The following is a 115,343-nucleotide window of genomic DNA, read 5'->3' on the forward strand; positions in this document are numbered from 1 at the left end:
CAATTCGTTATTTAAAGACTGAAAACCAATCAATTATCGAAATAGAAAATAACCTCGGTATGTTATCGATAGATTCAGATTCGGTCCAAAACAGTTTGTTAAAATATTTTGGACTGTATCAGGCTGAGAAAAGATATAAAACTATTGAATTTCCTTCTTCAGATGAGAGTTAAACGACAGAAGACTTCCCAATTACCAGATTGGGAAGTCTTCTGTGGCTTATTAGTATTGGACGCGATGTAAATTCGCAAAGATACCGCCTTTAGCAATTAACTCTTGATGTGTACCTTGTTCAGCAATCCCTTCCTCGGTTACTACAACAATCCGATCTGCATTTTTAATCGTTGTCAATCGATGTGCAATTACCAGGGTTGTTCTATCTTTTGCCAAATCATTTAGGGCTTGCTGGATGATTCGCTCAGTTTCGGTATCTAGTGCTGATGTTGCTTCATCCAAAATCAGGATTGGAGGATTTTTCAAAAACATTCTTGCTATTGCTATCCGTTGCTTTTGACCCCCAGATAATTTCAAGCCTCGTTCGCCAACCTGTGTTTCATAACCTAGTGGCAGTGCCTCAATAAATGCTTCAAGATGAGCTCTTTTTGCCGCATCAGCTATTTCCTGATCAGTTGCACCTCGCTTACCATAAGCTATATTTTCACGAAGTGTTCCTGTAAATAAGAACACATCCTGTTGAACAATACCAATTTGCGCACGTAATGACTGCTTTGTCATACTGCGGATATCGATACCGTCAATAGATATCGCTCCACCATCGATATCATAGAAGCGCGGAATCAGTGAACAAATTGTTGTTTTACCAGCTCCAGAAGGTCCGACAAATGCAATTGTATCGCCAGCTGGAATAGATAAATCGATGTTTTTCAATACTTGTTTATGATGATCATAACCGAACGTTACATCTTTGAAATTAATTTGACCTTTTAAAGAAGTTACTTCAACTGCGTCATCGGCGTCAACTACTTCTGGCTCACTATCTAGTAATTCAGTAAACCGTTTAAAGCCTGCCATTCCCTTTGGATATTGCTCCATTAACGCCCCGATTTTATCAATCGGCCTGAACAACACATTTACGTACAAAACAAATCCAACTAACTCCCCATCTGATAGTTCGCCATTTAGGCTTAACCAGGCACCTAACACAAGTACAATTAACACGATTAATCGCGTCATCATATAAATACCAGATGTACCATAGGACATGACACGATAGGAGCTTAACTTAGCTTTACGGAAATTTTGATTATCAACAGCAAAACGAGAAATTTCATAATCTTCATTCGTAAATGACTGTACTACACGGACACCAGATACACTGTCCTCAACCCTGGCATTCACGTCTCCTATTTCTTTGTACATGCTCTTCCATGCATGGTTCATGCGAATGTTAACAAACGCAATCAGCCAAATAAGAAATGGTACAACAAACAATATTACCAAGGCCAGTTTTACATTGACAGTAAACATGATCCAAAATGCCCCAATAAAAGTCATGACTGCTATAAATAAATCTTCTGGTCCATGGTGGGCCAGCTCGCCAATATCAAATAAATCATTGGTAATCCGACTCATAATATGACCTGTTTTTGTGTTATCAAAAAAACGAAATGATTGCCTTTGCACATGATTAAACAATTGTTGGCGCATATCTGTCTCTATGTTAATACCGAGCTTATGCCCCCAATAATTCACTATGTATTGTAGAAATGTACTCGAGATATACAGAGCAATTAAACCAACACTGACTGAAATAATTACCTGCCAATTGCCATCAGGTAGAAGCTCATCGATAAACCATTGAACGGCTAGCGGAAATGCTAACTCTAATATTGCTACCACAATGGCACAACTGAAGTCTAAGATAAATAATTTTCTATGTGGCTTATAATAGGTGAAAAAACGACGGATCAATTAGTGCACTTCCTTTATTCATTTACTCCATTAGAGGGGTTTTTGCATAAAGGGATTATACGACTTAATGGCGGGATTGGCAATGTTCTTGTTATTGACCACTTCATAATAATCTATTATTCTTGGTTTTTTTGCCGATGACATTACAGTAACGATTGAAGATCGCATAACGGTATCGATGAAGGTTTAGCATACATTCAACGCGGTTCCAGCATTATGTCTTATGATCTTAGTCTCGTTGTTTTTTACTTGGACGAATCTTATGAACAATTGGACAGGTGAGAACCCTCGGGAAAAGATCTCTAGGCGTGGTTGATGCAAATCAACACACTAATTACTATAATGACAAAGTATTGACTTCCAATAATTAACTAAAAAGACGGATTATCGCAAACTAGGCGATAATCCGTCTTTACATACCTCCAAGTCCTTCAGTAATTAACATAATTACTAATGGCCCTAAGATAACTATAAATAATGAAGGAAAGATGAAAAATACCATTGGGAATAACATCTTTATTGGGGCTTTCATTGCTTGTTCACGAGCTTTTTCTCGTTGTTGCTCTCTAATTCTAACTGTTAAATTACGGAGTACTTTTGCCATTCCAACCCCTAATTGGTCAGCTTGAATCAGTGAGGTGAGCACACTTTGAAAAGCATCTGATGCCACTCTCTTACGCAATTCATAAAAGGCTTCTCTCCTTGACATCCCTCTTTTAACGTCGTCCATTGCCATTCTAAACTCTTCTGGTAATGGTCCGTTCATCCGCCCACATACGTTATGAATTGCTCCGTCTAAGCCGATGCCCGCTTCGATTAACAAATTAACCGAGTCAAAAAAGTCTGGCATAGCTCTATTAATTGACTTAACCCGTTCTGTTTTTTTCTTACCTAGATAAAATATAGGAATTCGATATCCTAAAAATGCTACTGTTATAATCATCAACCAAATCACCATAAGGTTATCAGCAGTAGGAAGAAACAATAGCCCTACTAACGTGGCACCACCAACAGCAAGAAGTAATTGAATTAAGCGAAATTCTATTGGAGATAGTTTAGTCATATAGCCTGCATCGCGGATCAGTACTTGCAATTTTTTACTTTCATTTTGAGACATTCGCTTACTTACTTGGTTGACACCTTGGTTCCAATACTTTCTAACAATTACTGATTGTCTTTTCTTTTTATGTTTACCCTTATCTAGTTTATCTAACTGATCATTGGATTTGCCTAAATAAGCATTGGCTCGTTGATCAAACACAATCTGCTTTCTAAAAATTGTAGATAAAATTGCGGCTAATAGTAACATGAAAAATACCGTTGTAATAACAAGAAAGACAAAATCTAACATCGTTACACCTCAATTTGGATGATTTTTTGAATGACGAACCAACCGATAATAATAAATAGACCTGAGAAACAAAGCGTTAATATTCCCAATGGGTGATCTAGCATTGGTCCAAAATAATCAGGACTTGCAAAATACATATAAATTGCTAAAACTACTGGTAGTAACGTGATAATCCAAGAAGACATTTTTCCTTGGGATGTTAACGTACGCAATTCATCTAATACCCTAATTCTACCTCGGATTGTTTCTTCCATCGTTTCTAGTAATTGCACTACGTTTCCCCCACTTTGGCGCTGTGCTAATAACCCTTGGACTACCACCTCTAATTCTTTATTTGGTAACCGGATCAACAAATCTTTAAATACATCATCAAGCGGAACTCCCAAGTTTGCTTCTCTTACAACACGGTCAAACTCTGGACCAATTGGATCCGGCATCTCTTTTGCAACAAGTTGCATCGCTTGCATAAAACTGAATCCAGCTCTCATTGAATTAGCCATTGTTCCTAATGTTTCAACTAACTGATAAGTTAGCAAATTTAGGCGTTTTTTTCGTTTTTTTGCCATATATGAATCTGGTATTACTAAACCACAAAAACCAATAAGAATACTAAAGAACCAATGTATTCCCAACAAATTGGCTGTTAATCCAAATGCAAAACCTGCGACAATTCTAAAAACAAAAAAATCTTCTGCGTTTAGAGCGCTTCCAGCTTGTTCAAGTTTTTTTTCTGTCTTTTTACTAAAATGTAATTTCCTAAAAAAACGTGATAATAAACCTATTATCTTTTTAGAAAAAATAACTCTTTCTTCCTGTTCCTTATTCATGTCCATTTCTTCATGCTTTTTCGGAATAAAGTTTTTAATTCTTTTATTCTTCTTTCTTCCTCTAGCTGCACTAGAAACCACCATAAAAAATAATAGGAAAAAGAATAAAAATATTAGAACAAGTATTATCATAGTGTTCATCACTTACCATTCCTCACTGAACATTTGTGGAGAAGCGTGGTAACCATTAAGTTCAAATAGCTCGGTTGCTTTTGGTCTAATTCCTGTTGATACAAACTCACCGATAATTTTTCCATCATCCATTCTTCCAGATTCTATAAATTTAAAGACATCCTGGAGTACTATTGTGTCGCCTTCCATCCCTAACACTTCGGTAATCTGAGTTATTTTTCTTGTCCCATCTTTCATTCTACTTTGCTGTACAATTAAATCAATTGCATTTGAAATTTGTTCGCGAATCGCACGTATTGGTAAATCAAAACCAGCCATCATAACCATTGTTTCAATTCTAGCAATCATATCCCTTGGTGAATTTGCGTGGCCAGTACTTAAACTACCATCATGACCGGTGTTCATTGCTTGTAGCATATCCAAAGCTTCTTTGTCACGAATTTCCCCGACGATAATTCGATCTGGTCGCATACGTAATGAATTCCTTACTAAATCCCTAATAGTTATCTGACCTTTTCCTTCAATGTTTGGTGGTCTTGATTCTAAGGAGACTATATGTTCTTGCGTGAGCTTAAGCTCTGCTGCGTCCTCAATCGTAACAATCCGTTCCCCATCAGGAATACGAGAAGAAAGTACGTTCAGGGTTGATGTCTTACCTGAACCGGTACCACCACTAATGAAAATATTAAGTCGTGACTTAACAGACATATCAAGGAATTCAGCCATTTGTTTACTTAATGTGTTAAAATTAACTAAATCATCCATTGTAAATGCTTCTGCCGAGAATTTACGAATAGTTAACGTTGGCCCTTTAATAGCTAGTGGCGGAATAATAGCATTTACACGTGATCCGTCAGGTAAACGCGCATCAACCATTGGTGAACTCTCATCGACCCGCCGGCCAATTGGAGCAACGATTCGTTCAATTACATTACTAATATGTTGATCATCACGAAAACTGACAACACTTCTTAAAATCTTACCTTCTTGTTCATAGAATACGTCGGTTGGACCGTTTACCATTACTTCCGTTATGTTTGGATTCTCGAGTAATGGTGTAATTGGTCCATAGGCTAGCAATTCATGTTGAACTGTATCAATTAGTTGTTTTTTTTCTTCAAATGTTAGCCGTGAACCTTCCTGTTCTAAAAAATCTTCACCTAATTGTTTTATTTTTAATTTTTCTTGTTTTTGATCAGTAACGGGTTTCTTTTTTAATTCCTCTACTAAATGTGCATGCATCTTAGATTCTAATTCCCAGAACGATTTCATTTTTGGTGCTTTTACTGTTATTGTTTCATGCTTTATTGGTATTGGTTTCGGTTTATTGGGTGCTTCTATCTTCTGTTCAGTAATTGTCTTATTCGTTGTACGATTAAAAAGTGACATCAGCTTTCCCCCCTCTTAATTTGTCACTGAAAACCAGCGCTTTTGTTTTTTACGAGGTTCTATTTTTGGTTCTGTTTGCACAATCAGCTTATTCATTAGTGTCATCACAGCTTTGGTCAAGGGTGATCTAGTTTGATCAAGAACAAAAGGAACTCCTTGATTAATAGAGTTGTTCACAACATTCTCTTGGTCTGGTAACGAAGCAAATATATCCTTTTCAAGTAACTCTTCTATTTTTTTTGTATCAAATGATTTTTTATTTTGTCGATTGACTACCAGTTTTACTTTTTCTTGTAATTGCATTGTTTCCAACGTATCTATATAAAGCTTACTACTTCTTAGTACAGGTAAGCTGCTAGTGGTAAGTAGAATTATTTCATTTGACTGTTCCAGACAACTTACATGTATTTCCGATAAATAAGCAGGTGTGTCAATTATTATTATGCTAAACATTTTTCTTAGTTCATCAATTGCGGTATTGAAGTGTTCTTCTGTAATACTCTCGAAAAATTCCGGACGGGGTGGAGCTGCTAAAACATGTACCCCACTTTCATGTTTTGTCAGATAATCCTGAATTGTATAATCTTCACGGTCATACCCCTCTTTAATCCATTCATAAATTGTCTCTTTTGGTTTTATGTCACAGTAGATGGCTACTTCACCAAATTGAAGATTGGCATCTACCAAAGCAACCTTTTCCCCTTGTTTGGTAAAAGCTGCTGCGAGATTGACAGCTAGTGTTGTTCGTCCAATCCCACCTTTAGGGCTAGTAACTGCAATTACTTTGCTATTCTTGTGTTCTAAATCAAATGTAGCTAAATCCTCATGCTTAGAACGGTAGTACATATATTTTTGCGCATGTATAATAACTTCTTTTGTTTCCTCTAATTCTGAAGAAAACCTTAAGATATTTGAAGCACCGACATGCATCGCTTTTTTAGTATTTTCCATATTGTCTGGAACAATGATAATGATATAGGCATGAGGATATTGAGCAGAAATTTCCTGACATAAATCATAAACGTTATAGACGGTATTTGCCTTTAGAAATAAAACGCTATTCTTCGTCTGTCTTAACCTCAAATGAAGATCCTCTAATTTATGAATCCGCTTCAGGGTGAATTGTCTTTGTTTAAGAATTGTCTCGATTTCTTTAGCTGAAGCGTTTATGTCTGAATAGAAATACCATTCCACACTCATTCTGCACTGCCTCCTGTTTCTTCTACCAATTCTCTAGAAATTGAAATTACTTCTTCCTCGACGCCTTCATCTTCAGGGTTACGTAACATAAAATAAAATCCATCAGACTCCTTGGCTGCTAGACTAAGCATAACTCCTTCTTTCGGATTGACTTCGACAGTAACAGTTTGATAGTTTAATGCTTCTGCCTCCGTGTTTGCTGATGTCCCGGAAGTAAGAACTTTAGCATTTTGAACAACTAGCTCCGCTAATAAGTTTTCTTTACCTGTCTCCTCATCCAACACCTTATTAAAAGAAACAATATCAACTTGTGAATTTGGAGCGATGTAACCAGAGACTCCTTCATGCACTGTTGTAACATTTAAAGAAATTGCACGTTTACCTTCACTGACCTCTACAATAGGATTGACTACTTCCCGTGCACCTATTTCGGCCTCTATTTGTTCACTTTCTATTTCTGTATCCTGTCCGCCTTCTGATTGGTCCGTTTCAGTCACATCGACTGGTTCTGTACCTGTCAAAGCTGTTGTGTTATCAGAATATAGCATTAAGTAAACGATTAACGCTGCGAATAATCCAAATATAAATGACCATATCCAAATACGTTTTGTTTTCATGACTTTCCCCCTAAATTCTTAGATCACTTTACTAATTTAACTGTCTTTAATAAGTAATCCTCATGGCTTCCTACTTCTTCGTTAATATTTTCTACCGAAATTTGTTTTATAAATTTCCCGGTGACACTCTTAGTAGAATTTATTACTTCATCTAACCAATACTGCGCAAACCCGACAATCTCAACAACATCTTTTCCAGTGACGTCTTTAAAAGTATCAACAACAACAATATAAATAACGCGGTTACAAGCGACCTCTGATTGATCAAACGTGTCAAAACTATTACATAAAGGAATACCTGGATAACCTTTACCGTTATGTCCCTCATCCTTATCAATTAAGTCTTGAAAGGCATCTTTTACTGGACCCCATTTTTGTCCTGTTTCTGTATCTGCAAATACTACATCATCTGTTATTGATATTTCTACTCCATTTATAATTGCTTCTGCGAGTCCACTAGCTCCGGTAGTATCTATGTCTAAATAACCACAGTTTCCACTGTAGGTACCTGTGCTTCCACATTTTAAATTTGTTTCTCCTGGAATAGCGTCCTTTTCCACCGCGATTGGTGTTATTCCTATTCCAGCCGTCAGTAGTTTAATTTCAGCTTCTGCAACTGCACTTACTTTTTTGCTATTAATTCCTAGGACTCTAGCAAATGTCATCGGAACAGTAGTTTCTTTAGAGGCAGTTACTGAATTAACATCAGATACTACTTCACTATCGCCCAAAACGAAAGAATTTTTTGTTGAGATATCTATTGCTTTTGCTTCAGGATCCCCACCACCTTCTAATAGAACCTGTGCCCCTCCAATCACTGCTGAATCCAGTGCTTTTTGAAGCGAGGCTTTTTGTGAGTAAACCCTACCAGCATCAACTGCTAATGCAACGAATCCTAAAAGAACCACAAGTGCGAGCGCCATGATAACAAGAGCATTTCCATTTTCACGTTGAAAAAATTTTTTTATTTTATTCATCACTCAATCCTCATTACCGTTTTATTTTTTAAGTCAAATGTTCCTATAATGTTCCCAATCACTGGGGTAACAAAATTGACAGGATATGTAATAGTAATGGTTACTTCCTCACCAGATTTGCCTAGATTTTCTGATATAACTATTTTTTCATCAATTAAAGAGAGGCCCGATGCATTTTCTTTAACGACTGTGATTATGACTTCTTTATCCTCTTCCCCAATACTTGCTGATCTTGCTGCTTCACGACCTGCATGATCCAAGGTTAAATAAGCATGAAAAATTCTCCCGAAGTCTACTATTCCAAATAAAAGGAGTATTAGCACTGGAAGAATTAAGGCAAATTCTACTAGTGATTGACCTTTTTCAGATTTCATTAATTACAATCCTTTCCACGCAAAAGTAATAATAGTACCAAAAAATATTGCTATACCATATGGAAAAGAAATACTAGAATTATCCTTAGAATTAACTATCATTGATCCTAAATTGCTACTTAGGAAGGGAATAGAAAAGAACAAAGACTTTATTGAGAACGTAATTCCTCGGCGTTTTATAATAAGAACAATTGCAATAAATCCTCCAATTATAGAAGTGATAAGTGCAGAATAAAATACAAATGAAGCACCTGTAAGTGCTCCGATTGCAGCCATTAACTTAACATCTCCAGCACCCATTCCACCTAACAGATAGGGAATCAAAAATACCATGAGTCCTACTAAGAAACCTAAGCCACTAAACAATAAACCATCCCATCCTTGATTGAATAAATAATAACTAAGACCAAATATCATCGCTGGGAATGTAACTATATTTAGTATTTTTTTATCTTTTAAATCTGTTATTAAGCTGATTAGTATTACTAATCCCAGAATTATAATTAAAATTAACATAGTATTTACTCCTCTTTTAATAAGGTTTTAGCCCTACTATTAGTATGTAGGGCTAATCTTTGAATTAAATATTAACTATGGTGTTGTTAAACCTGAAGCCACATTGCCGATCAAACTTTTGATCTCGCCACCAAGAGTAAAAAATATAGCTATACAAACTACAGCAACACCAGCTAAAATTAACCCATATTCCGCCATACCTTGTCCTTCTTCTTCTCTTACAAATTTCATAAACTTCTCTACCATGATAATTCCTCCCTAGTTTCTTATTATTTATGTGAAGTAGGTATAAAAAATAAAACTATGTAAAATAGCAATGCTTTCACCCTACTAGTCACCAACTTCAATTCTTTATTAAAACACTTTTGTTCTCTATACTGAACAACTTCTTGTTACATATCATAATTCTTTATAACGAATTTGTAAAGTGATTTTTTAAAAAAATTATAATACGTTCATTTTATGATTATTTTTCGTTCAGTATTGCGAACAAATTAGAAGTGCTATATAGTTGAATTAAAATTAATCTAATAGGGAGTTGAAGGAAGATGTCACATTCAAAAAAACTAATTCCAATTACTATTACAAAAGCGGATACGTTCTATTTACGATTTAAAGGTCTAATGTTTAGAAAAAATCCCATTGTAGGTCAAGGCCTATGGATCATTCCCTGTAATTCAATACATATGTGGTTCATGAGGTTTTCTATTGATGTAATCTTCCTAGATGCCAAAAATAGAGTTATAAAAAAGATAGAAGATGTAAAACCTTGGAGCTTTGTAATACCTGTGTCTGGTGCTAGATCAGTATTAGAACTTCCAATTGGAACGATACAGAAATGCAAAATTGAGACTGGGCAAGTTCTCATATTAAAATGCAGCAATGCTAAAAAGGAGGTTATGTAATGATTTACTTATTCTCACTTATCTTTCCCCTATTTGTTTTTCCTTGGGTTTATGATTTGTACCATACTTTTACAAAGTTTGTGTTTTTATTATTATTTACTTCTATTCTCTTAATCTACTATTTTGTAAAAAAGGAAAAAATTGAAATGAAGAAACAACCTTTTTCTACTGAACAGTATTTGGTAATAGCATTTGGAATATTAGTAGTTATATCAACCGTGTTCTCTTTAGATTATTCATACTCAATATTTGGAAGGCCAGTTCGCCATGAAGGAAGTCTGACAATGCTCTGTTATTTAACTCTTTTTCTACTTACATATAGACTAATTAATTTTAAAGAATATAGGATCTTTAAGGTATTAGTATACAGTGGTATATTTATCACAGTTTACGGTGTAATAGAACATTTTAATTTTAATATTCTTTCTTGGGATTACACTCCTGACAAATCAACAAGAATCCAAACTTTTTTTGATAACCCAAATTTCTATGGATCCTATCTCATTATCATTACTGTTGTTTCAATATTTCTGCTCCTTCATTCTACTAAGAAATGGGACATCTTTTTTTTCTTTATATCTTCCAGTTTATTTTTCTTAAATATAATCTACACATCTAACCGTAGTTCTCTTGTTGGATTGTTTTTTAGTCTCTTATTTCTAACTTTTTTTGTTGTTTCTCGAAGAAAACACCTTTGGAAGCGTTGGATACTTTTGGTAGTTAGTTTTCTCTTATTAATGACAATCACTAGCACACTGGAAGGGAATGGGTACATAAATAGAATGTTAAGTTTAGTTAATGATACAAGTAACCTTGTATCCGGTAATCAAACTGGTCAAGAAGGAGCTAACCGCATATTTATATGGACTGAATCGCTTCCTTTACTAAAAGAATACTTTTGGGTAGGTTCTGGTCCCGATACCTTTGCTGAAGTTTTCCCTGGTAATGATGATAAAGAAAAATTGTTGCATTATTTTGGCACTGAAGATATGACTGTTGATAAGGCACATAATGAATACTTACAAATTGCTGTTACAATTGGAGTCCCTGCTTTGATTATTTACTTAATTTTTCTTTATAGAATACTTTTTATTGGATTTAAAGCAGTTAAATATATGAATGACAGTCAAAAGATACTCCATTACGGCTTATTGGCAACGATTATCGGTTATCTTTCTCAAGCATTCTTCAATATTAGCATGCCATCTGTTGCACCCCTGTTTTGGATATTACTTGGGCTATGTTATGGCACTTCGATGGAACATATAAAAACCTCCAAAGAAAATAATAAAGTTATTGATGATGAAAACCCTCCTATTGCAATGTAGTATATAAGACTATAAATTCTATTGATAATTTCTCAATATTTAAGATTATCGATAGAATTTTGGTTTTATTTTAGGTAAAAAGAGCAAAGAACTCTCACAATTAAGTATTAGGATTACAATAGATAAAAAAAGTGAACAACCACAGTAATCCATAAAAAAGGATTTAAATTATCGAGTCCTTTGTTAAAGAAAAGATATTGTCATAATTTTAATTAACCAATATTTAAACTTTCACTTATTCAATTCTTTTACATATAGTCAAATGAATTAAAATTTAATTAATTAGGTCCTGTATTAGAATTGCCTTTCACAATAATACTTTACCGTTGATAAGAATAATCCTAGTAGTGTCAGGAAATAATATCCCTGTCTATCATTTCACAAGGAGGTTTTATGATGAATCCACAACGAGCGAAGGAAATTGTTGACTCGCCAACGATGGTCAATGTAATGCATGAAGGGAATCCTATTTATATTCAACACGTCAATGATAATGAGGGTACAGCGAGGGTTTTTCCTGTCGACGAACCTCAAAACGAGAAAGAAGTTCCGCTAGATAGCCTAAGAGAAGAGTAATTTTCACAATAAAAATAAGCCTCCACACGGGGGCTTATTAATTTATATTTAATATAATTTTAAAAATGGACTATTTTTTTTATGGAGGACTATCATGATAGAAACTCTTAAGGATTCTGCAATAGTTATTGGTAGAATAGTGACTATCGTACCGCTTCTTTTGTTTGTAACAATATTTATGGGTAAACGCGCAATTGGAGAGTTACCGATTTTTGATTTTCTAATCATTTTGACATTAGGTGCGGTTGTCGGTGCTGATATAGCAGATCCATCCATTAGTCATTTCCCAACAGCTGTAGCTATAGTTGCACTTGGGATTTTCCAAAGAGTTATAGCCAGTTGGAAAATTTCAAATCGCAAGCTAGGCAGGATGATTACGTTTGAGCCGACAGTAGTCGTTAAGGACGGAAAAATTCTAGATGAAAACTTGCGGAGAATTCGGTATTCAATTGATAATGTCTTGCAGATGCTTAGACAAAAGGATGTTTTTGATTTAAATGATGTTGATACAGCTATCATTGAGGCTAACGGAGAACTAAGTGTATTCAAAATGTCTCACAAGAACACGGTAACACTTGAGGATATGGGGATTTCTAAAAACACAGCAAGTCTCGCCCTTCCAGTGATTATGGAAGGGACGATTTATCATGATGTCTTAAACCAATATAATCTCAATCAAACGTGGTTAAATCAGCAGCTTGAGATGAGGAATGTCAAGAGCATCAATGATGTACTATTTGCCTCTGTCAATAACAAGCTAGAATTTCACATCTCATTGAAAAATGAAAAAGTACTAAACATCCCAAAGGTTTATCACTAGAATCCTTGTAAAAGATTTATTAATGCCGGACCTAACAGGACGATGAAAATACAAGGAAAAATAAACATAACTAATGGGAATAACATTTTGATTGGAGCCTTCATTGCTGCTTCTTCTGCACGTTGCTTTCTTTTTTCTCTAATCTCATTTGATTGAACACGCATAATTTGGACCATACCGATTCCTAGCTGCTCCGCTTGAATGATACTACCTACCAACGATCTGATATCATCAAACATTAGTCGGCTTCGAACACCTGACAATGCTTCTTTTCTTGTTTTCCCTAGTCTCATTTCCTCTAAGCATCGTTGAAATTCGCTAGCTAAGACACCTGGTTTTTTCGAAACTACTTTACTGAGGGCAGAATCAAACCCTAAGCCTGCCTCAATACTGACTGTTACCAAGTCTAAAAAATCGGGTAACTCCATTAGTGCCCGCTTATTTCTTTTTTTGGTTTTTAACTTTAGATAATAATTAGGTATAAAAGTTGATAATCCAAATCCAACTACGATAAATAAAAAGATAACTCCATTAGATAGATTTAATAACAACCCATATAGTCCAGCTATTATTGGTAAAACGAAAGAAACAATCATCTGGAAAATTCTAAATTCTACTGGTGTCATTCCCATTGGACTTCCTGCTTGAAGCAACTTAAGTTCTAATTTTTCCTTTTTTTCATTGGTAATGTTTTTCTGGAACTTTCGCTTAAAATTTTTCCAGATAGGTTCTATTATCCGCTTTGTGAAGGATAGCTTTTGGGTTTCTTCAACATTCAAGTTGTCTGATTGACCTGTTGCCTTGAATACGGTTGATATACGACTTGAGACTTTTTTCTTTTTTTCTGTTCGCCAAGTAATCATACCTAGAAAGAACAAAAGCAAGGTGAAGCCATATAGAAATAGAATCATTTTGTCACACCTCGATTGCTGTAATTTTGCGAATCAGGAAAAATCCAATAATACATGAAACTATTGCTACCACTAGTAAAATAATTCCAATCGCATTCTCGAATAGCGTACCAATATAGGAAGGCTCGATGATATAAAGGATTAATCCTAGAATCACTGGCAATAAACCAACGATAGCTCCAGACAATCGACCCTGCGCTGTTAGTGTGCTAATCTGTCCTTGAATTTTTATTCTGTCCCGAATTGTTTCAACAATCTTTTCTAGTACCGTGGCAAGGTTTCCGCCAACCTGTCGTTGGATGACAATAGCTTGAATCATTAAATCCAAATCCTCACTTGGCATTCTTTCCTTCAACTGATTAAGTGCGTCTTCCACACTTGTTCCATATTGCATTTCCTTAATGACTAGCTTTAACTCTTCCTTTAGTATCGGTCCAGCCTCTTCCATTACTGACTTTAATGCCTGTTGAAAACTAAAGCCTGCCCGCAATGCACCTATTATGGTTGAAATCATTTCTGGCAGGTCATCATTAAAGTCCTTTAACCTTCTTTTTTGTTTATTTACTAGAATCATCTTCGGAATGTAATAGCCAAGAACTGCTGTGAAAGGCAGAATCAGTAGACTTTCAAAAATCAAATAACTAATACCTGAAGTAAGTGCAATCGAAATAAACTGAAACATTACATATTCCTCGGGTTTTAGCGGGACCCCTGATCTACTCAAAAATAATTCTAATTTAACATTTTTATCTTTCGTTAAAAATTTTTTTCGAATGTGATTTTTCGTGTACTTTAACTGAATGTTAAACCGAGGAGATTTTGCCTTATCCTCTCCTTGTTCTGCTTGAACAATATAACGATTAACTCGATACTGAATTCTATTTTCCTTTAAAAATAATCTTTTAAAAATGCTAAGGAATAACAAGAAAGAAGAGAACAGGAATAGGACAACGACTAACTCCTTCATCATCAGTTCCAATCCTCGTCACCAATAAACACACTTGCAGGGATATGGATACCGGAGTTTTCTAAACGTTCATAGAATTTCGGACGAACCCCTGTCGGCACAAGTTTACCAATCACCTTACCATTGTCATCAATTCCACTTTGTTCATAGCTGAAGACGTCCTGTAGAACAATGACATCTCCCTCCAAACCCTGAACTTCAGTTATTTTAACAATCCTTCTTGATCCATCCTTAAGTCGCGACTGTTGGATGATGACATCAATTGCGCCTGAGATTTGTTCGCGGATTGCTTTAACAGGTAAGTCCACACCCGCTAGAAGTACCATTGTTTCTAATCTGGAAATCATGTCTCTTGGACTGTTCGAGTGTCCGGTAGCAAGTGATCCATCATGACCTGTGTTCATGGCCTGTAGCATATCAAGCGCTTCAGCACCACGAACCTCACCAATAACGACCCGATCAGGACGCATCCGTAAAGAGTTTCGAACTAAGTCCCGAATCGATATTGCACCTTTTCCTTCAATATTTGGCGGCCTTGATTCTAAAGATACGACATGATCCTGTCCTAATTGAAGCTCTGCTGCATCCTCAATCGTGACTATCCGTTCATCATTCGGAATGAAGTTTGACAGTACGTTTAATGTCGTTGTTTTTCCTGAGCCTGTTCCACCACTTACAAAAATATTTAATCGTGCCTTTACACAGGCATCAAGGAAAATCGCCATCTCTTTTGTTAATGTCCCGAATTGAACGAGATTGTCAATCGTAAAAGGGTCTTTGGAAAACTTACGAATTGTGATTGTCGGACCATTTAAGGCTAGCGGCGGAATAATAGCATTTACACGTGAACCATCTGGTAAACGCGCATCAACCATCGGTGAGCTCTCATCAATTCTACGACCAATCGGAGCTACAATTTTTTCAATGACACTCATCACATGTTCATTGTCACGAAATGATATATTTGTTAAGACAATTTTTCCTTTTCGTTCGCAGTAAACACGATTCGGTCCATTTACCATCACTTCTGATACATCTTCATCTAGAAGAAGTGGATTAATTGGCCCAAATCCGGTGAGGTCATTAATCAGTTCATCAACAATGCGCTTTCGGTCTATTGTTCCACGAAATGTTTCGTCTTCTTTAATTAACTCCATCGCCATTCCATCAATCTTTGGCACAATTGTATCAATATCTGTGTCACCTTTTAACTCATGTAACACCTGTTTATGCAATAATCCCTTTAATTCTCTATGTTTATCATTAGCTTTTGGTATAATTGAGTTTTTTTTCGCCTCAGTAGGTCGAACAATTTGTTTTGTTAAACTCTCATAGGCACTATCCATCCCTTCCGGTTGCGGTTGCTTTTGCTCACTTCCACTACTTGTCGGCTGTTCTTGTTGTGTTTGTGTTTTGTCCTGAATTCGACTTAATAGACCCATTTACTGCTCACCCCTTAGCTTTTGACGAAAATATATTCGGTAATATCGACTTCTTCTTTGTTGCTTGGAACGTACTATCCTTACTAGTTAAGCCCTCTGCCATTTTAAAAATAGCTTTAGATAGATCCGATTTCGACTGGCTTATGACAAAAGGTATTCCTAAGTTCAGAGACTGTGAGGCTAGCTTAAAATTATTTGGAATATAAATTCCTTTGTTTTCTCCTAGCATTTTGGGTACTTCGTCCGCTTCAATTAAGCTCTCCATGTTGTACCGATTTATAACAAGTCGAACCTTGTCTCTTATTCCTAATTGACCTAAAGTTTCCAGCATCAGCTTCGTATTTTTAAGTGCGGTCATCTCCAAATTTGTCACCATCAATATCTGATCTGAATGTTCAATTAGATCTACTGTCTGATCCTGAATGCCGATACCATTATCAACAATCACATAATCAAACTGCTGTTGTAGAATTCTGACTGTCTTTGCTAGAACATTTCCTGTTACCAGTTCCGCGTATTCTGGTCGATCAGGAGCAGACAACACTTTCACACCAGATGAGTGGTCCGTTAAATAGCTACCAACCCCGCCTGCATCAAGCTGATCAATTTCGTCAACAACATCCTTGATTGTAAAAGAAGGTTGTAAATCCATCGCAAGGCTAATGTCACCGAACTGTAAATCTCCATCGACAATGCAAATATTAAGATTTTTCTTATTTAAAGCAACGGCAAGGTTAACAGAAATAAGCGTTCTGCCAATGCCACCCTTCGCACTGCAGACCGCTATTACTTTTCCAAGATGGTTGGTATTTTCTGTTTCTGACATAACCTTCCCCTCCTTAACTACGCCTGGTCCGTATTGTCATTACTACTCTGAATTGTTTGATGGGAGGATACTTGAATGTACCGTAAAATGTAAGTTTCCTTTTGTAGAAGCATTAACTAGTTCCATTGCGTCATCTGGGTTGAGTTCAACTGTGATAGAACTATATTCCACGTATTGTTCACGACTATTAGACTCTGGCATCATTTTTCTTCCAATCGCTAACACACGAACCTTTTCGAAGAGCAATAGAGACTTGACTTCTTCTATATTTTCTTCTTTCACAATCTCGGTAAAGAGGATATCAACATTATCTTCTGGATCTATTAAATTCGCGACCGACTGAACAATGTTTACGCCTACAGTTACAGCCCGTTTTCCATCCTGCACCTTGCGTGAGATAAGTATTGTTTCTTCTTTCTCAGCCTGTAACCGGTGTGACAGAATTACTTCTCCTGCTACAATCGTAGTTAACGAAAACTTCCCCTCCGCTTCCTGAAGGTCTTTTAGGGTAGATGGATGAACACCCTCATCAGCCACCTGTTTAAGTTCAAGCATTTCTGCGGTAATTGTTTGGTTTTCCTTAATTTCATTCTTTGCAACCACTACGTTGGTCATCTTTACTTCCTCAGTGAGACCTTTTGTTTCTGTTTGATTCATATAATTATAGAAAAGAAAGGTAGTAATTCCTGCCATAATTATTGCTAAAAGAAAAATAACTCGTGATCGCATTTTTCCCACCTACTCTGCTAGTCTAATAGTATAAGCACCTTTTACTGCTGCATTAAGATCTTCAAATCCTGTATCGGCTCGTTCAATAAATTTACCAGTAATGGCTGTATCATTATGTGCCATAGGTTCAGTAATATAAAAGTATGCAAAACCAGTAATCTCTATTTGTTTCATTTGATTCGTGTCCTGTTGATATGGTCTATAGACGGGAACTAATAAAATTCGTCTACAATCACGATCATTAATATCATTACAGCTGTTTACTAGTTCATCAATAACTGATATTGTTTTCCCTGCTATATTACCGGTTTGTGTATCAACGACATCGCCAACCTTCAATTCCTCTTGAAAACCGTAGCGTAAATTATCTTCATATGTGTTCGCACCAGGACCTTCTAGAGCTAGCACCCCAAAATTTCCTGTATCAACCTCATCAGAGTCAACTTTAAGCTTGTATTCTGTCCCATAATCCAGTGCAATAGATTCATTAATTCCTAGAGGAGCAGCCCCTATTGCTCGACCCATGACACCTAACCGTGCAGTTCCACGAACATCAACATCTACGGTATTGAATCCAAACAAACTAGAAAACACTAATTCAACATGTTTCTCAAGACCAACTGCAACACTCTTATCTAGGGTAATATTCACATATTCTAATGATGGTGACTCATCGTGGTAAGCTATAATATCATCAACAATACGTTGAACACGAGTTTCATCCTCTGATGTGAGCTCTTGCGCACCAGAAAGAGCTGCCGCATTAGCAACCTTTTGCAGATGTGCTTTAGTCATATAAAGCGTCCCACCGTCTATAACCAAGCCAGCCATTGCAAGTAACCCTACAAACGATAAAGAAACAAGAACCAACGCATCACCTGTTTGCTTCTTTAAGAAATCACTTATTCTTTTCAATTTTTATCCCTCATTCTATACGAATCGTTGAATTGACTCTTAGGGAGAAATCACTCGGGAGTACGTCGTTAATAATTGGTGTCATCGATTGAATTGGATAAGTTAACGATACGGTTACATAATCCCCAGATGCTCGCAAGCTTTGTCCAGGTGTAATATCTACCTCTAACAATGCTGAGTCTCCGGCAGTAAAATTATCTCGAGCAAATTGGATGATAGCCGCATCATCTCTACCAAAACCGCCAAGTCGAACAGTTTCTTGTGCTGTAAAATGGAGAGCTGAATAGGAATAGAGTATTCGACCAAAATCCAGCATACCTACTAATAAAAAAAGGAGCAGAGGTAATACCAAGGCAAATTCGACAATCGATTGACCTCTTTCATCCCGCTTCATAATAGGATCACTCCATTAAGAACAAAAGCCATTACAGCACCACCGGCAATTGCAACTCCATATGGGATTGTTGTATGCAAACCGTCAGAAGCAACCGGTATTTTCAAACCATATCTGATGCCGCATAAAGAATAGAATATCGATTTTAATCGTTTAAAAACTCCTTTTCTAAATAACAGGAAACCGATCGCGATTATTCCACCTGCAACTGCCATATAAACAGTAGTCACTAATACAAATGAGGTACCTTTAATTGCACCAACAACTGCCAAAAGTTTAACATCACCTGCACCCATGCCGCCCAACAGATACGGAATCAAAAGAATGGCTAGTCCGGTCAAAAAACCAAGTAAGCTACTAATGAGACCGGGCCAACCTAATAAAAAAGCATTGAAAAGGAGGGCGAGTATCAACGAGGGGAAGATAATTTTGTTGAAAATTTTTCTAGTTCTTAGATCTGTAACAACACAAATGACTAACATACTAAACAACAGTATATCTAATATCAAATTCTCGCCCTCCCTTCAGCTTTTTCTTACCAATATTAAGATCCTGAAGCAGTACCGTTAAGATTTGCAACTACTTCTTGGAACTTAGCTACAATTGTATCACCAAGAGTTATTAGAACTGCTACAACACCAATTGCCAATACTCCTAAAATAAGTGCGTACTCAGTCATACCTTGTCCTTGCTCTTCTACTACTAATCCTTTTAATTTGTTCATCATCATGAATCTCTCCTTTTAATATACAAAATTTAGTTTATGACCAATTTCAATTTTATTTTCTGTGACTGACCCAGCTGGTAACTCGATAACTGAAGTTGCATCCTTGTAAAGCTTTCCCACCTTACCAGGAACCATTGACTCATCAATAGCTATGACTTGGTTGCCTACATCAAGATACAAAACATCGATGGCGTATTTCATGAAAAACGTATGAACGGACCGGCAGGGTTTAATGTGTAAACCAGTATCTGAGTGGAGCTTTTTTGTAAACATTAACCCTTTTAATCTTTTTAAAAAGGTATAAGCTCGCTTAATGTTCGTTGCGACCGTTTCGTTTGTACTCAGGTTTACTAGCTTCAAAGATTCACCTCCAATTAATTGAATAAAAAATAACCCCGCCTTTACCGAAAGGGGGGTTAGTACTTATAGCTTTTTACTTAGAATGATAGTATCTTGAAGTGCTTTCTGGTTGGATTATCATTCCTTGTAGAAAAAACTACTCCCTGATCTTTCGGTAACTGGCTAGCATGGTGAACGATTCACCTAAGCCCCTATAGTTTTGCGTCACTGACTTTCGCCAGTTTTGCCTTTATCGAGATTCAGAATATTTACTTTTTCCGACTGATCTCTTGTTATCATCATAGATTACGACAGCAAGTTACGTAATCCATCAATAAGACTATTTATTTTGTTGCATTTTGGTAAAAATGTATATTAGTAAATAAATATACATTAACATAGGTATTAATGCCTGAATATAATGGTTTAATACTCAAAATTATTTGACAATAGGTAGTATTGTACTATTTTCTATTAGGTACAAAGACTAACACCTTTTTGTTTCATTCTATTATTAAAGGGTACTATATAAACTAATCAGCAATATTATTGAATTTTTTTCTTAATACATTAAAATAATTCTACATTAGGAATTTTTATAACAGTTTATTTGAGGGGGTATAACAACATGGAAATGTCAATTACTCAGCCTGCTGCTAAGTGGTATATAGATGAAATGAATTTAGAAGAAGGGGATTTCGTTCGTTTTTATGTGCGATACGGAGGTCACGGTGGAATAGTAAGTGGTTTCTCTCTAGCAATTTCTAATGATGAACCTAATAACCCAGCTGTCCAAACAGAATCAATGGGCGTAACATTTTATGTAGAGAATTCTGATGTTTGGTATTTTGATGGATTAGACTTCCACATTAAATACAAACGGAAAGATGATGAAGTTGACTACGTAATTGAATAATAGTTCTAAACCGCCCTAAACAAGGGCGGTTTTATTATTAATTTAGGACCTTTTCGTAAGTCTTGCTGCTTCGCAGTCGATGTTAAATCCAACGTAACTGTTTCTTTTCCACCTTTATAAGATTAGTGCTTAATCAGCGCTGTTGAAAAACACTCGCTTTCCATGGGGAACGCCTTAGCTTCCTCGCGAGCAAATGTTTTCGATGGGGCGAGTAATCGCAGGCCCAAAAAGCGCTCACTGTGGGATCTTCGGACTGTTCCTTTCCCATAGGAGTCTCGCATTTTTCCACAGCTAAAGTAGCTTTCTGTTCAAGTGAGATACAACACCATGAAACGTTTATTACATGAAATATAACTACTCTCTCGAAGAAACGATTGTATTTTTGAGTAGTCTTTGATTATCTTCACGTAGTATAATGTTGTGTTTAATAACTTCAATAACACAACAGCTGTTTACTCTTATATTATGGTTGATTGGAGCGGAGGGCAGTCGACTCCTGCGGGAAAAGCGACGGCTGAAAATCCCGCAGGAAGTGGTATTCTTCCGAGGAAGTTGAAGCGTTGCCCGCGGAAAGCGACTGCCCGGAGCGCAAATCAACATAGCAGTTACGTCGTAGTTCGCTAGATATTGTGCCAAAAACAACAATCTTTTTCACAAAAATTATTTATAATAGTAGATACCTGCAGTTCAGAATTTAGAACAAACCTATTGCATTCCCATCTTTATCTACATCCATTTTCAGGGCGGCTGGATTCTTCGGTAAGCCTGGCATCGTCATTACAGCTCCAGTTAAAGCAACAATAAATCCCGCACCAATCGACGGGCGTAATTCCCTGACTGTAATAGTAAAGTTTTCGGGTCTTCCTAGCAATTCAGGATTATCCGATAATGAATACTGACTTTTAGCCATACATACAGGCAGGTTCCCCCAACCCAGTTTATTAAACTCAATCAGTTGCTTTTTAGCGTCTGCAGTAAATTCAACCTTGGTTGCACCATACACCTGTTTAGCAATTTTTTCGATTTTAGTAACAATTGGTTCACTTTCATTATATAGCGGTCGGTAATTATTGGGTTGTACCTCGATTGCACTTAAAAGCGTACGAGCTAAATCCATACCACCTTCTCCACCATTTGCCCAAACGTCAGAGAGGGCGACTTCTACCTGGTTATTTTCACACCACTTTTTGACATAGGCTATTTCTGCCTCGCTATCTGCATGAAAACGATTGATCGCCACTACAAAAGGAAGACCAAAGGATTGAATTGTTTCGATATGTTTCTGTAAATTAGCCATTCCAGCCTCTAAACCAACTAGGTTTTCTTCTGCTAGCTCTTCCTTATTTACTCCACCATGCATTTTCAATGCCCTGATTGTTGCAACGATCACAACTGCTTCAGGCTTTATGTTTGCAGACGGCGCTTTAATATTAAGAAATTTTTCAGCACCAAGGTCTGCACCAAAACCAGCCTCAGTTACGACATAATCTCCAAGCTTACTAGCCATTTTAGTTGCGATTACGCTATTGCATCCGTGAGCGATGTTCGCAAAGGGACCGCCATGGATAATTGCTGGTGTATTCTCCAAAGTCTGCACAAGGTTCGGCTTAATTGCCTCTTTTAATAAAAGCGTTAATGCACCCTCTACCCCTAAATCTCTAACTGTTACAGGCTGGTTGTTTATTTTATAACCAACAACTATTTTTGCAATCCTTCCCTTCATATCTTCTAGATCTTTTGCCAAGCATAAGATTGCCATAATCTCGGACGCAACAGTAATCGTAAACCCATCTTCTCGAGGTACACCATTTAAAGACCCACCCAAACCTACAATCACTTGCCTTAGCGCTCGGTCATTAAGGTCAACCACTCTTTTCCATACGACCTTACGCGGATCGATTTCACGTTCGTTTCCTTGATGGATATGATTGTCTATGAAAGCGGCTAACGCATTATTGGCAGTCGTAATCGCATGGATATCTCCAGTGAAGTGTAAATTTATTTCTTCCATTGGCATTACTTGTGCGTACCCGCCACCACTTGCCCCGCCCTTTAAGCCCATTGTTGGACCTAGGGAAGGTTCTCTTAACGCAATAACAGCTTTTTCACCTAGTTTATTTAATGCTTGCCCTAAACCTACTGTGACCGTTGATTTCCCTTCACCAGCTGGTGTTGGATTAATTGACGTTACCAAAATGACTTTACCATCAGGTTTAGAATCGAGTCGATCTAGCACATCAAGAGAAAGTTTAGCTTTATAGTGTCCATATGGTTCCCATTCGTCTTCATGCAAATCTAACATGCCGGCAATTTCACTGATTGGTTTCATTTTTGCTTGATTGGCTATTTCGATATCTGTTTTGATATGATTTGTTGATTTCATTATGGCCTCCTATCTGGGCACTATAGATTGGGCTACCCACGCATAAAGTATGTATTCAAACCCTATATATTTGCTATTATTATATCATTTTCTTCATGTAAATCGGGCAAAAAGAAAACCAAAAACCCTCTTATTTCTAAAGGATTTTTGGTTTAGCTCTTACAATTCATTTATAAACTTTTTAATTCGTTTCATTGCTTCATCTAATTGCTTTAATGACGCTGCATAAGAACACCGTATATACCCTTCACCGGTAGAACCAAATACGTTACCTGGTACAACTGCTACTCTTTCTTTTCTTAATAGCTGTTCAGCAAATTCCTCTGAAGATAATCCTGTTGATTTAATTGAAGGGAATACATAAAAGGCACCACCAGGCAAATGACAGTCCAGACCCATTTCTTTTAAGGAGTTAACAACAAAATTTCTTCTTTGACGATAGCTCTTTTTCATATCGAGAACACTTTTTTGACCATTTTTCAAAGCCTCTAACGCCCCGTGCTGGGCCATTGTTGGCGCACACATCATCGTATATTGGTGAATTTTGACCATTGCCTCGATAATTTCTCTCGGCCCAGTCGCATAACCTAATCTCCACCCAGTCATTGCAAACGCTTTGGAAAAGCCGGATATGAGAATCGTACGCTCTTTCATCCCTTTGATGAAAGCAAAGCTTGTGAAATCTTCATCATAGGTTAGTTCTGCATATATCTCATCGGATAATACAATTAAGTCATGCTTTTCTATCACAGCAGCAATTTTAATCAATTCTTCCTTTGTCAATACGGATCCTGTGGGATTATTAGGGCTACACAAGATAATCGCTTTTGTCTTTTCTGAAATTGCATCTTCAATTTGTTCCGGTTGTAGCTTGAATTCATGCTCTGGTTTAGTATTAATAATTATCGGATCCCCTCCAGCTAGCGTTACTGCTGGAGCATAAGAGACGAAGCCAGGCTCGATCACAATAACTTCTTCCCCAGGATTTATTAACGCCCGCAAAGCTAAGTCGATTCCCTGACTTGCACCTACAGTTACAATAACTTGATTATCAGGATTATAGTCAACAAAATATCTATGCTTTAAATAGTTACTAATTTCTTGACGGAGCTCGATCATTCCCGCATTAGCGGTGTAGGCTGTGTAACCTTGTTCTAACGAATGATAACTAGCCTCTATCACATTCCAAGGAGTAACAAAGTCAGGCTCACCAACTCCCAATGAAATGACATTATCCATATTTGCTGCTAAATCAAAAAAACGACGAATGCCTGATGGCTTCAAATTCGCCACTGTAGTTGAGAGGTGTGAATTTTTGGTTGAATGACTCATGGTGACACCGGAATTCTTTTATCCTCATCATCATCATCAAAAATAACACCATCATGTTTATATTTTTTTAATACAAAATGAGTGGTGGTTGATATTACTGTATCCAGCGTTGATAATTTATCAGAAACAAAACGGCTAATTTCAATCATTGTTTTCCCTTCAACAGATACAGATAAATCGTAAGCACCTGACATAAGATAAACTGCTTTCACTTCCGGGAATCGGTAAATTCGCTCTGCAATCTTATCAAATCCTAATCCTCGAACAGGAGTTACTTTTACATCAATCATGGCTGTAACTCCTTCATATTCTAAAACATTCGACCAATTGATTATTGCTGAGTAGCCAAGGATAGCATATTCCTTTTCTAACTTTTCTATCATATCTTTTGTTTCGTTAACAGTTAACTCCATCATTGTTGCAATGGTTTCAACCTCGAGCCGTCCATTTGTCTCTAAAAGCTCCAATAATTCCAATTCTTTCTCTTCCATAATGAGCCCACCTACTTTATATATATTATACACTGATAATTTAGACAATTTATCCTATGATACTATACTCAATAAAAAATATAAACACACACCTTCTAATTTATTAAGATTCACCGAAAGTATGCAAAAAATGCTTAGACTATAGCTTATTTTTTGAACACTACTCGAAAATTCAGGTACTTTAAACGTACTCACGAAAAATCTATAACAAAAGACTAACTAGTTGTGTAGTTAGTCTTTTGTTATAATATTAAAATTCTTTTTTAATTAATTTTGCTCCACAAGAACTCCTTATAACTAACTCAGAATCAACAATTACCGAACTAGAACCCATAACACCATTAATTAAATCAACAATCATATGTGTTGCAAGCTTGCCTATCTTTTGCTTATCCTGTTTCATTGTTGATAATGGTTGTTCAATATATCTGCTAATCTCGATGTCATCACACCCTATTATTGCTACATCCTCAGGAACCTTTAATCCATGTTCCTTAATGGCATGAATAGCACCAAGCGCCATTTGATCTGAGGCAGTGAACAATGCTCTAGGAATGTTACCACTTTTAGCTAGGAGTTTTTTCATGGATTGATAACCACTTTGTTCCGAAAAATCCCCATGCTCTACCCATTTTTCATTAACTTCAAGTCCAAATTCGGACATCGCTTGCAAAAATCCCTGTGTTCTTTCATTACCAACTAGTGTCGCTTGTAATCCACCAATATATGCAACTTCACGATGACCTAACAAGTAAAAATGCTCGACGACTTTTTTGCCTAGATTAAAGTTATCTGTCATGACAAACCCTGAACAATTACCAGTTAATTTAATATCTATACCGATACAAGGGATATCACTTTGATCCAATTCATGAACGGCTTGTTGAATTTCATCTCCACCAATAATAATACATCCATCCACTTGTGCTTCCTTGCACCTTAGCAAATAATCCGTCTTCTTCTGGCCGTTATCTTTTTGACCAGAAAAAAACATTAAATCATAACCTAACAATCCTATTTCTTTACTAATTGTATTAATGACATCAGCAAAGAAAGGGTGATTAAAATCAACTCTAACCCCGTAGATAACACCGATAACTTTCTTTTTTGCTTTCGTTTTCGTTTTATAGCCGACTTGTTTCATCACATCTAGGATTCTTTGGCGAGTTTCTTCACCAACGTCTGTATAGCCATTAATAACCTTAGAAACCGTGCCAGGAGATACCCCTGTCATTTCAGCAATATCTTTAATCGTCTTTTTCATTTTAAGACCTTCCTACTATTCTATTAGGATAGAATTAGTTTCTTCAATTTTTATCATATACATATTGTTCAAATACCCCAATAGTATTTCGTTAATACATAAGACAAATATCTACATTTTAACGAATTATTTCGACAAAAATTGTTTTTATTATAGGCTATGATTCGTTATTGTTCTATAATCTGCATGTTCATCCACATGTGTTTCGGATGACTAATTCTGAATCTACAATGACAGAACTAGTGCCCTTAAAACCATTAATTTGGTCAATGAGCATATATGCTGCTAGTCTTCCAATTTTATCCTTATCCTGCTTCATTGTAGATAACGGTTGCTCTATATATCTACTAATTTCAATATCATCACAGCCCACAACAGCTATGTCACTAGGTATTTTTAACCCATGTTGCTTAATTGCAGCCATTGCACCAAAGGCCATAAGATCCGATGCCACAAAAAGAGCGCGAGGTATGTTATCAGATTGAAATAGAATTTTTTTCATCGCCTGATAACCACTTTTTTCCGAAAAATCACCATGTTCTATCCACTTTTCGTGTGCATCCAATCCAAACTCTGTCATCGCTCGATGAAAACCTAAAGTTCTCTCACTACCAACCATCGCGCTCTTCCTACCGCCTATATAGGCAATTTCTCTATGTCCTAACAAATAAAAATGCTCAATCACCTTTTTCCCCAAATTTATGTTATCTGTCATTATATAACTTGAACTATCACCTTTTAACTTTATATCTATACCAATACAAGGGATATCACTTCGATCAAGCTCTTGGAGCGATTGCTCAGATTCCTCTCCACCAACAATGATACAACCATCCACCTGAGCCTCTTTGCACCTTTGGAGATAATCCTTATTGTCCACTAATCGAGAAATAAACAATAAATCATAACCTAAAAATCCGATTTCTTTGCTAAACATATTTATTACATCAACAAAGAAAGGATGGTTAAATTCAACTTTTCCTCCATAGATAACACCAATAATGTTTTTCTTTGTGTGTAGTTTTGTTCTATATCCTACCTTTTTTAGTGCTTCCTGCACCTTACGACGTGTCGATTCTCCGACATCTGAATAATTATTTATCACCTTGGACACCGTACCAGGCGATACCCCAGTCATTTCAGCTATATCTTTAATTGTTTTTTTCATATATTTAGACCTTCCTATTTTCGTTAAAACTATCTACCTTAATTAAGAATAGCTATTTTTTTGTTTGACTGCAATAACCTTTTAGTAGATTAACAAATCAACGAAACATTTCGTGACAATATATTTACATACTTTTAAATAATTAAACAGTAATATTGTCCTATCTTTCCATAAATAACCTCAGATTGTGTTGACTGAGAGAATTCGCGTTGCTATTATTACTTTGTAACGTTTCGAAAATATGAACAATGTAAGCGCTTAATAGTTACGAAAGTTTTCGTTTGGGGATGTGATGAAATTTAACTACTAGTAGAGAGGGGTTTAGATATTTAAAGTGCGAGATAATTTACTAGTTTAGGTGTAGTAGAAAAAACTATTACATAATAATGAGGAGGTTTTACATTTTGATAAAAAACAAGTTAAAGCGTTTTTTTGCGGTTTTAATGATTGTAATGTTACTAGGATCACTGCTCCCGCCGATGGTCGGTGCAGCAGAGGCAGATTTTGATAATTTAATAGTAGGATCTGCAAAAAAACCGTCTGAAGGTGGAGCATTACAAATCGTCGATTCTGGTGGACAAATGACTCTGGGTGATAAGAACGGGAACCCAATTCAACTCCGCGGAATGAGTACACACGGATTGCAGTGGTTTCCTGGAATACTTAATGAAAATGCTTTTTCAGCACTTGCCAATGATTGGGATTCCAACGCAATCCGACTTGCTATGTATGTTGGTGAGGATGGTTATGCAACAAGTCCTGATGTTATTAAACAAAGAGTAATCGATGGAATCGAATTAGCTAAGGCCAATAATATGTACGTAATTGTTGACTGGCATGTTCATGCTCCTGGAGATCCAAATGCTGATGTTTACAGTGGGGCAATGGACTTTTTTGAAGATATTTCTACTTTGTATCCTAATGATCCGAATATTATTTATGAGTTAGCTAATGAGCCAAGTAGCAATAGTAATGGTGGTCCAGGGTTGACTAACGATGCTGCGGGTTGGCAGGCTGTAAAAGATTATGCTCAACCTATTGTTAATATGCTTCGTGATAATGGTAATGAAAACCTTATCATTGTCGGAAGTCCAAACTGGAGCCAACGCCCAGATTTAGCTGCTGATAACCCAATTGAAGATGACAATACTATTTATACGGTGCACTTTTATTCTGGTACACATGCACCAGCATCAGATAGTACAGATAGAGAAAATGTCATGAGTAATGCAAGGTATGCTTTAGAAAATGGTCTCGCACTATTTTCATCTGAATGGGGAACTAGTGAAGCTAGTGGTAACAATGGCCCGTTCCTAGATGAAGCAGATGTATGGCTTGATTTCTTAAACGAAAATAACATTAGTTGGACAAACTGGTCTTTGACTAATAAAAACGAAACATCAGCTTCTTTCATGCCTTTTGAACTCAGGAAACAAGCTGCAACTGATCTAGACCCAGGAGATGACCAGGTATGGGCGCCTGAAGAGTTAAGTGTATCTGGTGAATACGTACGTGCCCGTATTAAGGGTATTTCCTATGAACCTATAGACCGTACTCCTAGAGAAGATTACTCAGATGTAATCTGGGACTTTGAAGATGGGACTACGCAAGGATTTGGACAGAATGCAGACAGCCCTAATGAAATAACAGTTACAAATGAGAATAATGCTTTACAAATCTCTGGTTTAAATACAAGTAATGATGTCAGTGAAGGAAACTACTGGGCGAATGCTAGACTATCTGCAGATAGCTGGGGGACCTCAATTGATGTATTAGGTGCAGAACAGTTGACAATGGATGTAATTGTTGATGAACCAACAACCGTATCGATTGCAGCTATTCCACAAGGTCCATCTGCTGGATGGGCAAATCCAACCAGAGCAATTCAAGTAACTCCAGACGATTTTGTTGATCAAGGCGATGGAACATATAAAGCTGTTTTAACCATTTCTAAAGCAGATTCTCCATCATTAGAAACAATTGCTTCAAGTCCAGATGATAATACAATGAATAATATTGTCCTATTTGTAGGTACAGAAAATGCAAATGTAGTTTCATTAGATAACATCTCTGTATCTGGAAATCGTTTAGTTCCAGAAAACCCAATAGTACATGCAGAATTAGGTGAAGCAACTCTCCCATCTGATTTTGAAAATGATACTCGTCAAGGCTGGGTATGGCATGCAGAATCAGGTGTTAAAAACGCTTTAACCATTGAAGAAGCAAACGGTTCAAAAGCTCTTTCATGGGATTTTGCATACCCTGAAGTAAAGCCATCCGATGACTGGGCATCTGCGCCACGTCTAGATTTCTGGAAAGATGATTTAACTCGTGGTGACAATGACTATGTTACATTTGATCTATACTTGGATCCTGTCCGTGCATCGGAAGGGGCGATTTCAATTAACTTAACCACTCAACCACCTGATGCTGGGTATTGGGCACAAGCTTCAGACACGTTTGAAATTGACTTAACAGCTCTAGATTCAGCATCACAAACGGATAGTGGATTATACCATTATGAGGTGAAAATTGATTTAAATACTATCACAAGTATAGAGGATGCTACTCAACTAAGAAATATGATTCTTATATTTGCTGATGTTGAGAGTGACTTTGCAGGAAGAGCATTTGTTGATAATGTAAGTTTTGAGTCTAAACCAGTTCAAGTTGTTACAAAACCAGAAGTAGTTAGTGGAAAAGTAATTCTTAATACTGATGATATAAATAATGTGAAGGATTCTGGTGAGCTAGTAGTTGATGTACAAGAAGAAGATCAAGTACAAGTAGACCTCACTGCAGAACAAGTTCAACTTCTAAAGGATAAAGGCGTCAAAATAACAATTAAGAACAAGGAAACTACTGTAACCATTCCTTCTGTAAATCTACCAGATGGTGACGTATCTATTAACGTTACTGAAGTAACAGACATTACGGATTCTGAAAATGCTGTAAGCTTTATAGTGGATCTCACTATTAATAACGGTGACACGATTGAATTTGATGAGCCTGTCATACTAACTTTCCGTGTTGACACTTCTAAAGTAGATGATACAGAAAACCTAGAAGTTCGTTATTATAATAAGGTCACTGGTAAATGGGAAACTGTTGGTGGCACTTATGAAGATAGTTTCATTACTGTAGAGATTAATCACTTTAGTATTTATGGGGTTTTTGAAGCGAATACTACAACTGATCCTGGTGATGGCACTACCGATCCCGGAGACGGTACCACTGACCCTGGTGATGGTACTACTGATCCCGGAGATGGAACTAACGATCCTGAAGATGATTCAGGTGAAGATGATGACAATCCAGATGTTGTAGATGTAGATAAAGATAAAGACTCTGATGATGATAAAGATTTACCAGCTACATCGACATCAATGTTTAACTGGTTGGCTATTGGCTTGATAATACTACTTGCTGGAACGATTTTAGCATTTTATGTTCGTAGAAAAAGACTACTAGAATAGAATAATAGAAAAGGCAAACTCCTTTGTAGAGTTTGCCTTTTCCTTATTTACATGGAACATCATAGTTATTACAATCCCAAGGAATACCACTTTATTTACCCATTTACTGCATTTACATTCGCCTTATTAATCACATACGTACTCAGCATCTCTATATCTTTAGTGCTTTTCTTTCCTGCTTCTAAATCATAGATTTTTTTAATTGCAAACTCAGCAAAAAGTTGTTGTCTTTGAGCAATAACTGCATCTAGAATTCCTTGTTTAATAAAGTTTATATTGTTTGGCGTATTATCGAAGCCTATAAATTTTTTATCAGTACTATCATGTTTCTTTGAATAAAGATAAATAACTCCGCCGAAATCAGAGTCTACACCAGCTACTAAATCGAAGCCTGAGCTCTTCTTTATTGTATTTTCAAGGTCTCTTAAACGATCCTCGTGATTGTAATGTCCTTTTTGCTCTCCAACAATTTTAATATTAGGGTGTTTTACCAGGACATCTTTGATTCCTTTTAAACGCATGTTCAAATTGTCTTGATCTTCATGCATGGCACTTAAAATAACGTTGCCTTTACCTTTTAATGTCTTTTCAATTAAGTTGCCCATATTGACGCCAGCATCATAGTCATCTGTACCAATAAAACTAAACCGCTTGCTATTAGAAATATCAGTATCAACACAAATAGTTTTTATATTTTCCTCAAAAAGCTTATCTATCACTGGTGCAAATCTCTTTTGACTTGCTGGTATTATAATCAGATAATCAAGTCCTTCTGATTTCAACTCGTTAATAATAGTCAATTGCTCTTGATCCGACACATCAACTAAATGCTTAATGATAAACTCATAACCGTACTTTCTAGCTGTTTTTTGACCGTTGTTTATCATTGCTTCAGTAAAAGGATGCCCCTGTTTTAAATTGCTCACAAAAGCTATTCGCTTGGTTTGCTTCGCTTTTCTATTAATTTTGTAGACTTTAATTGAATCATCTACATTGCCTACTACCTGCTGCAGCGTATTAGACAGGTCAAAAAGGATTTCATTGGATTGTTCCTGTTGCATACTTAACGATGCGGCTTCTTGTGTAGATGCTGCTGATTGCTGAGCAACTGCAGCAATACTTATTATAGAGTCAATAATGTTATCCTTAGCTTCATTTAAAACATTCATGTGCTCGCGCATCTCATTCTGGTTCGTTATAAGATTAATAACATTTGTATCTATACTATCAAAGGCTGTGCTGACATCATTGATTGTTTGTTGCTGTAGCTCGAATTTCTGATTGGTTGATTGAATTGAATTAACCACTTCGTTAAATTCTTTTGTTACCTCACTTATTATTTTATCAATCTCTGCCACTGAGGTAAAACTTTGATCGGATAGCTTTCTAATTTCACTAGAGACAACTGAAAATCCTTTTCCTGCCTCTCCGGCCCTAGCCGCTTCAATTGTTGCATTTAAAGAAAGTAGGTTTGTCTGGGCTGCAATATTAGTAATAACAGAGGTTATACCATTAATCTTGTTGACACTATCTTTTAATTTCTCGATCATTTTTATGACATGGACCATTTCTTCCTTTGTTTTATTGCCTGATTCAACCGTTGTTGATAATTTAGCATTTCCATGATCTTTTAATTCTTTTAAATCATTAATACCCTCTTCCATTGTATTAATCGCTTTGATAACATTTTTAAACTGTTCAGCTAGTTCTGTTGTTGATTTGCTACTTTTATCAGCATCCTCCGCTTGCTGTTGTGCTCCACGGGAAACAGTCATATTGACCTCAGTCATTGATTTAGACTGTTCGGAAGATTCACCTGCAGTTTCAATTACAACATTGGTTAGCTTTTTAATTTCTTCAATAGATTCCTGAAAATCCCTTATCGTTGTTGTGAATTTTTCCATAATGAAGGATAAGCTAGGGCTTTCTTTTGAAATCACACTTAATTTGCTGCTATCTTCCAAATTACCTTCCCTAATAAGTTCTGCAACTACATCAGAATAATCTTTTTTGTTTCTTTGCAGAAATAAAGTACCTATAATTCCTATAAAAGTTAAAACAAGCATAATATTTCCATACAATTCTGAAAACTGTCTAACCACAAATGCAGCAACAAAGAACACAGAAATAATGATAAGTGCCTTTTTCAATAGCCTCCGACCCTTCTGTCCTAATTATCCACTATTATAATTGGTATATATTCCTATAATAGACAAAATTGTGACATAAATCTACATATATATGCAATCGCTTTCAAATAATTTCTTACTATTCAAAAACGAGATAGCCTCTTATTAAGACTATCTCGTTTTTTGAACTAAGGTTAACTACCCCGATACACCTGGTACCCCCAAGGTGATACCAATAACGGAACATGATAATGTGCTTCTTTATCACTAACACCAAATCGAACAGGAACGCTGTCTAAAAAAAGTGGTTCTTTTAAATCGTTATTCAATTCTCTAAAATAGGCGCCAATGTGAAAAACAATCTCATAGTTTCCTTGTTGGATCTCTTCCTTTGAAAGTAATGGATAATCCAAGCGACCGTCACTGTTTGTAGTGACTGTTTTCAAATGGTCTAGTTGATTTCCATTTAAAACATATAAGTCTATCTTTACATTGGATGCAGGTTGTCCATGAGTTGAATCTAATATATGAGTCGTTAATCCAGACATAAAAAATCTCCTTTGTTCCTACTTTTCTATGCTTACCGATTCTTTTTCTTTTTCACTTTCGACATCTTCTTTTGTAACAGTGAAAACCTGGAATCCAAACGGCGGACGCGGCTCTGTATAGACTTTACCTTTAGAATTAGGAATTTCTTCAACAACTGTTTCCCATGTGCGATTTTGCGATTCAAAGGTGACATCCTTTAATTGCGGGAATCTTTCTAGAATACGATAGCCAATTTTATAAATTAAATTTTGAATTGATGGAGTTGTAAGCTCGTGAAAAACAGATGAGGCGATATCCTTGATTTGTTCAGCAGCTACATATGTTTTTGGGTCATCTGCATAAGCCTCATGAACATCTTGATATTGCCAGTGAATATTTAAGTAGATAAACAATGGGCGATTACTATCTTCTGGTAGGGTTGTATATTCATCGCGTATATAACCAACAAAAGAGTTCCCTTCAACCTTTATTAACTGCAAATCCAGTAAAGAGCTACTTTGACTAATCAATTCGACATCCTGTCCTTGCCGAGCGAATTTGGTACTTGCCTGTGCTCGTTCATTTCTAGAATGCTTAAAGACTATATTGCTCGGTTTTAACCCATTATCCGTCACCGTGGTTGCTGGTTCAAATGAGACTTCTTCTCCGGTCATTTCAACAGTTTCAAAATGAGGATATCTTTCCAAAAAAGCCTTTGCCACATAAGCAAGAAACCCCTCTGTTGTAGAGCCTTTATAGCTTCCCAAATGCCATTGTATGAAGTTTTTCATTGAGTCAGTTGCTACTACTAGTGAATTATCACCTTCAGTAAATGAAGATAGGAATTGTTTACCACCAACAGAGACACTGACATTCAATCCAAAAACAACATTTTCATTACCAGAAAAATCAGACTCTGGAATCTGTCTTACGCCTGTTAGTGGTTTCATATATGTACGGTAAGCAAAAACATCCTGTTTCCCATAATTCATAGTTCTTTCATTTGTCATCGTGTGATTCTCTCCCTTAATTAGCAAATTTTTTCTCGTAATCGAAATAAAGCAATTTTATAGATTTCGGAAAGCGCTGTATTAAATTCATTAGCAGGTGATTCTTTTACTCTTAGTTTCATTGCCTGATGAATATCGTCTTTGTATTTTCCCTTAACCGCGAAAATAAACGGAAAACCAAATTTATCTATATATGTTTGGTTTAGTGAATGGAAGCTCTTAAATTCTTCTTCTGTAAGATGTTTCAGTCCAGCACCTTGTTGTTCCTGGCTAGAATCTTCACTCATCTCAATTTTATCTCCTAAGTTTGGGTGAGCTCTAATTAGCTCCAATTTTTCTTCCTGTGGTGCATTCCTAACAATTTCGACCATTCGACTATGAAGAGCATCCAAGGACTGAAATGGACGAAACTCTTCAGCCTTTTTGGCTATCCAAGGGGAATGTTCGAACACTTCGCCAAACAGATTTATAAATTCATCTTTGCTAATTCGATTCAGATCTTCTAGTGTTACCATTTTCTGTCCCCCCTCAGATTAGTTATACTGGCTCATTATTTCAATTTAGTTACTTACAATGGTATAGATTATTCTGAAAATTGTCATTATTTAACATGCACAATTATCGGCTGTAAAACTAAGCAAAATGCATAAAGCGTCTTCTATATTAATGGCTCTTTTCGCATAATTTGTTGCTTTTGATGAAAAATGCGACGTAACTGCTACGTTGATTTGCGCTCCAGGCAGTCGCTTTCCGCGGGCAACGCTTCTCGGAAGAAAACCGCTTCCTGTGGGATTTTCAGCCGTCGCTTTTCCCGCACGCAGGAGTCGACTTCCCTCCGCTCCAATCACTATCCTATACGTAGTGTAGTTCAACATCTTAGAAGAGCTTTCGTTAAAGGGGAAAGTCCTTTTCACAAAGGAACACTAATACCAGTGTAGGCAGAATGAGTAGACTCCTAGTAAATACAAACCCTTTTTCTAAGTGCGATTTTGATCTAGGAAGATAATTCAGGTCCTGCGGTTATTCTTCGCATGAAAGCCGTTATTGCTTGTTTAAATGTAGTACTCAAACAAAGAACTATACCAACGTAGGAAATACACGGAGACTCCTGCGGGATGGAAAGGCATAGATGAGACCCCACAGTGCGCAGCACGAGGAGGCTCAACAGCCGCCCGCGGAAAGCGTAGTGTATTTCCGAAGTGGTGTGTAAGTTACGTCGCAGTCTATAGATACTCTGTCAAAAACAACAATCTTTTAGAAAAAAGCCCCTACACAATATAGGGACTTAAGAAAAACTATAAATCTAGCATCGTTTTTATTCTCATAGCTAAACGTATTTGTAGCGTTAACTCAGAATCATTTAGTTTACTACCTAATAGTTCTTCACACTTATCAAGCCGGTAAACAACTGTATTTCGGTGAACAAATAATCGTTTAGCAGTTTCAGATATTTGGCAATGTGTTTCTAGAAATACAAATAGTGTTTGTAACAGAGTCTGTTCCTCGTCTTTTCCCAATTCCAGAAGTGGTTGTAAGGCGTTAAGATAGTAATCCTTTAGATCAACAGCTGGAATGATACGAAGAAGTTCCATTATATCTTTTGTACGATACCCTTGAATAAACCCTGTTTGCCCTGAAAGTTGTCCTGATTGAAGGGCATCATGAGCCTCTTTAAATCCATTCTTTACATGAAAAAAATTACGAGATATGTTACTTACACCAAAAGAGATAGATCGTTCAAACCGTTCTTTAATTTTTGCTTGGACAAGCTCTAAAGAAGAATGGACATAATTAGTCGTGTCTTGAGATGATCCCTTCACTTCATACAATAGAATACAGGTATCTCCTCTAGTAAATAGATGGGTTGATAAAGACAAGCTTACTAACTCATCTTCTATGTATTCATAGATAGAATCAATCTCCAACTGATTTTGGGTATAACTACCTGAGAAATCACCTTGTTCAAGCTTTCCTGCTGCACATAGATAATTTTGTTCACTTTTTAAGCCAAATTCCTTGGCCCGATTAATAACTTCTTCCTGAGAAGTGAAATTACCCTCGGTAAAATTAAAGAAAAATTCATTTTTTATACGACGAGTGTATTGCATTAATGCATTTTCTTTCATTAGCTCAAATGAAATAACATTAGTCGCCTGTTCTATCGTCAGTGTTGCAGAATGGTCGGCTGGATTGATTTCACCGATTACAATTAGAAAACCTGCTTTTTTTTGATGGGTATTCACTAAAAATACAGAGAATGTTTCCTTTTCAGGCAGTGTAGAGAAAGTGAAAAAAGATGTATTCGGAAAATAAACAGATGAATCCTTTAAATACATTGTTTCCATAATATGTGATATTTTACGATTGGAATGGGAGGAAGCAATTGGCTTAGTATATTGGTCTAACAATACCACCGGAAAATTAATCAGATCAGCCAATCTTTTTAATAATTTAGGAATTCCTTTTCCACTGATAATATGGTTGGAGAACTGTTTATGTGTATCAATCGCAAATCGTAATTCATTTGTCTTTTTATCTAAGATACTACTTAGAGTTTGATTCACTATATCACCAAGCGAGGACTGAGCTGGTAATTCAATAATGGGAAATGACAAGCGTTCGGCAACTTCAATAACTTCTTTGGGTATCTCCTGCAAAAAACGTTTTATCTTTATACCTAATGCAGCACAGCCTTGCTCATTCATTTCCTCTATCAATTCTATAATTAAATTGGGCTGATCCTTCAAATGGTATGCTGTTGTTACAAGTAATTCATTCGGCTTTAAAAAGTTAATAATATCTGGAGCATCCATCATATTAACATGGAGTACCTCCCTGTCTAAGCCAGACTCCCCCGCAATGATCTTGTATCCCTCCATTGCAGGATTTTTTAAGATTTCTGATACCTTCACTGAGCTCGCCCCTTGTTTTAAGAAAATAGATTGTAGATTATTTTATCACAATTTTTAGAATTTTATTTACTTTGCACAAAAATCCACTAAATTTACTACATAATTGCTAATGATGTATCTTCCTCCAATTGGTAAACTTAAGGTATCTATAATTGGTAAACCGCACTTATTCACTTTTCTAAAGATTGGAGGAATCTGGAATGGTAATCAAATCTAAACCATTTGAAACAAAAACACTGGATGTCGAATCAATGGTAAAATGGCTAGCTTCCTTCGGGCAATCAGATGGTGGAGGAGTTAACCGTTTATTATATTCTTCACCATGGGTGGAAGCTCAACACGCTCTTCGGAAAGAAATGGACGATAATGGGTTAGATACTTATTTTGATAGTGTCGGAAACCTGTTTGGAAGATTAACAGGTACAGAAAAAAAATCCAAAACAATACTAACTGGTTCTCATATTGATTCTGTTACTAATGGTGGGGTCTATGATGGAGTATATGGGATTATTGCTAGCTTAATAGCTGTGGAACGACTTTATAAAAAGTATGGTGCACCAAAAAAAACAATTGAAGTAGTATCGTTATGCGAGGAAGAAGGCAGTAGATTTCCAATCACCTTCTGGGGATCAGGAAACATCACCGGTATTTACTCGTTAACTAATGCTCTAACTGTGAAAGATTCAGATGGGATTTCTTTGTTAGAGGCGATGAAGCGTGCTGGCTTCGACCCTGACACCTATCAATCTCCTAAACGAAATGATATCGATAGTTTTATTGAAGTACATGTAGAACAAGGTGTTGTACTAGATAAAAATAAGGAATCTCTTGGACTTGTTAGTCACATTGTTGGACAAAAAAGATTTACTATCCAGGTTGTTGGTGAAAGTAATCATGCTGGAACGACACCGATGCCTTACCGAAAGGATGCAATGAGTGTTACTGCACAGCTAATTAGTTATATAACAGAAAAAGCGAAAGAATTAGACCCAGATCTTGTTGCAACAGTCGGAAAATTAACAGCAAAACCAAATGTACCAAACGTTATTGCTGGTGAGGTATTATTTACACTAGATATACGCCATCACCAGGAAGAGGTTTTAAATCATTATTGTAAAATCATCCAATCATTCTTCAATGATACCGCAGCAAAAAATGGAATGACTATTACTATGGAGCAATGGATGGATGCAAAGCCAGTTACGATGGATCCGGAGTTAGCAGAGCTATCGAAGCATGTAGCGACCGAAAAAGGTATAGCCTTTAAGCGGTTAATTAGCGGCGCTGGGCATGATGCACAAATTTTTGGAACTTTTTGTCCGACAGCACTTCTATTTGTTCCTAGCAAAAACGGAATCAGTCACTCACCGAAGGAATATACAAATAAACAAGACTTGGAAAACGGCGTAGAAATGTTAACAGAATTTTTATATAAACTAGCTTATTGAAAAAGGAGGATTACGCAGGATGGCATACTCTGAATTAAACACCCCAATACGAACAATCATGACTCCTGGACCAGTGGAAGTAGATCCCCGGGTGCTTCGAGCAATGAGTACTCCTATTTTAGGGCAGTTTGACCCTGCCTTTACTACCATCATGAATGAAGTAATGGAAATGTTACGCAGTGTCTTTCAAACTACTAACGAGTGGGCATTCCCTGTAGATGGTACATCAAGGTCAGGTGTAGAAGCGCTACTATGTAGTGTTATTGAGCCTGGTGATAAAGTATTAGTTCCGATTTTTGGGAGATTTGGCCATTTGCTGACCGAAATTTGTGAGCGGTATGGAGCAGAAGTTCATACGATTGAGTGTACTTGGGGGGAAGTATTTGACCAGCAGGTTATCATAGAAGAAATTAAAAAGGTTTCTCCAAAACTGATAGCTATCGTTCACGGCGAAACCTCTACCGGATGTATGCAGCCACTCGATCAAATAGGCGCTGCCTGTCGCACACTAGATGTGCTACTTATCGTCGATGCTGTTGCCTCAATCGGTGGGGTTGATGTAAAGGTAGATGAATGGTTTATTGATGGCCTTGTCGGCGGGACTCAAAAGTGTTTATCGGTACCTTCTGGGATGTCACCGATCACCTATAATCACAGAATCGAGAAAGTGATCACTCGTCGAAAGAAAGTAGAACGAGGAATATCAACAGAGGAAGATAGGCAAAAAGAAATTGGAATGAGTCATCCATTTGTAAAAAGTAACTATTTTGATATAAGTATGCTGCAAGACTATTGGGGGCCTAGACGGTTAAATCACCACACCGAAGCGACATCAATGCTCTATGCACTTCGAGAAGGTTTACGGATTGTACTAGAAGAAGGTTTAGAATCGCGTTTTGCAAGGCACAAACGACACGAAGAAGCACTTATCTCAGGACTAGAAGCAATGGGGTTAGAGTTATATGGCAATAGAGACTGCAAGCTACCAACCGTTACGTGTGTTACTGTACCAACTGGCGTTGATCCTGAATCGGTAAGAAGCATGTTATTGAATGAATTTGGAATCGAAATCGCTAGTTCATTCGGACCTTTGCACGGGAAGATTTGGCGAATTGGTACAATGGGATTCAGTTGTCGTCAGGAAAATATTTTGTTTACACTAGGTGCTCTAGAGGCGGTACTGATTCGTCATGGGGCTACTGTCCATACAGGAAAAGCACTGCAAGCAGCATTAGATGCGTATAGCTCGCAAAAGAAAGAAAATTATTCTGTTACTTCATAATGATAAAACCTTAATCACAAAGGGTACCTCCAAGCAATAGAAGTTCATTTAAAATCCCTGAGGAAAGGAAGCCTAAAATGAAAGCTTTCGATCTAATCATTAAAAATGGAAATGTTGTTCTCCCACATGGAGTTGAGAAGACGGATATAGCTATTAAGGATGGAAAGATTAAATTGATTAAGCAATCCATTACAGATGAAGCTACTGAAAAAATAAATGCTGAAAATCATTATATCTTTCCTGGTATGATTGATGTTCATGTCCATTTCAATGAACCCGGGCGGGAGATTTGGGAAGGATTTGAAACTGGTTCATTTATGATGGCTGCTGGTGGCTGTACGACTTATTTTGATATGCCGCTTAATGGGATTCCATCAACAACAACTGTTGAAGCATTACAGCAAAAAATAATAATTGGTGAAGAAAAATCCTGTCTAGATTTTGGATTGTGGGGTGGGCTGGTACCTGGAAACATAGATGAGTTAGCTCCATTAGCAAAGGGTGGTGTAATTGGTTTTAAAGCCTTTCTCTCCCCTTCAGGTAATGAAGAATTTGAAGCTGCTGACGATTATACATTGTTAGCAGGTATGCAGGAAATCGCACGGTTAGGAAAGGTACTTGCTTTACATGCGGAAAGCGGACCAATGACTGTCTTTCTTTCAAAACAAAAAGAGGTTAATAAGCAATTTAGTGCAGATGATTTTGCCGAAACGAGACCAATTGTTGCAGAACTTGAAGCAGTTGAACGGGCCCTCTATTATGCTGAAATAACAGGTTGCTCCCTTCACTTTGTACATATAAGTAGCGCTCCAGCAGTTGAAAAGATTAGACAAGTAAGGCAAAAAGGACTGGACATAACTGTAGAAACTTGTCCCCATTATCTTCTTTTTACTCACGATGATTTAATCGAAAAAGGTCCAGTAGCAAAGTGTGCTCCTCCTTTACGGTCTAAGGAGGAGAGATCCAAGTTAATTGAAGCTCTATTAGAAGATAAGCTTGATATGATAAGCTCTGATCACTCTCCTGCTCCTTTTGAATTAAAGGATCCCAAAACACATCATTTCTTAAATGCATGGGGTGGAATCAGTGGTGGCCAGTTTAGCTTATTATCGATGATTGAACTCGCAATAAAGCACAACATCCCATTTGAAAAAATTGCAGAATGGACAGCGATGAACCCAGCTAAAAGGTTTAACCTTGAGTCTAAAGGTTCAATCCAACAAGGTCTAGATGCGGATTTAGCCATTATCAGTTTAGAAAACAATCAACAGGTCACACCGGAAAGTTTTTTTGCTAAACATAAGCAAAGCCTTTATATGGACCACACATTTCCTTGTCAGATTATTGAAACGTTTGCGCGTGGAAAATTGGTCTATCAGGCTAATAAAACTACTATTCCTCAAGCAAATGGTGCTTGGTTGAGATAAGGAAGTAGATTATTGACGCAAAATCCATAGACTGCGGCGTAACTACTGTTGATTTCTTCCACTCTCTTTTAGAATAAGCTGCTATGTTGATTTTCGCTCCGGGCAGTCGCTTTCCGCGGGCAACGCTTCAACTTCCTCGGAAAAAAACCGCTTCCTGTGGGATTTTCAGCTGTTGCTTTTCCCGCAGGAGTCGACTGCCCTCTGCTGCAATCAACCATCATATAAGTAAAGTTAGAATTATTAATAAATCAAACACAACTTCATACTAGATTAAAAAACACACGTAAACTCTTCAAAAGATAAGCCAATTTTCTTTGTCGTACTATTAGTCATCACCCAGTAAGGAGATCCCTGTTTCCAAAGAAAATACATCCTGATTAACTTGTGAAAACTTTCTAATTAATGAATAATGATATTATTGGAATAAACGTTCTGGAGTTCTTATCACATGAACAGAAAACTACTTTAAGCTTTGGAAAAATGCGACACTCCTATGGGAAAGGAACAGTCTGAAGACCCCGCAACGAGTGATTTTGGGACTGCGATTACTCGCCCCACCGAAAACATTTTCTCGTGAGGAGGCTGAAGCGTTCCCCATGGAAAGGGAGTGTTTTTCCGAAGCGATGGATGATCACTCATCCTATAAAGGATGGGGGTAAGTCACGACAAAGTTAAGACGCTTTTTACATCAATAACAACAACACTGTGCGAAAAGAGCTTTCAAAAAATGAGCCCAAGGATCTGAACTGACCCTTGGGCTGTTGTTTGTATTAATAGCCTGAAACTACATTATTTTCGAGAAGCGTAAAGTTTGAAATCTGGCATCCTGGTACATCGCCACTTTTAATTGTTACAGAACCTGGTGTACCCGTTAAAACGATATCTCCTGGGTATAGAGTCATCACTTGCGAAAGAAACGAAACAATAAATGCTGGAGAGTACATCATATTACCTACCTTATTTCCATGAGTAACCTTACCATTCAACGATGTTTTAACGGTAATTTCATTTATATTTAGAAACTCATCAACAGTTAGTAACTGGTCGCCTAAGCTGAAAAACGTATCAAAGCTTTTTGATCGTTGCAAAAACCGCGGGTCCTCTGCATGAATATCCTTAGCAGTCATATCCAAGCTAGTAGTAAATCCTGCTATCCCATTAATTGCATCTTGCTCTGATACATTTTTTAAAGTCTTTCCTATTACCAGTGCTAGTTCTCCCTCAGCAGTTACGTGATTTGATTGCTTCGGTAATTCTATCGATTCCCCTGGACCTATTAAACTCGTGTCAGGTTTAATAAAAATGACAGGTTCTTTCATTGGTGGCTCTCCTGTTAATTCAACTGCCTTATCCATGTAATTAAATCCAACACCTATTATCTTGTTAGGATGACGATACAATGGCACTGACTGACTATCATTGATCGGCTGATAAGATGCATCTTCTAACTTCACTTTTCCAAGTGACTCATACCATTGCGCGATTTCATTTAATTGTCCTTTTTGCAATATATCAAATAGCTGATATGACCAGTCCTTATTTTCTTTGTCAATTATCGTCTGGACTAGAATTGTTTTTTCCTTTTCTACAATGGCTACTTGTTCCACTCCATCTATTTTCACTGTAGATAATCTCAATTACCTTCACCTCGTTGTCATCTGATTACTATATATACTATCAATTAATTTTAAAAGGGATAAATCGCGATGTCGATTAGCGATGACCGATAGCGCTACTGGTTTTCCATTCACCTCAGCCACAGGGATAGTTAATTGGGGTAATCCCGCTAAGCCCGCAATACATGTTAATCTCATTGTTCTGGCTCGACGGTCTTCTAGCTCTTCACTTTTCAAATTACGTAATGGTGCAGGGCCGGGAGCAGTCGGAATAATTAATATGCCATTTTCACCTAATAAAGCATTCATCCGCTCTTCTATCACTTTCTTCCGCTTCAGATGTTCCTGAAGGTCAACATTATTTATTGTACTAGTCCATGCAAAGCGTTCACTAATTCCCGGGCCAAACACAGGCTTCTCTGTTTCTATCCAGTCACCATGTTCCTTCCAGATTTCCGAGCCCTGAATGTGTTTAAATGTATCTGCCCATACGTCTAATCCTTCTTGCGATATTTTTACTGTTTGATGATTGGGTATTACTGTTTCAAATGCAGGGAGATAATCTGATATAGGCTTTTTCACATCAGGATCAACTAATTCCCAAGCATCCTCACCTAAGTAAACCTGTGTAAAATCACCATTATCTTGGTTTGCGCTATTTATTAATACTTCCCCTACTCTTGAAAGTGTCCGGGAATCGCGAGCCATCCAACCAACAGTGTCGAAGCTTTCCGCTAATGGAATCACCCCATCTATATTCACAGTTCCATGCGTTGGACGAAATCCATATAACCCACAATAAGCAGATGGGATCCGAACTGAACCACCAGTATCTGTACCTAAAGCAAAGTCGACCATTTCAGATGCCACGGCCACCGCAGACCCACTCGATGAACCTCCTGGAATACAATCTGGTGCCTTTGGATTTATTGGTGTCCCATAATGATAGTTTTCACCGTTTAAACTAAACATTAATTCATCTGTATGTGTGGTACCAATAAGTTTTGCTCCATCTCCAAGTAGAGTTTCAATTGCTGCTGCATTTTGTTCAGCTGGCCGATGTGTCCTAAACCAATCTGGATTACCGGCAGTATTTATATATTGTTTGATAGAAAAGACATCTTTTACCGAAAAAGTTAACCCATCCAACCTGCCAGTCCCGGATGGTTCCTTTATCAAATCCTGATTTACATATGCACGAAACAAATTTCTCATACAATCAAACCTTTCCATCTTATTTGCTTACCATCCTTCATCTTAATTCACAAATAAGTTCCCTCTTCAATAACACGTTGGACTGCACGAATAATTCCACCATAACCTGTACATCGACAAAGATTCCCTGAAAGGGCAGTTTTAATTTGTTCCTCTGTAGGATTTGGGGTGTCTGCTAATAAAGATTTTACCGCCATTACCATTCCCGGTGTACAATAACCACATTGAAAGCCACCCTCTTCTAAAAAAGCGGTTTGGATAGGATCTAATCCCTCTTCCCTAACTATTCCTTCAATTGTAGTTATTGACGCTTGATCAACCTGATAAGCCATCACTAAACATGAATTTATTAGATTCCCATTAATCATGACAGAACAAGCTCCACAACGACCAATTCCACAGGATATTTTTGTACCTGTTAAATCTAGATCATTTCGAAGAATATCAACGAGGCGTTTAGTTGGTTCTGTTTGTAAGTGTTGCTCTTTTCCGTTAATAACTACCGTAATATCTATTGTTTTATCCTCGGTTGGCTGATTAACAGTTACTGCTCTACTTTCGCCCATTGCTTCATCCTCCTATGACTAGCCGCTTGCAATATTTCTTCCGATGATACTGGTAGACGTGATACCCAATAGCCTATCGCATCGTGAATTGCTTTTGCTATTGCCGGCGCAACAGCAACCGTTCCAATTTCCCCTACCCCTCTAGGTCCATAGGGATCTCCATCATGTAAACTTTCAATTGCTTCAGTCATCATCGCAAAAGGTACATCACTAATACTAGGAATTAAGTAGGCATCTAAATTTTCAGTGATGTATTTACCCTCAACCATTAATGCTTCCTCCATTAAGGTGTATCCTAATGCCATAACGCCTCCACCCTCGATTTGACCCGTGTATCCCTTCATGCTAACAATTGGACCCGCTGAAATGGATTGGTCCAAATCTATAACTTTAACTTTTCCGGTTAACAGGTCTATTTCCACCTGAGCTAAAACAGATCCGAAAGTATATAAAAAGTGACCACCATCTACATCATCTGGCGTCGTCGGGAAATCAAAGTTTGTTGTTACTATACTAGATTGTTTACTTTTATTCATATGCTCAGCAAGTTCTAGATAGCTCATAACTAGACTAAAAGATTTGTCATTTGCAAGTTTAGAAACACCACCACTACTGAGTTGAAGTTCGTTAACCGAAATACCTGTGTGCTTCGATGCTTGGTCTAACAGTTTTCTTTCAAATACATCCTTCATTCGTTTGACCGCATGCCAGACCATACTTGTTCCCCTGGAGGCGGTGGTTGAACCAGATGATGGCACTAATGCTGTATCCCCAATAATGATTGATAAGTCATCAGTAGAACAGCCTAATTCCTCGGTTACAATAGTTTCAATTACCCCTAATATCCCTTGTCCTGCCTCTTCAAATCCAAAGGCAATTTCTATTTTCCCGTCTTTATTTAAAGAAAGACGTCCACCCGCTGGGTCCAACCGCCCTTGACCTAGACCCCCTCCATGCATGGTAATTGCAGTTCCAATTCCTCTTACTTTAAATTTATCTAAATTTAGATTATTCAATTCATTCCTTTTTATTTTCATATGATTTGAAATAGCTTCTAATACATCTGATGCGCCATTTGTTGGAGCAATTCGATGGCCTAAGGGGCCAACATCATCTACTTTCCTAATGTTTCGTCTTCTTAACTCGATAGAGTCGATGTTCAATTTTTCCGCTAATCGATCTATTTGTCCTTCTAATGCAAAAGTTATTTGGTTTCCACCAAAGCCTCTAAATTCACCAGCTACACCATTATTAGTAAAAACAGAAAGTCCTTCTGTTTTTACATTTGGAACCATGTAAGGACCTGTTGCATGTTCGACTGCAAAATCCAAGATAGCCGGACCTAGTGTTGAATATGCTCCTGTATCTGCCAAAATATCGACTTTATGCGCTAGTATCTTCCCATCTTTATCTACTCCGGTTTTCATTGTGATACGCATCGGGTGGCGCTTTAGTCCAGAAATGACAGATTCCTTTCTTGTTTGATGAATCTTAACAGGACAAGCCGTTTTCAGAGCCAAAATAGCTCCATATGGCTGTATATTTAATTCATCCTTCCCTCCGAAAGAACCACCCATCGGACTGGAAATAATTCTAATATCTTCTTCAGGCTTCCCAAGTATCCTTGATAACTGAAATCGATCTTTATACCCGTGTTGTGTCCCTACATAAACAGAAAGAGCACCATTAGCTTCTGGTACAATAACTCCACCTTCCGTTTCCATATAAGTGTGCATCTGCCTTGGCACCTGGTACGTCTCTTCTATTACTACTAACGATCTAACAAAACCCTCATCAACATCTCCCTTCTGGTAGCCTGCTTGATGAAGGAGATTTCCATTTTCGTGTAGCTGAGGAGCATGGGGCTCTAAAGCTATTTCCGGGTCATCAAGGATAGGAAGCTGCTCATATTCCACTTTAATTAATTGCAAAGCTTTTTCGGCAATTTCTATTGTTTCTGCAGCCACTGCAGCTATCGCATCTCCAACATAGCGGACTCTATCTTCACAAAGCACTGGTTGATCTGGGGAAATAATCCCGAAGCCATTTAATCCCGGAATATCCTTGTGGGTGATGACTGCTTTAACACCAGGGAGTTTTTCGGCATCGTTAATGTTGATAGATAATATTTTCGCATGAGGATAAGCACTTCTTAATATTTTTCCATAAAGCATGTTAGGGAAAGATAAATCAGTTAAATATTTAAGACTTCCAGTTACCTTTGCTTTTCCATCGGGTCTAACACGATTCCTGTTCTTATAAACTAGCTGATCTCGTTGCATCGTATCATCTCCTCTAACTTTAAGGTTCAATTAAGTAATTTTTTAACCGTTTATGGACTTTCGGCGAGGTTATCCTCTAACTTTGAAACTATAAGGTTAGCGACTACTGTTTTGCGATAACTAGCACTTACGAACATGTCCGAATCAGGTTTAAATTCATCGATTATCTCTTCATAGACAAGAGCTAATATTTCTTCAGTTATCACTTTTCCTTTCAAAAACCGTTCACACCTCTTCAGTCGAATTGGTGCATTGGCTCCACCACCAACAGCCAAACGAATATAGTCTATTTCATTATAGGAATTCCAACAACAATAAGCGGAGGCAGTGACAAGTGAAGGAATAAACGATTCCCTCCGCCCTACTTTTTGATAAAAGCTCATCAGTTTTGTTGAAACAGGTGTTTCAGGTAATAGGAATGATGTAATTACTGGGGTATTTCCAAAAGCGGGTGCAGGCGGGTTTTTCAGATAGTCATATAACGGTTCTTTATATGTCTCTGTTCCATCAAACCATGTTATTTCAGCATCTAATGCTAACAAGGACGGTATCGTATCCCCAATTCGATAGGAAACATTCCCCCCTAAAGTTCCTCTATTTCGAACAGCTGGTGAAGCTACAGACTTAGCAGAAATGGAAAGTAAATCCCATTCTTGGTTAATTAGTGGGTCAGAACAGCAATCAGCAAGTGTTGTAAGTGCTCCAATCTCCAGCATTGTTTTCCCATTAGAGACAACTTTTTTAATCCCTCTTAAACTCTCAATCTTTTCAAGGCTTATTAAATTCTCTGGTAATGGTGTTCCTTGTTCCCTTTGTAATTGCATCAGTGTTCCACCTGAAATATAACTAACATCAGAACTGATGCTATTCATTATTTCCCAAGCCTCTTTCACATTTGATGGCCTCCAAATTTTGGGGGTTCTGCTCGTTACAGGTTGCGGCTGAGTCATTTAGTGGTTCACTTCCTTCAATCGTCTATAGTCTTCCTCAGTATCAATGTCGTAAAAGCATTTTCCATCTGTATAATTTATTACTATCCCTTTATCATAAAAGTCTTTACGAATAATCGCTCGTGCACCTTTATCACCCTTAAGCTGCATTAATGAGCGAAATAACTCTTCAGAAAATAGAATCGGCGGTTGAATCCGATTATTAAATTGGGATGCAACAAAATCTACACGCTGGTAGCGGTACTGGTCAATTAAAGCGTTGATCATTTCAACTCGAACGAACGGTTGATCAGCTAAAATTATCACGATTCCTGCTGCACCCAAACCTTTTGCAGTCTGAATACCCGTTTTAATTGAGTAAGATTGCCCTTTAATCGCTTCTTTACTTATTACTTGTGTCCATTTGCTTCGGTTAGGTTCTTGGAATAATTCCCTGTCAATCCAATCCAAGGAGTCCCCTTCCTTGGTAATTACTAGAACACTGTCTAGCTTTGATTTAATAGCAGCTTTTAGAGATAGGCTACCAATTGTTTCTTGTTCTATTTGCATTTTTAGTTTATTTTTACCCATCCGACTACTCTTTCCTGCGGCTAAAAATATCCCAAGGATACTTGTTTGCGTCAAGAAACAAACACCTTTTTCATTTCACGTTTCTTTGAAAACTGAATAAGCTCAGCCACAATACTTATTGCGATTTGCTCCGGTCCATCTGCACCGATAGACAAACCAATAGGGGTTTTTATTTGGGGTGGGAGTTTTTTTGTGCCAAGTAACCGCTTCGTTCGCTTACTTGAACCTAAAACACCTAAATATTTTATATCTTTGTGAATAAGGGCGGAAAGTATCTCTTTATCTTTTTGAAAATTATGGGTAAGGATTACGACATAATCTCTAGCTGTTATCTCGATTTGATTGATGATTTCTTCAGGAAATCCTAGAATTAACTCGTTTGCTTCTGGAAAATTGGAATGATTACACAATGCAGGACGCCAATCAGCTACCGTAACGGAGAACCCCGTTTTCGAGGCAAAAGATACTAAAGGAATCGCATCTTTTCCTGCACCAAATACTATCAAGCGAGATTTCGGTTGTATATGGTGAATGTAAATTTTTTCTCCCAAACTCGACACACACGTATTAAAGGACTTATCAATCGAGGACACTGTTTGATCTACCAAACCTCTCAGTTCCTCCGTTACTTTCCCGGACAAATTTCCAAATGTATGATTATCCTCTGTTATGAACAGGTAGGTAGAAGGTTGACTATCAGAAGGTAAATGCTTAATCATTGTTACAGAATGCCCATTATCTAAAATAGACTTAAGCCTAGATAGATCATTAATAAGTTGACTATTAATGGGCTCAACTAACACATGGATAACGCCATTACATCCTGACCCTTCCCCCCACGATATTTCATTGGATCCTCTCATATCATAGACTATAGTTTCTGATTGCCTACCCAGGCCATGATGTTCAATGCGAGCTGCCAAATCTTCCTCTAAACACCCTGCGCTTAACATCCCTATCTGGGAACCATCCTTTTTGAATATCATCATTGCTCCTTCTTTTTTATAAGCCGAACCCTCCACATGAACAACACTAGCTAAAATACTCCCCTCGCAAGAAGCGCCACAAACCTCATCTAAAATAGTATAAATATCTTCCATACTTGAACTCTCTCCTTCATATGGATTTTCTACTGTTCTATTAAATTTTTTCATTTAATTAAAAAAGTATAAATTGTTAATAATGACTAAAATCTAAAGAGTGTTTACTAATTTTTTGTAGAAATTACCTTACTATCTCAAAATTCAAACAATTTATCTATTACCCTGTCAGGATTTCTAACGTAATTTCATTGAGGAGTTTTCCTATTTCAACCACTATTAATTATATTTAGACAAAAGAAGCTGCGATGATGCAGCTCCTTTTGTCCGCTTGCTATTTTACTAATTAACTCTCAGGCAAATAATCGGTTGTAAAGATATCTGTTGCATCAAATTTCTCATCTAATAGCTCTAGCTCATAGAGTTGATCAATGAGTGTTGACCATCTTTCTTCAGACATGTATCCAACTCCATGTTCGGCTGCATCACCTTCATAGATGAACTCTTCTTGTGTTTGTTGTTCGAATTGTAAGGCTTCAAAAGAAATATCTGTATTAGATTCCTGTATTATTTTTGTAATATCATCCGGTGTTTCTTTGTAATAATTCCATCCTTCAACAAATGACGTTACGAAGCCTTGAACTATCTCCTCATTTTCAGCTAGGTAATCTTTTGTTACATATAAAACAATGTTATAAGGATCATAACCAGCATCAGAAATCAGTTTGGTTTCTGTTGGAATTCCTTCTTCGTCTAAGAAATAAGGCTCCGATGTTACGAATGCTTGGCTGACTGAATCAGGATCATCAATGAAGTTCACGTGCTGCCCTGTATAGGATAGCTCTTCTACATTACTTAAATCATATTTATTTTTCAAAAAGTCCCAATATGTAATACCGGGCTGGATATAAGTTGTTCTACCATTTAATTCATCAAAATCATCTATTCCTTTTCCTTCATGGAACATTAATGCCTGCGGACTACCTTGCATTGCCGTAGCAACAGCAACAAGTTCGATCCCTTGGTTTCGAGCAATAACCATTTGGTCTGCGTGCGCTAAGCCAAATTCTGCACTACCAGAAGCAACCATTTGAATAGAGGATACTTGCGGCCCGCCTGGTTCAATTGTTACATCTAATCCATTATCCGCAAAGATTCCCTGATCTTGTGCCGCATAGACACCACCATGTTGAGATTTGGCGAACCAATTTAACACTACCTTGACCTCTTCAGCTTCTACACTAGTTTCTTCTGTTGTTTGCTCTGTTGTATCTTCAGCTGCATCCTCCGGCTCCGAAGCATTACCTGTTTCCTGTGCCCCACAAGCAGCCAATACTAAAATAAAAAGTAAACCGAAATACAATAGATTGAATTTTCTTAGTCCCCATATTTTTTTCATATCCTTACCCCTCTCTTTTTCTACCCTTTTTATTTTTCACCCTTCACAGCTGACTCGTGCCAAGATTTAAGCATAGAATTAGCAAATAGACTCACTAGAAGGTAAAAACCAATACCTAAGATTGCAGCAGCAATTCCACAAGCAAATAAATAAGATGTTTTTACTTGGATCGCAGCAACGGTAATTGAATAACCTAAACCACCTTTACCCCCGCCAATACCAGCAATATATTCACCTACAATTGCACCTACGATAGACAATGTACAAGAAATCTTTAGACCTGCCATCATATAAGGTAAAGCTGATGGGATTCTTAACTTCCACATTCGTTGCCATTTTGAAGCGTTATAAAGTAAAAATAAATCATCCATGTTCTTATCTACTGAATTTAATCCCATTAATGTATTTGATATAACAGGGAAAAAGCCAATTAAGAATGAGATAACAACAATCGAGTTATAGCCTGCACCAAACCAAATGACTACAATAGGCGCAACTGCTACTACTGGAATTGTCTGTAACACAATTGCATATGGGTAAATACTTCTTTCTAAAATTTTTGAACTAGCCAATATAATAGAGACTAGAATCCCAATTACAGCACTAACAAGAAATCCGACTAAAGATTCGACGACTGTTATTTGAACTGCAGGCCACAACAAATGCCAGTCACTAATTGCTGCACCTACCACATCTGTTGGCTTTGGCAATATATAGTGTTTTAGGTCTAAAATTGTTGGCACTGCTTGCCAGATGGCAATAAATATAGTGAAGGCAATAATTGGTCCTAAATAAACCTGCTTAAATTTATTAAAGGATTTGCTTTTTGGCTTTTCCGACGTTTTTGTTAAAAGGTCCCTAGTTTTTGTTACCTCAACAGAAGGCATAGACATTAGGCTAACTCCTTTCTTTCATTTCCGTTTTCAAGCCTGTCTGAGGCTATATCTACATAGTCAGTAAATTCCTGTTCCGTTCTTACTTTTAACCGACGAGGAAATGGTAATTTTACATCAATTAATGATGATAGTCTCCCAGGACTAGCTGACATAACAGCGATTCTAGTTGAAAGAAACACCGCCTCGTAAACGTTATGTGTAACAAAAAGGATTGTCATATTTTCTTTTTGCCATATATCCAATAATTCCATCTGTAATGTTTGTCTAGTAATTTCATCCAGTGCTCCAAATGGTTCATCCATTAATAGCATTTTAGGCTTAGCAGCTAATGCACGCGCGATCGACACCCTCATCTTCATCCCACCAGACAATTGGCGGGGATAGGATTTTAAGTATTCCTTTAGCCCAACCATTTCTAGGACACGTATCGCTTCTTGTTTATGTTTCTTTTTATTACCTCCTCTTAACTCTAGAGGAAGAAGCACGTTATCAAGCACCGTTCTCCAAGGTAATAAATTGGCATCCTGGAATACAAATGCAAGGTCATTCGTTTCTTTGATTATCTCTTTTGGAGAACCATCAAAAACCTTAACAGAACCCTTGGTAGCTTCTCCCAATCCTGCCACCATTCGTAATGCTGTTGATTTTCCACATCCAGAAGGTCCTAAAAAGCTTAGAAATTCTCCTTCCTTTATCGATAGATCAAAGTCTTTTAGTGCAACTGTCTCATTATTAAAGACTTTACTAACATGCTGAAATGCAACAACTTCTTTATGAATTGTATCCAAGACTTTCTCCCCCTTAATGTTTATCCATCAATATGTTCCGTTGTTCAAATTTTCAGATAAGTTTCGCTAAAAAAATATACCCTTGCTTTGCTTATATCCAATTGTTAGCTTATCTAACATAATATGTTATTTTTATTAACTTAATGTAATCCTAAATCATTACATGTACTTTGTCATTGGTTAAATTACATGAAATATCCAAATTGTTTTGGTTGTTTTACACATTGCTAGATAACTCAAACTATAAAAATCCTTGAATTGTTCTTTTTTTAACAGTATTAACCGGAATAACATCTACTGTTTAATGTCTTTTTATTTTTTGTTGAATTTCGTAGCCCTCTCCATCATGTTTAAAGCAGCCACATGAGCTTGAGTAGCGATACTTTCCTCATTAACATTCACTAAGCGACCATCCTCCACAACTACCTTACCCCCAACAATTGTCATATCTACTCGGGGTGTGCCCGTGAGGATGGGAAGTGATGAATCATCAAATAATGCCCCTGCAAATTCCAGACGATTTGTATCGATCATAAACATATCTGCCGCTTTACCTACTTCAAGGGAGCCAATTGCATCTTCCCAACCCAAAACCTTCGCAGATCCGTTTGTTGCTATATTCAGACAATCCTCAGCACTTAAGGCTTTTGTTCCGTGTTGGTGATTATGCAATAGATTCATTACTTTTAATTCAAGCAACATGTTTGATGCATCATTAGAAGCAGATCCATCCACACCTAAACCTACATTAACCCCCGCTTTTATCATCTTCATAATTTGCATAGTCCCTGATCCCATTTTCATGTTGCTACTCGGACAGTGGGCTACACCACAGCCACACGAGCCCATTTTAATAATTTCATTTTCGTTGAACCATATCCCATGTGCATACCAGACATCATCACCGATCCACCCCGTTTTTTCCATCAATTCAAGTGGACGCATGCCTAGTTTTTCTCGACAAAAGTCATCTTCATCTTTTGTTTCAGCTAAATGCGTGTGCATTCGAACACCATAACTTCTCGCTAAGTTGGCTGATTCTCTCAACAAATCTTGACTTACCGAAAACGGTGAACAAGGAGCAACCCCTACACGTAACATCGAGAATTTATCACGGTCATGATAAGTTTCAATCACCCGCATGGTATCACGGAGAATAACCTCTTCCTTCTGAACCACTTGATCAGGTGGTAATCCCCCTTGCGAACGCCCAAGACTCATTGAACCCCTCGTCGGAAAAAAGCGTACCCCCAACTCTCTTGCGGCAAATATCTCTTGATCAATTAACTCTCCACTTATCCCGTCCGGAAACACGTAAAAATGGTCCGCCACTGTTGTACAGCCGCTTTTAAGCAATTCTCCTAAACCAACCATTGCACTTAAATAGATATCTTTCGGACGAATATGGCGCCATATATCATACAGTGTTAACAACCAATCAAACAACTCCACATTTTGCGCCTGCGGTATGTTTCTTGTGAACGTTTGATATAAATGATGATGAGTATTAATTAAGCCTGGATATACAATTTTTCCTGTTGCATCAATTACTTTATCTGCATCTTGATAAGGGATACTCGTCCCAATAGCTTTAATTTCTTGCCCTTCAATATAAATACTCCCACCAGGGTATTTATTGCGTTCGCCGTCCATCGTAATAATATTTCTAGCATTTTTTATTAACAGTGTTTTCATTAGGGCACCCACTTCGTTTATTGTTATGTTAAGTTTTGTAACGCGTTATGTTATATTTAACTATATTAGTGATATGAAATATATTTGTCATTGATATAACGTACAAATTATCATCACTATTTTAGTGATTTTGACTTAATTTAAGACTTTTTTGCCTGGTAGCTCGAAGTGACAAACCTAATTAAATCCATAGAAAAAGGATGTTACTGACAACCTTAGTCAGAACATCCTTTACTATCTTTAGATCAGATTTATTTTTCAACTTTTTCCTTAGGTTTCATTTCATCTACAAGCTTCTCCGACAACCGTCTATACATATTGCTTGTATTGACAAGTGATGAAATAAATAATATTTTCTCCAGATAGCCAGATTCTGTATCATCTAATTTATCCATTTCTGTTTCAATATCAGCAGATATGGACTCCATGTTTTCTTCAAAAGTACTTACGCTTTTGTCATGTAGGCTTAAAAGGCTTGTATATAACGTTTCTAGATCAACTTCTTCTTTTTCTACTTTACTATTTAGTGGCTCAAGTACCATTTTGGTGTCGTTAATCGACAGAGCACCTTTTAATTGGTAAATTAAGCTAATAAGAATTATATGTTCCTTTGAATACTTTTTGTTTTTAATTGGAAACAAAAGTTTTCCTTTTGCATAATTGTTTATCATCGTTTTAGTTAATACTTTATCTTCTTCATGTCTTTTACTAGTATTGTATTTTTTTTCAAAAAGCTGTGTCACTTGATCCATGTATAAATCAATATCCGGGATTTCACTTAAAGTGATTTTATTTTGTAGACCTAACTCAGTAATTAACTGCTCTAAATTCTCCATAAACTTCCCCTTGGTTTTATTTACTTGCAACTATTATATCACAATTAAAATATGATTGACTACAACTTGATATAGGTGTATTGTTTTATGTAGTTATTAAAACTACTTATTGTTATTGGGGTGTTAATTATGAACACATATATACGAGAACCAATTAATGGTCTCACGCATTTAGCTGGTGCAGTTCTTTCTTTTGTTGCATTATTAGCGATGGTAATTAAAGCTTCAGCCACTGGGTCACCACTTGCCATTAGTGCCGTTATCATTTTTGGAATTAGCATGATATTACTCTATGCAGCATCTGCGACTTATCACATGGTAATCGCCAATGATAAAGTGATAGCTAGTTTAAGGAAAATTGATCATTCAATGATTTTTATCCTAATCGCAGGAACTTACACGCCGTTTTGTTTAATTACCCTGAACGGAACCCTAGGCTGGATATTGTTTGCTATCATTACTGGAATCGCAACCTGTGGTGTCTTGTTTAAACTAATTTGGTTTGAGTGCCCAAGATGGTTGTCAACATCAATGTATATTGGTATGGGGTGGATGATTATCTTTGTTTCTGCACCCCTCGCCTCTTCAATAAATAGTAATGGGTTATTTCTATTAATACTTGGTGGGGTTATTTATACTATCGGAGGGATAATCTACGCTGTAAAACCAAAGTTTATTGAATCAAAATATCTTGGCTTTCATGAAATTTTTCACATATTTATTTTGCTTGGTAGCTTGGCCCATTTTTTAAGTGTCTATCTATACGTGCTTTAGAAGGTGAATTTTATAAGTAGTTATTTGCTACTTATACCCGAAGAGTGCGATACTAATTATATTATTATAGACTTCTTACAAACTTGTAAAAATAACTTTAAATAGGTGATTTTATTGTTAATGGATGTAGTTATAATTGATTTCATGGATTATTTCTCCTACCAATGGGTAGAAGATCTTCTTATCATTATAGGGATAGTTGTAGCAATTTTATTTATACGCTGGCTTATCTTGTTCTTTTCAAAAAAAATAAATAGTGATAGTCGAGATGGAATTAAGCAGCACAATACAGCTGTAAGATATGTGCTAAATTGGCTATCCCTCTATAGTATATTACTTTTCATACTATTTTATTTTTTCGATTCTGGCTGGTTTGTTGGTGAAATAATCTCAGTAGGAAGTGTAGAAATTACTGCATCTTTAATAATCATCGCTGTTCTGATTATTACGTTAGCCAATAGAGCTTCTAAGATTGTAACCAAGTATTTTTTACCGAGAGTATTTGACCGTTATCAACTAGATCGGGGGGTTCAATTTACATTTAGTCGAATCTTTCATTACTCAGTAATGATTATTGCAATTATTATTAGTTTATCTACGGTTGGAATTGATTTAAGTGCACTAACCGTTTTTGCAGGTGTAGTCGGAGTAGGTATCGGGTTCGGACTTCAAAATATAGCCTCTAACTTTATTTCTGGTATCATTTTATTATTTGAAAGGCCCATTAAAGTGGGGGATCGAGTTATTGTTGATGACATTCTGGGTGATGTAGAGAAAATAAATATGCGTGCAACAGTAATTAAAACAATTGATAATGAACACATCATTGTTCCAAATTCATATTTCTTAGAAGAGCATGTAGTAAACCGTTCCTATAGTGACCCCACTCTTCGTTTAACCATACCTATTGGAGTAGCTTATGGAAGCGATGTAGAAAAAGTCAGAGACTTACTATTACAGGTTGCTAATGATGAATATGAAGATTCTAAGGTAATGATATTGGATCCTAAGCCATTCGTTAACTTTGTCGGTTTTGGTGACTCTTCCTTAGATTTTGAATTGTTTGTTTGGATTTTGAATCCAAATCATGTGATAGTGACAAAAAGTAATATTAACTTTCGAATAAATAGAATTCTTGCCGATAACAATATAGAAATTCCATTCCCACAGAGAGACTTGCACGTTAAAAGTTTAAATGGAAAGATAATGGACGATATTAAAAATTAATTTTTGGCTAACAGAACACAACTACTGGGTAGTTGTGTTTTTATTTTTGACTCATTTCGTAAGTTTTGTTGTTCTTTATTCGCAGTTGATGTAAATTGCGTCGTAACTTCTGCATTGATTTGCTCTCTTTCACTCTAGTTAAATCGCGCTATACTAGCGTTTCGGCAGAATACTTCGCTTTCCATGGGCACGACCTCAGCCTCCTCAGAATCAAAGAACGATTCTTCCGGGGTCTTCGGAACGCGCTGTTCCCATAGGAGTCTACGTATTCTGCCTTCACTAGTAATAGTGTTCTGGATTATTGAAGAATAAAACCCATAGTGTCTAAGTTTCATGAGCATTTTTCCAATTAAAAAGGAGTGTTTATCCGCACCTTAGAATAGCTTTCTGTTCAAGAGTGAAATAAACCCCAAGAAACGTTTATTTCATGAAATATACTACTCATTAATTTGAAAATTTTATTGCGTGTCGTGTATTTCCAAGGCTAGTATAGTGTTGTAAATTGATAACTATACTTATAGGATGGTTGATTGGAGCGGAGGGCAGTCGACTCCAGCGGGAAAAGCGACGGCTGAAAATCCCGCAGGAAGCGGTTTTCTTCCGAGGAAGTTGAAGCGTTGCCCGCGGAAAGCGACTGCCCGGAGCGCAAATCTACATAGCAGCCGATTAAGGAAAAGTGAAAAAATTATCAAAAGTTACGCCGCATTCTATAGATACTCTGTCAAAACAGCAATCTTTTAGAAAACGGCCTTATTTTAAAACATTCGATGTTTTATCAGATAATCCAAAAATGTATATCTAGTTATCATTGATTTTTGCTATTATTAAAGTACGGAGTTTTAACGTAAACTACTGTTATTAAAAAGGAGCACATCAATATGGAACCTCTTCAAAGGAATAAGGGGTTAAACTATAATACCCCCACTTCACAGCGTCGAACTTTTAGTAAATCATATCAGTTAACGATGTTAATGGCTAATAGCATTTCTCTTGTTTGGTGTGTAACCTATTTATCTACAGACATGTCCCCTCAATCTGGTAATCTACTAGGAATTTTATTAATCCTTACTTTAGTTGGAAACCACACTCTAACCCTAATGACCGGAAACAGTCATTTTCTTGATTATGCCTATCTAGTTTTAAGCATGCTAACAATGATTATTGTGCCTATTTTAAACACATATGCTTCCTTGGACGTAAACAATTTAACCTCTCAAAGTATTGTTTCTATTTCACTGATTCCCTTGCTTTTATTTTTAGGTATGATTATTTCTTTGACAAAAATTAATTACCAGCGTAGACACAGTGATCATATGGTTACTCTCTTTAATACAAAGCAGCCAAACCACATCAAATATATTTTGAAACGATCACTTCTGTTTTTGTTAGGGTTGAATCTTGTAATTGGCGTTTATCTATCATACAGTTTATTAGATAAAAATGTTTCAGCTGGCATCTTTAGCATATTCATTCCACAGTATTCGTTTTTTATTGGCATGTATTTTCTAGGCTTAGTGGTGTTAATTTTAAATCTACGTAACCAGAAACCACTATCTAACTTTTTTATTGGTTTCGTCGGGTTCTCTGTCTTTTTAATTTTTAATTTACCAATGCTTATTGTTCCTTTTCATTTACAAAATGCCGAAGAGGATTACACGGCAGTATTTGGTCCTACTAATGATTCTATTCCAAATCAGTTCATGGATGTTCCCTTTTCGATACCTGAATATATTTTTGGTACTCCTTCTGACAATTTCATTCTAAATGAAAACATTACATTCTATCGAGGCACTGAAGGAGTTGATTTAGGACTACAATTAGCTTTTGACGCTTATCTCCCCCCTACTAACCAACAGAATCTACCTGGGAATAATTCAGTGCTAATTAGAATTCATGGGGGTGGCTGGACAGTTGGGGACAAAGGGGCTGCTAACTTTTCACAAGTAAACAAGTATTTTGCCAGTCAGGGGTATGTTGTCTTTGACGTTCAATATGGTTTGGCAAATAAAGAGAAGTTTATAGAATCTGCCCCTGTACCAGCAAGCAGAATTGGAGAGTTTTCTATTGATGATATGGTACGTCATATCGGGATTTTCACCAATTATTTAGTCGAGAATAATGATGAATATAATGCTAACCTAGATTCAGTTTTTATATCTGGAGGATCTGCCGGTGGTCAGTTAGCTAATTCGGTCGGATTGGCTATAGCAAGTGAAAGGTACACGGAATTATTTCATTCCGCCCTAACTGTAAGGGGACTTATCCCCCTTTATCCCGCCAATGGCTTAGCTACCAATATTGGTATTAATGGATCGAAGGAACTTGTCAATCCTATTCTACTAGTTAATGAAAATAGTCCACCTGCTCTAGTTTATCAGGGGACACATGATAAAATTGTTGATCCTATTGTTGCATCTACATTTAAAACCACTTATCGTAAAGAGAGTAACAACCAAGCCGCTTTAATTATGATGCCTTTTGGCACCCATGCAAGTGACATCTATTTCCCAAGCTATTACAATCGGGTTTTTATCTACTATATGGAGAGATTTATGTATCAGTTTAAATGAACTAATAAACCATTATTAAGCTTGGACTTCTACTCAATCCTATAACCGGAATGATAGCGCATTACTACTATAGTAAGTTGAGTTTTCTAAAGAACAATTTAATTAAGCTTGCTATTCATTTTTAGAATGGTTACATGGTATTATTAACTGTATAAATTTATTCTTGTTCAGTCTTCTCTTCTATAACGTACAGGAAAAGTGAATAATACAATATTTAACCACATTATTTTATCAAGAATTGCACAAAACTGGAGTGAAATTATTTTTGGATACAAAAAAAGCATTACCCATATTATTTGCTGTCATGTTTCTCGTCATGGTGGGGTTTGGAATCATTATTCCTGTTCTGCCATTTTACGCTGAGGAAATGGGAGCATCCCCAACACAATTAGGATTACTAATGGCAGTTTACTCTTTAATGCAGCTCCTTTTCGCTCCAATCTGGGGTCGAATATCTGATCGAATTGGGCGTAAACCTGTTATAATGATTGGTATTTTTGGACTAGCTCTGTCTTTTTTCTTAATGGCAATATCATCAACACTTTGGATGCTGTTTGCTGCAAGGATTATTGGAGGATTACTATCATCAGCTAACATGCCAACTGTTATGGCATATGTGGCAGACATAACTTCGGATGAAGACCGTGGAAAAGGCATGGGAATCATTGGGGCGTCAATTGGTCTTGGATTTATTTTCGGTCCAGCAATTGGCGGTGTTTTTTCGGAGATAAGCTTAAGCTTACCTTTTTATATTGCCGGAGCATCATCTTTACTTACCTTTCTTCTAGTTACGTTGCTTTTAAAGGAATCGTTAAGTATAGAAAATAGAAATAGCTATTCTAAGGGGAAAAACTCCATACGTAATACAGTGAGTGGACCAACATCAATCTTATTTTTTCTGCAATTATTTGTTTCTCTATCGCTATCAGGCTTAGAAGCTACCTTTGCATATTTTGCTGCTGATAAAGCGGGTTTAGGGGCAGTAGAGCTAGGATATATTTTTATGATTATGGGGTTGGCTGGAGCAATTGTCCAAGGCGGACTAGTTGGTAAGATGACGAAGAGGTTTGGTGAGGGTTTTGTTATTCAAATTGGAATTGTAACTTCTGCTATAGGATTCCTTCTCATTTTACTCGTTGAAAACTTCACTACTGCAGCTATCTACTTAACTGTTTTTGGAATTGGTAATGGACTTATTCGCCCTAGTGTTTCATCACTATTAACCAAGACATCGAAAACAGGACATGGTAGTACGACTGGTGTATTATCTTCCTTTGATTCACTTGGAAGAATAATCGGTCCTCCATTAGGGGGTTGGCTCTTCACAATCTCTATTGGCTTACCATACATTTCAGGAATAATTTTATCAGTAGCTGCATTTATCTTATATCGACTATATATCGCCGCGAATTCAAAAAAACTCCAGTCAGGTACTTCATAAATAGAAGGTTATCATTTAAGGGCTAGCCAACAAGGCTAGCCCTTTTTTTTATGAATAAATAAGCTTTTATTAAAATTCCTCAGCTGCAATATTTAAGGTCTCTGCTGATTCCGCTACTCGCTGGCTCGCTATTCCAATCTCATTTGATACATTAACAAATTCCTCGATATCGTTAACCATTTTTTGAGCTTGTTGTGAATTTCCATTCATCGATACTAAAATATTGTCAAAGACTACATCAGTATCCCTCATAGACGTATTTCCCATTGAAACAAACTCCACCATTTGCTTATTATTGCTTACAGCTACACTGACTTCTTTTGTAGTTTCCTTAATTAATTCAGTTACATTTTCCGCGGATTGTTTCGTTTGTTCAGCTAATTTCCGGACTTCATTTGCAACAACTGCAAATCCTTTACCATGTTCTCCTGCTCGTGCAGATTCAATCGAAGCGTTTAAAGCAAGGAGGTTTGTTTGTTCTGCAATGCTCGCAATAACATCTGAGATTTTTCCGATTTCTTCTGACTTTTCAGCTAGGCTTTGAACAATGGTGCTGTTATCACTTGCTCCTAATTCAATGTTGTGAATGTTTCTTTTCATTTCATCTAGCTTTTCTTTCCCCTCTATAGCTTTTTCTTTAGCTTGAATTGATATTTTTACAGAGTTGCGAGTCCCTTCCTGCAGTTTTTCCGCTTGCCCTATCATTTCCTGGACAGATGCGCTTGTTTGTTGCGAAAGTGAAGCTAGTTCACCTGCAGAAGTACCTATTGTTGCTTTGACCAGGTCCTTTTGCTTTTCAATTTCTTCCTCTCGGATCCTTATATTCCCATTATCATATTCTTCTAGTACCAGTTGTTGTTCGATGTTTAAAATCTTCGAAACAGCTTCAATAGCCTGTAAAACATCCCCTTGATATTGTTGTCTAAGTATTTTCATAAGATTCACTAGCAACGTCTGAAATGCACTCATATAATCCTTTGTAGCTAGGTTGATTTTAACGTGCCGTTTTGCAATTCTAATTCGTGTATGTACCCACTCATCATCAATTGTTCCTGAAAACATTTCTTCAATATGCCTACGTAAGGTTTTTTTCAATCTTTCAACGGAGCTATGTCTGTTAATAATATCCATTAATTCAGGCTTATTATATAGGTTTTTATAGAAATCCGTTACGATAAGATCCATGTTATTCGCAACTATTGGTTGTAGACTTTTTATTAAACCAAGATCTTCCTCAGTAAGATTAATCATTTCAATTTGCTTAGCTACATTCAAATCACTTACATTAATTTTCCCATATGCAGTTATAATTAAATTATTTTTTGGGGGTTTTTTTTCATTTCTGAATACACCTAACATGCTTGTTTTTCTCCTCACAAATAGTTTTTTAATATTACATTTTAAAGATTAAACAGAGAGGTCAAGTCCTTATTAAAGCAGGAAAAACCGATAGTCAATATAACTTTTTCCTTCAATTTCAAAAAGGCACCCACTTGGATGCCTTTTTGGGAAATCTATTACTCTTTTATTTTGGGCAATAACCGAATTCCATAAATAGCAGCCAATCCTACTAGAATATAAACAATCTTAGCGATAATGCTGTCCATTCCACCAAAAATTCCTCCAACAAGGTCCCACTCAAACAAGCCAACTAACAACCAGTTCAAACCACCAACGATTAGTAAAATAAATGCAACTAAATTTAACGATTTCACTACTATCACTCCTTATATAATATTTGTATAACTTTTCTAAGTATATTATACATAAGTTATACAAAACTGGCAAATATTTAATCTTACTTGGTAATTTCACAGGTTGCCTTACTTTTTTTGTATAGTTTATGTATAATTATCATGAGGTGAAACACACATGTACAGCATTAAAAGAGTTTCTGAACTTTTAAATATTCCAACAGTAACAATTAGAGCTTGGGAAAATAGATATAATATTATATCACCTACTCGAAGTAAGGGTGGGCACCGTTTATATAGCCAAGAAGATATTGAGACACTTAAATGGTTGAAAGCACAAACCCAAGATAACAATATGAAAATTAGTGAAGCAGTTAGACTACTCAAACAATCTCATCCTGAGATCACAGAAGTTAAATCTGGTTCTGTTAGAAATTTTGAAAATTTAATTGATCAGTTATACCAGGAACTGATCGAACTAAATAGCACGACATCTAACACAATTATTGACCTAGCTTTCTCGCTTTATGATTATGAAGAAGTTTTTCACAATATATTAGTCCCTGTCTTATATCGTATTGGAGATAAATGGGAAAGTGGCGACATCACAATAGCTCAGGAACATTTTTCTTCTCAATTTGTTATGCAGCGATGCACACAGTTTCTGCGTATTTTGCCAATTAATCAACATCTTCCAAAAGTTTTAGCTTTTTGTCCCGAAGGAGAACACCATCACATTGGATTAATGCTCTTTAGTCTATTTTTACGTAAAAAAGGATTAGATGTTATTTATTTAGGACCTAACACACCTTTTTCTGGGTTAACTAATTTAATTGAAATGAAAAATGTATCTATTGTGGCTATTTCTATTACAAATCCAAAATCATACAATGGTGTATTGACTTGGATGGAAGACTGCCTTCAAGAGTATCCTGATATAAAGTTTGTTATAGGTGGTTTAGGAATACACGACTTCGAACCTATCAATTCACCTTCCATTACTGATCTTCACAAGGTTGACTGGGAGGAATGGTATCAAACTTCTGTAATTATTTGACTTAGTTTCTGATAAAACTCTTTACTTCACAAGGGTTTTTAACCAAACTAACCGTATCCTAGTTGTACTAGATACGGTTAGTTCGTCACCAATAGATGTAATTTTTTATAGAAGTGCTCTCACCAACAACTCACGCGAAATTATGATCTATATCAAATAACAGTATTACTGTGCTGTATAGCCCCCATCAAGCACTACGGCCTGCCCAGTAATCCCTCTCGCTTTTTCACTAGCCAGAAATAAGGTGTAATCAGCAATCTCTTGGACTTCTAAGAGCCTTTTTTGTGGTATTAATGGATAGAGCACATCTTCCTTTACTTTTTCTACTGAAACATTACGTGTTTTTGCCAACTCTTCAAACTGTCCACGCACAAGCGGCGTGTCAACATAGCCCGGACAAATCGCATTCACTGTGATATTGTACTCGGCCACTTCAAGAGCTGCAACCTTCGTTAAACCAATAACCCCGTGTTTTGCACTGTTGTAGGCTGCTTTACCTGCAAAGCCGATCAATCCATTTATCGACGCCATGTTTATAATACGACCCCATCCTTGCTTTTTCATAATCGGTATCGCATGCTTCATGGCAACAAATGGGGCTATTTGCATTACCTTTACCATGAACTCAAATTTTTCAGTTGGAAATTCATCAATCGGAGAAACATGTTGTAATCCTGCATTATTAAGAAGAATATCTAGTCTTCCATACTTTTTAACTGTTTCCTCAATGGCACTTTTAATATCTTCCTCAACGGTTACATCGACTTTGATTCCTAAGCATTGATAGCCAAGTTTACGTAAGTTTTCTACTACCTCCTTTAATTTATTTTCGTTAATATCAGTAAAAACAACTTTCGCTCCATTTTTAAGAAATTCAACACCAATTCGATTTCCAATCCCACTTGCTGCGCCTGTTATAAAAACAACTTTATCTTTCATTGTCAATCAACCTCGCAATCACATTTATCGTATCTTAAACTTAGCCTCAGTTTTATCTAATACTGTTTCTAAATTTACTCCTTCTTGAATTTCTTCTAAAACAAGTCCTTCATCCGTTACACTAAACACTGCAAGTTCAGTAACAATTAGATCGACAACCCCTTTTCCTGTTAGTGGCAGACGACATTCTTCTAGTATTTTAGATGATCCTTTTTTGGAGCAATGCTCCATCGCCACAATTACTTTTTTGGCACCAGTTACTAAGTCCATCGCACCACCCATTCCTGCTACCATTTTTCCTGGAATCACCCAATTAGCAAGATTTCCACACGCATCTACTTCAAGACCCCCTAGAACAGTTACATCCACATGACCACCTCGAATTAACTGAAATGAGAAGAGGCTATCAAAAAATGCACCGCCTGGATTTATTCCTGTAGGCTGTCCTCCGGCATTTACTAGATCTGGGTCAACCTCGCTTAAAGGCCCAAGACCTATAAATCCATTTTCAGATTGAAGTATGACATTCACATCTTTCGGTAGGTAATTAGGCACTAATGTAGGTATTCCTATTCCTAAGTTAATAACATCACCATCATTCATTTCCCTTGCAACACGCTTTGCAATAATTCCCTTTACATTATTGCTCGACTCAACCATATAATCCCCCCTCTAAACTAGTATTTTATCTACTAGAATGCCTGTAGTAACAACGTCTTCCGGATCTATCTCGCCAATTTCTACAATTTCATCAACTTCAGCAATAACTAAGTCTGCTGCCAAAGCCATAATAGGGTTAAAGTTACGAGCAGAACGGTTGTATACTAGATTTCCAGATTTATCTGCTTTTTTAGCTTTTAGAAGGGCAACATCTGCACGCAGTGGTGTTTCTAGTAAATAATCACGTCCATCAACTCTAATGATTTCTTTTCCCTCCGCTACACTAGTCCCTACCCCAGTAGGAGTTAGTATTCCGCCTAAGCCTGACCCACCTGAACGGATACGTTCAGCCAGTGTACCTTGAGGAACTAATTCAACTTCGATGTCACCTGCGATCATTTGTTTTCCGGTTTCTGGGTTTGTACCAATATGCGAGACTATTAGTTTTCGTACTCGACTATTTACAATTAAAGGTCCCACTCCTTTTTCTGGAGTCGCAGTATCGCTGACAATGAGGGTTATATCTTTTACATTCGATTCCATTAATGCAGCTACTAGCTTGGCAGAAGTCCCAACGCCCATAAATCCACCAATCATAATAGTTAATCCGTCTTTAAAAATTGGTAATAATTCATCTACCAAAATAGTTTTATCCATTTAATGACCTCCTACAATCATTGTCTTAGCCTTACTACTATTAGATTATTTCAATTATTATTATTTAGTTTAAATTATAATTAACTACGTCAATATATTTTTCATCTGTTCTTTTTTTTGATACTTACATAATTATTAAATTAAAAAATACATAGTTCGAGTTCAGCAAATAGCAACTCTATTAATTTAGTTCTCTATAGAAATGACAATATCCTCTTCCGGATTATATTCTTAACTTATGAATTGCCTATATAAACTATAAAAGAGTTTACACATTTCCATTAATTATACCTAGGTATAATATACGTCACTCCTGTTCTTTTATATGATGAACCTAATCATAAGTTTTAGTTCGCCAAAAAATGGGGGAGATATTGTGCAGAAAATTTCCAAGACGAAGGAAGAATTTGATCAGTTTTTTGATGAAAGACTGTCAGTGAAAATTGAACAGTTAGAGGAAAACAGGGAAGCTGTAAAAAAGAACCGTAACAAACAGCTCTTAGTCATCGGGTTAGTAATGCTACCCCCTATAGTACTAACTCAAATTATTGACCAATATGCTTTATTTTTTTTCATTATTGCTTTTGCTATCCTTATTTTTGGGGTTTTTAAGCTATCTAAAACGTACCAGGCATTCACAGGCGTGATGAAACAAGAAATCACCCAAGAGATTGTAACATTCATTAATCCAGATTTCCGGTATGAACCTAAAGAATATATACCTGAGAGTAAATTTATAGACTCAAATATTTTTGTTAAAAAACCTGATAAATATCGTGGAGACGATTTAATTTGGGGATATGTTTATGACCATGATGTATCTAACACTGATAAGAATCCTGAATTAGTAACCCACGGAGCTAAGAAAGAGAATGAGAGCCTTGAACAAGTTCAAAAAAAGTTTAAACAGGATAACGGTAATTCGCCGATAGATGAAACACCTAGAACAAAAATTTCCTTTTCTGAAGTAGAGGCTATTGACGTTCAATCTCGTCCTGGCGAAGGGAGTAATACACATGAAGAAGCAATTTTCAAAGGTCTATTCTTTGATGTTGATTTTAATAAGGATTTTGAAGGAGTTACCATCATTCTTCCCAGAAATAATGTGCTATTTGATTTCAAAAAAATTGAACGAACTCTTGAACAACCTGAGCTTGATGAAATTGAATTAGATAATATCGAATTTAGTGAGCGGTTTACAGTGATGACTAGCGATGAAGTAAAAGCAAGATACATTTTAACACCAGCCTTCATGAACAAAATTTTATCTTTTGTTGATATAACCAAAGAAAGGGTAACGGAACGCCCTCAAAATAAGCCTGCTAACACAAATAGTTCACGGGATAAACGCAGAGAATCACGGATCGCCAAAAGGCTTATTCCTTATTTTTCATTTAAAGAAGGGAAAATGTATTTTCTATTAAATACAAGCCAATTACACTTTGAATTTAATATGGACAAAAAGCCAGATAAAGAATCCCTCTATTATGACTTTCAAGATATTAACCAGTCATTAGAGTTAGTAGAAGAGTTGGATTTGAATTTAAAGTTATGGAATAAATCCTAAATGAGGTGAAATATGACGACATATATCATTATTGGCGTAATCGGATTGTTGCTTGTTTATATTATTATTACCTATAACGCTGTAAAAAAGAGAGAAATAAAGGTGGAACAATCTTTTTACAATATCGATGTCCTTTTACAAAATCGTGCGGACGAAATTGTTAATTTAGTTTCTACGACTAAAAGCGCTGTCGAAAATGAAAAAGAGTTGCTTGAAGAAGTAACCGCCCTAAGATCAAAAGTAAACCGGAATTCAAATAAAAAAGTAGATGATAAATTGGAGGATGCAAAGCGATTAGAAGGATCAGTAACCACATTACTTGGTAGAGTGGAAGCTTATCCGGATATTAAATATAATTCTCAATATAATCATCTTCAACAAAGAATATCAAATGTTGAAGAAAACATTCAGGCACAACGACGAACATTTAATGCGAGAGTCGCAAATTTCAATACCTACATTGTAATGTTTCCGAGAAACATCATAGCATCCATTTTCAAGTTCAATAAAAAACCTTCTTTCGAAGTAACGGACCAATCGAAAAAAGAGAATATTAATGTGAGTGAGTTATTTGGTAAATAGGGAATCTCATTCATAGGGTTTCTAATTATATTGACAAGCTTCTCTATTTGAAGCAAAGGTTACATCATTTTCGGCTGAAAATACAACAAAAAATCAAACACGTACTATACCTATGGCGAGAAGGTTCTTTTTTAGACTAGTAACGTACAGATTTTAAAGGCATTCCATATAAATAATGAGCTGCCTTTTCTCACACTGACAGATCCCTATAATACGTTAGCATGAATTTGGCCTATTATGAATATCATCTCTGTTTTCATTCTATTGTTCACACCTCGATATCGGACACTTTATTAACCAATATATCGTTTTTCTTATTTAACATATGTTACTTCGAGAAGAAAGCGAATGAAACTATATAAAACATCTTGGATATACATAATTGGCACCACATGGTTTTTCGGTATCACATTTATAACACCGGCAGTTTATCTTTTAAGCGAACAAAGATAATACTTAAAGTTTGGAAATGTATTTATTTTATCAGTACGGTTAACTTAACAATGAATCTAAGAGGAGGTGTTTCTATGGATAGCACACATGATTTTGTTGAAAAAATTCATGAAAACCAAAGAAAAGCAGATAAAAACAAGCAGAACCAAGGAAATGGTCGCCCAAGTAATAAACTTCCAAGCAAGAAGCACAATAAGAGTAACAGTTAGTAGTATAGGGTGATTTGTTTTTGAATCACCCTTCTAGATGATATTCTTCCATTTGAAGAAAATCTCTTTTATCTAAATGGAATTATAACTTCATAAGTTCATCAAAAAAAGAAACATGATTTCATTTATTTTACTTATTCTTGACTTATCTTCTTTTAAATCTAAATCGCCTCTATTTATGATACGGTTCATTACGATTAATTCTAAAAGCTCGATAGACTTGTTCAACCAATATCAACCGCATTAATTGGTGAGGGAAAGTCATTTTTGAAAATGAAAGGGCAAAGTTACTGCGTTTTTGGACTTCGGTACTTAACCCAAGTGATCCACCAATGATAAATGCGATTTTACTTCTTCCATGTGTAGCTAATTGATCTAATTTTCGAGCTAATTTTTCCGAAGATAACATTTCTCCGTTTATTTCCAGGGAAATAACGAAAGCATCTTGGGCAATTTTCGCCAAAATTCTATCGCCCTCTTTTCGCTTAACATCTTCCATGTCAGCTGCACTCATATTTTCAGGAGCTTTTTCATCCGCTACCTCAATTACGTCAATAGTTGCATATGTACCCATTCTTTTTATGTATTCTTGTATTCCTTGTTTCAAATATTTTTCTTTTAATTTCCCTACAGTTATAATTGATATTCTCATGATAGTCCCTTTCGACTTAAATTTATCCTTTTATTTTACCAAATATAACTACTAATCCAAAACTTAATCATTATGTATCCTCTTTGCTTTGAATCTTCATCTGTTTCTAACGTTGGATATTTCAGGGTACTGCAATTGTTCTAAATAACTGCATAAACTATAAAAAGGAGTGGGACCAATTGCTGAAGCCCACTCCTTTTATTAATTTCTTAAATTAATTTTTCAATCTCACTTTCTTCTTTTAATATCTCGAAAGTAGAAGCGAGATTTTCGCTTTTTCTGGTTCATAATCGCATTTTTAATTTGATCTTTAACTTCTTCCAATGCCGGAGCATCTTCTCCTTGTTGGATTACTATCTGATCGTATTGTGATTGGATTTCTTCTTCTGTCACTTACTCTTCAGGAACTTCTTGCTCGATATATTCATTTAGCTTTATTTAATAGGCAAGTTAATTTCTTAGTGAATCCTCTGTTATTTCTAGCTCCTGGATCTGTATTTCATACTGATCTACAGTTTCAAACTGAGATTTAATTGCTCTATACTCTCATTAATTTCTGAACTAGGTGCTTCAATTTCTAATTCTTCAGTCTCTTGAAGAATTAGTTCTTGTTCAATTTATCTACTTAACGTCTGTTTCTGAAGCATTTCCGTGTCAATGGTATCCTGTCCATATTGTTGAAACATCATTAAAGTTTGGCTGTACATATCATTATATTTGCTTCCTTTAATCTTTTCACCATTAACAGTAGTTACAACTTTATCCTCCGTTACCTTCTCTATCTCTGTATTGTCAGAGGAGTTATTTTCCTCTGTAGTTTGTTGTGAGTTGTTTTAATCATTCTCTCCTTATTCACTACAAGCTACTAAAAGAAGATTTAAAGAAACAACCAAAACAATAAATAAAAGGTTTTTCCTCATAAATATCCCCTCTTTCGTAAATTTTTTTCCGTTTTTGGAGATTCCCTGCCAAATTAATTTTTAACCATAATGATGCAAACCGAGTCAGCATTTTAAATTCAGTGTTTGTTAAGCTATCCTTTGGGGAATTGTATTTATAAGATTAACAAAGAACCTATAATGGTTAACGAAAAATTTAAAGAAGAGGAGAGATATTAATGAAACAAGTTTTATTCGTACAAACTGGAACTGGAGTCGATGTTCATGGGCAAAATATTACCAAGGCAGCTGTTAGGGCTGTAGAGGATGCTATTTCTAATAATTCAATGCCAGGAATAGAGAAAGCATTACCTGGTAATTCTGCGGATAATATGGAGGTATTTGTTAGAGTTGCTGTTCCACTTGACCGTGAAGAGGTGGATCACCAGGAAATTAAAAATGCAATTCCATATGGATCTGTTACTGTTGATGTAACTGATGGAGGAATGGCCACCTCTAGCGGAATTATAATCGAAGAGGAAAATGATGAGAACGATTTAATGTATATTGTTAATGCTGCAGTCGAAGTGGGCTATTAATATTATCTTTAATGGGTGCCTAAAAAGCACCCATTTTTTTATGCCATGGTGGTTTATTATAGAGATAGCCATAAAGTTAGTCGGAGTTTTTATAATCTTTGTCATTTTTTTGAGTACTCATAGAAAATGTTAATGGTAAATTAGAACCTGTAAATAGCTTATAGACGAATGAAGAAGTTAAGCTATAACTGTTTTCTATTTTTTCTACTAGATAATTAGTTCTTTCATAGAGTGCCGATCGGAAATGTGTTAGTTGTCGTAACGTTTTTTCCATTAGTGCTTCTTGATTTTCCAGATGGTCCAGCATGGTACTTTGATTGTCTCCATGGTTTGATAACTGATCAGACATTTGCTTATTTAGTTCAAAAAGTTCTTGCATTCGTACAGTTATTTGTTGATTGGTAGATTCAAATTCTCCGAGTTGATTCACCATTTCTTGGTTTGAGTCATTTACAAGGCTAATTTGATTAATAAGATCTCGCTTAAGTGCACTTTCATCTTCTAAATGGTTTAGTAATTTCTCATCATTTTCATATAAAATTTTTAATCTCTCCCTAGCAAAAGTTTCAAACTCTTCGAACGTTAGTTTACTTCTTCCTAGTTCACTTAACTGCTTGTTGAAATTCTTCCATTGTACCGCCTGGGTATCTTGTTGTTTATGATATAGAGAATTTAAACCTTGGATTGAATTTAAGATTGAGTTATTTGTTTTTTTCTGTTCATTTACGATTTCGGATATGCGATCTATTTTTAAATACGCTTGATTTGGTTCTGGAATTTTCTCTTGATTCTTGAATACACCAGGGTTTCCTTTGGCATTTATGAATAACCCCATTTTTACACATCCCTTAAATTTCTTTGTAATATCATATGCACGGATACGTTACATGGGACTTTATCCCGCTCTATTCTAACTTTTAGAAATACATTTCATTATGATTAATTGATACATTGATTCTGCTAATAAATTTTACCGTTGAACTAAAATCAATCCATAATCGCAGGACTTTGCCATCTTTCTAACAATCTAGCGAATAGGTGGTTAGTTTACTAATATAATAGCCGGGTAAACACTAATATAAGTTAGATTAAAACTATTAGGAGGGATTGCATTGCGATTACTAAACGTATCCATTTCAATGATGCTCCTCTTAGGATTATTCTTCTTTAATCTTGGGAGTGTCCATGCTACTTCAGGTGACATAATATCAAATCCTGATGATCAATTGGTATTGATTAACAAGTCAAATCAATTACCGGAGGATTATGTACCAGATTCACTTGTCACACCAGAAGTAGCCTTTTCTGAAGAAGCTGAGCAGTTACGTTCCACAGCGGCTAATGCTCTAGAAAACATGTTTGCTGATGCAAATCAGGCAGGAATTAATTTGCGCGCCGCATCAGGTTATCGCTCATATGACTATCAGTTAGATCTCCATCAATATTACGTTAATCAATATGGGGAAGAGTATGCTAACCAAGTTAGCGCTAAGGCAGGACATAGTGAACACCAGACTGGTCTTGCGATGGATGTAACTTCACCAGCCAATAATAACGAATTGACTGAAGAATTTGCTAGTACCGAAGCAGGACAATGGGTAAGTGACCATGCCGATGAGTATGGGTTTATTATTCGCTACCCTGAAGGAAAAGAAAGTATTACTGGATATAACTATGAACCTTGGCACCTTCGTTACGTAGGAAATGATGTAGCACAACATATAATGAGTAACAATCTTACACTAGAAGAATACCACGGTGATAATGGTGAAAATAATTCTGATACAACTCAGACCTATACAGTTCAACCAGGTGATACATTTTGGGGAATTGCTCAAAAATATGAAGCTACATCAGTCGATGATTTAAGAGAATTAAATCCAACTGTTGACCCTTATCTACTACGAATAGGTATGACAATAAACATAAGTGGTCAGCCTTCCAATGATGAAGGTACTAATGACGATGGTTCTAATGAGGATAACACCTCTGAAGGAAATAATGAAACATACGTCGTTCAACCAGGTGACACATTTTGGGGAATTGCTCAAAACTATAGTGATGTAACTGTAAATGAGTTAATGAATGCTAATGAAGGAATCGAACCAAGAGCGCTTGGGGTTAATCAGACATTAACTATACCAACTGCCGAAGATAATAACTCTGGTTCTGATTCTTCACCTGAAAGTTCACCCGGTATTGTAACTTACACTATTAAGCAGGGTGATACACTATGGGGAATTGCATCTGATTACCAAGGTGTTTCTATAAATGATCTAAAAGAGGCAAATCCATCAATAGAGCCACGATTTCTTTCTATTGGTTCACAAATAAATATTCCTAGATAAAATCTGGAGGAAGAGAGTCTATAAATATTATCTCTCTTCCTCTTTTTACTTGGTAGAAATTCAATATTTACTGGAGGATGTCGGAATAATTGCTTTCCATAAAATTTTAACCTACTCTAATAGGATAGAAAGCAAAATTTATTATATAAGGAGTCGTTTAGATGGAGAAGATTATTTTTATAGAAACTGGAATGGGAATTGATGTTCATGGTCAGAATATTACGAAAGCTGCAGTCCGTGCAGTAGAAAATGCTATACACTATAATTCGATGCCTGGAATTAGAGATTATTTGCCTAATCAATCGCTAGATAACATGCATGTCAATGTAAAACTTGCTGTTCCGATTGATATGGATAAACTAGACCATGAACAAGTTAAAAAAGAAATTCCCTATGGCCACGTTACAGTAGAGGTAATAGATGGGGGAATGGTAACAACAAGCGGAATTTTACTAGAAGACAAGCAGGATAAAAATGATTTAATGTATATAGTCGTTGCTTCAGTGGAGGTTGGTTACTAACCTCAATAATACTGTTATAATTTATATCAATATTTATGTAAAAAAATTGGCATAGGTTGTCCTAACCCTAACATATAAATAAGTATAAATAATTAGGAGGGATGACTTTGCCGGTTTTAGCTTCCCTGAAACTTATACGTTATGCAGTGGCATATGTGTTTATTACTTCTGGTTTACTCAAATTATTAAGCCCAAATTTTGCAACAGTGTTTATTAATCTAGGATTTCCTTATCCCGAAGCCACGTTACTTTTGGTTGCTTGTTTTGAAATTGCTTGCGGTTGTTTTATTCTACTCAATTATTACGTTAAAACAGCTACTATACCACTACTAACCATAATGATCATTGCTTTTTTATTAACAAAGGTACCTATAATGCATTCAGGCCTCCTTCAATTTGCGTTTGAGGCTCGTTTAGATCTAGTGATGATTTGCCTTCTATTTATCTTATGGAAAACACATCGCAAGTAATCCAAATTAAGTGGTACAGTTTGAAACAATACTGGAACTAAAATAAAACTCAGGTTAGTCAATGCTAACCTGAATTTTTAAATGCATAACTATGGATGTGAAACTATAAATTCTGCTTGTCCCGATAGTGAATAGTCATGAATAGTTGCTGGTAAGATAAAATGATCACCTTTTTTAATAGCAAAGGTTCGTCCGTTTACTTTCATTTCTGCATTTCCTTCTATAATACTTACCTGCAAAAAATCACTTGTTAGTTGTTGCTTTATTTCGCCATTTAAATTCCAGTGATAGACCGTAAAATACGTTTCTTCGACTAGTCTTTTGGAGGTAAGTCCTCCACTAGTTTCTTGCCCATGCTTAATTATAGGTTCTTGATGTGGTGCTGTTGTAACTTCAATTGCTTGATTTAAATGCAACTCTCTTGTATTTCCTTTACTATCTCTTCGTTCGTAATCATAGACGCGATAAGTAATGTCAGAACTTTGTTGTGTTTCTAAAATAACAATCCCTTTTCCTATCGCATGAATTGTTCCACTTGGTACATATACAAAATCTCCAGCTTTCACTTTAACCCTACGAAGAAGTTTATCCCATTCACTTTTATCAACCATATGTTTAAACTCTTGATGTGAAAGAGCATGATGACCAAAGACTATTTCTGCTCCCTCTTCAGCACTTAAAACATACCAACATTCTGTCTTTCCATATGGATGCCCCTCTACTTCACGGGCATATGTATCATCTGGATGTACTTGAACGGAAAGATCATCATTGGCATCCAAAATTTTAACAAGTAAGGGGTATTCTTCATCATCACTTGATGATTTGTTAAATAATTCACCATGGTTACTCCAAGCATCTGCCAACGTTTCACCGCTTAACACACCATTTTCAATCGTGCTTGGTCCATTTGGATGAGCAGAAATAACCCAGGCCTCTCCAGTTCTATTGTTAGGAATATCATAATTGAACTCTTCTTGTAATTTTTGGCCTCCCCATATTCTTTCTTGGAATACAGGTTTTAAAAAAATTGGTTCGTTATACATGATATTGCCCCTTTATGTCATATTTTTATTTTACTATAAAGTAAAATCGATTCTATTTAACGTTAGGTCCATATAATAAAGGAATAATTTTTTACGACTAAATCAATATGGAATAGATCTAATATGCTTTTTATAACATACTATTTAGAACTATATAAATCAAATACTGGCTCAGTTTTATTAGTTTTCTATCGAATATAAATAACTTGTCCACATAACTATACACAATTTCTTTTTTTAAAAATTATTCACACGTTATACCTGAATATAAACAACTTATCCACCGGTTTTATCCACATACACACACCCATCAACCCCTATTTTGTGTAAGAATGCTTGTTCCCTACTATATATCGAATGTTATCCTCAGGTTTATCCACACCCTGTGTATAAGTTTCATGTTTACTTACTTAATACAACCAAACATTACAACATCTTTGTTGAGCAAAAAAAGGAGCCGGATCCAAGTGGATTCCAACTCCCTAAAATGCTTAATATTCTTGTGCAGCTAACCGTACAGTTACCTCTAGCCTATTACCATCCCGATAATAAGTAATTTTCATTTCTTCTCCTACTTGTTTTTCTTGATACAAGTGTTTCCGAAGACTAACTATATTGTTAATTTGTTCTCCATCCAAATGAGTAATAACATCATATGATTGTAGATCTGCTTGATCTGCAGGCGACATAGGTTCAATACTACGCAAGTAAATGCCACCTTCCACTTCCTCTGGTAGTCCTAAGCTTCGTTGCCACTCTGCCTTGGCCAAGTCTTCAAGTGATTCTACCTCAACACCAAGATAAGGACGTGTGACTTTACCTTCAACCTCTAGCTGGTCAATAATCGGAATGGCATCATCAACAGGAATAGCAAAACCAATACCCTCGACAGATGACTGAGCAATTTTCATCGAATTAATTCCAATTAATTGTCCACTCATATTAATCAAGGCCCCACCACTATTTCCTGGGTTTATTGCTGCGTCTGTTTGGATAACTTCTGCATGCCAATCTGCTCTTCCATCCATATCAAAATCTTGTGGTATGGCGCGTTGTTTTCCACTTATAATCCCTTGAGTCACCGAGCCAGATAAATAAAGACCAAGTGGACTTCCAATAGCTATTGCTGGTTCTCCAACTTTAATTGCTTCAGAATTTCCCATCTCAACTACATTATCCACTTCTGAGCTGTCCATCTCTAAGACCGCCAGATCTGTAAATAAATCACTTCCTAAAATCTCAGCACTAACTCTAGTATCGTCAGATAGTACAACCTCTACTTGATCTGCTCCTTGGATGACATGATGGTTCGTTACGACAAATGCACTTCCGTTCTCTATCTTGTAAATCACACCTGATCCAGTTCCTGCTTCTCCATATTGCCTTTGTTCCCAAAAATCAGTTTGTGCCTGAATATTTACCACACCAACTACTGCTGGTGCTACCTTTCCAACTACATCAGTAATTTGAGTTGAAACTTCTACATTTAGATTTTGTGTTGTACCACCCAAATTTACTTCGTCGTTTTCCTGTACACTTGGTTCATTCGTTTCATTTTGTTCTACAATAGTGTACGGAAGAATATTGGATTGAATTAATGCAGGTAACGCAAATACAATTAATGCAGCACCTATAATGACACCCAAAACCGTAGATAATAGCCAGCTTGGCCCTTTTTTTCTACTTCTTTTTGGTTTATAGTGTTCATCATAATACCCCATTGCACCATTCCTTTCTTAATGGAAGTAATAGTCTATTATTTCTATTAACCGATAAAATTAAACTACCTCATATAAAGGTGTTGGTTGTTTAGGATCTGTATCATGAAGTTGAAGGTTAGATCCAATGGTAAATCCATTATCATTTAGATAGTTCTTAACAGACATTCGAGCTAAATCTTTCATATTATTATCTTTACTCAAATGTGCTAAATAAATGCGCTTTGTACAGTTTCCAATAATTTCACTCAACGCTAGAGCACAATCCTCATTTGATACATGTCCAGAATCACCTAATATCCTTCGTTTAACGCTCCAAGGATAATGACCCATCCTCAGCATAGATACATCATGATTAGATTCAAAGATGAGAGCATCTGAATTTTCTACCGTTTTTTTAATCCGTTCAGAGACATAACCGAGATCAGTAACTAATGATACTTTCTTCCCATTATGATGAAAGGTATAAAACATGGGTTCTGCAGCATCATGTGATACACCAAATGATTCAACATCTATGTCACCAAACGATTTAGTTTCTTCCAAATTGAATACAAACTTTTGATCCAATGCTAGCTTTCCAATTGAGCCTTCCATTGCTTTCCATGTTTTTTCATTGGCGTAAATAGGTAAGTTATATTTTCTTGCTAATATACCAAGTCCCTTTATATGATCACTATGTTCATGGGTGACCAGTATCTTTGTAATTTCTGCTGGATTGACTTGAATTTCAGTGAACAATCGTTCCATTTCTTTTCCACTTAAACCAACATCAACTAACATTTTTTCTTTTTCAGTAGCAATGTAAAAGGCATTCCCTTTACTTCCTGATGCAAGTACGCTGAAACTTAACGTCATTTTTCCCCACTCCAACTTGTTGATTCCAGTATTTCTTTATAATTAACTTCCATCTCTGTTAATAGCTCATTGTCTTCCGTTGTTGCTTCATTAATGACTTGAATTGTGGTCACTAGTCCGTTTATGGTTTCACTTAAGAAAGTTTTTTCATCTCGATAATACGAATGCATTTCAATCGCATTAACAAAATAATTTCTCTGATTGTTTACAGTAATACGCCAGGTTGGTGCTAAAACCTGGACCCCGTTTGGTAATGGAATTAAATTGTGATAACCGAGTTTGTTTTGTGTGATTTCATCTCCAGATGATAGTTCACTTGTATTATAGTAAAGGTTAGAGACTGCATCAAATGCTTTGATTAAGTCATACGTTTCCCCTTTTTCTTCCCTTTTTTCTAGCATCGTTTGACTGTATTGCACCATTCGACCTTCTTCATCCAAAACGATTACCAACAAAGCACTTTGATTAAAATAGATTGGCAGGCTATTATTTTTTTGGAAAAATACAACTGTATTTGACGCTTCATTTTTACTCCAAAACACAAAGCTATCCAAATATAGTATTTTACCTTGTAAGGTTTCTAAATAATTTCCTTCAAAATCAATTGGAACTGGCTCATCAAACTTAGATAAAATTAAATTACTATCTATTACCTCTGCTTGTTGATTATCAAAATTATTAATCGCATCAATTTCTTCAGTGGTAAATACTTTTCTAGCTGCATACAGATTCGGTTCTTTAGTACTTTCTTCTTTTAATTCATCTAGCCCTTCTATATTTGCCCTCAGAAATTCTTCTCTAGTGGATTCTTGTATAAAAGGATATTCTGTATCTCTATTATTTATAAATTGTTGGATTAAGAAAATATCTAGTACAAGGAAGCATAGGATAAACAATGTTTTAATTTGACCCCATTGCATTATTAACGCCTCCTATACTTATTTGCTCATCAATGAAGTCGATCTCTTCCCAGTTGTTATTAACATTAATAAACCATTTTGGAGTTAAAACAAAAGCATACTGAATGGCAGATTGTTCTTCAATTTTGTAGCCTATTGCGACATCCTCAATAGATGTGGTTGCATATCGCCTGCTATTTTGTAAAAACGTAATTACTTGTTGTCCTGTTTGTAGATTTTCTTTTTCACTTTCATACTCAAACGTAAGTCCTAGTTGAATTAGTGGTCGATTATATTGATAAACATTCTGATTACGAAGTGTTACCATGATTGTCGATAAACTATCCCTTTCAAACACTGGTATCCCGTCATATGTTAAGCGAAATAGGGCGGTCTTTGATTGGACATCTAAACCATATAGTACATATTCATCTTTGACGTCTGTTGTCCATCCTTCGTGATCATTAACAAATTCCAAGGTCTGGTTGATTAGTTGCCTTCCATCCATTAGCCTATTCTCCGAAGAAGTAGGATTAGTGTATTCCATGTAGTAGTCATCATAAACTACCATTTCTGCTGTCTGTCCATCCGTGTACTTATCCTCTCCAGTAATCAGTTCAGAGCTTCGGACTGCAGAGGGATTATTAAATAATACATTCCTTAACGTTGTCTTAGAAATTGATTTTGCAGTCAAAGGTCTACGATACATTTCTACTTCTCTTGGAACATAAATCGGCGATGAATCTCCCGCACCAAAAGATAGAAATTCCTGTAACGTGGATTGATTTTTGAAGCTATTTATCTGTTGGCGAACCTCATCCATATTTTGAATATTAGCACTGAATTTCATATCAGTTTTCTTATGACTAAATACCAGTTGGCCAATAGTTAGATCTTCATTTAACATTACTAACATTCGATCAAAAGCTCTACCTGTTATAATCTCCTCATCTACAGTAAAGATATCTTGGAGGATTTCAACTGGTATTTCAGTTGGAAAAATAACTTCAACTGAATTAGTTTCTGTAGAGAAATCTGTATCTTCATCTATAGGAGTGGTATTTATATCATATAACGACCAAGTTTGCATATAGCTATATAATTCCTCTTCTTTACTCTTTTGAGCAAATCCATAATGATTTTCACCCTGATGGAAAATAATTGATGAAGGCTCAATAATACTCTTTTTCGTTTCTACGTGGCCGTCCTCAATCTTTGCTTCAATCGCACTTCGATCGTCAGTATCATAATCATAATCTGGATGGTAATTCCATATTCCTAGTGTTAATAGCAAACTCAGTACAATAAGGAAAACTAAACTTATTGATTTAAAAGTTTCTAATTTCATTAGCGATTCCCCCGCTTCTTATTTATAAGCGGAAGTGTAAAGAGAACGGTAGTCCCTTTACCTTCTTTACTTTCTGCCCAAATTTGCCCGTGATGGGCATCAATTATCTCCTTAGCGATTGCTAAACCTAAACCTGTACCACCGAACTCCCGTGATCTTGCCTTATCAGCACGATAAAAACGATCGAATATTTTATCAAGTTTTTCTCTAGCAATCCCTACACCTTGATCAGAAATACTAATTACTAGCTTCTGCTTATCTTTAACCGCTTTAAATTTAATTGTTCCACCCTCAGGTGAATACTTTATGGCGTTTGATATAATGTTATCTACTACCTGAGTTACTTTATCTTTATCCACCCAAATAAATACATTATCCTTAGGTAGCTTTCTGTCTAACGTAATATCTTCTGACTTGTTCATTTCAAAACGATCTATTATGTGATGAAAGAATTGTGCAATGTTTACTCTTTCCTTATAAAGAGTTTTTTCCTTATGGTCCATTTTAGATAATTGAAGCAAATCGTTAACAAGACGTATCATTCTTTCCGTCTCATTTTGTGTAACACTTAAAAATTGCGGAGCTATTTCCTTGTCTTCCCATGCCCCATCGGTTAATGCCTCTAGATAGCTTCGCATGGTCGTAAGTGGCGTTCTCAATTCATGAGAAACATTTGAAACGAATTCCCTTCGTTCCTTTTCTACCTTTTCTTGTTCAGTTACATCACTTAATACAGTAATAAAACCATTAAATTGATTGTTTTCATCTTGTACAACCGAAAAGTTAGCTTTTACTAAGAAAAACTGATCATCATCACTAAAATCTATCGTGATAGACCCTGCTTCTTGTGATTCAACTAAATCAACTACTTTTTCATCAAGTTGCAGAATTTCTTTCAATGGTTGACCTTTTACTTCTTCAAAAGTTCTACTTATTAAATAAGCAGCAGATTCATTCATAAGTGTTATATTGCCACTTGCATCTGTAGCAATAACTCCATCTGACATATTGGATAAGACAGAGCTTAATTTTCTTCGCTCTCCCTCTGTCGTAATATGAGCTTGTTTTAATTTATCGTTCATTTCATTGAAGGTTATAGCTAGTTGCCCTATTTCATCATTACCATAGACATTTACTTTTTGAGAAAAGTCACCTGTTGACATGATGATGGCTTGTTTTCTCATTTCAGTTATTGGTTTGGTAATCGTCCTTGCCACCAATATACCTAACAGTGCAGATACAATTAATGCTAATATTGTTCCATTCAGAAAGATGGTGTTAATGTTCCGTAACTGAGTATAAACTTCTTCCATTGAGGCCTTTAAATAGATGGCACCGACAACCTCTTCTTCATTATAAAGCGGAACAATTTTTACAAGCATTCGATCATTTGTATTTCGATCTAAAAAAATAGCGTGCCTATCCTGACCGAATAACAATGCCCGAGTAATCCCACTATCCCCTGTAATTCTTTTACCAATACGATCATCATACTGATTATTAGTACCAATAACTCGCGATTGGGTATCAATAACCTGCAAATCAGAATATAATTCACTGTCATAGAGGTTTAGAATATCTCGAACTTCGGCCTGTAATGAAGGCACATCTCCATCTTCGGGACGTTCTTTTTCAAAAGTTTCTTCTAAATAAAAGGTTAAATCTTGAAGTCTCTGTTCAACATTAGTGGTAAAGTTTTTTTCTAAGCTCTCCTCTAATCGTTGAGCAAAATATGAACCAATTACTTGGATCGCAAGCAATAATAATAAAATTAAGATTACTATAAATTTTATACGAATTGATTGAAATACCCCTACTTTTTTCATAAAACCTTACTCCTGATCTGGGTTACGCAAATAGTAACCAACACCCCTTCTAGTCACGATCCATAGGGGATTACTTGGATTTTCTTCTATTTTCTCCCTTAATCTTCTAACAGTGACATCCACCGTTCGCACATCACCATAATAATCATAACCCCAAACTGTTTCCAGTAAATGTTCACGTGTCATAACTTGTCCAATATGACGCGCTAGATAATGCAATAGCTCGAATTCTCTATGTGTTAACTCTATTTGTTTTCCATCTCTAGAAACTGTATAGGCATCAGGATGTATTACAAGACTACCTATTTTTATATCCTTATTCGCTTTTGTATTATCTTCCGGAACATGTTGTTGCCTTCTTAAATTTGCCTTAACACGTGCGATAACTTCCCGATTACTAAAGGGTTTCGTAACATAATCATCTGCACCTAACTCTAGTCCTAAGACCTTATCTATTTCAGAATCCTTTGCTGTAATCATAATTATTGGCATATTGTGCGTTTTACGTACTTCGCGACAAACTTCATTTCCATCTTTATTTGGTAACATAATATCTAACAGGAGTAGGTCTGGATTTTCTTGATCAGTTAATCTAACAGCCTCATCTCCATCATAGGCACAAATAACCTGATAACCTTCTTTTTCAAGGTTGAACTTTAGAATATCTGCAATCGGTTTTTCATCATCAACAACTAATATCTTTTGATTCACAACCTCACATCCTTTTCCCATCTTGTATTACACTCTATTTTATCGCATTTTAGTTCAAAAGTCTTTCATTTGCTAAAACGAACAAAGCAAGATCCACATTAAAATATCTATATATTTTTTGAGTTCTTTTCCTAAAGTTGTTTTTTCGAAAGTTCTGAGGCTTATTAATCTTCGGAGTTGATGAAAAAAGCGTCTTAACTTTGTCGTGCTTACCCCCATCCTTTATAGGATGAGTGATCTTCCATCGCTTCGGAAAAACACTCCCTTTCCCATAGGACCCGAAATGACATCCGTGAATTTGCAACACACGAAGAAAATTGCTTTATATTTTCGAGGAGTGTCGCATTTTTCCGAAGCTTAAAGTAGCTTTCTGTTCAAATGAATTGAACTATAAGAAAACCTTTTATACCCTGAAATATGACTACCCGCACGAAGGGGAATTGGTTATATTTTTGAGGATTATCCATGTATATCTTACGTAATTTATTCCTGTTTTTGAGAATTACAATAACCAAACAACTAGATATTTACTCTTATATAGTGGTTGATTGAAGCGCAGGGCAGTCGACTCCAGCGGGAAAAGCGACGGCTGAAAATCCCGCAGGAAGCGGTTTTCTTCCGAGGAAGTTGAAGCGTTGCCCGCGGAAAGCGACTGCCCGAAGCGCAAATCAACATAGCAGCCGATTAAGGAAAAGTGAAAAAAATTATCAATAGTTACGTCGGAGTCTATAGATTTTGTGTTAAAAGCAATGTCTTTTAGTAAACAGACGTTATATAAAAAACCCTTAATACTTTTTCAAGCAATAAGGGTTTACTATCTTTATTTAAAAGGTATATAGATTTGTAGATAACATTTTCTAGAATAGACTTGCTGGATTCACAAGACTACCGTTTTTGTGAACCTCAAAGTGTAAATGAACACCAGTTGAATGGCCAGTTGATCCCATTGAACCAATCGTGCTACCTTTAACAACTGTTTGACCAACACTTACATTAATTGACGATAAATGAGCATATATTGTTCTATAGCCATTATTATGGTTGATTACAATCTTATTACCATAACCACCATCCCAGCCGGCAGATGCGACTGTACCGTTATCTGATGCAAGAATTGCACGATTACTAACACCGGCAATATCCATTCCTTTATGGTAAGTTCCCCATCTTGGACCCATATGGCTAGTAATTCTTCCCCCTACTGCTGGCCATTGGAATTGACCAGTTCCTCGTGAAGGGACTACCTTAGTTCCTTTAATCGTAATTTCTTTTACCGGCTCTTGAGTTACTTTTGTTTCAACAATATTTTTTGAAACAACTTTGCCGTTTTTCTTTTCTATTGCGTAATGTACTTCCTTCTTACCATTTTGACCTTCTTGCTTGAGACTTGTATCGCCTTTGTAAAGCTTATCTGATGATACTACTTCTCTTTCAAAACCTATTGTCTCTTCTACTAGCTCTTCTTCATTAACAATAACATCTAAGAATGGCTGGTAGTCTGTCACGTTAATTTCTTGACCGATTTGTAGAACAGAATCTTCTGTTATATCAGAGTTTAATTTTAAAATTGTCTCGATATTTAGGTCATATTTGCTAGCAATAGATCCTAGTACTTCACCTTCTGCGACCTTGTGTTTCTTATCTTCGAGAGTTCCTTTTTCTAGCAACGTTTGACCATCTTCTTCAGAAATTACTTCCTGTGGTAAAACTTTTTGTTGTGAGAAAGAAACTTTTTCTGATAGTTGGACGTCTATTACTTTAGAATCACCTACAGATAAAGAAGATTCTATTTCTTGATTATTATCAGTAACATTTTCAATTCTTTCAAGAGTCTTTAATTCAACATATTTCGTTTTATAATAAGTTAAAGTAGCTTCCGCAGTTTCTTGGTCTTTAAAATAACCTAGAACCTTATCGCCTATTTTAACTTCATAAGCATTTACTTTAACAGAAAGTTCTTCTTGAACTATATCCATAACTTGCTTGTTAGATGAAGTTGGCTCAAACACTTTTTCGGTAACATAAGAAATTTCTTCACCTACGGTTAAAGAGTAGCCTTCATAATTTTCTTTTTGCTCCTCAATCATCTGATCTATGTAGGATTGTATTACTTGCTTGCTATCTACCATCCCAACATGTTCACCATTTATATATACATGAAATACAGTATCTAATTCGGAATCGTCTGCATAGACAACACCAAATGTTACTCCCATACTTAGACATGTTATTAATGCAGTTTTCTTTATAAATCCATAAGAATTGTTTTTAACTCTTGGATGAACATCATTCTTAGAACGCAACATGTTCTTATCCTCCCGATAACTTTAATAAACAGAATTAAAATATAAGTATATTAGTAATCTACTAACACCTTCTATAATCTAACACAGAGATGGTAGATTATTAAACCCCTTTTGACCTAATGTAATGAAACTGTATAATAACTTCCAAATTTACCCTTATTACTACTGCAATAACCATTGATAAGGTGTAAATTGTTACTAAATATTAAAAAAGACAACTTTTTTTCCTCATATTTTGCAGGTATATTACAATTGTTCCTATTAATATTACAAGCTAGTCCAATTAGACTCTATTTCAATAGTTTTTTGGTAGTCTTTTAGGCTAAAATTGTAAATAAAAGTATAAGAACAGTGTATTATCTTGCTGTACCATTACCATTATTGAAATAAAATTCATAAATTATACATATTTCACAAAAAAAAGAGAGCGAATAATCGCTCCCCATCATTTATAAGTGTTAACTGTATACACTTCTCACTACATTAGTTTGTGTACGATCAGGTCCGACAGAAAAAATTGATAGTGGAATGCCTGTCAATTGAGATATTCTTTCTAGGTAATGCCTTGCGTTCTCAGGCAACTGATCTAGACTTTTTACACCTGTAATATCTTCATCCCATCCTGGTAATTCTTCATATACAGGTACACATTCTGCTAATACTTTTAGGCTTGCTGGAAATTCATTTATTATTTCACCATTATAACGGTATGCAGTACAGATTTTTAAATTTTCAATTCCTGTCAGAACATCAATTGAATTTAATGATAGATCTGTAATACCACTTACTCTTCTTGCATGGCGAACGACAACGCTATCGAACCAACCTACACGGCGTGGCCTTCCTGTTGTTGTACCATACTCTCGTCCAACTTCTCTAATTTGAATACCTATTTCATTATCTAATTCAGTTGGAAACGGACCATCCCCTACGCGAGTTGTGTACGCTTTGGAAACACCAACAACGTGATCAATTTTAGATGGACCTACGCCTGAACCAATAGTAACTCCTCCGGCAATGGGATTAGATGAGGTTACATATGGGTATGTACCTTGGTCAATATCCAGCATTACACCTTGAGCTCCCTCAAACAAAACTCGTCTTCCTTCATCTAAAGCATCATTTAATACTACTGAGCTATCACATACATACTTCGCAATTTGTTGACCATATTCATAGTATTCATCCAGAATATCCTCAACCTCAATTGTTTCCGTTTCATACACCTTTGTAAATAACCGATTCTTTTCTTTCAAGTTTTGCTCTAATTTCTCTTTAAATGCATCTCTATCAAGTAAATCAACAATCCGAATACCCATCCGAGCAGCTTTATCCATGTATGCAGGACCTATCCCTTTTTTGGTAGTCCCTATTTTATTAATACCTTTTTCCTCTTCTTGAAGTACATCTAACTTTAAGTGGTAAGGCAAAATGACATGTGCACGGTTACTTATTTTCAGGTTATCAGTGCTAACATTCTTGTCATGTAAATACTGTATTTCTTCTACTAGGGCTTTAGGATCGATAACCATTCCATTTCCAAGTACACACGTTTTTTCATTAAAAAAGATCCCTGAGGGAATCAAATGTAATTTATATGTAATTCCGTCAAATTTAATCGTATGACCAGCATTGTTACCACCTTGATATCGGGCAACAACTTCTGCATTCTGTGAAAGAAAATCTGTTATTTTCCCTTTTCCTTCATCCCCCCACTGGGTTCCTACAACAACTACTGAGGACATACAGACACCTCCGCTTTTTTTAGTGTTTTTCTTTGCAACAATGTAATTTTATCAATCGAAATAGGTAAAGTCAATTTTATTAACGAACAATAAATTAAACTACTAATCTTTTGTTCGTATTTACAAAAGTTTCTTCAGTTTAATTTTACTTTACCAATGCATTGTAGTAAAGTCCTATAACGAAATAAAAGCTAACTAATTAAAGTTAGCTTTTATTTAATAGTTATGCCCCACTTGCAGCACCCGCTCCTACAGGCGGTACATCACTTTCTGAATAACGATGATCCAAATCTACGAATTTGTTATACTCTTTTACGAAGGCTAACTCTACTGTTCCAACCGGACCATTACGTTGTTTTGCTAGAATTATTTCAATAATATTCTGCTTTTCTGATTCTTTATCATAATAATCATCACGATATAAGAATCCAACAATATCAGCATCCTGCTCAATACTTCCTGATTCACGTAAATCGGACATCATTGGTCGCTTATCCTGTCTTGACTCTACACCACGGGAAAGTTGAGAAAGTGCTACCAAAGGTACATTTAACTCTCTTGCTAAACCTTTTAATGATCGAGATATTTCAGATACCTCTTGCTGACGGTTTTCCTTGGAATTAGCACTACCTTGTATCAATTGCATATAATCAATCAAAATCATTCCTAATCCATGCTCTTGCTTTAAACGACGACACTTAGATCGTATCTCGTTAACGCGAATACCAGGGGTGTCATCAATAAATATGCCTGCATTAGAAAGGCTACCCATTGCCATTGTCAACTTACCCCAGTCTTCTGACTGTAAGTTACCTGTTCTTAATCGTTGCGCATCAATATTACCCTCTGCACATAACATACGAGCAACCAGCTGATCGGCACCCATTTCCAAACTGAAAATAGCAACATTTTCATCTGTTTTTATAGCAACATTTTGTGCAATGTTTAAAGCGAATGCTGTCTTACCAACAGACGGTCGAGCAGCAACAATGATTAGATCATTTCGCTGAAATCCAGATGTTATTTTATCTAGATCTCTAAACCCAGTCGGAACACCGGTAACGTCTAGATCATTGTGATGCAACTGCTCAATATTGTCATAGACATCAATTAATACATCTTTAATATTTTTAAATGCTCCGGAATTCTTTCGATGAGAGACTTCTAGAATATTCTTCTCTGCATCATTTAAGACTTCCTCAACCTCATCTTCTTTGGTGAATCCATCCGTAACAATATCTGTTGCTGTTCTAATTAACCTTCTTAAAAGTGCTTTTTCCTCTACTATTCTACTATAATACACAATGTTAGCAGCGGTAGGAACAGAGTTTGCTAAGTCACTTAGATAAGAAACACCACCTATTTCATCTAATACCCGTTCATTAGCGAGAGCAGTCGTCACAGTAACTAAATCAATTGGATCGCCTTTATCTGAAAGACTCATCATAACACCAAAGATCCGTTGGTGACTTGCTCGATAAAAGTCAGTAGGTATTAGTAATTCTGAAGCATTAGAAAGGGCTTCAGGCTCTAAAAAAACTGCACCTAGTACAGCCTGCTCTGCTTCAATATTATGAGGGGGTGTACGATCATTCCATTCACTCATGCTTCTCTGCTCCTTTCTAAGAAGATTTATTTTCTTTTAATTATATTTGGATATAGTGAGAGGATTAAGTATCCTATTCCTCTGTTAGGTGTACCTTAATAGTTCCAGTAACTTCTGGATGGATTTTTACGGGTACATCCGTATAGCCTAATGATTTAATGGGGTTGTCCAATTCTATTTTACGTTTGTCCATTTTAATTTTATGTGTTTTCTTTAGTTCTTCTGCTATTTGTTTACTTGTTACCGAACCAAATAAACGCCCGCCTTCTCCGGATTTAACTTTTAACTCTACAGTTAGACTTTCAATTTTCGCTTTAAGCTCGTTGGCTTCATTTACTTCTTCTTGCTCCATCTTTTGCTCTTTGTTTTTTTGAGCATCAAGAGCTTTTACATTCCCACTAGTAGCCTCGATAGCTAAATTGTTTTTCAAAAGATAATTTCTTGCATAACCATCGGAAACATTTTTAACTTCGCCTTTTTTTCCTTTACCCTTAACATCCTGCATAAGAATTACTTTCATGTTTATTTACTCCCTTCAAAGTACTCGTCAATAATATCTTTTAATTGTGCATTAGCATCTTCAATCGTTGCACCTTCTAATTGAGTTGCCGCATTAGTAAGATGCCCGCCACCATTCATCTTTTCCATAATAACCTGAACATTCACGCTACCTAAAGATCTAGCGCTAATGCCAATCCTACCATCTTTTCTTTCAGAAATAACAAAGGACGCAACAATTCCACTCATTGTAAGAAGTGTATCTGCAGCTTGAGCAATCACTACAGGTCCAAACGTCTGACCAATTTGACCAGTGGCTATTGCAATTCCATCACGATATATCGTTGTGTTTTCAATTAAATGACTTCGTTTTACATAAATATCTAGATCTTCTTTCAAAAACTTTTGAACAAGAATTGTATCTGCACCCTTTGATCTTAAATAGGATGCTGCATCAAATGTTCGCGAACCAGTACGTAATGTAAAGCTTTTTGTGTCAACGATAATTCCTGCAAGTAATGCGGTCGATTCCAGCATATTGAGTTTTAGGTTCTTCGGTTGGTATTCTAGTAATTCAGTTACTAATTCTGCAGTTGATGATGCATATGGCTCCATATAGACAAGAGTTGGCCTATCTATAAATTCCTCACCTCGTCTATGGTGATCAATTACAATTACGTGTTCTGTTTTACTTAATAGTTTCTCTTCTGCTACTAAAGAAGGCTTATGAGTATCTACAACTACTAACAATGTGTTTTTAGTAACTATATCCAAAGCTTGATCAGGTTCAATGAAGTGAGACCATAACTCCTCATTCTCCATTATTTCTTCGATTAGTCGCTGTACTCCAGTATCGATATCATCGGTATCTAATACAATTCGTCCTACAACTCCATTAGCCTGAGCAACTTTTAATATTCCAATTGCTGCTCCAACTGAATCCATATCTGGTGACTTATGTCCCATAATTAAGACTTGATCACTATCTTGTACTAACTCCTTTAATGCATGGGAGATAACCCTAGCTCTTACTCTTGTTCGTTTCTCCATTGGGTTTGTTTTACCACCGTAGAAACGAACCTTCCCTGATTCCTCTTTAATAACTACTTGGTCTCCACCGCGACCTAGCGCAAGGTCTAAACTTGATTGTGCGAGCTCACCTAAAGCAGGAATAGAAACCCCACCAAGACCTACACCGATACTTAATGTTAATGGTACATTTTTATTTGAAATTAGTTCCCTAACTTCATCTAAAATCTCGAATTTTGATTTCTCTAATTGGTTCAATATCTGTTGGTTCATAACAGCAAGAAAACGCTCTTGTGAGATTCGTTTGAGATAAATACCATAATCAGTTGACCATTCATTTAGAATTGTAGTTACTTTTGAGTTCACATTACTTTTTGAAGTGTCATCCATTGCTTGACTTATTTCTTCGTAATTATCTAGAAAAATAATTCCTAATACGGTTTGTTCATTATGATATAGGTTTTGTATTTCTGTTTGTTTAGTACGGTCAAAAAGATATAGTAAGCGCTCCTGCTTTTTTATCAAAGTTTGAAACTGATACCCATCTAAAGTTAACCATGTTTCACTCTTGCCATCTTTTATCTTGGGAATAAAGTCCTCGGATAGTTCGTTTAGTGATTTACCAACAAGTGTATCTTCAACAGCAAATTGGTTCATATAAGGATTAGTCCATTCAACCATAAAGTCTTCACTAAAAAGTACGATACCAATTGGCATTTCAAGTAATGCCTCTTCCCCCACTTTTTTCACACGATAAGAAAGGGTTGTAATGTATTCCTCTGTTTCACTAATTTGATTTTTTTCAGATTTAATACTGTTATATAATGACGCAACTAATAATAAAGACATAATCAACCCAAACAACCATTGATAATACCAAAGAAACCCTAGTAGTACCAACGCTAAAGAGTATATTACCCATAAATGATTACTCATAACTGGCTTTTTAAAAAAATCCGGCATGGAATTCAACTCCTACATTATTATCCGAAGATTACTTACTATCGGATAATCGATCTCTTAAAGAGAATCCTAAATCAATTATACCTAAGATTCTAATCAAATAAAGTCCTATAAAAGGTAAAAAGACGGCAATTAAGATGGAAATGATAGGTATTGCCTTTGACAATTTCTTTTTATAGGTGTAATAAAAAATAAACGAGAAACCTTGTAACGTAATGATTAAGCCAACTAAGCTGGTTACATTGATCACCACTTGATACATCATACTACCTGATTCAATGTTAAACCAACTGAATAGAATAGCAATAAAATAAATCCAAATAACAACTTTTGGCAACATAAAATTTCTAAATGGTGGAAAATACAGATCCATTTTATCTAATCGATTCAACACTTTATATCCAATCCACTGTGTAATAAAACCTAAAATTGCTGAAATAATAACAAGCACAACAGGTGTTAAATTAATTAAGTGATTCATCTGTTCTGTTATTAGAGCTAAATCTTCTGCTGATGGATCCAATCCGAATTGAGCCAGCATTTCTTTACTAGTTGCAACTGATTCGTCAACTGCCAATTGAAATTCATTTAATAAATTAATATTAAACACTAATTGTAAAAAGAGAAAAATGAAAACAAATCCCAAAGCAAACCCTAACGTCCCTCTTGCCCATATTTCATATGGAGTTAGTTTTTGATGTATGGCACTTCCAATTAATATTCCGCCTAGGCCAGTTAACACTGTTAGTGGAATAGAAACCGCCATTGCAAGAATTGATGCGATTAATATAATAATGAAAAATAGTATACTTGAAGGCTGCCATCCATATCGTGCAGAAAAAATAATAAACGGTATTGGCAATATAAATAAGGTGATGAATCCTACAAATGGAACGAAAATTGATAGAAATAGTAGCACTAGAAAAATAGCGCCTAGCATAGTACCTTGTCTGATTAGATTCTTTTCAAGCATTAAAGTGACACCTCTTCTTTATTGTCCAATCTTAGATAAACTATTATTATTGTAGTGATGAGTCCCTTAAAATTATTGTTAGAAAAAGCACAGCTTTCGCGCTGTGCTTTTTAAATTAAATAAACTGCTTATACATGATTTCTGTAGCATAACTCATTAATAGATTATAACCGATATATATCAGTTTTTACAAATCTTAATCTTTTCCATATTATGATATCCCTTTACAATAACAATCCCCTATATCTGATTAATGCTTTTGACCTAGAACTAAAAAGGTGATTTAAAAATCTAATAAATGACCAATACAGTTTCTCAAAGTTTTATGAAAAAATTTAGAATATTTATATGATACTGACATGTTTGCTATTATAATAATTAATAGCTCGTTTGTCTTAATCAATAATTTATAGGGATTTACTTACTACTATATGGAGGTATGCAAATGATTAAAACCATTTTCTTTGATTTAGATGACACTCTTTTATGGGACAAGAAAAGTATAAAGCATGCTTTTATTTCAACATGTCAACTCGCACAAGAAAAATATGGTGTCGATCCAGGGCTTTTAGAGGATGCGGTGCGAAAAGAAGCTACAAAGCTCTATTCATCCTATGCCACTTACCCATTTACAAAAATGATAGGAATAAACCCTTTCGAAGGCCTTTGGGGTAACTTCTTAGATGATAGTGATGACTTCAGGGCCTTAAAAAAAATAGCACCGTCTTATCGAAAAAACGCTTGGATAAAAGGGTTATTAGCTATTGGCATTGATGATCCAGTATTTGGCGAAAAGTTAGCTGAGCAATTTCCAATTGAACGACAACGACATCCTTTTGTTTATGAAGAAACTTTCAGCGTGTTAGAAAAGTTAAAGAGCGACTATGAATTATTATTGCTTACTAATGGTTCTCCTGATTTGCAATACACAAAGCTGAGAATCACTCCGGAAATAGCGCCATATTTTGACCATATTGTTATTTCTGGTGCATATGGGCGTGGCAAACCTGACCCTAATATATTTGAACATGCCCTTAAGCTAAATTCCAAATCTAAAGATGAGGTTATTATGGTTGGCGACAATTTAATGACCGACATTTTAGGGGCAAACCGGGCTGGAATAAAAACAATATGGATTAATCGTGAGGACAAACAACTGGACACCGTAGTTCCTAATTATGAGATTAACAATCTAAATGACCTTTTTCCGATCTTATCTGAACTTAAAGAAGAGTAAAAAAAGCAGATCACTCATTATAAAAAATGAATGATCTGCTTTTTTCGATTATGGATACAGCATTTTAAAATAAGAATTATAACAACTTAAAGATTCAATTAGATAGTTTATAAGTCAATAGCAACTACTCCATAAATATCAGCCAAATCATTTAGTTTTTCTAAGTCTAACTCTTCTAAATTTTTATCAATAGTTAACATCATAATTGCATCACCACCGACATCTGATCTACCCACCTGCATTGTCGCAATATTGATATTTTGTTCTGCTAATAAACTACCAACTCGACCAATTGCCCCCGGTTGGTCCTTATGCCTAATGAATACAAGGTGGCCTTCAGGAACTACATCAACACTGTAGTTATCAACTTTCACTATTCTAGCACCAAGTCCATTAAGTAATGTTCCTGAAACAAGTCTAGTTGCCTTTTTAGTTTTAACCTCTACTGTCAGTAAATTGGTAAACCCTTTTGTGGAGCTCGTTTTATGTTCATTAACTGTTATTCCTTTTTTATCTGCCAGGAATGATGCATTAACATCATTTACGTGTTCTCCTAAGTGTCGTTTAAGTAGTCCTTTTAAAGTATTTCTTGTCAACGGTGCTACCTCTACTTCTGCTAGTTCACCTGAATAGTAAATGTTTACCTCTTCTATAACATCGACTGTTAAACGCGTTAGGAAAGCTCCCAATTTCTCTGATAAAAGAAAATACGGCTCAATCTTATTCATTAACTCCTTTGGTACAGATGGAAGATTAACAGGGTTTCGGGCGAGTCCACCAGTTAGAAAATTGACAACATCATCACTAACATCAATTGCAACATTTTCTTGAGCCTCGATTGTACTAGCTCCTAAGTGTGGAGTAGCGATTACCTCCGGAAGCTCTAATAATTTATGGTTTACTGCTGGCTCCTCTTCAAACACATCAAGTGCTGCACCAGCTACCTTTTTATTTACAATTGCATCATATAATGCATCCTCATCAATAATTCCACCTCGTGCACAATTAATAATTTGTACACCATCTTTCATGATTTTGAACGCATCTGCATTGATTAAATGTTTCGTTTCCTTTAATAATGGTGTATGAACCGTAATAAAGTCCGCTTTACGAAGCACATCTTCCACGGTACCATAATCAATTCCCATCTTTTCTGCTTTCTCCTCAGTCAAAAAGGGATCATATGCGATGATCTTCATTCGTTGCCCTTTAGCACGAGCAGCAACTTCCGCGCCAATTCTTCCTAAACCTACAACACCTAATGTTTTATTCTTCAGCTCTACACCAACATGTGACTTACGGTCCCACTTCTGATGTTTTAACGCATAATAGGCTTGAGGTATTTTTCTTGCTAGTGACATTAACATCGCCATTGTATGTTCTGCAGCTGAGTTTGTATTTCCATCAGGTGCATTAACAACAATCACTCCATGCTCTGTTGCTGCATCTAAATCTATGTTATCTACACCTACCCCTGCTCGGCCAATAATTTTTAAATTGGTAGCACTACTAATGATTTCTCTGGTCACCTTAGTTTGACTTCTCACTAACAGTGCATCGAATTGTCCTATCTTTTCTTTTAATTGCTCGGGGCTTAAGTTTGTTTCTACAGTAACTTCAATATTATCAGCCTCTCGTAAGGGCTGAATACCCTCTTCACTCAATGGATCGCTAATTAAAACTTTAAATATCATTATTAACCCTCCTGTATTATAACTATCCTAAAATATCTAGCTCACTATCCTTGTGAGGTTATTAGTATTTACTTATTTCTTACTTTTTTCCTGATTGAAGAATAACCTTTTCAAGAATATAAACGTTTGATAGAACTAAGTACACCACCATTTAGTATAGAGCCATATTCTATCATTAGATTTTATTGTAAAACAAAAAAACTTCCCACCCCTTCCTTACTTGGTAAGGGGCGAAAAGTTTTACTCACGCGGTACCACCCTTTTTTCGCTATTCCAAAAGAACAGCCTTCATTGGTGCCATGTATAACGGACATGCTCCGAACAGACCTACTTCTATTTCAATCTGCCTATTCCAAAGTGCCATTCATTGGTAGAAACACTGGTTTGCACCAACCACCAGTTCTCTTAAGCTTCTTAATTCAATGAATTTATCTTCTTCTATATAGTTATTAAATAATTTTGAATTTTCATTTATAATAGCAGAATAAAAGCTATTGTCAACACATATTTCAAATAAACAGAATGTAACCGTTTACCTTATTGGCTTATTTAAATTGCTTTTATTACTTAGAAATTATACTTCATGTTTTTTTGTACGTACAGTGATACAAAGCAAAAAATTTATCAAAAAAAGTCCATTCAGCATCAAAATGTGCTAAATGGACTTTAGTTTTATTCGCTCACGTATGGCAATAATGCCATTTGACGAGAACGTTTAATTGCTCTGGTTAATTTACGTTGATATTTTGCAGATGTTCCAGTTACACGACGCGGAAGAATCTTTCCGCGTTCAGAAACGAAACGTCTTAGCAAATCTACATCTTTGTAATCGATGTGTGTAATACCGTTCGCTGTAAAATAACACACTTTACGACGTTTTGCACGACCACGACGAGCTGCCATAGGAATTACCCCCTTTTATTCTAAAATGGTAAATCATCATCCGATATATCAATAGGTTCTCCGTTATCTTTAAACGGATCCTGTTCGTTCTGATTAGCATAATCATTGTTGTTTGGTTTGTTTTGATTTTGGTTCTGGTTAGGTTGAGATCCAGTTGACCCTTGTCCTCCACCTTGAGAAGAACCTTTAGTTTCTAAGAATTGAACTGTATCTGCCACTACTTCAGTAACAAATACTCTTTTTCCATCCTGACCTTCAAAACTACGTGATTGCAGGCGTCCATCAACTCCAACTAAGCTTCCTTTATTCATAAAGTTTGCTAAGTTTTCAGCTGCCCGTCTCCAAACCACACAGTTAATGAAATCAGCTTCTTTATCACCTTGCTGGTTAGAAAAAGGTCTATTTACAGCTAAGGTAAAGTTGGCGACTGCCACTCCATTTGGTGTATAGCGTAGGTCTGGATCCCTCGTTAACCTGCCGACGAGTACGACACGATTCAACATCAGAACCACTCCTTATTATTGTTCATCTTGGCGAATAGCCATGTGACGAATTATATCATCAGAGAATTTTGCTTGACGATCGAATTCACTTATAGCTTTTTCTTCGCCTTTAAAGTTAATTAAAACATAGTATCCATCACGAAAATCGTTGATTTCATAAGCAAGACGCTTCTTGCCTTTTTCTTCAACTTTTTCGATCTCCGCACCATTTTCAGTAAGGATGTTGTTAAAACGCTCTACTAAAGCTGTTTGAGCTTCTTCCTCAATATCTGGGCGGACGATGTACATGATTTCATATTTTCTCATCCGTTTGCACCTCCTTTTGGTCTTAGCGGCCCCTTTCGGTAAAGGGGCAAGGAGTAATGTTAATTACTCACAATGTATAATTCTATCAAAGTAACTAGTAAAGTGCAAGTACCTTTCAAGATATACTGGGATTTAGCTAAAATTAAATTTCCCAAAACTAATTTTTTAAAAATAGAGTAATCTAGACTTACACATTAAAACGGAAATGGATTACGTCGCCGTCTTTCACCAAATATTCTTTACCTTCTAGCCTAACTTTACCTTTTTCCTTTGCAGCTGACATAGAACCACCATCGACAAGATCATCGTATGATACTGTCTCTGCTCTAATAAAGCCTTTTTCAAAATCTGTATGGATAATGCCAGCAGCCTGTGGTGCTTTAATCCCTTTTTTGAAAGTCCACGCTCGAACCTCTTGCTCACCGGCTGTGAAATAAGTAGCCAACCCTAGTAGGTGATAAGTGGCCCTGATTAGCTGATCAAGCCCTGATTCTGCAATACCTAACTCATCCAAGAACATTGCTTTTTCTTCACCATCAAGCTCAGCTATTTCTGATTCTACTTTTGCGCTAATTATGATGGCTTCAGCTTCCTCGTTAGCAGCAAATGCTTTCACCTTTTCTACAGCTGGGTTTTCATCCGCTTCTAACAATTCATCTTCTCCAACATTGGCAACGTAAAGCACTGGTTTGCTTGTTAGCAAATGTAGACCTTTTAAAATTTTTGTTTGATCGTCAGAGAAATCTACAGCACGCGCTGGCTTTTCCTCCTCAAATGCTTCCTGTAACTTCATAAGCACTTCATATTCTGCAACTGCTTCCTTATCTTTCTGTTTTGTTAACTTTTCAACACGTTGTGCTCTTTTGGTTACTGTTTCTAAATCTGCTAATATTAATTCTAAATTGATTGTTTCAATATCCGAGATAGGATCTACCTTACCAGATACGTGTGTGATATTGTCATCTTGGAAGCAGCGAACCACATGACAAATTGCATCTACCTGTCTAATATGAGAGAGAAATTGATTTCCTAACCCTTCTCCCTTACTTGCGCCTTTTACTATTCCTGCAATATCAGTAAACTCAAATGCAGTTGATACAGTCTTCTTTGGTTTTACCAACTCTGTTAATTTTGCTAAACGATAATCCGGAACCTCAACAATCCCAACATTCGGGTCAATTGTACAGAAAGGGTAATTTGCCGATTCCGCCCCCGCTTGCGTTATTGCATTAAATAATGTAGATTTCCCTACATTAGGTAGTCCGACTATTCCTGCTGTTAATGCCATTAAAACTTCCACTCCTTAAGGGTACTGCTCATATGAACGTTTCAGTCATTTCCAATTATAGATATACTTTAATAAAATGACAAGCTATCTAAATAAGAAAACACAAGGGAAAAAGACTTGTGTTTTCTTATTTTCTAATTACCTTTTTCTATTAATTGGTTAATTTATGATCTTATAATTAACTTTTTCTATATATGAAAATGTTTTATTTGTTTCACGTGGAACATTATTTATTCTTCCACTCTTTCCAATACCTTTTTAAATTTACTTTCAAACTTTCTCCGAGGGATTAACACACTATGTCCGCACCCTTCACACTTTATTCGCACATCCATCCCCATACGAATTATTTTCCAGCGATTCTCGCCACAAGGGTGCTGCTTTTTCATTTGTACAATATCATTTATTTGATAATCCTTTTCAGGCATACGTTACTCACCTCTATTTTATTGTTCATTAATCGGATCCATACTATCTCTAGAGTACATCACAAGTCGTGGTAATGGAATATCGATACCGTTTTGATCAAATGCAGCTTTAACATCTTTTCTAATGATACGAGCCATTCCCCAATGTTCCATAGGATTAACCTCTGCAATTATGCGAAGTACTACGTGTGACGTATCCAAAGTTTGAACTCCAAGGGATTCTGGTACATTTATTAACTGCGGATACTTTTCAGGCATTCCTATTAGTAAATCCTGAATAACACCTTCAGCCTTGGCGATATTTGTTTCATATGGAATGTTAACATCTACGACAGCAATACTATTATGAATGGAGTAGTTTGTAACCTGTGTTACGTTCCCATTAGGGATAATGTGTAGCTCCCCCGTCCAACTCATAATTTTTGTTGTTCTTAAACCAATTTCCTCAACTATTCCCTCTACCCCTGATGTTAGCACATAATCGCCTACTGAAAATTGGTCTTCAAATATAATAAAAAATCCTGTAATAATATCTCGCACAAGGTTTTGTGTCCCAAAACCAATTGCTAGACCCGCAACACCTGCACCCGCTAACAGTGCACCAATTGGAATTGTCAACGTGTCTAGTACCATTAAAAATGCAGTAAAGTAGACGACATAACTTAGTGCGTTTTGAACAAGTTTTTTTAAAGTATTTTCTCTTCTTTCTGTGATTCTAAATGGTCCATGGTCTCTTTTTCGAAATACTCTATTCAAAATTGAAGATCCTATCCGAACCACTAATCCAGCAAGAATAATTATTAGTAAAATTCTAAGTAAACCATTCCCCATTACCAACCATAAATCAGGACCAGAAATTCTTTCCCATATGTCAAACCATTGATTTTTTAAGAAATCCACTTCTCTTCCTCCAGCACTTAATCTATATACATATTCTATCATTTTTGCCCCACTTTGTACCGATTTATAATTGGATAGAGAATTAAAGCTGAAAGAACATATAAATTAAGCAAACCATATAACGGATATAAATATTCTATTAAAGTTGCAAAGCCAATTTTAGTTAGTGGAATCATTGCTGTTAATGTACAGGCGGCTAGTAACCATAGAGGAGCTTTAATCATACTCCTAATTCTTGTTATCAGACCCAATGTCCCCGATACTGCAGTTGTGAAAATTGCCAACCACAGAAGGATCGTAATAAATAAAAACATTACATAAGGATAGTGTCTTAATATAGCAAATAACGGTATCTCATATAGTAATACTTCATCAGATATCTGAATTAAACTATTATTGTACAGATACGAAATTACCCCTAATACTAAACCACTACCAATGCTGGCAATCCATATTTCACCCTTACTTTTCGTTTGATTGCCAATTGCACCTAATACCGCTACTAATGGTAATATGTTTAAAGCAGTGAACGGAAAGGCAGCTGTCCAATTTCTCTGCTTGTCTAACTCTGGAAGAAATGACAACTGTTGCTGTATTGTAAACATTAGTAGTAAGGATAACAAGCCCACGATTAATAGCGGCAGAATAATACTATTTAATGAAAGTACTCCTTTAATATCCCACACAAAAATTAAAACTAACGGTATAACAATTAACAATACACCCCACCAATTAGGCAAATGAAATGCCTGTAATGTTGCACCACTTCCCGCTAACATAATAACAGTTGTAGTAAATAAATAAATCATTATCATACCATCATATAAATAAGATAACTTTTCTCCTACAATAATACGTAAAACTGGTAGATAGTGAGTTGAATCATTTTCATGACTAATTTTTAAAATTACGTAGCAACACAATGAAAACAAAATTGCAAAAAGCATTATAGCTAGTCCACTTTCATCACCAAAAAATTGCCATAACTCCCTACCAGAAGCATATCCGGCACCAATTGTTGTACCTATAACTAAAAACATCCATTTGAATCCAGATTTCCACATAATCTTTCCTCCACATTCTTTTTTCCTCTGATGAATAGATTCAATTAAAAATCCGTATACTTATACAATTATGTTTGTGGAGGAGAAGCTATGAATCTAATGAGCAAAAATTCTACTGAAGTAGGAAGATTTAATTACGAAAACCCTTTAACTCCTATTCAAATGCGTGATACTATCTTAGGCTTTCTGCCAGAGAGTAATTTGAGTATAGTTATTGTATGTATTGGTACAGACCGTTCTACTGGTGATTCTTTAGGTCCGTTAACTGGTACGCTGTTAACTGAAAGGAAAAACAAAAATTTTTCTGTCTATGGTACGTTAGAAAATCCAGTTCATGCTTTAAATTTAAGAGAAAGGTTATCAGAAGTACACCAGAACAATATTAATCCGTTCATTATTGCTATTGATGCTTGCTTGGGGAAGACAAAATCTATTGGAACCATAACCACAACATTCGGACCTTTAAGACCTGGGGCTGCAGTAAAGAAAAAACTTCCGGATGTTGGAGACGTAAGTATTACTGGTGTTGTTAATATTAGCGGTTACATGGAGCAATTTGTTTTACAAAACACACGTCTATTTTTAGTTATGCAGATGGCAAAAAAAATTACAAATTCCCTCATCCTTCTAGATAGAGCAATATCTAAAAAAAGAGATAAGAATACCCAATCCCCTCCTCTTTCACTTGGACATAGCAAAGTAAAGTAAGTCAGAAACTGATATTATTTTACTTTTTCGGACAAAAAAGAGATTGGTTAAAAATTAGATTTCTTCAGGTTTAACAACTATCTTCCATTTTTTTATGATATTCAACTTACAAAAGAAAACCGTATTTAATAAAGGAAAAGATGCTAGCATGGTTGCTAACATCTAAAGGGTTATAAGCTGATATATATAATAGACAAAACCAACCATTAAGAGAGATGGTAATAAATTTGCGATCCTAATTTTCGTGATATTTAATAGGTTTAGCCCTATTGCAACAATTAGAAGCCCACCCGTCGCAGTCATTTCAACAATAAAACCACTTAAAAACACTTCCGGCAACCATTGTTCGATATTAGTCGCTAATAAAGCAATTGTTCCCTGAAATAACACCACCGGAACTACTGAGAATACCACTCCTATTCCTAGAGTGGTCGTTAGTACTAAAGATACAAATCCATCTAAAATAGATTTCGTCAACAACACTTCATGATCCCCACGTAGACCGCTATCCAATGCACCTACAACTGACATAGCTCCGACAACAAAGATTAACGTTGCAGTAATGAATCCTTGAGCTATTGTAGATCCTTGTTTTGGTTTCACTCTATTTTCAATCCAAGAGCCAATATTGTTTAATTTTCTTTCTAAATGAAATAGTTCTCCCAATATAGCTCCAGTAAGAATACTCAGGAGGACTACAACAATGCTAGAAGTTTGAAAAGCCATTTGAAATCCTATTAACAGAACCGCAACGCCTATCCCATTCATAATTGTTTCTTTAAAACGATCTGGGATTCTAGTAAAAAACAAACCTAATAGTGTCCCTAATATAATACATAGGCCATTTACTAGTGTACCGAATAATACCATAACTACATCTCCATTTAATTGCTCTATATTAATTGCTCATTTTCATAAAATGTTTCACGTGAAACATTAACATTTTCCGGACATATATAAAGTCTGACATGTAGATGGTTTTCACATGTCAGACTTTACAAAACTATTTAGCTTGGAAAAAATCCAGGATTCTTTCTAAATCATCGTCAGAAAAGAATTCGATTTCGATTTTTCCTTTTCTCTTCCCTTTATGGATTGTTACACCAGTACCAAGATGATCTCTTAAGATACTTTCTCTTTCTGCAAGAAAAACATCTTTCTTTGGCTTTTGTTTTTTTGTTTGAGGTGCATTTTCATTAATCTTAATTATTAGTTGCTCTACTTGTCTAACATTTAATTCTTCATTTCTTATTTTATCAATAAGAGCATTTAATTTTGTTTTATCCTTTAACCCTAGCATAGCTCTACCGTGTCCCATTGATAGTTCTCCATTATTGATTAAGGCACTCACTTTGTCTGGTAATGATAGCAACCTTACGAGGTTAGCAATATGTGGTCTACTCTTACCTAACCTTTTAGATAATTCTTCTTGAGTTATCTTGAGTTCACGCATTAAATTAGCATAGGCGTTAGCTTCTTCAATCGGTGTCAGATCTTCACGTTGTAAGTTTTCAAGCAACGCTAGTTCCATCATTTTTTCATCTGTTAATTCTTTTACGATGGCTGGAATTACTTCTAACCCTGCCTCTTTTGCAGCTCGAAAGCGTCTTTCGCCAACAACAATTTCATAACCCTTGATACTTTTTCTTACTATTAAAGGTTGTAAAATCCCATATTCAATAATAGAATCCTTCAACTCTTCGATTGCATCTGCATGAAAGGTTTTCCTTGGTTGGTATGGATTTGGTCTACACTCTTTCACTGAAATTTCTTGGACAGAATCTGATTCACTTGTATCTAACTCAGGGAAAAAAGCATTAACTCCTTTGCCCAATCCTCTCGCCATTCGCAATCACTTCCTTCGCTAAGTCTAGATATACTTCCGCACCTCGAGATTTCGGATCATAAAGAATAATGGGCTGACCATGACTTGGAGCTTCTCCTAGTCTTACGTTTCTAGGAATAACTGACCGATATACTTTATCTCGAAAGTATTTTTTCACTTCTTCAATAACTTGGATACCCAAATTAGTTCTTGCATCCAACATTGTTAATAGTACGCCTTCAATCATTAATTGCTTATTCAAATGCTTTTGCACTAATCGGACAGTATTAAGCAATTGACTTAATCCCTCTAATGCATAATATTCGCATTGAACTGGAATTAAGACGCTATCAGCAGCAGTTAATGAGTTTATAGTTAATAAACCAAGGGATGGAGGGCAGTCAATAATTACATAGTCATACTGATCTTTAACACTATCAATCGCCTTTTTTAATCGAACTTCCCTAGATATGGTGGGTACTAACTCAATTTCAGCTCCTGCTAGTTGAATTGTAGCCGGAATAATGTCTAAATTCTCTACAGATGTAGGAACACAAACCTTTTCAGCTTCTAAATCTTCAACTAAAACATTATAAATACACTGATCCATATCAGCTTTATTGATTCCAACTCCACTAGTAGCGTTACCTTGTGGATCGATATCAACTAACAGTACTTTATGATTTAGATATGCTATACAAGCACTCAAGTTTACTGCTGTTGTTGTTTTTCCAACGCCACCCTTTTGATTTGCAACGGCGATTACTTTTCCCATGGTGTCACCTACCTACTTATAAATCTTTATTTAACTATTCTATCATTTTTTTAACTAAATGAACTACTTTTAATAGATTTGTTTTAAATTAAACTAACTTTTGTTTGTAATGAGAAGAATTTCCACCAATAATGCATTGAAAATTCATACTAAACAGTAGAAATTCCCCCCTAAATACAGAGCAAAATACATTTAATACTAGTAAAGTGCAAAAAATACCCATCTTAGAAATAAAGATGGGGAAAATAACTATTAACTTTTTTTCTTAGGGATCTTAATCGTTATTTGATAATAATCTTCATGGTCTTGTTCATCTGTTTCTAAATCAATTCCTGTATCACTTACCATGTTAAGAGACTGCCTTATAGTATTCATTGCAATTCTCATATCTTTATTAAAACCCTTTAGCTTTGGTTTTTTCTTTTTGGGTTTATTTTCTAGAATTTTAATGATTTTTTCTTCTGTTTGTTTAACATTTAAATCCCTCTCCAGGATTTCTGCTAATAGCTTTAGCTGTATATCAGGGTCTTTTAAACCAATTAAAGCTCTAGCATGTCTTTCAGTAATCTTTTTCTCCAAAACAGCTTGCTGTATAGGTTCTGGAAGTTTAAGTAGGCGCATTTTATTAGCGATAGTAGATTGACTTTTACCTAATCGCTGTGCCAATGCTTCTTGTGTTAGTCCGTGTATTTCAAGTAGACGACCATACGCTCTTGCCTCTTCAATTACTGTTAATTCTTCACGCTGTAAATTTTCAATTAAAGCAACAGATGCTGTTTCGGCTTCCGACATATCCCGTATTATAGCTGGCACATTCTCCCATTCAAGAAATTGTGCAGCTCTCCATCTTCGTTCTCCAGCTATTAATTCATAACCACTCTGCCCTTGTTCAATCTTTCTAACAACAATGGGCTGAATCAACCCATGTGTATGTATAGTTTGAGCTAATTCTTCTATTTTTTCTTTATTAAAAACAGAACGCGGCTGATAGCGGTTTGGTTCAATTTGTTTTACTGGAATTTGAATAATTTCATCTGGAAGATATTCGGTTTCTAATCCCTCATCTGATTTTTCACCTATGCCAAATATACGGCTGAAAGGGTGTAACATATACAGACACCACCTTTTTAAGTGTTCCTAGGTTATCCATGTTTTACCCCCAGCGAAAATGTTTCACGTGAAACATAGAGGTTTTAAGACAACATTTTTTGTTAATTTTTTAACTATTTTTCTTCTATTATTCTATCATATATAATAACGATATAGTATATTTGTGATTATTTTATTTTTCTAACCTATCTGTATTTCATATCAACTTAATTAAATATAGAACAAAATTCAGATAATGTTAGCATACTGCTCATAGAAGGATGAAATTTATTTTTGAATGAATCTTTAATTAAAAAACATTAAAATGGAACATTTGTTCTATGTTTGACATTGTTTTTAAAAAAATATATAGTAAGTCATTTCTTTTAGTTATGATCAAATAATGTTGCAAGTTACAACATTTATAGGAAAAACCTTCCGAAATAGGAAGGTCCTCTTGTTAGATTATAGGCGTTTTGTTTGGAACACCTGGTTTTCTTGGATACTTATTTGGTGTTTTTCTTACTTTTCTAATCAAGGCAATGCTTCTTTCGCCATTATCATTTGGTAATTGAAACGTGTGCACCTGATTCCGTTCTCCACCTAATAACTTCAAAGCCATTTTGGAATCTTTCATCTCTTCTTCTAAATTTGGTCCCTTCATAGCAATAAAAGTACCTTTTGTTTTACATAAAGGTATGCACAACTCACAAAGGACAGTCATTCTAGCAACAGCTCTTGCCATGACAACATCAAACTTTTCTCTAAATTTTTCATTCTTACCAAATAGTTCTGCTCGATCATGATAAAAAGAAACTCCTGTTAACTCTAACTGGTTAGCGAGATGATTTAAAAAAGTAATCCTTTTTTGTAAGGAATCTACAATTGTTACCTTAATGTTAGGAAAACAAATTTTTAATGGAATGCTTGGAAATCCAGCACCTGCCCCTACATCACATACACTGATTTCTTTTGAAAAATCATAGTAAAACGATGCAGTTATTGAATCATAAAAGTGCTTTTCATATACTTCTTCCTTGTCAGTAATTGCTGTTAAATTCATTTTTTCATTCCACTCAACAAGCGTCTTAAAATAAATATCAAATTGTTTTATCTGTTTTTCAGAAAGCTCTATCCCATGTTCTTTTAATACATTAAGAAAGGTGTTTACTTCCATACCAATAATCAATTCCTTCGTTTTTTATTCATTCGAAACACGTGCTATTCTCCCCTGCTCAATATATACAAGTAGAATGGAAACATCTGAAGGATTAACTCCTGAAATTCTTGACGCCTGACCAACTGATAATGGACGTACTTTTTTGAATTTTTCCTTTGCCTCTGTAGCTATGCCACTGATGTCATCATAATCGATATTTTCTGGAATAATCTTATTCTCCATCTTCAGCATCCGTTCCACTTGCTGGTTAGACTTAGCGATATAACCTTGGTATTTAATTTGAATTTCTACTTGTTCTTTTACATCCCATGGCAGCTCTTGTTCAGCAGGAGTTAATTGTTCGATCATTTCATATTTTATTTCAGGTCTTTTTAACAATTCTAGAGCTCTAATAGCTTCTTTTAACGCTGTTCCACCTGAATTTTCGATTACTTTTTGAACTTCTTCCGTTGGCTTTAACATAACATCAGCTAATCGTTCTTGTTCTTTTTCTATTAGAAGTTTTTTCTCCGCAAATAACTTATATCGTTCTTCGGATATCATCCCTATGTTATAACCAATTTCCGTTAAACGAATATCTGCATTATCATGACGAAGAAGTAAACGATATTCAGCTCTAGATGTTAATAATCGGTATGGTTCATTGGTACCTTTAGTAACTAAATCGTCTATCATTACTCCGATGTATGCCTGAGACCGATCTAGAATGAACGATTCTCTACCCATAGCCCTTGAAGCAGCATTTATACCAGCCATTAATCCCTGTCCGGCCGCTTCCTCATAACCGGATGTACCGTTAATTTGACCAGCAGTAAACAATCCTGGAATTGCTTTCAATTCAAGCGTTGGCCATAATTGAGTAGGAACAACAGAATCATATTCAATTGCATAGCCTGCTCTCATAATTTCTGAATTTTCCAGACCTGGTATGGTACGTAGCATCTCTCGTTGGACATATTCAGGCATGGATGTTGATAAGCCTTGCACATAAATTTCCTCAGTATTTCTTCCTTCAGGTTCTAAGAAAATCTGGTGACGAGGTTTATCGTTAAACCTTACAACCTTATCTTCAATCGATGGACAGTACCTAGGACCAGTGCCCTTAATCATTCCTGAATACATAGCAGAAAGATTTAAATTTTCATCAATGACTTTATGAGTAAATTCATTTGTGTATGTTAACCAACAAGGAATCTGATCAAGGATCGCCTCAGTCGTTTCATATGAAAAATGCCTTGGATTGTCGTCTCCAGGTTGAATTTCTGTTTTTGAATAATCAATGGTATGGCTATTTACCCTTGGAGGTGTACCTGTTTTAAATCGCACTAATTCAAATCCTAGCTCCTCTAAGTGCTCAGAAAGTTTGACAGAAGCACGTTGATTGTTAGGACCACTTTCATAAGAAAGATCCCCAATTATAACTCGGCCACGCATGAACGTTCCAGTCGTAATGACAACTGAATCTGCATAATAAGCTGCCTTAGTTTCGGTAATGACACCCTTACATACGCCATCTTCAACAATTAATCTCTCGACCATCGCTTGTCTCAACGTGAGGTTTCGCTCATTTTCTAAAATACTCTTCATTTCTTGAATGTATAGTGGTTTGTCTGCCTGTGCACGAAGAGCACGAACTGCTGGCCCTTTTCCAGTATTGAGCATACGCATTTGTATATATGTCTTATCTATAACTTTTCCCATTAAACCACCGAGGGCATCAATTTCTCTGACAACAACACCTTTAGCCGGTCCACCAATCGATGGATTACATGGCATAAAGGCCAGCATATCTAAATTTAACGTTAGCATTAATGTTTTAGCTCCGCGATGTGCAGCAGCATAAGCTGCCTCACAACCAGCATGGCCACCACCAATTACGATTACATCATAATGTCCAGCATCATAAGTCATTTGCTGTCTCTCCTTTTTTTGGACTAGTTAAGTCTAACTTTTCCGGATTCTATAATTTTTTTTTATTTACCTAAACAAAATTGCGAAAACAACTGGTCAATTAAGCTTTCTTGCACTGTATCTCCGATAATTTCCCCAAGAAGTTCCCATGTTCTTGTAATATCAATTTGAACAAGATCAATTGGCATACCATCTTCAATCCCGCTCATTGCATCTGTCAATGATTGTAAAGCTTGCTTCAGTAATTGAATGTGACGAACATTAGAAACATATGTGAGATCACCCGCATCTAATTCTCCAGCAAAAAACGTGTTTGCTATAGCTTGTTCAAGCTCATCAATACCGATTTCTTCTATAAGTGCAGTAGTAATTACAGGACGCCCATTAGCAAACTTTTTTATCCTGTCTATATCAATCTTTTGTTCTAAATCAGTCTTGTTAACAATTACTATAATATCTAGACCCTCGACAACCTTGAAAAGATTAACATCTTCCTCTGTCAATTCATCTCCAAAATTTAATACTAGTAAAATCAAATCCGCTTCTTTCAAAACCTGTCTAGACTTTTCAACACCAATTCGCTCCACAATATCTTCTGTTTCACGAATACCAGCAGTATCAACTAAACGTAAAGGAATACCACGAATATTAACATATTCTTCGATTACATCTCTAGTAGTACCTGGAATATCTGTGACAATTGCCTTATTTTCATGGACCAAAGCATTCAATAATGAAGATTTTCCAACGTTAGGTCTCCCGATAATAGCGGTTGATAAGCCTTCTCTAAGTATTTTACCTTGTTTAGCCATTTGAAGCAGTTTTTCTATTTCATGATATACCTCATTAGTCTTTTTAATCAACATGTCATGGGTCATCTCTTCTACATCGTCATATTCAGGATAATCTATATTAACTTCCACATGCGCAACCGTTTCTAACAATTCTTGCCTTAACTTTTGAATTAATTTGGATAATCGTCCATCCATTTGTTTCAATGCAACATTCATTGCTTTATCCGTTTTTGCACGAATTAAATCCATTACAGCTTCAGCCTGTGATAAATCTATTCTCCCATTTAAAAAAGCACGTTTAGTAAATTCACCTGGTTCAGCTAACCTGGCACCCTCTGCCAAAACCAACTCCAAGAGACGATTAACCGAAGCAATTCCACCGTGACAGTTTATTTCAACTACATCCTCACGAGTAAACGTTCTGGGCCCTCTCATAACATTAACCATAACCTCTTCAGCCACTTCGTTAGTAATTGGATCAATGATTTTTCCGTAATGAATTGTATGTGAATTAACTTTTGTTAAATCAACACCCTGAAACAAACGATTAGAAATGGGCACTGCCTCTTGACCACTCAATCGAACAATTGCAATTGCTCCTTCTCCAATTGGTGTCGATATTGCAGTAATTGTATCTATATCCATTTTTTTCACTCCTATATAACATTCCTACATACTAACCCTATTTATATTTATCCACAAATGTTTTTTTACAATAGTTACTAACATATTAACATATCACATCTAGTTATAATTTAAAACATATCCACATGTGATTATCTCTTTCCTTTATATCTATCTTATCCACATGTGCATAAAACATAAGAACATCACAATTATTATCCACATCTTCACATTTTACAAAAAAAAATAAGCCTCTTAGTTAAGAGACCTACTAATATTTAAGGTTTAATTACAACATGCCGGTTCGGTTCAACCCCATGAGAATAGGTTGAGATCTCATTGTGGTCTTGAAGTGTTGTATGAATTATTTTTCTTTCAAAAGAAGGCATTGGTTCTAAAGAAACCTCTCTTTTTGTACTTATAGCCTTATCTGCTAAACGATTAGCCAAATTTTCTAAGGTTCCTTGTCTACGTGCTCGGTAACCCTCTGCATCAACGATAACCGTATAATATTTATCTGATTTTCGGTTTACAACAAGATGTAATAAATATTGCAATGCATTTAAAGTTTGTCCGCGTTTACCAATCAAAATAGCTATTTTTTCTCCAGATAGTTCAAATATCATTTCGTTATCATTAACTTTGACATCGATTTGAGCAGCTACCCCAAGTTGGTCTGTTATATTTGTTAAATACTTTGTTGCACGTTGTAATTGATTTTCAGCTAAAGATACTTTAACAACAGCTTTAGAACCAAAAAGTCCCAAAAACCCTTTTTTGCCTTCATCTATAATGTCAATTTTCACTTGGTCCTCTGAGGTGTTTAACTGCTTTAATGCTGATTGGACCGCTTCTTCTACTGTTTGTCCAGAAGCAGTTACTTGTCTCACTTTTTGTTTCCTCCCGTTTCAGCATCCATTTTTTTTCTAAGTGGTTTGTTAATCAACAAAGTTTGTCCAACCATAAAAATGTTACCTACTACCCAGTACAATGCTAGTGCAGATGGGAAAAAGAAAGCAACTACACCAATCATAATTGGCATCATATAAAGCATCATCGTCATTTGCGCGGCCATTTGTCCACCCTGTTGCATGCTGGCATTACCTGCCATCATTAGCTTTTGCTGTGCGAAAGTTGCAACAGCTGCAACGATTGGTAAAATGTAATCGGGTTGTCCCAACTGGAACCATAGGAATTCATGTTCCTTAATTTCTGCTGTTCTCATAATCGCATGATAGAATGCAATTAGAATAGGCATTTGCACAATTAATGGCAAACAACCAGCTAGTGGATTTACTCCGTTTTTCTGAAATAACTCCATTGTTTCCTGCTGTAACTTTTGTTGAGTTTTGGAATCTTTTGAACTGTATTTGTCTCTTACTTTCTTCAACTCGGGTTGAATTTCCTGCATAGCCTTAGAACTTTTTAATTGTTTAATATTTAATGGTAACAAAACTAAGCGAATCAGAATGGTTACAACAACAATTGACAAGCCATAGTTTTCATTTGTTGCCTCGGCAAAATAAATTATTAACCAGGACAATGGATAAACAAAATAGACATTCCATATGCCTGTACTTTCTCTTGTTATATCTTGATCAACTTCCATACACCCAGAAAGAACAACTAGCATCCCAACCAAGGCCAATAATAGAAAGACCTTTTTTCGCAATTTCACTTCCTCCTTACTGATACAGCCAAATATGTAGAAAATATATAAGTATTCTAACACTAAACTTGTGGATTAGAAACAACCTCTATAGGATCATTGTGAAACTTTTAAGTTTTTTGTAATTAACTTGGATTTATATAATACATGAATTAAACTTTTTTTCATTTGATGATAATCCATGTCTTTCGTTGGCTTTCTTGCAATAACTACAAAATCATAATTATTTGCTATCTGACCTTCTAATTCAGAAAAAGCTTGTCTAATATAGCGTTTAATTTGATTTCGAACTACAGCATTTCCTACTTTTTTACTAACAGAAAGACCAAAACGGAAGTGATGTTGCTGACTTTTTTTAATAAAATAGAGAACCAGTTGACGATTAGCAAAAGATTGTCCTTTATTAAACACCAACTGGAACTCTTCATTTTTTTTAAGACGATAGTCTTTTTTCATGGGATGATACCCTCCATCCTGAGAATACATCCATATATGATAATAGGATGTATTTATAAAACTTGGCACAGCCAAGCCTTGCATAGACAGATATTTAGAAATTAGGTACAGACACTTCCCCTTAAAAAAATACTTTTTTGCATTTACAGTGCAGTACCTTGTAATAAAAAGTTATGCCTGAATACTTAGTTGAACGAAACGAATAATTTAAATACATGTAACTATTAGAGTATTTACATAATAGAAAAAAAACTAAAGCATCTAATTCTTTTTAAAAGGAAAAGTGCTAGAAAAAAGACCACTGAAAAATTGTCAGTGGCCTATGCAGATAATACTTTTCTTCCTTTTTGACGGCGACGTGCTAAAACCCTACGTCCGTTTTTCGTACTCATACGTGTACGAAAGCCGTGAACTTTTTTACGTTTACGATTATTTGGTTGAAATGTGCGTTTCATCTATAATACACCTCCCGAGGAATTTAAAAAATTCATTGTTCAAAAGACAGTCCAACACATTATACGTAAAACAAGGATATTCTGTCAACCTTTAGTGAGAAAATGTGATATTAAAATTATACTATATAAAGAAGGATCTTTCTCACTGTATATCCAAATGACTGATCCAAACTCCAACTCTATTTATACCATCTTTTAGCTTATATTAAAATTGTTTTTCCTAAAAAAAATTTACCATTTCACCTTTTCCTACTTATCCACACAGCTTGTTTACTGATTTTTATCCACACAAAATTCTCCACAGCACTTATCGACAAATTACTCACAAAATTAAGTATTGGGGATAGTTTTTGTCTACAGCCTGTGTTTTTTGTGGATAAGTGTCGAAAGCCCATTGCTTTTACTGCTTATTTTTGGTATCATATTTGTGTTTTAACAATGAAAAATATTACACACTAAAAAAGTTATCCACAAACTGTGGACAACGTGTGGACATTTATTAACAGACTTGTTTGTAATGTTATCAACAACTATGTGGAAAAGGTAAGAAAATCGTTTCCTTCCCAAATTACCCGGTTATATTATCCACAGTCATATTATTAATGATACCTTTCTATCTTTCACTACTTATTAGGATTGCGAGAGGTTTTTTATTTCCCATGCTCACTTATAGAAAGGGGGACTACAGTTTGGAAAACATCCAAGAATTATGGTCAAGTACGTTACATTCCATAGAAGATAAAATAAGTAAACCAAGCTTTGACACGTGGTTGAAAAACACTACCGCAGATAGTCTTGAAGAAGATACTTTAGTTATATCTGCACCAAATGAATTCGCTAGGGATTGGTTAGAAAGTCGGTATACTGATCTCATTTCTGATGCCCTATTTGAGGTAACTGGTGCTAAACTAAAAACTAAATTCATAATTCCTGAAACAGAAAATCATATTGATGAATTTAAGCCCGCTGTAAAAAAAGTTTCAAATATAAAAGATAATGGTAATGGAGAATCACCAAAGTCTATGTTAAATGAAAAGTACACATTTGATACTTTTGTAATAGGATCAGGCAATCGCTTTGCACATGCAGCTTCACTTGCTGTTGCTGAAGCACCTGCTAAAGCTTATAATCCATTGTTCATTTATGGTGGAGTAGGTTTAGGAAAAACCCATTTAATGCACGCAATTGGCCATTATGTTTTAGATCATAATCCATCGGCTAAAGTGGTCTATCTTTCATCTGAAAAATTCACCAACGAATTTATTAATTCTATTCGAGATAACAAAGCGGTAAATTTTAGAAATAAATATCGAAGTGTTGATGTTCTATTAATTGATGATATTCAATTTCTAGCTGGAAAAGAACAAACTCAAGAAGAATTCTTTCATACTTTTAATACTTTACATGAGGAAAGTAAACAGATAGTTATTTCCAGTGATCGTCCACCAAAAGAAATACCAACCTTAGAAGACCGTTTACGTTCAAGATTTGAATGGGGACTTATTACTGATATTACTCCACCAGATTTAGAAACTAGAATTGCGATTCTTAGAAAAAAAGCAAAAGCAGAGGGTTTAGATATTCCAAACGAAGTAATGTTATACATTGCAAATCAAATTGACACAAACATTAGAGAACTGGAAGGTGCGCTTATTCGTGTTGTGGCTTATTCATCATTAATAAATAGAGATGTTGATGCCTCTCTAGCAGCTGAAGCATTAAAAGACATCATCCCGAGCTCGAGACCAAAGGTAATAACAATTCATGCTATTCAAGAAGTAATAGGAGAAAGATATAATATAAAACTTGAAGAATTCGTAGCCAAGAAAAGAACTAAGTCTATCGCCTTTCCTCGACAAATTGCTATGTACCTATCGAGAGAACTGACTGATTTTTCTTTGCCTAAAATAGGTGAGGAATTTGGTGGTAGAGACCATACAACTGTCATACATGCACACGAGAAAATATCTAAGCTTATTAGTACTGATCAATTACTCCATAGAGATATAGAAGAAATAAAAGAACAGTTAAAATCTTTATAAATTAGAAAATAATGAATGTAACCAGGTTAAAGAATAGAATCTTATACCCTATTAACTAAAAAAATCTGCTAGAGGAATAAAATAGAATAGTTATCCACCTGTGAATAACGGGGATAACTATTACAGATTATCAACATTCTATCCACACCCTGTTAATCACTACTTTCTAAGTCATTTTTGAGTTATCAACATATCCACAGGCCCTATTACTATTACTACTATATTTTATTATTAAAAGATATATAATATAACTTCCACTAGGAGGAATAAAAATTTATGAAATTTGTTATACAACGAGACCAATTGATGGATAGTGTTCAAAATGTTATGAAGGCTATTTCTTCACGAACAACCATTCCAATATTAACTGGATTAAAAATTGAAGCTAGACATGATGGAATTAAATTAACCGGTAGTGATTCAGATATTTCAATTGAATCATTTATTCCTAAGGAAGAGGATGGCATTGTTTATGTGGAGCAAATTGAACCAGGAAGTATTGTTCTACAAGCTAAATACTTTCCAGATATCGTAAGAAAACTTCCTCAAAAAACAGTGGAAATTGAGGCTGATGATCAATTAAAGGTCACTATTCGATCAGGTGGATCTGAGTTTCACCTCAATGGACAGGATGCCGATGAGTATCCTCAATTGCCTGAGTTACATACGGAAGATAGTTTTGAATTACCAACAGATTTATTAAAAAATCTAATCAAACAAACCGTATTTGCTGTATCAACTGTTGAAACTCGACCAATTTTAACTGGTGTAAACATGAAGCTTGAAGATAATCACTTGAACTTTATAGCAACTGATAGTCACCGCCTTGCTTCAAGACGAATTCCCTTAGAAAAA

At 35.9% G+C, this 115,343-nt stretch carries 112 protein-coding genes, 1 pseudogene, 1 riboswitch and 1 other annotated feature (2 of these 115 cut by a window edge); of the genes and pseudogenes, 29 read left to right on the forward strand and 84 right to left on the reverse strand.

Going from position 1 to position 115,343, the window contains the following annotated elements:
• Positions 1 to 173, forward strand: partial view of a metallophosphoesterase family protein gene (locus GH741_RS16785; protein ID WP_205677351.1) — the end only. It extends 1,933 nt beyond the left edge of the window; only the last 173 of its 2,106 coding nucleotides appear in the window; its start codon lies beyond the left edge, outside the window; the stop codon is at positions 171 to 173.
• Between the two features lie 49 nt (positions 174 to 222).
• On the opposite strand, the gene GH741_RS16790 is transcribed toward GH741_RS16785, so the two are convergent.
• Positions 223 to 1,932 (reverse strand): ABC transporter ATP-binding protein, encoded by a 1,710-nt coding sequence (locus GH741_RS16790; RefSeq protein WP_153737906.1) that lies wholly within the window; start codon positions 1,930 to 1,932, stop codon positions 223 to 225.
• Positions 1,933 to 2,091: 159 nt separating this feature from the next.
• On the opposite strand from GH741_RS16790, the pseudogene GH741_RS22515 reads away from it, so the two are divergent.
• Positions 2,092 to 2,294: pseudogene (locus GH741_RS22515) on the forward strand (hypothetical protein); the annotation flags it as partial.
• A 50-nt stretch (positions 2,295 to 2,344) separates the two neighbouring features.
• Here the strand turns inward: GH741_RS22515 and GH741_RS16795 are convergent.
• The 9 genes from GH741_RS16795 to GH741_RS16835 all read right to left on the reverse strand — a co-directional run bounded on the left by GH741_RS16795 (position 2,345) and on the right by GH741_RS16835 (position 9,561).
• The gene (locus tag GH741_RS16795) at positions 2,345 to 3,283 is read right to left on the reverse strand and encodes a type II secretion system F family protein (RefSeq protein ID WP_153737907.1); all 939 of its coding nucleotides are present in this window, start codon (positions 3,281 to 3,283) and stop codon (positions 2,345 to 2,347) included.
• 2 nt (positions 3,284 to 3,285) lie between these two features.
• On the reverse strand, positions 3,286 to 4,251 hold the full coding sequence (locus tag GH741_RS16800) for a type II secretion system F family protein (RefSeq protein WP_153737908.1): 966 nt from the start codon (positions 4,249 to 4,251) through the stop codon (positions 3,286 to 3,288).
• Positions 4,252 to 4,254: 3 nt separating this feature from the next.
• Positions 4,255 to 5,631, reverse strand: coding sequence for a TadA family conjugal transfer-associated ATPase (locus GH741_RS16805; protein ID WP_153737909.1), 1,377 nt, complete (start codon positions 5,629 to 5,631; stop codon positions 4,255 to 4,257).
• A 15-nt stretch (positions 5,632 to 5,646) separates the two neighbouring features.
• Positions 5,647 to 6,831: a CpaE/TadZ family protein gene (locus GH741_RS16810; protein WP_153737910.1), complete on the reverse strand. Its 1,185-nt coding sequence runs from the start codon at positions 6,829 to 6,831 to the stop codon at positions 5,647 to 5,649.
• Positions 6,828 to 7,448, reverse strand: a complete 621-nt coding sequence (locus GH741_RS16815; protein WP_153737911.1) for an RcpC/CpaB family pilus assembly protein — start codon at positions 7,446 to 7,448, stop codon at positions 6,828 to 6,830. The genes GH741_RS16810 and GH741_RS16815 overlap by 4 nt, the downstream gene beginning before the upstream one ends.
• Positions 7,449 to 7,471: 23 nt before the next feature.
• The gene (locus tag GH741_RS16820; protein WP_153737912.1) at positions 7,472 to 8,425 is read right to left on the reverse strand and encodes a pilus assembly protein TadG-related protein; all 954 of its coding nucleotides are present in this window, start codon (positions 8,423 to 8,425) and stop codon (positions 7,472 to 7,474) included.
• Positions 8,425 to 8,799 carry a TadE family protein gene (locus GH741_RS16825; RefSeq protein WP_153737913.1) on the reverse strand — a complete coding sequence of 125 codons (375 nt, stop codon included), beginning with the start codon at positions 8,797 to 8,799 and terminating at the stop codon, positions 8,425 to 8,427. The genes GH741_RS16820 and GH741_RS16825 overlap by 1 nt, the downstream gene beginning before the upstream one ends.
• Before the next feature lie 3 nt (positions 8,800 to 8,802).
• Entirely contained in the window at positions 8,803 to 9,315 is a 513-nt protein-coding gene (locus GH741_RS16830) for an A24 family peptidase (RefSeq protein ID WP_153737914.1), read from the reverse strand.
• 75 nt (positions 9,316 to 9,390) lie between these two features.
• Positions 9,391 to 9,561 carry a Flp family type IVb pilin gene (locus tag GH741_RS16835; RefSeq protein ID WP_153737915.1) on the reverse strand — a complete coding sequence of 57 codons (171 nt, stop codon included), beginning with the start codon at positions 9,559 to 9,561 and terminating at the stop codon, positions 9,391 to 9,393.
• 302 nt (positions 9,562 to 9,863) lie between these two features.
• Here GH741_RS16835 and GH741_RS16840 point away from each other — a divergent pair, with 302 nt between their 5' ends.
• The 4 genes from GH741_RS16840 (at position 9,864) to GH741_RS16855 (ending at position 12,944) form a co-directional block, all read left to right on the forward strand.
• On the forward strand, positions 9,864 to 10,220 hold the full coding sequence (locus GH741_RS16840) for a DUF192 domain-containing protein (protein WP_153737916.1): 357 nt from the start codon (positions 9,864 to 9,866) through the stop codon (positions 10,218 to 10,220).
• Entirely contained in the window at positions 10,220 to 11,548 is a 1,329-nt protein-coding gene (locus GH741_RS16845; protein WP_153737917.1) for an O-antigen ligase family protein, read from the forward strand. The genes GH741_RS16840 and GH741_RS16845 overlap by 1 nt, the downstream gene beginning before the upstream one ends.
• Before the next feature lie 396 nt (positions 11,549 to 11,944).
• Entirely contained in the window at positions 11,945 to 12,124 is a 180-nt protein-coding gene (locus tag GH741_RS16850; protein ID WP_153737918.1) for an H-type small acid-soluble spore protein, read from the forward strand.
• A gap of 94 nt (positions 12,125 to 12,218) precedes the next feature.
• Complete coding sequence (locus tag GH741_RS16855; protein WP_153737919.1) at positions 12,219 to 12,944, forward strand: DUF421 domain-containing protein; 726 nt, start codon at positions 12,219 to 12,221, stop codon at positions 12,942 to 12,944.
• Here GH741_RS16855 and GH741_RS16860 read toward each other — a convergent pair.
• The 10 genes from GH741_RS16860 to GH741_RS16905 are packed head-to-tail and all read right to left on the reverse strand — an operon-like array spanning position 12,941 to position 20,215.
• Complete coding sequence (locus GH741_RS16860; RefSeq protein ID WP_153737920.1) at positions 12,941 to 13,855, reverse strand: type II secretion system F family protein; 915 nt, start codon at positions 13,853 to 13,855, stop codon at positions 12,941 to 12,943. The two genes, GH741_RS16855 and GH741_RS16860, sit on opposite strands and share 4 nt — an antisense overlap.
• A 4-nt stretch (positions 13,856 to 13,859) precedes the next feature.
• Positions 13,860 to 14,825, reverse strand: coding sequence for a type II secretion system F family protein (locus GH741_RS16865; protein WP_240795546.1), 966 nt, complete (start codon positions 14,823 to 14,825; stop codon positions 13,860 to 13,862).
• Positions 14,825 to 16,264: a TadA family conjugal transfer-associated ATPase gene (locus GH741_RS16870; protein ID WP_153737922.1), complete on the reverse strand. Its 1,440-nt coding sequence runs from the start codon at positions 16,262 to 16,264 to the stop codon at positions 14,825 to 14,827. The genes GH741_RS16865 and GH741_RS16870 overlap by 1 nt, the downstream gene beginning before the upstream one ends.
• Before the next feature lie 7 nt (positions 16,265 to 16,271).
• Positions 16,272 to 17,090, reverse strand: a complete 819-nt coding sequence (locus GH741_RS16875; RefSeq protein ID WP_153737923.1) for a CpaE/TadZ family protein — start codon at positions 17,088 to 17,090, stop codon at positions 16,272 to 16,274.
• 42 nt (positions 17,091 to 17,132) lie between these two features.
• Complete coding sequence (gene cpaB, locus GH741_RS16880; RefSeq protein WP_153737924.1) at positions 17,133 to 17,819, reverse strand: Flp pilus assembly protein CpaB; 687 nt, start codon at positions 17,817 to 17,819, stop codon at positions 17,133 to 17,135.
• 9 nt (positions 17,820 to 17,828) lie between these two features.
• Positions 17,829 to 18,734, reverse strand: a complete 906-nt coding sequence (locus GH741_RS16885) for a pilus assembly protein TadG-related protein (RefSeq protein WP_153737925.1) — start codon at positions 18,732 to 18,734, stop codon at positions 17,829 to 17,831.
• 10 nt (positions 18,735 to 18,744) lie between these two features.
• Positions 18,745 to 19,128, reverse strand: a complete 384-nt coding sequence (locus GH741_RS16890) for a TadE/TadG family type IV pilus assembly protein (RefSeq protein ID WP_153737926.1) — start codon at positions 19,126 to 19,128, stop codon at positions 18,745 to 18,747.
• Positions 19,125 to 19,637 carry an A24 family peptidase gene (locus tag GH741_RS16895; protein ID WP_153737927.1) on the reverse strand — a complete coding sequence of 171 codons (513 nt, stop codon included), beginning with the start codon at positions 19,635 to 19,637 and terminating at the stop codon, positions 19,125 to 19,127. Before GH741_RS16895 ends, GH741_RS16890 begins: the two co-directional genes overlap by 4 nt.
• A gap of 35 nt (positions 19,638 to 19,672) precedes the next feature.
• On the reverse strand, positions 19,673 to 19,855 hold the full coding sequence (locus GH741_RS16900) for a Flp family type IVb pilin (RefSeq protein ID WP_153737928.1): 183 nt from the start codon (positions 19,853 to 19,855) through the stop codon (positions 19,673 to 19,675).
• Positions 19,856 to 19,870: 15 nt separating this feature from the next.
• Entirely contained in the window at positions 19,871 to 20,215 is a 345-nt protein-coding gene (locus tag GH741_RS16905; RefSeq protein WP_153737929.1) for a DUF192 domain-containing protein, read from the reverse strand.
• A gap of 150 nt (positions 20,216 to 20,365) precedes the next feature.
• Positions 20,366 to 20,453, reverse strand: a riboswitch (cyclic di-GMP riboswitch).
• A 369-nt stretch (positions 20,454 to 20,822) separates the two neighbouring features.
• Between GH741_RS16905 and GH741_RS16910 the strand changes: the two genes are divergently transcribed.
• Together GH741_RS16910 and GH741_RS16915 are read left to right on the forward strand one after the other, a co-directional pair.
• Positions 20,823 to 21,110: a HesB/YadR/YfhF family protein gene (locus GH741_RS16910; RefSeq protein WP_153737930.1), complete on the forward strand. Its 288-nt coding sequence runs from the start codon at positions 20,823 to 20,825 to the stop codon at positions 21,108 to 21,110.
• A 420-nt stretch (positions 21,111 to 21,530) separates the two neighbouring features.
• The gene (locus GH741_RS16915) at positions 21,531 to 21,734 is read left to right on the forward strand and encodes a hypothetical protein (protein WP_153737931.1); all 204 of its coding nucleotides are present in this window, start codon (positions 21,531 to 21,533) and stop codon (positions 21,732 to 21,734) included.
• A 70-nt stretch (positions 21,735 to 21,804) separates the two neighbouring features.
• Here the strand turns inward: GH741_RS16915 and GH741_RS16920 are convergent, their stop codons facing one another.
• From GH741_RS16920 to GH741_RS16940, 5 genes are all read right to left on the reverse strand, one after another.
• Positions 21,805 to 23,493: a formate--tetrahydrofolate ligase gene (locus tag GH741_RS16920; RefSeq protein ID WP_153737932.1), complete on the reverse strand. Its 1,689-nt coding sequence runs from the start codon at positions 23,491 to 23,493 to the stop codon at positions 21,805 to 21,807.
• A 159-nt stretch (positions 23,494 to 23,652) separates the two neighbouring features.
• A complete protein-coding gene (locus tag GH741_RS16925; protein ID WP_153737933.1) occupies positions 23,653 to 24,825 on the reverse strand; it encodes an aminotransferase in 1,173 nt (390 codons plus the stop codon).
• Positions 24,822 to 25,316 (reverse strand): Lrp/AsnC family transcriptional regulator, encoded by a 495-nt coding sequence (locus GH741_RS16930; RefSeq protein ID WP_153737934.1) that lies wholly within the window; start codon positions 25,314 to 25,316, stop codon positions 24,822 to 24,824. Before GH741_RS16930 ends, GH741_RS16925 begins: the two co-directional genes overlap by 4 nt.
• 250 nt (positions 25,317 to 25,566) lie before the next feature.
• Entirely contained in the window at positions 25,567 to 26,580 is a 1,014-nt protein-coding gene (locus GH741_RS16935; protein WP_153737935.1) for a LacI family DNA-binding transcriptional regulator, read from the reverse strand.
• 190 nt (positions 26,581 to 26,770) lie between these two features.
• Entirely contained in the window at positions 26,771 to 27,748 is a 978-nt protein-coding gene (locus tag GH741_RS16940) for a LacI family DNA-binding transcriptional regulator (RefSeq protein ID WP_153737936.1), read from the reverse strand.
• Positions 27,749 to 28,152: 404 nt separating this feature from the next.
• Here GH741_RS16940 and GH741_RS16945 point away from each other — a divergent pair, with 404 nt between their 5' ends.
• Positions 28,153 to 31,224, forward strand: a complete 3,072-nt coding sequence (locus GH741_RS16945) for a carbohydrate-binding domain-containing protein (protein WP_153737937.1) — start codon at positions 28,153 to 28,155, stop codon at positions 31,222 to 31,224.
• A gap of 95 nt (positions 31,225 to 31,319) precedes the next feature.
• On the opposite strand, the gene GH741_RS16950 is transcribed toward GH741_RS16945, so the two are convergent.
• From GH741_RS16950 to GH741_RS16965, 6 genes are all read right to left on the reverse strand, one after another.
• A complete protein-coding gene (locus GH741_RS16950) occupies positions 31,320 to 33,374 on the reverse strand; it encodes a substrate-binding domain-containing protein (RefSeq protein ID WP_153737938.1) in 2,055 nt (684 codons plus the stop codon).
• Between the two features lie 173 nt (positions 33,375 to 33,547).
• Positions 33,548 to 33,901 (reverse strand): hydroxyisourate hydrolase, encoded by a 354-nt coding sequence (uraH, locus tag GH741_RS16955; RefSeq protein ID WP_153737939.1) that lies wholly within the window; start codon positions 33,899 to 33,901, stop codon positions 33,548 to 33,550.
• Positions 33,902 to 33,919: 18 nt separating this feature from the next.
• Positions 33,920 to 34,891, reverse strand: coding sequence for a factor-independent urate hydroxylase (gene pucL, locus GH741_RS16960; RefSeq protein WP_170287654.1), 972 nt, complete (start codon positions 34,889 to 34,891; stop codon positions 33,920 to 33,922).
• Positions 34,892 to 34,911: 20 nt separating this feature from the next.
• Positions 34,912 to 35,406 (reverse strand): 2-oxo-4-hydroxy-4-carboxy-5-ureidoimidazoline decarboxylase, encoded by a 495-nt coding sequence (uraD, locus tag GH741_RS21670; RefSeq protein ID WP_170287655.1) that lies wholly within the window; start codon positions 35,404 to 35,406, stop codon positions 34,912 to 34,914.
• A 90-nt stretch (positions 35,407 to 35,496) separates the two neighbouring features.
• Positions 35,497 to 35,766, reverse strand: coding sequence for a hypothetical protein (locus tag GH741_RS21675; RefSeq protein WP_170287653.1), 270 nt, complete (start codon positions 35,764 to 35,766; stop codon positions 35,497 to 35,499).
• A 420-nt stretch (positions 35,767 to 36,186) separates the two neighbouring features.
• Positions 36,187 to 37,803: a PucR family transcriptional regulator gene (locus tag GH741_RS16965; RefSeq protein WP_338079540.1), complete on the reverse strand. Its 1,617-nt coding sequence runs from the start codon at positions 37,801 to 37,803 to the stop codon at positions 36,187 to 36,189.
• 200 nt (positions 37,804 to 38,003) lie between these two features.
• On the opposite strand from GH741_RS16965, the gene allC reads away from it, so the two are divergent.
• The 3 genes from allC to GH741_RS16980 all read left to right on the forward strand — a co-directional run bounded on the left by allC (position 38,004) and on the right by GH741_RS16980 (position 41,960).
• Positions 38,004 to 39,251 carry an allantoate deiminase gene (gene allC, locus GH741_RS16970; protein WP_153737940.1) on the forward strand — a complete coding sequence of 416 codons (1,248 nt, stop codon included), beginning with the start codon at positions 38,004 to 38,006 and terminating at the stop codon, positions 39,249 to 39,251.
• Positions 39,252 to 39,270: 19 nt separating this feature from the next.
• Entirely contained in the window at positions 39,271 to 40,533 is a 1,263-nt protein-coding gene (locus GH741_RS16975; protein ID WP_153737941.1) for a pyridoxal-phosphate-dependent aminotransferase family protein, read from the forward strand.
• 77 nt (positions 40,534 to 40,610) lie between these two features.
• On the forward strand, positions 40,611 to 41,960 hold the full coding sequence (locus GH741_RS16980) for an allantoinase (RefSeq protein ID WP_153737942.1): 1,350 nt from the start codon (positions 40,611 to 40,613) through the stop codon (positions 41,958 to 41,960).
• Between the two features lie 68 nt (positions 41,961 to 42,028).
• Here the strand turns inward: GH741_RS16980 and GH741_RS16985 are convergent, their stop codons facing one another.
• The 13 genes from GH741_RS16985 to GH741_RS17045 form a co-directional block, all read right to left on the reverse strand.
• The gene (locus GH741_RS16985; protein WP_170287656.1) at positions 42,029 to 42,178 is read right to left on the reverse strand and encodes a hypothetical protein; all 150 of its coding nucleotides are present in this window, start codon (positions 42,176 to 42,178) and stop codon (positions 42,029 to 42,031) included.
• Positions 42,179 to 42,730: 552 nt separating this feature from the next.
• Positions 42,731 to 43,597 (reverse strand): fumarylacetoacetate hydrolase family protein, encoded by an 867-nt coding sequence (locus tag GH741_RS16990; RefSeq protein WP_153737944.1) that lies wholly within the window; start codon positions 43,595 to 43,597, stop codon positions 42,731 to 42,733.
• Positions 43,598 to 43,603: 6 nt separating this feature from the next.
• Positions 43,604 to 44,791 (reverse strand): amidase, encoded by a 1,188-nt coding sequence (locus GH741_RS16995; protein ID WP_153737945.1) that lies wholly within the window; start codon positions 44,789 to 44,791, stop codon positions 43,604 to 43,606.
• Between the two features lie 47 nt (positions 44,792 to 44,838).
• Positions 44,839 to 45,357, reverse strand: a complete 519-nt coding sequence (locus GH741_RS17000; protein WP_153737946.1) for a (2Fe-2S)-binding protein — start codon at positions 45,355 to 45,357, stop codon at positions 44,839 to 44,841.
• Positions 45,336 to 47,639 (reverse strand): xanthine dehydrogenase subunit D, encoded by a 2,304-nt coding sequence (gene pucD / locus GH741_RS17005; RefSeq protein ID WP_153737947.1) that lies wholly within the window; start codon positions 47,637 to 47,639, stop codon positions 45,336 to 45,338. Before pucD ends, GH741_RS17000 begins: the two co-directional genes overlap by 22 nt.
• A gap of 50 nt (positions 47,640 to 47,689) precedes the next feature.
• Entirely contained in the window at positions 47,690 to 48,589 is a 900-nt protein-coding gene (locus tag GH741_RS17010; RefSeq protein WP_153737948.1) for an FAD binding domain-containing protein, read from the reverse strand.
• Positions 48,590 to 49,213, reverse strand: a complete 624-nt coding sequence (locus GH741_RS17015; RefSeq protein ID WP_153737949.1) for an NTP transferase domain-containing protein — start codon at positions 49,211 to 49,213, stop codon at positions 48,590 to 48,592.
• Positions 49,210 to 50,313, reverse strand: coding sequence for an XdhC family protein (locus tag GH741_RS17020; RefSeq protein ID WP_240795547.1), 1,104 nt, complete (start codon positions 50,311 to 50,313; stop codon positions 49,210 to 49,212). The genes GH741_RS17015 and GH741_RS17020 overlap by 4 nt, the downstream gene beginning before the upstream one ends.
• A 232-nt stretch (positions 50,314 to 50,545) precedes the next feature.
• Positions 50,546 to 51,598, reverse strand: a complete 1,053-nt coding sequence (locus GH741_RS17025; protein WP_153737951.1) for an ABC transporter substrate-binding protein — start codon at positions 51,596 to 51,598, stop codon at positions 50,546 to 50,548.
• 29 nt (positions 51,599 to 51,627) lie between these two features.
• Positions 51,628 to 52,491, reverse strand: a complete 864-nt coding sequence (locus tag GH741_RS17030) for an ABC transporter permease (RefSeq protein WP_153737952.1) — start codon at positions 52,489 to 52,491, stop codon at positions 51,628 to 51,630.
• Positions 52,491 to 53,282, reverse strand: coding sequence for an ABC transporter ATP-binding protein (locus GH741_RS17035; RefSeq protein ID WP_153737953.1), 792 nt, complete (start codon positions 53,280 to 53,282; stop codon positions 52,491 to 52,493). The genes GH741_RS17030 and GH741_RS17035 overlap by 1 nt, the downstream gene beginning before the upstream one ends.
• 312 nt (positions 53,283 to 53,594) lie before the next feature.
• Positions 53,595 to 54,977, reverse strand: coding sequence for an 8-oxoguanine deaminase (locus GH741_RS17040; protein WP_153737954.1), 1,383 nt, complete (start codon positions 54,975 to 54,977; stop codon positions 53,595 to 53,597).
• Between the two features lie 251 nt (positions 54,978 to 55,228).
• Positions 55,229 to 55,813 (reverse strand): DUF1836 domain-containing protein, encoded by a 585-nt coding sequence (locus GH741_RS17045; protein WP_153737955.1) that lies wholly within the window; start codon positions 55,811 to 55,813, stop codon positions 55,229 to 55,231.
• Positions 55,814 to 55,942: 129 nt separating this feature from the next.
• On the opposite strand from GH741_RS17045, the gene trhA reads away from it, so the two are divergent.
• The 5 genes from trhA to GH741_RS17070 all read left to right on the forward strand — a co-directional run bounded on the left by trhA (position 55,943) and on the right by GH741_RS17070 (position 61,825).
• Positions 55,943 to 56,587 carry a PAQR family membrane homeostasis protein TrhA gene (gene trhA / locus GH741_RS17050; RefSeq protein ID WP_153737956.1) on the forward strand — a complete coding sequence of 215 codons (645 nt, stop codon included), beginning with the start codon at positions 55,943 to 55,945 and terminating at the stop codon, positions 56,585 to 56,587.
• A 120-nt stretch (positions 56,588 to 56,707) separates the two neighbouring features.
• Complete coding sequence (locus GH741_RS17055; RefSeq protein ID WP_240795548.1) at positions 56,708 to 57,814, forward strand: mechanosensitive ion channel family protein; 1,107 nt, start codon at positions 56,708 to 56,710, stop codon at positions 57,812 to 57,814.
• A 522-nt stretch (positions 57,815 to 58,336) separates the two neighbouring features.
• Positions 58,337 to 58,555 (forward strand): hypothetical protein, encoded by a 219-nt coding sequence (locus tag GH741_RS17060; RefSeq protein ID WP_153737957.1) that lies wholly within the window; start codon positions 58,337 to 58,339, stop codon positions 58,553 to 58,555.
• Positions 58,556 to 58,692: 137 nt separating this feature from the next.
• The gene (locus GH741_RS17065; RefSeq protein WP_153737958.1) at positions 58,693 to 60,384 is read left to right on the forward strand and encodes an alpha/beta hydrolase; all 1,692 of its coding nucleotides are present in this window, start codon (positions 58,693 to 58,695) and stop codon (positions 60,382 to 60,384) included.
• A 265-nt stretch (positions 60,385 to 60,649) separates the two neighbouring features.
• Positions 60,650 to 61,825, forward strand: coding sequence for an MFS transporter (locus GH741_RS17070; RefSeq protein WP_153737959.1), 1,176 nt, complete (start codon positions 60,650 to 60,652; stop codon positions 61,823 to 61,825).
• Positions 61,826 to 61,894: 69 nt separating this feature from the next.
• On the opposite strand, the gene GH741_RS17075 is transcribed toward GH741_RS17070, so the two are convergent.
• Both GH741_RS17075 and GH741_RS17080 read right to left on the reverse strand, forming a co-directional pair.
• Positions 61,895 to 63,184 (reverse strand): globin-coupled sensor protein, encoded by a 1,290-nt coding sequence (locus GH741_RS17075; RefSeq protein WP_153737960.1) that lies wholly within the window; start codon positions 63,182 to 63,184, stop codon positions 61,895 to 61,897.
• A gap of 158 nt (positions 63,185 to 63,342) precedes the next feature.
• Positions 63,343 to 63,540, reverse strand: coding sequence for a DUF378 domain-containing protein (locus GH741_RS17080; RefSeq protein ID WP_338079541.1), 198 nt, complete (start codon positions 63,538 to 63,540; stop codon positions 63,343 to 63,345).
• A gap of 157 nt (positions 63,541 to 63,697) precedes the next feature.
• Here GH741_RS17080 and GH741_RS17085 point away from each other — a divergent pair, with 157 nt between their 5' ends.
• A complete protein-coding gene (locus GH741_RS17085) occupies positions 63,698 to 64,576 on the forward strand; it encodes a MerR family transcriptional regulator (protein WP_153737961.1) in 879 nt (292 codons plus the stop codon).
• Positions 64,577 to 64,741: 165 nt separating this feature from the next.
• Here GH741_RS17085 and GH741_RS17090 read toward each other — a convergent pair whose 3' ends face one another.
• From GH741_RS17090 to atoD, 3 genes are read right to left on the reverse strand one after another with little or no spacing between them, the layout of a single operon-like run.
• Positions 64,742 to 65,515, reverse strand: a complete 774-nt coding sequence (locus GH741_RS17090) for a 3-hydroxybutyrate dehydrogenase (protein WP_153737962.1) — start codon at positions 65,513 to 65,515, stop codon at positions 64,742 to 64,744.
• 24 nt (positions 65,516 to 65,539) lie between these two features.
• A complete protein-coding gene (locus tag GH741_RS17095) occupies positions 65,540 to 66,175 on the reverse strand; it encodes a 3-oxoacid CoA-transferase subunit B (protein ID WP_153737963.1) in 636 nt (211 codons plus the stop codon).
• Positions 66,176 to 66,187: 12 nt separating this feature from the next.
• Entirely contained in the window at positions 66,188 to 66,832 is a 645-nt protein-coding gene (gene atoD / locus GH741_RS17100) for an acetate CoA-transferase subunit alpha (RefSeq protein WP_153737964.1), read from the reverse strand.
• A 376-nt stretch (positions 66,833 to 67,208) separates the two neighbouring features.
• Between atoD and GH741_RS17105 the strand changes: the two genes are divergently transcribed.
• From GH741_RS17105 to GH741_RS17115, 3 genes are all read left to right on the forward strand, one after another.
• Entirely contained in the window at positions 67,209 to 68,399 is a 1,191-nt protein-coding gene (locus GH741_RS17105) for a DUF3137 domain-containing protein (RefSeq protein ID WP_170287658.1), read from the forward strand.
• Positions 68,400 to 68,411: 12 nt separating this feature from the next.
• Positions 68,412 to 68,981, forward strand: coding sequence for a LemA family protein (locus tag GH741_RS17110; protein ID WP_153737966.1), 570 nt, complete (start codon positions 68,412 to 68,414; stop codon positions 68,979 to 68,981).
• A gap of 527 nt (positions 68,982 to 69,508) precedes the next feature.
• On the forward strand, positions 69,509 to 69,643 hold the full coding sequence (locus GH741_RS17115) for a DUF4023 domain-containing protein (RefSeq protein ID WP_153737967.1): 135 nt from the start codon (positions 69,509 to 69,511) through the stop codon (positions 69,641 to 69,643).
• 172 nt (positions 69,644 to 69,815) lie between these two features.
• Here the strand turns inward: GH741_RS17115 and rlmH are convergent, their stop codons facing one another.
• Together rlmH and GH741_RS17125 are read right to left on the reverse strand one after the other, a co-directional pair.
• Positions 69,816 to 70,295, reverse strand: a complete 480-nt coding sequence (gene rlmH, locus GH741_RS17120; protein WP_153737968.1) for a 23S rRNA (pseudouridine(1915)-N(3))-methyltransferase RlmH — start codon at positions 70,293 to 70,295, stop codon at positions 69,816 to 69,818.
• Between the two features lie 228 nt (positions 70,296 to 70,523).
• Positions 70,524 to 70,688 (reverse strand): hypothetical protein, encoded by a 165-nt coding sequence (locus GH741_RS17125; RefSeq protein WP_153737969.1) that lies wholly within the window; start codon positions 70,686 to 70,688, stop codon positions 70,524 to 70,526.
• A gap of 724 nt (positions 70,689 to 71,412) precedes the next feature.
• On the opposite strand from GH741_RS17125, the gene GH741_RS17130 reads away from it, so the two are divergent.
• Positions 71,413 to 71,772, forward strand: coding sequence for a Lin0512 family protein (locus GH741_RS17130; protein WP_153737970.1), 360 nt, complete (start codon positions 71,413 to 71,415; stop codon positions 71,770 to 71,772).
• A 76-nt stretch (positions 71,773 to 71,848) separates the two neighbouring features.
• Here the strand turns inward: GH741_RS17130 and GH741_RS17135 are convergent, their stop codons facing one another.
• Positions 71,849 to 72,607: a hypothetical protein gene (locus tag GH741_RS17135; RefSeq protein ID WP_153737971.1), complete on the reverse strand. Its 759-nt coding sequence runs from the start codon at positions 72,605 to 72,607 to the stop codon at positions 71,849 to 71,851.
• Between the two features lie 277 nt (positions 72,608 to 72,884).
• Here GH741_RS17135 and GH741_RS17140 point away from each other — a divergent pair, with 277 nt between their 5' ends.
• From GH741_RS17140 to GH741_RS17150, 3 genes are all read left to right on the forward strand, one after another.
• Positions 72,885 to 74,120, forward strand: a complete 1,236-nt coding sequence (locus GH741_RS17140) for a D-alanyl-D-alanine carboxypeptidase family protein (RefSeq protein WP_153737972.1) — start codon at positions 72,885 to 72,887, stop codon at positions 74,118 to 74,120.
• A 161-nt stretch (positions 74,121 to 74,281) separates the two neighbouring features.
• Positions 74,282 to 74,641, forward strand: coding sequence for a Lin0512 family protein (locus tag GH741_RS17145; RefSeq protein ID WP_153737973.1), 360 nt, complete (start codon positions 74,282 to 74,284; stop codon positions 74,639 to 74,641).
• Positions 74,642 to 74,748: 107 nt separating this feature from the next.
• Entirely contained in the window at positions 74,749 to 75,111 is a 363-nt protein-coding gene (locus GH741_RS17150; protein WP_420809408.1) for a DoxX family protein, read from the forward strand.
• 89 nt (positions 75,112 to 75,200) lie between these two features.
• On the opposite strand, the gene manA is transcribed toward GH741_RS17150, so the two are convergent.
• From manA to GH741_RS17215, 13 genes are all read right to left on the reverse strand, one after another.
• Positions 75,201 to 76,157, reverse strand: coding sequence for a mannose-6-phosphate isomerase, class I (manA, locus tag GH741_RS17155; protein WP_153737975.1), 957 nt, complete (start codon positions 76,155 to 76,157; stop codon positions 75,201 to 75,203).
• A gap of 491 nt (positions 76,158 to 76,648) precedes the next feature.
• A complete protein-coding gene (locus GH741_RS17160; protein ID WP_153737976.1) occupies positions 76,649 to 77,878 on the reverse strand; it encodes a S1C family serine protease in 1,230 nt (409 codons plus the stop codon).
• A 57-nt stretch (positions 77,879 to 77,935) separates the two neighbouring features.
• A complete protein-coding gene (locus GH741_RS17165; RefSeq protein WP_153737977.1) occupies positions 77,936 to 78,733 on the reverse strand; it encodes an MBL fold metallo-hydrolase in 798 nt (265 codons plus the stop codon).
• Entirely contained in the window at positions 78,730 to 79,653 is a 924-nt protein-coding gene (locus GH741_RS17170) for a two-component system regulatory protein YycI (protein ID WP_153737978.1), read from the reverse strand. The genes GH741_RS17165 and GH741_RS17170 overlap by 4 nt, the downstream gene beginning before the upstream one ends.
• Positions 79,634 to 80,980: a YycH family regulatory protein gene (locus GH741_RS17175; RefSeq protein ID WP_153737979.1), complete on the reverse strand. Its 1,347-nt coding sequence runs from the start codon at positions 80,978 to 80,980 to the stop codon at positions 79,634 to 79,636. Before GH741_RS17175 ends, GH741_RS17170 begins: the two co-directional genes overlap by 20 nt.
• Positions 80,980 to 82,806: a cell wall metabolism sensor histidine kinase WalK gene (gene walK / locus GH741_RS17180; protein WP_153737980.1), complete on the reverse strand. Its 1,827-nt coding sequence runs from the start codon at positions 82,804 to 82,806 to the stop codon at positions 80,980 to 80,982. Before walK ends, GH741_RS17175 begins: the two co-directional genes overlap by 1 nt.
• A 6-nt stretch (positions 82,807 to 82,812) precedes the next feature.
• The gene (yycF, locus tag GH741_RS17185; protein WP_338079542.1) at positions 82,813 to 83,517 is read right to left on the reverse strand and encodes a response regulator YycF; all 705 of its coding nucleotides are present in this window, start codon (positions 83,515 to 83,517) and stop codon (positions 82,813 to 82,815) included.
• Positions 83,518 to 84,374: 857 nt separating this feature from the next.
• Complete coding sequence (locus GH741_RS17190) at positions 84,375 to 85,823, reverse strand: M23 family metallopeptidase (RefSeq protein WP_153737982.1); 1,449 nt, start codon at positions 85,821 to 85,823, stop codon at positions 84,375 to 84,377.
• Between the two features lie 458 nt (positions 85,824 to 86,281).
• Positions 86,282 to 87,568, reverse strand: coding sequence for an adenylosuccinate synthase (locus tag GH741_RS17195; RefSeq protein WP_153737983.1), 1,287 nt, complete (start codon positions 87,566 to 87,568; stop codon positions 86,282 to 86,284).
• 223 nt (positions 87,569 to 87,791) lie between these two features.
• A complete protein-coding gene (dnaB, locus tag GH741_RS17200; RefSeq protein WP_153737984.1) occupies positions 87,792 to 89,174 on the reverse strand; it encodes a replicative DNA helicase in 1,383 nt (460 codons plus the stop codon).
• A 73-nt stretch (positions 89,175 to 89,247) separates the two neighbouring features.
• Entirely contained in the window at positions 89,248 to 89,694 is a 447-nt protein-coding gene (gene rplI, locus GH741_RS17205; RefSeq protein ID WP_153737985.1) for a 50S ribosomal protein L9, read from the reverse strand.
• Between the two features lie 2 nt (positions 89,695 to 89,696).
• Entirely contained in the window at positions 89,697 to 91,664 is a 1,968-nt protein-coding gene (locus tag GH741_RS17210; protein WP_153737986.1) for a DHH family phosphoesterase, read from the reverse strand.
• A 31-nt stretch (positions 91,665 to 91,695) separates the two neighbouring features.
• Positions 91,696 to 92,637 (reverse strand): YybS family protein, encoded by a 942-nt coding sequence (locus tag GH741_RS17215; protein ID WP_153737987.1) that lies wholly within the window; start codon positions 92,635 to 92,637, stop codon positions 91,696 to 91,698.
• Positions 92,638 to 93,082: 445 nt separating this feature from the next.
• Between GH741_RS17215 and GH741_RS17220 the strand changes: the two genes are divergently transcribed.
• Positions 93,083 to 93,874 (forward strand): HAD family hydrolase, encoded by a 792-nt coding sequence (locus GH741_RS17220; protein ID WP_153737988.1) that lies wholly within the window; start codon positions 93,083 to 93,085, stop codon positions 93,872 to 93,874.
• Positions 93,875 to 93,981: 107 nt separating this feature from the next.
• Here GH741_RS17220 and serA read toward each other — a convergent pair whose 3' ends face one another.
• The 8 genes from serA to GH741_RS17260 all read right to left on the reverse strand — a co-directional run bounded on the left by serA (position 93,982) and on the right by GH741_RS17260 (position 100,960).
• Positions 93,982 to 95,568: a phosphoglycerate dehydrogenase gene (serA, locus tag GH741_RS17225; protein WP_153737989.1), complete on the reverse strand. Its 1,587-nt coding sequence runs from the start codon at positions 95,566 to 95,568 to the stop codon at positions 93,982 to 93,984.
• 223 nt (positions 95,569 to 95,791) lie between these two features.
• Positions 95,792 to 96,018: a binding site (T-box leader), on the reverse strand.
• A gap of 222 nt (positions 96,019 to 96,240) precedes the next feature.
• Complete coding sequence (gene rpsR, locus GH741_RS17230; RefSeq protein ID WP_153737990.1) at positions 96,241 to 96,471, reverse strand: 30S ribosomal protein S18; 231 nt, start codon at positions 96,469 to 96,471, stop codon at positions 96,241 to 96,243.
• Positions 96,472 to 96,491: 20 nt separating this feature from the next.
• A complete protein-coding gene (gene ssb / locus GH741_RS17235; protein ID WP_153737991.1) occupies positions 96,492 to 96,974 on the reverse strand; it encodes a single-stranded DNA-binding protein in 483 nt (160 codons plus the stop codon).
• A 15-nt stretch (positions 96,975 to 96,989) separates the two neighbouring features.
• On the reverse strand, positions 96,990 to 97,280 hold the full coding sequence (gene rpsF / locus GH741_RS17240; protein WP_153737992.1) for a 30S ribosomal protein S6: 291 nt from the start codon (positions 97,278 to 97,280) through the stop codon (positions 96,990 to 96,992).
• 187 nt (positions 97,281 to 97,467) lie between these two features.
• The gene (ychF, locus tag GH741_RS17245) at positions 97,468 to 98,568 is read right to left on the reverse strand and encodes a redox-regulated ATPase YchF (protein WP_153737993.1); all 1,101 of its coding nucleotides are present in this window, start codon (positions 98,566 to 98,568) and stop codon (positions 97,468 to 97,470) included.
• A gap of 230 nt (positions 98,569 to 98,798) precedes the next feature.
• Positions 98,799 to 98,996: a DUF951 domain-containing protein gene (locus GH741_RS17250; protein WP_153737994.1), complete on the reverse strand. Its 198-nt coding sequence runs from the start codon at positions 98,994 to 98,996 to the stop codon at positions 98,799 to 98,801.
• A gap of 18 nt (positions 98,997 to 99,014) precedes the next feature.
• Positions 99,015 to 99,938 carry a mechanosensitive ion channel family protein gene (locus tag GH741_RS17255; RefSeq protein ID WP_153737995.1) on the reverse strand — a complete coding sequence of 308 codons (924 nt, stop codon included), beginning with the start codon at positions 99,936 to 99,938 and terminating at the stop codon, positions 99,015 to 99,017.
• Positions 99,935 to 100,960: a YkvI family membrane protein gene (locus GH741_RS17260; protein WP_153737996.1), complete on the reverse strand. Its 1,026-nt coding sequence runs from the start codon at positions 100,958 to 100,960 to the stop codon at positions 99,935 to 99,937. Before GH741_RS17260 ends, GH741_RS17255 begins: the two co-directional genes overlap by 4 nt.
• 90 nt (positions 100,961 to 101,050) lie before the next feature.
• Here GH741_RS17260 and yyaC point away from each other — a divergent pair, with 90 nt between their 5' ends.
• Complete coding sequence (gene yyaC / locus GH741_RS17265; RefSeq protein WP_153737997.1) at positions 101,051 to 101,668, forward strand: spore protease YyaC; 618 nt, start codon at positions 101,051 to 101,053, stop codon at positions 101,666 to 101,668.
• 162 nt (positions 101,669 to 101,830) lie between these two features.
• Here yyaC and GH741_RS17270 read toward each other — a convergent pair whose 3' ends face one another.
• The 11 genes from GH741_RS17270 to rpmH all read right to left on the reverse strand — a co-directional run bounded on the left by GH741_RS17270 (position 101,831) and on the right by rpmH (position 112,446).
• Positions 101,831 to 102,538 (reverse strand): DUF554 domain-containing protein, encoded by a 708-nt coding sequence (locus tag GH741_RS17270; protein ID WP_153737998.1) that lies wholly within the window; start codon positions 102,536 to 102,538, stop codon positions 101,831 to 101,833.
• Positions 102,539 to 102,671: 133 nt separating this feature from the next.
• Positions 102,672 to 103,514, reverse strand: coding sequence for a ParB/RepB/Spo0J family partition protein (locus GH741_RS17275; RefSeq protein WP_153737999.1), 843 nt, complete (start codon positions 103,512 to 103,514; stop codon positions 102,672 to 102,674).
• Complete coding sequence (locus GH741_RS17280; RefSeq protein WP_153738000.1) at positions 103,486 to 104,268, reverse strand: ParA family protein; 783 nt, start codon at positions 104,266 to 104,268, stop codon at positions 103,486 to 103,488. Before GH741_RS17280 ends, GH741_RS17275 begins: the two co-directional genes overlap by 29 nt.
• Positions 104,269 to 104,520: 252 nt before the next feature.
• The gene (gene noc / locus GH741_RS17285; RefSeq protein WP_153738001.1) at positions 104,521 to 105,378 is read right to left on the reverse strand and encodes a nucleoid occlusion protein; all 858 of its coding nucleotides are present in this window, start codon (positions 105,376 to 105,378) and stop codon (positions 104,521 to 104,523) included.
• Positions 105,379 to 105,817: 439 nt separating this feature from the next.
• Entirely contained in the window at positions 105,818 to 106,534 is a 717-nt protein-coding gene (rsmG, locus tag GH741_RS17290) for a 16S rRNA (guanine(527)-N(7))-methyltransferase RsmG (RefSeq protein WP_153738040.1), read from the reverse strand.
• 24 nt (positions 106,535 to 106,558) lie between these two features.
• Positions 106,559 to 108,448, reverse strand: coding sequence for a tRNA uridine-5-carboxymethylaminomethyl(34) synthesis enzyme MnmG (mnmG, locus tag GH741_RS17295; RefSeq protein WP_153738002.1), 1,890 nt, complete (start codon positions 108,446 to 108,448; stop codon positions 106,559 to 106,561).
• 62 nt (positions 108,449 to 108,510) lie between these two features.
• Positions 108,511 to 109,887, reverse strand: coding sequence for a tRNA uridine-5-carboxymethylaminomethyl(34) synthesis GTPase MnmE (gene mnmE, locus GH741_RS17300; RefSeq protein WP_153738003.1), 1,377 nt, complete (start codon positions 109,885 to 109,887; stop codon positions 108,511 to 108,513).
• 257 nt (positions 109,888 to 110,144) lie between these two features.
• Positions 110,145 to 110,756, reverse strand: a complete 612-nt coding sequence (gene jag / locus GH741_RS17305; protein WP_338079544.1) for an RNA-binding cell elongation regulator Jag/EloR — start codon at positions 110,754 to 110,756, stop codon at positions 110,145 to 110,147.
• Positions 110,753 to 111,538, reverse strand: coding sequence for a YidC family membrane integrase SpoIIIJ (gene spoIIIJ / locus GH741_RS17310; RefSeq protein WP_153738004.1), 786 nt, complete (start codon positions 111,536 to 111,538; stop codon positions 110,753 to 110,755). Before spoIIIJ ends, jag begins: the two co-directional genes overlap by 4 nt.
• 93 nt (positions 111,539 to 111,631) lie before the next feature.
• Positions 111,632 to 111,991 carry a ribonuclease P protein component gene (gene rnpA / locus GH741_RS17315; RefSeq protein ID WP_153738041.1) on the reverse strand — a complete coding sequence of 120 codons (360 nt, stop codon included), beginning with the start codon at positions 111,989 to 111,991 and terminating at the stop codon, positions 111,632 to 111,634.
• 320 nt (positions 111,992 to 112,311) lie between these two features.
• Positions 112,312 to 112,446, reverse strand: coding sequence for a 50S ribosomal protein L34 (gene rpmH / locus GH741_RS17320; RefSeq protein WP_153738005.1), 135 nt, complete (start codon positions 112,444 to 112,446; stop codon positions 112,312 to 112,314).
• 689 nt (positions 112,447 to 113,135) lie between these two features.
• Between rpmH and dnaA the strand changes: the two genes are divergently transcribed.
• Both dnaA and dnaN read left to right on the forward strand, forming a co-directional pair.
• Complete coding sequence (gene dnaA / locus GH741_RS17325) at positions 113,136 to 114,488, forward strand: chromosomal replication initiator protein DnaA (RefSeq protein WP_153738006.1); 1,353 nt, start codon at positions 113,136 to 113,138, stop codon at positions 114,486 to 114,488.
• Between the two features lie 276 nt (positions 114,489 to 114,764).
• On the forward strand, positions 114,765 to 115,343 hold the 5' portion of the coding sequence (gene dnaN / locus GH741_RS17330) for a DNA polymerase III subunit beta (RefSeq protein ID WP_153738007.1). The gene runs 564 nt beyond the window's last position; 579 of the gene's 1,143 nt are visible here — the first part of the coding sequence; its start codon is at positions 114,765 to 114,767; the stop codon falls past the right edge of the window.

The organism is Aquibacillus halophilus (genome assembly GCF_009649745.1).
Classification (GTDB): domain Bacteria; phylum Bacillota; class Bacilli; order Bacillales; family Amphibacillaceae; genus Aquibacillus; species Aquibacillus halophilus.

What these genes read in the sequence shown, in the direction of transcription:
- GH741_RS16975 (WP_153737941.1), top strand. Translation starts at nt 39,271, where the DNA reads ATGGCATACTCTGAATTAAACACCCCAATACGAACAATCATGACTCCT.
- GH741_RS16890 (WP_153737926.1), bottom strand. Translation starts at nt 19,128, where the DNA reads ATGAAGCGGGATGAAAGAGGTCAATCGATTGTCGAATTTGCCTTGGTA.
- uraH (WP_153737939.1), bottom strand. Translation starts at nt 33,901, where the DNA reads ATGTCTGGATTAACGACTCATATATTAGATTCAACTCATGGACAACCT.
- GH741_RS17010 (WP_153737948.1), bottom strand. Translation starts at nt 48,589, where the DNA reads ATGACTCAGCCGCAACCTGTAACGAGCAGAACCCCCAAAATTTGGAGG.
- GH741_RS16980 (WP_153737942.1), top strand. Translation starts at nt 40,611, where the DNA reads ATGAAAGCTTTCGATCTAATCATTAAAAATGGAAATGTTGTTCTCCCA.
- GH741_RS16845 (WP_153737917.1), top strand. Translation starts at nt 10,220, where the DNA reads ATGATTTACTTATTCTCACTTATCTTTCCCCTATTTGTTTTTCCTTGG.
- allC (WP_153737940.1), top strand. Translation starts at nt 38,004, where the DNA reads ATGGTAATCAAATCTAAACCATTTGAAACAAAAACACTGGATGTCGAA.
- GH741_RS17130 (WP_153737970.1), top strand. Translation starts at nt 71,413, where the DNA reads ATGAAACAAGTTTTATTCGTACAAACTGGAACTGGAGTCGATGTTCAT.
- noc (WP_153738001.1), bottom strand. Translation starts at nt 105,378, where the DNA reads ATGTTACACCCTTTCAGCCGTATATTTGGCATAGGTGAAAAATCAGAT.
- dnaB (WP_153737984.1), bottom strand. Translation starts at nt 89,174, where the DNA reads ATGAGTGAATGGAATGATCGTACACCCCCTCATAATATTGAAGCAGAG.
- GH741_RS16875 (WP_153737923.1), bottom strand. Translation starts at nt 17,090, where the DNA reads ATGTCAGAAACAGAAAATACCAACCATCTTGGAAAAGTAATAGCGGTC.
- GH741_RS17115 (WP_153737967.1), top strand. Translation starts at nt 69,509, where the DNA reads ATGGATAGCACACATGATTTTGTTGAAAAAATTCATGAAAACCAAAGA.
- GH741_RS17060 (WP_153737957.1), top strand. Translation starts at nt 58,337, where the DNA reads ATGGTTGATTGGAGCGGAGGGCAGTCGACTCCAGCGGGAAAAGCGACG.
- GH741_RS17175 (WP_153737979.1), bottom strand. Translation starts at nt 80,980, where the DNA reads ATGAAATTAGAAACTTTTAAATCAATAAGTTTAGTTTTCCTTATTGTA.
- GH741_RS17095 (WP_153737963.1), bottom strand. Translation starts at nt 66,175, where the DNA reads ATGGTTGAGTCGAGCAATAATGTAAAGGGAATTATTGCAAAGCGTGTT.
- GH741_RS17255 (WP_153737995.1), bottom strand. Translation starts at nt 99,938, where the DNA reads ATGATAGAATATGTATATAGATTAAGTGCTGGAGGAAGAGAAGTGGAT.
- ssb (WP_153737991.1), bottom strand. Translation starts at nt 96,974, where the DNA reads ATGTTGAATCGTGTCGTACTCGTCGGCAGGTTAACGAGGGATCCAGAC.
- GH741_RS16805 (WP_153737909.1), bottom strand. Translation starts at nt 5,631, where the DNA reads ATGTCACTTTTTAATCGTACAACGAATAAGACAATTACTGAACAGAAG.
- GH741_RS17190 (WP_153737982.1), bottom strand. Translation starts at nt 85,823, where the DNA reads ATGTTGCGTTCTAAGAATGATGTTCATCCAAGAGTTAAAAACAATTCT.
- walK (WP_153737980.1), bottom strand. Translation starts at nt 82,806, where the DNA reads ATGAAAAAAGTAGGGGTATTTCAATCAATTCGTATAAAATTTATAGTA.
- GH741_RS16925 (WP_153737933.1), bottom strand. Translation starts at nt 24,825, where the DNA reads ATGAGTCATTCAACCAAAAATTCACACCTCTCAACTACAGTGGCGAAT.
- GH741_RS17280 (WP_153738000.1), bottom strand. Translation starts at nt 104,268, where the DNA reads ATGGGAAAAGTAATCGCCGTTGCAAATCAAAAGGGTGGCGTTGGAAAA.
- GH741_RS16820 (WP_153737912.1), bottom strand. Translation starts at nt 8,425, where the DNA reads ATGAATAAAATAAAAAAATTTTTTCAACGTGAAAATGGAAATGCTCTT.
- GH741_RS16810 (WP_153737910.1), bottom strand. Translation starts at nt 6,831, where the DNA reads ATGAGTGTGGAATGGTATTTCTATTCAGACATAAACGCTTCAGCTAAA.
- GH741_RS17145 (WP_153737973.1), top strand. Translation starts at nt 74,282, where the DNA reads ATGGAGAAGATTATTTTTATAGAAACTGGAATGGGAATTGATGTTCAT.
- GH741_RS17135 (WP_153737971.1), bottom strand. Translation starts at nt 72,607, where the DNA reads ATGGGGTTATTCATAAATGCCAAAGGAAACCCTGGTGTATTCAAGAAT.
- GH741_RS16940 (WP_153737936.1), bottom strand. Translation starts at nt 27,748, where the DNA reads ATGAAAAAAACAATTAAAGATATAGCTGAAATGACTGGGGTATCGCCT.
- rplI (WP_153737985.1), bottom strand. Translation starts at nt 89,694, where the DNA reads ATGAAAGTAATTCTTATGCAGGATGTTAAGGGTAAAGGAAAAAAAGGC.
- rlmH (WP_153737968.1), bottom strand. Translation starts at nt 70,295, where the DNA reads ATGAGAATATCAATTATAACTGTAGGGAAATTAAAAGAAAAATATTTG.
- GH741_RS16985 (WP_170287656.1), bottom strand. Translation starts at nt 42,178, where the DNA reads ATGGTTGATTGCAGCAGAGGGCAGTCGACTCCTGCGGGAAAAGCAACA.
- manA (WP_153737975.1), bottom strand. Translation starts at nt 76,157, where the DNA reads ATGTATAACGAACCAATTTTTTTAAAACCTGTATTCCAAGAAAGAATA.
- GH741_RS17085 (WP_153737961.1), top strand. Translation starts at nt 63,698, where the DNA reads ATGTACAGCATTAAAAGAGTTTCTGAACTTTTAAATATTCCAACAGTA.
- GH741_RS17270 (WP_153737998.1), bottom strand. Translation starts at nt 102,538, where the DNA reads ATGGTATTATTCGGTACACTAGTAAATGGCCTATGTATTATATTAGGG.
- pucL (WP_170287654.1), bottom strand. Translation starts at nt 34,891, where the DNA reads ATGACAAATGAAAGAACTATGAATTATGGGAAACAGGATGTTTTTGCT.
- mnmG (WP_153738002.1), bottom strand. Translation starts at nt 108,448, where the DNA reads ATGACTTATGATGCTGGACATTATGATGTAATCGTAATTGGTGGTGGC.
- rnpA (WP_153738041.1), bottom strand. Translation starts at nt 111,991, where the DNA reads ATGAAAAAAGACTATCGTCTTAAAAAAAATGAAGAGTTCCAGTTGGTG.
- rpmH (WP_153738005.1), bottom strand. Translation starts at nt 112,446, where the DNA reads ATGAAACGCACATTTCAACCAAATAATCGTAAACGTAAAAAAGTTCAC.
- rpsF (WP_153737992.1), bottom strand. Translation starts at nt 97,280, where the DNA reads ATGAGAAAATATGAAATCATGTACATCGTCCGCCCAGATATTGAGGAA.
- GH741_RS16870 (WP_153737922.1), bottom strand. Translation starts at nt 16,264, where the DNA reads ATGGGTCTATTAAGTCGAATTCAGGACAAAACACAAACACAACAAGAA.
- GH741_RS17160 (WP_153737976.1), bottom strand. Translation starts at nt 77,878, where the DNA reads ATGGGGTATTATGATGAACACTATAAACCAAAAAGAAGTAGAAAAAAA.
- GH741_RS16835 (WP_153737915.1), bottom strand. Translation starts at nt 9,561, where the DNA reads ATGGTAGAGAAGTTTATGAAATTTGTAAGAGAAGAAGAAGGACAAGGT.
- GH741_RS17065 (WP_153737958.1), top strand. Translation starts at nt 58,693, where the DNA reads ATGGAACCTCTTCAAAGGAATAAGGGGTTAAACTATAATACCCCCACT.
- GH741_RS16795 (WP_153737907.1), bottom strand. Translation starts at nt 3,283, where the DNA reads ATGTTAGATTTTGTCTTTCTTGTTATTACAACGGTATTTTTCATGTTA.
- GH741_RS17040 (WP_153737954.1), bottom strand. Translation starts at nt 54,977, where the DNA reads ATGAAAACACTGTTAATAAAAAATGCTAGAAATATTATTACGATGGAC.
- GH741_RS17220 (WP_153737988.1), top strand. Translation starts at nt 93,083, where the DNA reads ATGATTAAAACCATTTTCTTTGATTTAGATGACACTCTTTTATGGGAC.
- uraD (WP_170287655.1), bottom strand. Translation starts at nt 35,406, where the DNA reads ATGGTAACACTAGAAGATCTGAATCGAATTAGCAAAGATGAATTTATA.
- GH741_RS16935 (WP_153737935.1), bottom strand. Translation starts at nt 26,580, where the DNA reads ATGAAAAAGACGATTAAAGATATTGCTGAAATGACAGGGGTATCTCCT.
- GH741_RS17275 (WP_153737999.1), bottom strand. Translation starts at nt 103,514, where the DNA reads ATGGCGAGAGGATTGGGCAAAGGAGTTAATGCTTTTTTCCCTGAGTTA.
- GH741_RS17090 (WP_153737962.1), bottom strand. Translation starts at nt 65,515, where the DNA reads ATGAAAGATAAAGTTGTTTTTATAACAGGCGCAGCAAGTGGGATTGGA.
- pucD (WP_153737947.1), bottom strand. Translation starts at nt 47,639, where the DNA reads ATGCAACGAGATCAGCTAGTTTATAAGAACAGGAATCGTGTTAGACCC.
- GH741_RS17170 (WP_153737978.1), bottom strand. Translation starts at nt 79,653, where the DNA reads ATGCAATGGGGTCAAATTAAAACATTGTTTATCCTATGCTTCCTTGTA.
- atoD (WP_153737964.1), bottom strand. Translation starts at nt 66,832, where the DNA reads ATGGATAAAACTATTTTGGTAGATGAATTATTACCAATTTTTAAAGAC.
- GH741_RS17215 (WP_153737987.1), bottom strand. Translation starts at nt 92,637, where the DNA reads ATGCTTGAAAAGAATCTAATCAGACAAGGTACTATGCTAGGCGCTATT.
- GH741_RS16995 (WP_153737945.1), bottom strand. Translation starts at nt 44,791, where the DNA reads ATGAGAAATTTGTTTCGTGCATATGTAAATCAGGATTTGATAAAGGAA.
- GH741_RS16830 (WP_153737914.1), bottom strand. Translation starts at nt 9,315, where the DNA reads ATGTTAATTTTAATTATAATTCTGGGATTAGTAATACTAATCAGCTTA.
- GH741_RS17195 (WP_153737983.1), bottom strand. Translation starts at nt 87,568, where the DNA reads ATGTCCTCAGTAGTTGTTGTAGGAACCCAGTGGGGGGATGAAGGAAAA.
- GH741_RS16900 (WP_153737928.1), bottom strand. Translation starts at nt 19,855, where the DNA reads ATGATGAACAAATTAAAAGGATTAGTAGTAGAAGAGCAAGGACAAGGT.
- GH741_RS16800 (WP_153737908.1), bottom strand. Translation starts at nt 4,251, where the DNA reads ATGAACACTATGATAATACTTGTTCTAATATTTTTATTCTTTTTCCTA.
- GH741_RS17110 (WP_153737966.1), top strand. Translation starts at nt 68,412, where the DNA reads ATGACGACATATATCATTATTGGCGTAATCGGATTGTTGCTTGTTTAT.
- GH741_RS17000 (WP_153737946.1), bottom strand. Translation starts at nt 45,357, where the DNA reads ATGGGCGAAAGTAGAGCAGTAACTGTTAATCAGCCAACCGAGGATAAA.
- GH741_RS17250 (WP_153737994.1), bottom strand. Translation starts at nt 98,996, where the DNA reads ATGCCTGAAAAGGATTATCAAATAAATGATATTGTACAAATGAAAAAG.
- GH741_RS16910 (WP_153737930.1), top strand. Translation starts at nt 20,823, where the DNA reads ATGGAAATGTCAATTACTCAGCCTGCTGCTAAGTGGTATATAGATGAA.
- GH741_RS17020 (WP_240795547.1), bottom strand. Translation starts at nt 50,313, where the DNA reads ATGAAAAAATTTAATAGAACAGTAGAAAATCCATATGAAGGAGAGAGT.
- ychF (WP_153737993.1), bottom strand. Translation starts at nt 98,568, where the DNA reads ATGGCATTAACAGCAGGAATAGTCGGACTACCTAATGTAGGGAAATCT.
- mnmE (WP_153738003.1), bottom strand. Translation starts at nt 109,887, where the DNA reads ATGGATATAGATACAATTACTGCAATATCGACACCAATTGGAGAAGGA.
- GH741_RS16825 (WP_153737913.1), bottom strand. Translation starts at nt 8,799, where the DNA reads ATGAAATCTGAAAAAGGTCAATCACTAGTAGAATTTGCCTTAATTCTT.
- GH741_RS16865 (WP_240795546.1), bottom strand. Translation starts at nt 14,825, where the DNA reads ATGATGAAGGAGTTAGTCGTTGTCCTATTCCTGTTCTCTTCTTTCTTG.
- GH741_RS17165 (WP_153737977.1), bottom strand. Translation starts at nt 78,733, where the DNA reads ATGACGTTAAGTTTCAGCGTACTTGCATCAGGAAGTAAAGGGAATGCC.
- GH741_RS17025 (WP_153737951.1), bottom strand. Translation starts at nt 51,598, where the DNA reads ATGAAAAAAATATGGGGACTAAGAAAATTCAATCTATTGTATTTCGGT.
- GH741_RS17055 (WP_240795548.1), top strand. Translation starts at nt 56,708, where the DNA reads ATGGATGTAGTTATAATTGATTTCATGGATTATTTCTCCTACCAATGG.
- GH741_RS16850 (WP_153737918.1), top strand. Translation starts at nt 11,945, where the DNA reads ATGAATCCACAACGAGCGAAGGAAATTGTTGACTCGCCAACGATGGTC.
- GH741_RS17045 (WP_153737955.1), bottom strand. Translation starts at nt 55,813, where the DNA reads ATGGAGAATTTAGAGCAGTTAATTACTGAGTTAGGTCTACAAAATAAA.
- serA (WP_153737989.1), bottom strand. Translation starts at nt 95,568, where the DNA reads ATGATATTTAAAGTTTTAATTAGCGATCCATTGAGTGAAGAGGGTATT.
- rsmG (WP_153738040.1), bottom strand. Translation starts at nt 106,534, where the DNA reads ATGGAAGTAAACACCTTTCTTAATGTATTAAAAGAACATGGGATAGAG.
- trhA (WP_153737956.1), top strand. Translation starts at nt 55,943, where the DNA reads ATGAACACATATATACGAGAACCAATTAATGGTCTCACGCATTTAGCT.
- GH741_RS16920 (WP_153737932.1), bottom strand. Translation starts at nt 23,493, where the DNA reads ATGAAATCAACAAATCATATCAAAACAGATATCGAAATAGCCAATCAA.
- yyaC (WP_153737997.1), top strand. Translation starts at nt 101,051, where the DNA reads ATGAATCTAATGAGCAAAAATTCTACTGAAGTAGGAAGATTTAATTAC.
- cpaB (WP_153737924.1), bottom strand. Translation starts at nt 17,819, where the DNA reads ATGCGATCACGAGTTATTTTTCTTTTAGCAATAATTATGGCAGGAATT.
- GH741_RS17075 (WP_153737960.1), bottom strand. Translation starts at nt 63,184, where the DNA reads ATGTTAGGTGTATTCAGAAATGAAAAAAAACCCCCAAAAAATAATTTA.
- GH741_RS17030 (WP_153737952.1), bottom strand. Translation starts at nt 52,491, where the DNA reads ATGTCTATGCCTTCTGTTGAGGTAACAAAAACTAGGGACCTTTTAACA.
- GH741_RS16860 (WP_153737920.1), bottom strand. Translation starts at nt 13,855, where the DNA reads ATGATTCTATTTCTATATGGCTTCACCTTGCTTTTGTTCTTTCTAGGT.
- GH741_RS17210 (WP_153737986.1), bottom strand. Translation starts at nt 91,664, where the DNA reads ATGCCGGATTTTTTTAAAAAGCCAGTTATGAGTAATCATTTATGGGTA.
- GH741_RS17260 (WP_153737996.1), bottom strand. Translation starts at nt 100,960, where the DNA reads ATGTGGAAATCTGGATTCAAATGGATGTTTTTAGTTATAGGTACAACA.
- rpsR (WP_153737990.1), bottom strand. Translation starts at nt 96,471, where the DNA reads ATGGCAGCTCGTCGTGGTCGTGCAAAACGTCGTAAAGTGTGTTATTTT.
- GH741_RS16855 (WP_153737919.1), top strand. Translation starts at nt 12,219, where the DNA reads ATGATAGAAACTCTTAAGGATTCTGCAATAGTTATTGGTAGAATAGTG.
- GH741_RS16930 (WP_153737934.1), bottom strand. Translation starts at nt 25,316, where the DNA reads ATGGAAGAGAAAGAATTGGAATTATTGGAGCTTTTAGAGACAAATGGA.
- GH741_RS21675 (WP_170287653.1), bottom strand. Translation starts at nt 35,766, where the DNA reads ATGTTGAACTACACTACGTATAGGATAGTGATTGGAGCGGAGGGAAGT.
- GH741_RS16840 (WP_153737916.1), top strand. Translation starts at nt 9,864, where the DNA reads ATGTCACATTCAAAAAAACTAATTCCAATTACTATTACAAAAGCGGAT.
- GH741_RS16815 (WP_153737911.1), bottom strand. Translation starts at nt 7,448, where the DNA reads ATGAAAACAAAACGTATTTGGATATGGTCATTTATATTTGGATTATTC.